This is a genomic window from Micromonospora hortensis (assembly GCF_022230935.1).
In the GTDB taxonomy this organism is placed as follows: domain Bacteria; phylum Actinomycetota; class Actinomycetes; order Mycobacteriales; family Micromonosporaceae; genus Micromonospora; species Micromonospora hortensis.
This window is the reverse complement of record NZ_JAKKFE010000016.1, coordinates 1-115,343: the sequence shown is the minus strand read 5'-3', so window position 1 is coordinate 115,343 and position 115,343 is coordinate 1. Positions and strand designations below refer to the sequence as shown.

The following is a 115,343-nucleotide window of genomic DNA, read 5'->3' as shown; positions in this document are numbered from 1 at the left end:
GACGAGTCCTCTTCCCAACCGCCGTCGGCCTGCTGCCGGGAAGCCAGCCAGTCCAGGGCGCGACGGGCGGCGGGACGGCCGAGCCCGCCCAGGTCGTCCAGCTCGACGAGCCGGAAGCAGGTGGCGTCGATCGAGGCGACCTCGCCGCCCCAGGTGGCCGGCCAACCGCCGTCCGGTGACTGGCCGACCTCGGCCGTCTCCAGCAACTCGGCGGGCACGGCGGTGCCGTTGCGGAGCCAGGAGAGGCGGGCGCGTTCCACCGCATCCCCATGCGCCACGACGAACCCGATCGCGGCTTCCAAGTCGACCACGGCGGAGACGCTACCTGCGCAGACCCGATGCCGCCTCGGAGAATCGGCCAGCCCGGAATGGCTGCGTCGCTCCGGCCGGACGGCCGCTCGGCGTCATCTGCGTCGATTTGCCGGGACGGCCGCCTGGGCCACCCCGGCGCGGCGACGTGGCCGCGCCAGGGCAGTCCCGGCTCGATCGGTCAGTACGCGGGCAGCGACGGGTCGATCTGCTTGATCCAGGAGAGCACGCCACCCTGCACGTGCACGGCATCCTTGAATCCGGCCGCCTTGAGCGCGGCGAGCGCCTCAGCCGAGCGGACGCCGGACTTGCAGTGCAGCACGATCTGCCGGTCCTGTGGCAGCTTCGCGAGGGCCTCGCCGGAGATGATGTCGCCCTTGGGGATCAGGGTGGCGCCGGGGATCTGGACGATCTCGTACTCGGCCGGCTCGCGTACGTCGACGAGGAAGATGTCCTTGCCGGCGTCCTGCCACTCCTTGAGCTCCAGGGCGGTGATGGTCGAGTCGAGCGTCGCCTCCTGGGCCTCCTCGGAGACCGCGCCGCAGAAGTCCTCGTAGTCTTCGAGCAGGTCGGTGACCGTCGGGTTGTCGCCGCAGAGCGCGCAGTTCGGGTCCTTGCGGACCTTGATCTTGCGGTATTCCATCTCCAGGGCGTCGTAGACCATCAGGCGGCCGACCAGCGGCTCGCCGATGCCGGTGAGCAGCTTGATCGCCTCGTTCACCTGGATCGAACCGATCGACGCGCAGAGCACCCCGAGCACGCCACCCTCGGCGCAGGACGGGACCATGCCCGGCGGCGGCGGCTCCGGGTAGAGGCAGCGGTAGCACGGGCCGTGCTCGGCCCAGAACACCGACGCCTGGCCGTCGAAGCGGTAGATCGAGCCCCAGACGTACGGCTTACCCAGCAGCACCGCCGCGTCGTTCACCATGTAGCGGGTGGCGAAGTTGTCGGTGCCGTCGACGATCAGGTCGTACTGGGCGAAGATCTCGCGGACGTTCTCCCGGTCCAGCGCGGTGTTGTGGATCTCCACGTTGACCAGGGGGTTGATCTCGCGGATCGACGCGGCGGCGGATTCGGCCTTGGACCTGCCGATGTCGGAGACGCCGTGGATGATCTGACGCTGGAGGTTGGACTCGTCGACGGTGTCGAAGTCGATGATGCCGAGCGTGCCGACCCCGGCCGCGGCGAGGTACATCAGGGCGGGCGACCCGAGGCCACCGGCACCGACACAGAGCACCCGGGCGTTCTTCAGCCGCTTCTGGCCGGTCACCCCGACGTCCGGAATGATCAAGTGACGTGAGTAGCGGCGGATCTCGTCTACGGTCAGCTCGGCGGCGGGCTCGACGAGCGGGGGCAACGACACGGTGGACTCCCCGGGATCGGCGGTGTGAACCGCGCCATTGTTGCTCGCGGGAGCCCCCCTCGGCCATGAGGGATGACACGTGGTCCGGTATGCGGGAGCGGGAATAACCGACGAGCCGGCAGATCAGGGGACGATGTCCCCCGCGTGACGACGACCGTCGAGGTACGGCCAGGCGTTGGCGACGCAACCTTGCAGCCCGTACGTCTGCTGCTGCATCACCGGGGCGGGCTCCCCGGGGCCGGGGCACGCCTCGTGCTCCTCGCCGAACTCGTGGCCCACCTCGTGGTTGATGACGTAGGTCCGGTAGGTGTCCAGCGAAGCGCCGTAGTCGGGGACCGCCTCCATCCAGCGGGCCAGGTTGATGATGACCTGACCGGGCAGGCGACAGGAGGTGTAGCGCTCGGTGGTCAACCCGCCCTCGGCGCACATCCGCTCGGACGTGACAGGGGTGGCCAGGTAGATGGTGAAGTCGGCGGCCCCGGCGTCGGCCACCCGTTGCACCCGCAGCTCATCGGACGCGATCCAACTGCGCGGGTCGGCCAGCACTTCGTCCACAGCGGCGGCGAACACGTCGGCGTCCTGGCCGGCGCCTCGTTCGACGACGACCCGGTATCGGTGCAGCGGCCCGTCCGTGCCGTGCACTGGTGTCTCGCCGTCGGCTGTCGTGAAGCGTCCCGCTCCGACCGACGGATAGCCGGTGGGCGCCGGGTGCGCTGCCACCCCGCCTCCGTGGCCCATTCCGCCCTGCGTGGTGGCCGGAGGCTCGACCGACGGCTCGCCGCCCCGGCTCACCGTCACCCCGATGGCGGCCGCGAGAACGAGCAGGCCGAGCAGCATGCTGCGACGACGACGCCGGTGCATCCGGACGAAGGCGGGACGCACGCCCCGCAACGCCGGCCGGGGCTCGGGTGGCCGAGGCGGGCCGTAAGGGGACGACGGCGTCATACGATCAAGCCTGCCAGATTATTCGGGCATTTCTCCGTTTTTATCGCTATTGCCGCAAGACGCCTGATGGAGGGGTGATTGGTCGACGTGTCGGTACGACCAACTCACAGGGCGGGACCGGTGTATCGACGCCCGTTCAGGTACGGCCACGGGTTGACCCGGCAGCCATTGAGGAACAGCGTCTGCTGCATCATGACCGGCGCCGGCCGGCCCGCGCCGGGGCAGCGTTCGTGCCGATGCCCGAGCTGGTGACCCACCTCGTGGTTGACCACGTACGTTCGGTAGACAGTCAACGGCACGCCGGCCGAGACGAAGTGCGGCACTGACAACCGCCACCGATCCAGGTTGATGATCACCTGGCCGGGCGCCCGACAGGACGTGTACGGGCGACCGCCGATCCGGATGTCCACCCCACCTCTCGCGCACATCCGACCCGCGGTGCGGGCGGTGGCGAGGTAGACGGTGAAGTCCCGAGGCGCAGCCCCCGGCACCTGCTGTAGCCGCAGCCTGCCGCTGTCGACCCAACTGCCCGGCCCGGCGAGCGCCGCCTCGACCGCCTGGGCGAACTCGGTGACGTCCTCGGCGCTGCCCGACTCCACAGCGACCCGGTAACGCCGTAGCTCACCCGCCCGGCCCAGCACCGGGCCGGAGCGGGCGTCGTAGCCGAACCCGCCCGTGCCGGCGCTCGGGACCACGCCGGGCACCCGCAACACCGGCGGCGGCGGACTGGACGGGACCACGGCAGAGGGCGACGGGGCCGGCGGCAGCGGCCCGGCCACCAGCGGCGGCGGCGCGCCGATCTCCTCGGCTGCCAACCGGTCAGCGCTGGGACGCCCACCCGGCCCCTCGGCGATCACCGTCACCGCCGCGCCGACGGCCACCACCACCGCCACCAGTTGGGCGAACAGTGCGAAACGTCGCCGACGGCGAGCAGGATGGCGGGCTGAGCTGGGCATCCTGGTCAGCCTGCCAGATCAGCGCGCCCCGCGGTGTCCTCCGTTTCGGCGAGCAGGCCGACCACCGCGCGGGCAACCAGCCGAGGAACCTCCAACTGCGCCACATGGCCGACGCCCTCGAGCATCATCAGTCGGCTGTCCGGAATGACCCGGGCGGTCTGCGGCCCGACTCGCACGTCGACCAGGCGATCCTGCAGACCGCCAACCACCAGGGTCGGTGCGCGTACCGCCTCGGCGAGGCGCCACAGCGACCCCTGCCCCGGCAGGTACGACCGCAGGAAGCTGGAGACCAGCCCACGGAACGTCCGGACGTACGCGGCGGCGTAGTGCTCGGCCTCGTACCGCACCCGGATCTCCTCCAGCGCCTCGGCCCGACGCTGATCGCAGATCCGGCTGAGGTCGGCGACGCACGCCTCCAGCACCTGCTGGGCCATCACCTCGGGCGCGAGCTGGGTGAGGTGCCGGGCGACCAGCCGCTCACCTCGGGGAATGGCGAGCACCGGCAGCATCCGCCCCTGCAACGAGCGCCGGAAATCCAGGAACGGCAGCGCCGGGGAGATCAGGGTGAGGGTGCGGACCAGATCCGGCCGGAGCCCGGCGACCTGGACCGCGACCGCGCCACCCAGCGAGTTGCCGAACAGGTGCACCGGCCCTCGACCGGAATGCTCGATCCAGCGGACGACCAGATCCGCGAAGGCCGGAATCGTGTAGCTCGGACCCGGCTCGCTACGGCCGAAGCCGGGCAGGTCGATGGCCTGACCGTCCAGCCGGTCGGCGAGCAGCCCGGCCAGGTCGGTCCAGTTCTGCGACGACCCGCCCAACCCGTGCACGTACAGCGCCGGCTCCGCGCCAACGGCGGTGGCCGGGGTATCCCGCACGTACGTGATCCGGCCGTCGAGGCGGACTTCCCGGCCCGGCCAGGGCGGCGGAACGCTGTCGTCGGGGAGCAGGTGGTCCGGCCAGAGGGTGGCGCGTCTCATTGCTCCAGTCTGCCTCGAACCACTCAGGACAGCAGCGCCTCCAGCCGGCGGTTGACCGCCGCCAGCGTCGCCCGGACCACCGCCTGACGCGGATCACCAGCGACCAGGGCGGACCCGGCGAGCTGCTCGACCCAGCCCTCGCAGACCAGCAGCGCCACCACTGTGGCCACCTCGCAATTGCCGAACGGCACCACGGCAGCGTGTTCGACGAAACAGCGCCCCCGCTCGGCGTTATCGGCACCGCGCAGCAACTCGTCCACCGCGGCCGCCGCCGCCACCGCGCAGAGCCGCAACACGTAGCCGTCCACGGCCGGCCCGGTGGCGTACCCGGAGGCGCTGTCGCCCCCGGCCAGCAGCCGGACCTCCACGTTCGCGTCCAGGCCGAAGGTGCTGACCTGCACGTGGTCGATCACCACTCGGGGCCCCGGCGTACCGCCGGTCTCCAGCGGCCGCGACGGCGCCGACTCCGTCGTGGTCACCTGACCACCGGAGTACGACGTGCCCAGCGTCGCCGGGCTACCGGTCGCGGCGCCGGTCGGCGCGGACGAGACGGACCCGGGTTCCTCCACCGTGGCGCGCCCCCGGTGCGGGGCGTTCGACCGGCGGCGGCGCGTCGGGTCGGTGCCGGTCCGCTGCTCCGGGCCGGACGGCGGGGATTCGACCCGAGCACCGGACGGGCGGGCAACAGTCGGGGGCTCGGCCGACCGGACCTCGCCGGGGTCGCGCGAAGCCGCGTTTCGCGTCTCCGGGGTACGCCGCTCGGCGGGCTCGGCCGCGCGACGGCGAACCGGTGGTGGTGGCGTGCTGGGCAGGCCGGGCACGTTCTGCGGGGCTGCGGCCAACCCCATCCGCTCCTGGAGCAGCCGGGCCACCTGCCGGCTCACCTCGGCCGGGTCGGCACCGTCGGCCAGGTCCAGTCGCAGACTGTGCGCCCCCGCCGGCGTGCGGCGCAGGGCCGCGTCGCGGACACCGGCCACCTCCCGTACGGCGTCCAGGATGGCGTTGACGTCGAACCCCTCCGGGCGCTCGCGCAGGGGGGCCGGCTCGTCGTCCCGGCGCAGGTGAGTGGCGATGCGGGCGAGTTCCGGGGTTTCGGCGGGTGGCTCCACGGCTGGCGGCTCCGGCACGACGGGCACGTCCGGTTCCGCGGGGACGCGCTGCGGCAGCACCACCGCGCTCGCTGCCGACTGCCGGCCATCGTCGGCCGGCGACGTCGGGTCGGGAGCGGATCGGCGCGCCGCGTAGGCGGAGGCGGAGGCCGGTGCGGGCTGATCGCGGCGGCCGGAACCCTTGGTGGCGGTGGGCGGGACCGCTGCGGTGGAGGACGGGGTGGCGTCGGTCGACGGCGAGCCGTTGACCGGCGCGGCCGGTGGGGGCGGCTCGACGGGTGACGGACCGGGCTCGGGTGTCGCCGGCCGGAGCCGGAACGGTGCGGTCGGTCTGACGTCGGGCCGGGACCGGCCGGGCGTCTCGCCTCCGTCGCCCCCACCGGCGCTGGCCGACCGGCTGGCCGGCCAGGACGGGCGCTCGACAGGGGTGGCCGGGAGCCGGCCCTCTGACCAGTCCGGCCGGTCGGCCCGGGAACTGCTCGCCGTCGGCGAACCGCCGGTCCAGGACGAGCGCTCGGCGACCAGCGACGGGCCGGCCGGAGCCGGTGGCGCGTCGGTCAGCGTGGGAGGTGGCCCGGCCGGAGCCGGGGGCGGTCCGGCGGGTGCCGGAGGTATCGCCTCGGCCGGTGCGGGCGGGTCCGCCGATGCCGGGCTGGAGGCCCAGGACGGTCGCGTTGGCGGGGAACTGGCCGGTTCCGGATCGGCACCGCCGGCCCAGGACGGCCGCGTCGACGCCGCGCCGGTCGCTGGCGGTTCGGACCCGCCGGCCCAGGACGGTCGCACCGTCGGCACGCTGGTCGGCGTCGGATCGGACCCTCCAGCCCAGGAGGGCCGCGCGGGCGACGCGCTGGTGGGGTCGGGATCGGCCCCGCGAGCCCACGACGGACGGTCGGCGCGGGGACCGCCGGTCGCCCCGGACCCCGCCCAGGACGGACGGTCGGCCGGCGGACCACTGGTCGGCGTCGCACCACCGGCCCAGGACGGACGGTCGGCCGGCGGACCACTGGTCGGTGACGCACCACCGGCCCAGGACGGCCGCTCAGCCGGCGGACCACTGGTCGGTGACGCACCACCGGCCCAGGACGGAGGGTCGGCGGGCGGTGCGCTGGTCGGTTTGCCGGGGCGTTCCGGGGTGGACTCGGATTCGACCCGGACGGGCTCGTACGCCCGGGGCGGATCAGCGCGTACCGGTTCGTATGGACGGGGCACCTCGGCGCGCACCGGCTCGTAGGGCTGGTGGGGTTCGCCGACCCAGTCCGGCGCCGGCTCGTCCCGTGCTGCCGGGACAGCCGGCTCGTCGTCGTGGCGCGACCAGGGCGGGGCCCACCCGCCACCCCAGCTCGGACGGTTCCAGCTCGGCCCCGACCAGTCGGGCTCGATGGCCGACGACTCCCCGGCCCGGTGCGTTTCGCCGGGACGGTGCGCGTCCCCGGTGCGATGCGTCTCCGCCGGCCGGGAACCCTCGGCAGCGCGACCGGGCTCGCCGTCGTCGGCGGACGCGGTCAGGCCCGGGGTCGCCACGGGCTCGGGTGCGAGCGGGTCCCGCCAGTCGCGGGGCGCGGTCGGACTGTCGTCGGCGGCCAGCCGGTCGCCGGTCGGTGCGTGGAAACCGGGCGGCACCTCGAAACCCGACGCCGCGGTGCCGACGGGCGGCACCTGGACCGCCGGCGGGGCCGAGGTGGGCAGCCCGGGCTCGGCCCAGCGGGCACGGTGCGCGGCAGCCGGATCGACGGTGGAGTGTGGGGCGGGGCCCGGGTCGGGCTCGACGGCACCCTGCTCAGTCGGTGGTGCGGGACGTTGGGCGGGCACCACGAGCCGGTCGCCGGCCGCCCCGGGGCGGCCCTCGGCGGGCAGCCCGGGCGGGGCGCTCACCGGCGTCGGGCGTCCCGCGGGCGGTTCGAGACCGGGGTGGTGGACGCCGTTGACGTCGTCCGGGTGGTGCGCGCCGTTGACCTGGTGGCCGTTGGTGCGTGCCGGCGACTCCGGGTCGCCCGACCGCCCGACCAGCGGCGATGGCAGGTCGCCGTGCCGTGTCGAGGAGGTCCGCCAGCCCGACGCGGGGTCGGGCTGCCAACGCGGCGCCTCATCCCGGGCGTCCTCGCGGTCGGCGGCTCGGGGCCACCCACCCGCCGGAGGCGCCCACCCACTGACGGAACGACTCGGGTCGTCGTGCTGACCCGCTCCGTCACCGTGCTCTCCCGGGGTGGCGGCTCCGGGTTGCCCTGTTTCAGTCACCGCGCGCTCCTTGGTCGCCCCCGCTGAGGCTACCGTGTGCCGAGAGTGGCGATAAGTTACAGCGGCGGGCCATTTCCCCGACCGAGGTCACGGGCCTCGCCCGGTCTGGGGGGAAAATGCCGGCTCGTACGGAGAACTCGGAGGATCCCATGACCGCTGCGGGGAACGGTGCACAGACCGCTGGCCGGCCCACCCGCCTGCCCCGCTCCGCGCGTCGTAAGCAGCTTCTCGCTGCGGCGCAGGAGGTGTTCGTCGCGCAGGGCTACCACGCCGCCGCGATGGACGACATCGCCGAGCGGGCCGGGGTCTCGAAGCCGGTGCTCTACCAACACTTTCCCGGAAAGATGGATCTCTACCTGGCGCTGCTCGACACGCACTGTGACGCCATCGTCGCTCAGGTGCAGGACGCGATGCGCGGCACCAGCGACAACAAGGAGCGGGTCAGCGCGTCGGTACGGGCGTACTTCGACTTCGTCGACCACGAGAGCGAGGCGTTCCGGCTCGTCTTCGAATCGGATCTGCGCAACGACCCGGCCGTGCGGCAGCGGGTGGAACGGGTCGAGCAGGGCTGCATCGCGGCGATCACCGACACCATCATCTCCGACACCGGGGTGAGCCGGGCCCATGCCGAGCTGCTCGCCTCCGGGCTGGTCGGCGCGGCGGAGACGGCAGCGCAGTTCTGGTTGGCCGGCGGGCGGCAGGTGCCCAAGGCCGAGGCCGAGGCGTTGGTGGCCGCGCTGTCGTGGCGGGGCATCGCGAGCTTCCCGCTGCAAGGTGAGTCAGCCTGACCGTCGGCCCCGTGATCGGATAGCCTTCGCAGGGCGGTTCTTTCGCCCCAGTTGAGGAGGCACAGTGGAGGTCAAGATCGGCGTGCAGTACGCGCCACGCGAGCTGGTAGTGGACAGCGCGCAGTCGCCGGCCGAGATCGAGCAGATCGTGACCGACGCCTTCGCCGGCAACGGCGGCACGCTCTCCCTGACCGACGAGAAGGGCCGGCGGGTCATCGTTCCGGTCGAGAAGGTCGCCTACGTCGAGATCGCCGAGGCGTCGTCGCGGGCGGTCGGGTTCACCGTCCGCTGACCGGTCCGGCCATCGCGGCAGGTCGGCACTCGGCCCACCTGCCGCAGGCCGGCGCCGGCCGGGTGGTCAGTTGTTCAGCCCGGCGGCGGCCATCCGCGCGGTGTGCGCGGTCGTGAGCCTGCCGAACAGCCCCGGCACGTCGACCCGGCCGTCTCGTGCGATCAGCGCGGTGAGGGTGGCCCGCTCGGCGGCGACGCGGCCGGCCTGGGACAACGCCTCACCGACCAGTCGGCGGGCCCACATCGAGAGCCGACCGGCCACCCGGGGGTCGTCGGCGACGGCCACCCGGATCTCCGCCGCAGCGAAGTCCGAGTACCGGGAGTCGTGCAGGACGTCCAGCACCAGCGCCCGGTCGGGTTCCTCCAGCGCGTCGGCGATCTCGCGAACGAAGTCGTCGGTGATCGCGTCGCCCACGTACGCCTTGGTGACCACTTCCGCCCAGTCCCGTGGCTCGGTCGAGTCGTGGTACGCCTGCAACGGCTCGACATAGGGCGCCATCGCGTCCTCGGGCGCGACACCCAACGCGGTGAGTCGGTCGGCGAGGCGCCGGTAGTTGGCGATCTCGGCCGCGGCCATCTCGTTCAGCGCGGCCCGGCGGCGCAGGTCGGGAGCGAGCCGGGCATCGCCCGCCATCCGCTCGAAGGCGAGCAGCTCACCGAAGGCGACCAGACCCAGCAGGTCGGCGTACGCGGAACCGGAGGCGGACACGAGCGGCAGGCTATCGCGTACCGGCCCTCGCGCGCGTCCCACGCACCTCGCACTGCAGCCCCACGTCACGGTCGAGGCCGACGGGACAATTCGTGTGGCGTAGGTCACATTTGCTTGCCCCGCGTGGCGAGTGGCCGACGGGGAATCGGGACGGGGGCATGCCTGTTCAGGTAACATGGAGCAGTTGCCGTGGGCGCCGATCTGATCGAAGCTCAGCCCGCGGCGCGCGTGCGGCCCGGTCCGGCTCGGCAATCTGCCGCCGACCGTGTGGCCCGCGTCATACCGAACGCGCCCTGAGGACATGACGGGCGCACCCACGAGAGGGCACCCCCACATCCACATGAGCGACCTGACTCAAGATTTGCTGGACGGCCAGGAACTGGCCCCCACCGCCCCGGTTCGACCGGAGGCCCCCACGTTCGCCGCACTCGGCGCGCGCGCCGAGACGGTCGAGGCCCTGGCCTCGGCCGGCATCACCCGCGCCTTCGCCATCCAGGAGTACGCGATCCCGATCGCGCTGCGCGGCGTCGACCTGATCGGTCAGGCGCCCACCGGCACCGGCAAGACCCTCGGCTTCGGCGTACCGCTGCTCGACCGGGTCTTCGCCCCGGGCGAGGGCAGCGACGGTGTCCCCCAGGCGCTGGTCGTCGTCCCCACCCGTGAGCTGGGCATCCAGGTCGCCAAGGATCTGGCCGCCGCCGGCCGGACGCGTGGCGTCCGGGTGCTGCCGATCTACGGTGGCGTGGCCTACGAGCCGCAGATCGACGCGCTGCGCAAGGGCGTCGAGATCCTGGTCGGCACGCCCGGCCGTCTGATGGACCTGCAGAAGCAGAAGCACCTCCGGCTCGACCGGGTGCACGCACTCGTCCTCGACGAGGCCGACCGGATGCTCGACCTGGGCTTCCTCGACGACGTCGAGAAGATCCTGGCGATGCTTCCGGAAGACCGACAGACGATGCTCTTCTCGGCCACCATGCCGGACCCGATCGTCACCCTGTCGCGGCGCTTCCTGCGCCAGCCGATGACGATCCACGCCGGGCACACCGCTGAGACGGGCCCGTCGCCGCAGACCCAGCAGTTGGTCTACCGCACCCACTCGATGAACAAGGTCGAGGTGGTGGCGCGCATCCTCCAGGCGGAGGGGCGTGGGCTGACCATGATCTTCACGCGTACCAAGCGGGCCGCCGACCGGGTCGCCGAGGATCTCGACTTCCGCGGGTTCGCGGTCGCCGCGGTGCATGGTGACCTCGGCCAGGGCGCTCGCGAGCGGGCTCTGCGGGCCTTCCGGGCCGGCAAGATCGACATCCTGGTCGCCACCGACGTGGCAGCCCGTGGGCTGGACGTCACCGGCGTCACCCACGTCATCAACTACGACTGCCCGGAAGACCAGGACACCTACACCCACCGGATCGGTCGTACCGGCCGGGCCGGCGCGACTGGTGTCGCGGTGACCTTCGTCGACTGGGACGACATGCCGCGCTGGCGGATCATCGACAAGACCCTCGGTCTGGAGATGCCGGAGCCGCCGGAGACGTACCACACGTCCCCGCACCTCTACACCGACCTGCACATCTCCACCGAGGTCAGCGGCACGCTGCCCACTGCCGAGCGCACCCGGGCCGGGCTGTCCGCCGAGATCGAAGAGGATCTGGGTGGGACGACCCGCTCCCGTCGGGGCGACAGCGGCGGTCGGGGCCCCCGACGCGGCGAGAGCCGTGGTGAGGGTCGCAGCGAGCGCCGTGGTCGGGGCGATGGCCGCCGCGACCGTTCCGACGCCGGCACACCGGCCGTCGCCGAGGCACCTGCGGCCGACGCCGCCGACGAAGGCACCCGTACCCCCCGCCGCCGGCGTCGTCGCCGGGCCGGCGAGGTGGTCGCGGCCGAGGCGACCGCGGTGATCTCCGCCGACGCCGGCCCCTCCGAGCCGGCCGCCGCGTCCGACGGCGAGGCGTCCAAGCCGCGCCGCCGACGCCGACGCCGTGGTGGCGGTTCTGGTGCGGATGCGCCGGCCGAGGCGACAGCGGACTGATCACCAGCCACACCTGACATCCCCCGCACCGCCTCGCGCGGTACGGGGGATGTTCCCTTCTCCCACCCCACCTGCCGAAAATGGAACGATGCCGCAACCACTGGACGCCGCCCTGACCGAGGTTCGGGCGCTGCTGCTCGACCCCGCGTTGACTCGGGCGGTCGCCGCCGGACGTCGACGCGGTCGCCGCCCCACCGTTGAGCGGGCCGAGCTGCGGCCGGTGCGGCTGAAGGCCGGGCCCCGAATGCAGATCACCACGTCCGACGGTGCTCGCCCCTACACCCGCAACCTCGCCTCCGGTCCGGAGGCCGCCGCGGCCATCGACGAACTGCTCGCCGAGCCGTTCGGCAACTGGCACGTCGAGACGGCCGACGCGACCCTCCAACTGCGGGTGACCAAGTCTGGTGAGGCGCAGGTGCACCGCGCCGCGACGTCCCGCCCGGCGGCGACGCCCACCGGGAACGACCGGACGAAGGAATACCTGCTCGACCCCGGTGACCCGATCTTCGCGGAGATCGGCGGTTCGGCGGCCAAGCGCCGCCAGGTGGACGCGTTCCTTCGGGCCCTGGCCGCGACCCTGCCCGACGACCTGACCGGTCCGCTACGGGTGGTCGACCTGGGCTGCGGCAACGCCTACCTGACGTTCGCCGCGTACCGCTACCTGACGAGTCGGGGGCTCGACGTCCAGTTGGTCGGTGTGGACGTCCGGGAGGACCAGCGGCGGCGCAACACCGAGCTGGCGCAGCGGCTGGGCTGGGCCGACCAGGTCAGCTTCGTGTCCGGGACGATCGCCGAGGCCGTCGTCGACCCCGCCCCCGACCTGGTGCTGGCGCTGCACGCCTGCGACACCGCCACCGACGAGGCGCTGGCCCGCGCGGTGCGCTGGGAGGCCCGCTGGGTGCTGGCTGCGCCGTGCTGCCACCACGATCTGGCGAAGCAGCTCCGCGCCCACCCCGCTCCGGCCCCGTACGAACTGCTGACCCGGCAGGGCATCCTGCGCGAGCGCTTCGCCGACGTGCTCACCGACGCGCTGCGCGCCGGGCTGCTGCGGGCGCACGGGTACCGGACCGAGGTGGTGGAGTTCGTGGATTCGCAGCACACCCCGCGTAACCTGCTGATCCGCGCCCGTCGTACCGGCACCGAGGCGACCGAGCCGCAGCGCGCGGAGTACCGCGAGCTGGTGGACCAGTGGCAGGTCACTCCCCGGCTGGAAACGCTGCTGGCCACCGGAGAGACACCCGCCTAGCTCCTGGGGCGGCTAGCGTCGGCGGTCCCGGCTGCCGTTGCGCTCGCTGGTACGACGATCGAGGACCGACACCCGGTCGGCGGCGGGTCGCTGGGCGGCCCACTCACCGTCGCCCGGGGCGGTCGGGAATGGCACGACCTTGCCCCCGGTCTCGGCGTTGCCGGCCGCCGCGAAGGCGTTCCAGGAGATGTCGACCAGCAGCTTCTTCACCTCGGCGTGCCGGATGGCGGCGTTGTGTTGCAACGCCAACCGGGCACCGAGCACCACCGCGACGAGCGTGGTGGTGATGGCGCCGGTGGCGGCCAGCACCTGGAGGCCGGTCGCGGAGTCGGTGCGGAGCACCAGTACCAGCAACCAGATCCAGAACGCGGCGGCGAAGACGCCGGCCTTGGCGACGAAGAAGAGGCTCACCGCACCGGGCTGGTACGGCTGGGGGCGGCTCGATTCGGCCATGGTGCTCCTCGGCGGTGGTCCGGTCGAAGGCGGCAGGCGACAGACGCGGTGTCGGGACGGGCACCGAGCTTAATGGAAGAACGATGAAGATCGCTCTATGCAATTTTCGTTCTGCACACACGCTTCCAGAGAAAAGTCTCGTCCACGGGACAGTTTGTGCGGTCAGTCAATTGTTTCCGTGTCCCGGCGTACTACCCTCGGAAGGCGCATCGTCCCGGTGCTCCGTCAGGAGGGGAAGACACACAGGGATGGGATCAGCCGACGTATCACCGCAGATGGCCTTCGCCCGCTTCGTCCGGCGCGCCATCGATGACGCTCGCGACGAACGTGGCTGGACCGTGACTGATCTTGCCTCGCACACGGGCGTGGGTCGCTCCACCGTGTTCCGCTGGCTGGCCGGCGACTGGCAGGACTATCCCGAGTTGGCCAAGGTGCGCGGCTTCTGCGCCGCGCTGGATCTGCCGGTCGCCGCCGCGTTCCGCGCGCTCGGGCTGCCCGACGCCGGCCCCGCGCCCCGCCGACGCCATGACGAGGGCCCGGTCGAGGCCGACGTCCGGGCCATCCTGGACCGGCTGGCCGACCCCACGGTCCCCGCCGAGGAGAAGCACCACATCCGCGATCTGCTCCGCTACCTGGCCCGTCGCCCCATCCGCCGAGCCGGCTAACCCCCACCCCCACCCCCACCCCCACCCCCACCCCCGTCGGCGTTGATCATGAAGTTGTTGCCCCGACACGCCGCGCCCAGAGGCAATAACTTCATGGTCAACGAGAGTGGGCGAGGGGCCCGGGCGGGCTAGGGGACGGTCAGGGTGAACTCGGCGGTTCGGACTTCGGCGTTCACCTGGAAGTCGAGGTAGAGGCGATAGCGGCCCGGGCCAGGGGTGGTCAACCAGAACTTGATCTGACCGTCCACCAACTCGGTCTCCGGGTGCACGTGCAGATAGCCGAGGTCGCCTTCGCGCAACGCCACCAGATGCCCGTACGCCCCGAGGTACCGCTCCAGCGGGGCTGCGCCGGCAGCGCCGTCGACCCGGAAGGTCAGCGGCACTGTCGCCCCGGCCTGCGCAGTGCCCTGGTAGCCGACGGTGAAGCCGTTCACTGTCGTCGAGGTGGCCGGCCCCGGCAGTGGACGGGGTCGGTAGTCGCCGGGCGCCACCAGGTCCGTGCCGAGGGTCACAGCGGTCTGCGCGCCGTTGTCGGCGACGACTGTGAAGTCGGCGTACGCGCGCCAGAGGCCCGGCTGCGCGAGGGTCAACGGCACCGACCAGGTGCCGTCCGCCGCCATTGTCGGGTGCAGATGCTGGTAACCGGTCAGGTCCCGCCGGACGACGATGAGGTGCATCGGCTTGTCGTGCACGATGGCGAACCGGGTCACCGGCCGGCGCTGCGCGTCGCGCACCTGGAAGCGGAGCTGACCGGGGCGACCCGCCGCGAACTCGGTGGCCAGCGGCGCCAGTGTGAACCCGGCCGAGCTGACCGCGAGACCGCCCGGCTCGGTGGCCGCGCCCTGATCGGTGGTCGTGGCGGAGCCGTGGTTGTGCGGCGCGACGCCCGGCGGGTCGGTGTGCTCGGCGGCCAACGACGGGCTGCCGGTGGCGGCACCGTTGGCGTTCAGCCGGCCGAGACCGAAGCCGAGCAGCACCGCCAGCACCAGCCCGCCGACCACCAGCGCCAGCCGGAGCGTGCTCCGGTCCGGCTCGGCCGGGCCCTGGTCAGCCACGACCGACGCCCCGCGCCCGGCCGGCCTCGCCGCCTGCGGTCCTGCCCGCATCGGTGCGCGCACGGGTGACGGGCTGCTGGTCGGTCATGCCGCCCACGGTACCGCCGCGTCCGGCCGGGTCAGGCCGACGCCCGGACGGCGTGGCGACCGTCGCACTCGACACCGCCCGGGAACTTTTCCACCCGACCGGTGCAGACCACGCCGCAGCGCGGGCAACGCCCCGACCAGGCACGACCGGCGGCACAGACCCGGCGACGCCCCGACCGGGCACGGCCGGCAGCGCGGACCCGAGCATCGCCCCGACCGGGCGCGGCCGGCGGCGCAGACCCGCAACGCCCCGACTGGGCACGACCGGCCGCGCGGACCCGAGCATCGCCGGGGGCCGGTCCCACCACCGACCCGAACGCAGCGGGTCAGCCGGCCACCGCGAGTGCGAGCGGGAGCACGCCGGTCGCGCCGGCCCGGCGTAGGGCCCGGGCCACCAGCGTCATCGTCCAGCCCGAGTCGATCAGGTCGTCGACGAGCAGCACCGGGCCGTCCAGCCCAGCCAGGGCCTCGGCCAGGTCGGTCGGCACGGTGAAGGTGTCGTGCAGCGCGCGTACCCGTTGGGCGCTGTTGCCGCGCGGCCCGGCCGGGCCGTCGGGGCCGGTCGCGGTGACCTCGCCGAGCAGCGGCAGCCGGCCCACCGTGGCGATCCGCTCGGCGAGCGAGCCGAGCAGCCGGGGCCGCCGCCGGGAACCGACAGCGACCACCGCCACCGGCCGGCGGGGCCACGGGTCGTCGCCGTGTGCCCACGCCTTCAGCACCTCCACGACCGCGCCGGCGACGTCGTCGGGCAGCGGCGCGTCCGGCGCTTCCGGGCCGACGAGAGCACGCAGCCGGCCGCCCCAGCCCAGGTCGGAGAGGCGCCCGACGGCCCGGCCCGGCAGCGCCTGGTCCGCGGGGGCGATCCGGCCCTTGAGGGGTACGCCCACCGCGTCGAGCCCGGTCGGCCAGAGCTTCTTCGGCGCGATCTCCACGCCGGGTCGCCCCAGGAAGGTCTGCGCGGCGGCGAGCGCGGCAGTCGACACGTCCGCGACGAAGAGCGGGTCGGCGCACCTGTCGCACCGGCCGCAGTCGGCCGCCTCGGTGTCGTCCAGGCGTTCCCGTAGATACCGCATTCGGCAGTCGGACGTGGTCGCGTACTCCCGCATGGCCTGTTGCTCGACGGTGCGCGCCTCGGCGACGCGGCGCAACCGTGCCTCGTCGTAGACCCACGGCTCGCCGGTGGCGAGCCAACCACCGCGCACCCGGCGTACCGCGCCGTCCACGTCGAGCACCTTGAGCATCAGCTCCAACCGGGTCCGGCGCAGGTCGACGAGGGGTTCAAGCGCCTGGGTGGAGAGCGGGCGGTCGGCGTGCAGGGCGGCCAGCACGGCCCGGACCTGCTGCTCCGGTGGGAACGCCAGCGAGGCGAAGTAACGCCAGATCGCGGCGTCCTCGACGCCGGGCAGCAGCAGCACCTCGGCGTGCTCGACGGCGCGGCCCGCGCGGCCGACCTGCTGGTAGTACGCGATCGGCGAGGGTGGCGCGCCGAGGTGGACGACGAAGCCCAGGTCGGGCTTGTCGAAGCCCATTCCGAGGGCGCTGGTGGCGACCAACGCCTTGATCTTGTTGTCGAGCAGGTCCTGTTCGGCGGCGCGCCGATCGGCGTCGTCGGACTGCCCGCTGTACGAGGCGACCGGATAACCCCGGGAGCGCAGGAACTCGGCAGTCTCCCCCGCTGCCGCCACTGTCAGCGTGTAGACGATGCCCGAGCCGGGCAGCTGGTCCAGGTGGTCGGCGAGCCAGGCCAACCGGTGCGCCGGGCTGGGCAGGTCGAGCACCCCGAGGCGCAGCGACTCGCGGTCCAGGGTGCCGCGCAGGATGAGGGCGTCGCCCAGCTGCTCGGCGACGTCCTGGGTGACCCGGGCGTTGGCGGTGGCGGTGGTCGCCAGCACGGGAGTGCGCTCGGGCAGCTCGGCGAGGAACGTCCGCAGCCGCCGGTAGTCCGGCCGGAAGTCGTGCCCCCAGTCGGAGACGCAGTGCGCCTCGTCGACAACCAGCAGGCCGGTGGTCGCCGCCAACTTCGGCAGGACGCCGTCGCGGAAGTCCGGGTTGTTGAGGCGTTCCGGGCTGATCAGCAGCACGTCGACCGCGCCGCTCTGGATCTCGGCGGTGATCTCGTCCCACTCGTCGAGGTTCGCCGAGTTGATCGTGCGGGCCCGGATGCCGGCCCGAGCGGCGGCCTCGACCTGGTTGCGCATCAACGCCAGCAGCGGCGAGACGATGACTGTCGGGCCGGCCTGGTGGCCCTGCTCGCGGTCCCGGAGCAGGGCGGTGGCCACGAAGTAGACGGCCGACTTGCCCCAACCGGTGCGCTGGACGCAGAGCACCCGCCGCCGGTCGACGACCAGCGCCTCGATGGCGCGCCACTGATCCTCGCGCAGCCGGGCATGGTCACCGGCCAGCCGGCGCAGCACCGCCTCGGCCCGCTCGCGTACCGCTGCCCGCTCTGCTGTCTCCACCCGGCATTTCTACCAGCGCTGTCCGTCATCCCCCTGTTGATCAAGAGGTTTGCGTCATCATTCGGTCGGATTCCGACGCAAACCTCTTGATCAACGCGGTCGCGGGGCTTCAGCGGCCTAGGACTGAGCCGCCGTTGACGCCCAGGATCTGGCCTGTGACGTAGCCGGCCGCCGGGCTGGCCAGATAGCGGACCGCTTCGGCGATGTCGTCCGGCAGCCCGGCGCGTCCGACCAGGGTCGCCGCCACCCGCTTCGCGTGCCCCTCGGCGGTCATCCGGTCACCGAAGAACTCGGTCTCGGCGACGTAGCCGGGGCTCACCACGTTGACGGTGATCTGCTCCGGACCAAGCTGCGCGGCCAGGTCGTACGCCCAACCGTGCAGAGCCGCCTTCGCCGCCGAGTACGGCCCACCGCCGCCGCGCTGGGCGGCGATCGAGCTGACCAGGATCACTCGCCCGCCGGGTCGCCGCAGAGCCGGCCGCAGAGCCTCGGTCAGCAGCACGGCGGTGAGCACGTTGGCGTCCAGGTTGGCCCGCCAGTGCGCGGCGGTTCCGGCGAACGTGCCGGTGTCCCCGGCCAGGTAGCCGCCAGCGTTGTTGACCACCACGTCGACCGGCCGGTCACCAACCGCCGCGAGGACCGTGTCGAGCTGCTCCGGATCGGTCAGATCCGCGACCACCGTGGTGACCGCGTCCGGCCGCCCGCAGTCCGCGGCGATCTGCTCGGCGGCGGCCGTCAACACGTCCGCCCGCCGCCCGACGATCAGGACGTCGTAACCGTCGCGGGCGAGCACTCCCGCCACTGCCGCCCCGATCCCCGTCCCGCCCCCACTGACTACCGCAACCCGCGAGTCCATCTCCCGACCTCCCGTACGAAGAACCCCGTCGATCATGAAGCTATCGCCATGCGACGCGGCGTGTCATGGCAGTAACTTCATGATCGACGGGGTGAAAGCGGGTGCGAGCGGTCAGCGGCGGCGTGGGGGGCGGAGGGCTCGGGTCAGGTGGGACAGGCGGGGAGCCAGGCTGGTCAGGCCACCTGGGAAGAAGTAGACAGCCAGGATGAAGACAGTCCCCAGGACGAACAGCGGCTGGCTCAGCGGACGGCTGAGTACGGCCGGCAGGTTGTCCACCGCGTCGCTCGTGCCGAAGGCGGTGAGCCGGTGATCCAGGTACATGTAGAGGACACCACCGAGCACCGGACCCCACCGGGTGCCCGGCCCGCCGAGCACCACCATGACCAGCAGCGACAGGGTCAGCTCGGACGACGTGATGTGCGGCGACGCGCCGCCGACGATCAGGACGTAGACCACCCCGCCCGCCGACGCCAACCCGCCGGCCAGTGTGAACGCCACCAGCTTGTAGCGGTACGGGTCCAACCCGAGCACGCCGATCCGCCGCTCGTCGTCGCGCAGCCCGGCGAGCACCCGACCGGTCGGTGACCCGCTCACCCGGTGCACCACGAAGACCACCAGGGTCAGGTACGCCAGCGCCAACCAGTACAGGTTGACAGTGTTCGTCACTCCCACCAGGCCGGCGGGCAACCCGGACACGTCCAGCGGCAGGCCCTCCTCACCGCCGGTGAGCCCGCCGAAGTCCCGGGCCACCAGGATCGCGCCGACCTGGGCGAAGGCCAACGTGACCATGGCGAACGCGATACCCACCGTCCGCAGCGCCACCGCGCCGAGCAGCGCGGCGAGGATGGTGCCGCCGGTGACGGTCAGCAGCGCCGCCTGCCACAGCGGCAGACCGGCCCGGGTGATGAGGATGTCGGTGCCGTAGACACCGGCGGCGAAGTACAGGGCGTGCCCGAAGGAGAGCATCCCGGTCCGGCCGAAGAGCAGGTCGTACCCGGCCGCCAGCCCGCCGAAGATCAGGCAGATGGCGAGCAGTTGCAGGGTGCCGGGTGAGTTGACCGGCCCCTCGAAGATCCCCGGCAGGGAGATCGTCGAGTAGGGCAGGATCGCCAGCACGACCAGTGCGACGAGCGGCAGGAACGGGCGGACCCGGTGCCACCGCCCCCGCTGCGGACTCAGTTCGTCGGGCACCTGCGCGCGAGGCGCGTCGATCACCGTCATGCCGTTGCCACCTTTCCGGCGATGCCCTGCGGGCGCAGCAGCAGCACCACGGCCAGCAGCCCGACCACGCAGATGTCGCCCAGCCCGGACGTGCCGTAGTAGTTGACGAACTGCTGCACCAGCCCGACCACGACCGCCGCGTACGCGGAGCCGACCACCGAGCCCATCCCGCCGATCACCACCACGATGAACGCGAAGATCAGCAGCGAGCCGCCCTGCCCGGGCGAGACGGTGCCGAAGTAGACCCCGCCGAGCGCTCCGGCGAGCGCGGCGGCCGCCCCACCGATCGCGAAGACCAACGTGAACGCCTTGCGGACGTCGATGCCCAGCGCCGTCACCATCTCCCGGTTCTCCACACCGGCCCGGATCACCAGGCCGTACCGGGTCCAGCGCAGGAACGCCAGGATCGCACCGAGCACCAGCACCGCCGCGATGATCAGCAGCAGGCCACCGTTGGGCACCTGCGCGCCGAAGATCCCGGTCACCTGCCGGGTCCAGTCCGGACGCGGGAACGGCCGGGCGTCCGCACCCCAGGTGGCCTGGAGCAACGCCACCCCGGCCAGCGACAGCCCGACGGTGACCAGCACCTGCTCGATGGTGCGGGAGTACAGCGGGCGGATCAGCACCAGCTCGACCAGGATCGCGACAAGCGTTCCGGCGGCCACCCCGAAGGCGACAGCCAACACGAAGCCGAACCCGTCCGGGCCGGCGCCGGGCAGGTTGCCCGCCGCCCACCAGGTGCCGTACGCGCCGACGCCGAGGAACAGCCCGTGCGCGAAGTTGAGCACGTCGGCAAGGCCGAAGACCAGGGACAGGCCGGAGGCGACCAGGAAGTACAGCGCCGCCAGGCCGAGCCCGGTCAACGCCAACAGGATCACGGTGCCCATCAGTGCTGCACCTCCGCCGAGCCGACCCCGAGCAACGACTTCGTCAACGCGGTCTCCAACAGCAACTCGTGGGCGTCGCCAGTCCAGGCCACCTTGCCGGCGGCCAGCACGACCGCGTCGCGGGCCAGTCGGCGTACGACTGCCAGGTTCTGCTCGACCAGCAGCACCGGCACCGACTCCGCGACCCGTTCCAACACCTCGGCCACCTCGGTCACCACCTTCGGCGCCAACCCCTTGGTCGGCTCGTCGACGAGCAGCAGCCGGTTGTCGTTGAGCAGCACCCGACCGATGGCGAGCATCTGTTGCTGCCCGCCGGAGAGCGAACCGGCCCGTTGCCGTCCGCGTCGGTCCAGCTCCGGAAAGAGCGCGAAGACCTTGTCGTACGCCGGGGTGGTGCCGCGCCGCTCGGCGAGCCGCAGGTTCTCCGCGACGGTGAGGCCGGCGAACACGCAGCGGTCCTCGGGCACGTAGCCGAGCCCGCCGCGGACCAGCCGGTGCGTCGGCCGGGCCAGCAGACTCTGCGCGCCCATCCGGATGGTGCCGCGCACCTCCCCGGCGGGCGGGGTGAGGCCGACGATCGCGCGCAGCGTGGTGGTCTTGCCGACGCCGTTGCGACCGAGCAGAACTGTCACGCCGGTCGGGGCGACAGTGAACGACACCCCCTGGAGGATGTGCAGCCCGGAGATCCGGACCGACAGCTCCTCCACACTGAGGATCGGTTCCATCAGGGCTGCCTCCGTTCGCGACTGCGGGGCTCGCGAACCCGGCTCACTCCTCGCGCTCACAGTTGCTCCCCCAGGTAGGCCTCTTGCACTGTGGGGTTGGCCATCACCGTCTCCGGGGTGTCGCAGGCCAGCAGCGCGCCGTGGTGCATGACGGCGATGCGGTCGGCCAGTTCCAGGATGACGTCCATGTGGTGTTCGACCATCAGCACCGCCCGGCCGCTGTCGCCGGTCAACGACTTGATGACGGCGACCAGCTCCGGCACGTCCTCGGCGCTGACCCCGGCCATCGGCTCGTCCAGCAGCATCACCCGCGGTTCCCCGGCGAGCAGCAGGGCGATCTCCAGCTTGCGCTTCTCGCCGTGGGCCAGGGTGCCGGCGAGGGCCGTACCCCGGTGGGCGAGGCCGACCCGGTCGAGCGCCGCGTCGGCGGCGGCGGCGACCTCCCGGTCGGCCGCCGCCCTCCGCCACAGCGCCATCGAGCCCCCGCGGTGCGCCTGCACGGCGAGCCGGACGTTCTCCCGCACGCTCAGCGAGCCGAAGACCGAGGACGCCTGGAAGGTGCGGCCCAGACCGAGGCGGGCCCGCCGGTGCGGCGGAAGCGCACCGATGTCCTGCCCGTCCAGGACGATCCGGCCCTCGGTGGCCCGGCGCAGGCCGGTGATCAGGTTGAACAGTGAGGTCTTACCGGCGCCGTTGGGCCCGATGACGCCCAGGAACTCCCCGGGCGCCAGATCGAGGTAGACGCTGTCGACGATGGCGACCTCACCGATCCGCCAGGTCAGACCGCGGGTGGCGAGCATGGTCAGCCCTTCATGGCCACGGCCGGCGGCGCGGTCTCGTCACCGGTGAGGCTCTTCTGCGCGGTAGCCGTGAACGCGGTGCCGCTGCCGGTCAGCTTGGCCTGGAACATCGGCTGGAGCAGCGCGTGGTCGGCGGCCCGGATGGTCATCTTGCCCTTGACCCCGTCGAAGCTCCAGCCCTCCAGGGCGGTGACCATCTTGTCGACGTCGTCCCCACCCTCCTGCGCGGCACGGACCACCATCTGCGCGGCGGCGAAGCCGTCCGGGTGGAACAGGTCGATGGTGTTGACAGTGGCCTTCAGCGCCTTGCTGGCCTCAGTGTCGCTGGCACCGTCGAAGTAGTGCGACAGGAAGGAGATCTTCGCGCCGGCAGCACCGAAGGTCGGCCACGAGGCCCGGATGTCCAGGCCGGTGACGACAGTGGTCGACGACAGGACGCCCTGCTGGTCGAGGGTCTGCCACATGGCCGGGGCGGTGGTGCCCGCCCACGCCACGAAGAGCAGGTCCGGCTTGGCGGCCTTGATCTGGCTGGCGAACGGGGTGAACTCGGTGGCACTGGCCGGAGCGCGGACGCTGGTCACTGTCGCGCCGGCACTGCCGATGACGGCCTTGACGGCTGCCTCGTTGGCGTCACCGAACGCGCCGTCCTGGGCGAAGACCACTACCTTCTTGCCGGTGGGATCGCCGATGAACGACTTGGCGGTCACCACGTCCTGGTAGGACTGCCGTCCGGAGCGGAAGGTGTACTTGTTCGCGCCGGTCACCGCGTCCGTGGCGGCCGGGCCGGAGATGAACAGGACCTTGTTCTGCGCCGCGATCGGCGCGACCTGGAGCGCCACACCGGAGGCGGTGGAGCCGGCGATGATCTTCGTGCCCTTGCCGATCAGGTCCTTCGCCGCGGAGACCGCCTTGGCCGGGTCGCCGGCGTCGTCGACCTCGGTCAGCTCGATCTTCCGGTCACCGACCTTGCCGGTGCCCTTGGTGGCGAAGTCCAGCCCCGCCTTGAACCCCTCGATGTACTGCTTTCCATAGCTGGCCAGGGCTCCCGACTGGGAGTACACCAGGCCGACCTTGACCGGCGCGGCACTGTCGCCGCCGCCGGTGGCGGTGTCCTGCGGGCTGCCACAGGCCGTGGCGGCCAGCGCCGCGGCCATCATCGTGGCGGCGGAGAGGAACGCCCGCCGCGTCGTCCGGACCGTCATTGCTACTCCACATGAGGACTCAGAGGGAGAGAACTTCTTCGTGACGGCTCACGCTAGAAGTGACGTCACCCACGAGCTATGTGGCGGAAACACACAAGTAACAGGAATGAGGTGGCCGGGGGTTACAACGGGCCGCACCACCAGCCGGGAACCCAGGCTCTCGATGGCCCGAACCCCCACGGACCACCCGAGCCATGTGTCGCCCTGCGCCATTCGCCCGGTTCGGCCAGGGGTACCCCTTCAAGATCGTGCTCGATCCTGGTTGTAGTGGCCTCGGAGGGCTGCCACACCACTACTTCCTGGATCGAGTGCGATCTTGCGGCGCGGGCCGCCCAGACATGCCGCTGGCCCACCGTCCGGGTTGCGGAAGGCGGGCCAGCGTGTGGGCCGGGCGTGGTCGGCCCGGTGGTCGGCTCGGAGCGGATCAGCTCCGGGCCGAGATGTGGGTCAGCGGCCGGCGAGTGCGGCGACGGCAGTGTCCGGGTGGTCGCTGAAGACACCGTCGAGGCCCAGGCCAAGGAAGAGTTCGTACTCGGCGGTGATGTCGCCGCGCGCGTTCGGGTCGGCGCCGATCCGGAAATCCGCCGGGAGGAACTGGTTCTCGGCGCGGAACGTCCAGGAGTGCACGAGCAGGTGCTCCCGGTGCGCGTCGCGTACCACTGTGGTGGGGGCGAGCAGGGCGCCGGCGGCGTTCCGGGGGACGATCAGGTTCTTGTTCGCGCCGATGCCGTCGGCGTATCCGGCGATCCACTTCAGCCCGGCGGGCGTGACCAGATCCTGGTAGGTGCGGGCGTCACCGGCGGCGGTGAAGTCGTACGGGCGGCCGGTCGCGTCGAGCAGTTGAACGAGCTTCACGTCGGTGAGCCGGCTCAGGCGGCGCAGGTTGGCCGTCTCGAACGACTGGATGAAGACCGGCGAGTTCTTCCGGTCCAACCTGTTCTGCCGCAGCACCCGCAGCAGCGGTTCCTCCAACGGCAGTTTGATCGAGGCGAAGTAGCTCGGGTGCTTGGTCTCCGGGTAGATGCCGATGGTGCGGCCCCGTGCCCGCCCCTCGGTCCGGGCCAGGTCGATGACCTCCTGGAGGGTGGGCACCTCGAAGCGGCCGTCGAAGGCGGTGTTCGCCACGCGTACCTGCGGCAGCCGCTCCTTGGCCCGCAGCGTCTTCAGCTCGGCGAGGGTGAAGTCCTCGGTGAACCACCCGGTCACCGCGACACCGTCGATGGTCTTCGTCGCCTTGCGGGCCACGAACTCCGGGCGGGTCGACACGTCGGTGGTGCCGGAGATCTCGTTCTCGTGCCGGGCGACCAGCACGCCGTCGGAGGTGGAGACCAGGTCCGGCTCGATGTAGTCGGCACCCATCCGGATCGCCAACCGGTACGCCTCCAGCGTGTGCTCCGGCCGGTAGCCGCTGGCGCCACGGTGACCGATCACGATTGGTCGGTCGTTGACCCGGGAGCGATCCGCGTTGGCAGATGGTTCGGCCGCGGCCACGGTCGGCAGGGCCACGGCGGCGGCGAGCAGAGCGCTGGCCACGCCGAGGGTCGAAAGGGTACGTCGCAACGCCGTCTCCTGTCATCGATGGTCCGGGTAAGCAGACCGCCTGTGATTTGCCAGGAGTTGGTCGATGACTGGCCGGCAGATGAATCTCCGGAATGCCCGTTCCCACTCCGGGGCCGCGGGCGGACAGGAAGATTGTCTGGTGCGCCGGTTCTTCCGCAATCCCGTGCGGCTGGTGCCGTTCGCGTTCCTGGTGCCGATCCTGCTCGGCACCCTGTTGCTCATGGCGCGCTGGGCGACCGCCGAACACGTACGCCCACCCGTGGTCACCGCGCTCTTCACCGCCACCTCGGCCGTGTCGGTCACCGGCATGGCCATCACCGACACGCCGAACTACTGGTCCGGCTGGGGACTGTTGGTGATCACCCTGCTCACCCAGCTCGGCGGCCTCGGCATCCTCACCGTCGCGGCGTTGGTCATCCTCGTGGTCTCCAGTCAGCTCGGGCTGCGCAACCGGTTGCTGGTGCAAGCTGAGACGGCGGAGTTCGGCATCGGTGACGTGGGCCGGTTGCTCCGCCGGATCGCGCTGACCGTCTTCGCCTGCGAGGCGGTGATGACAGTGCTGGTCGCCGGTCGGCTGTGGCTGACCTACGACTACCCCTTCGGGCAGGCCCTCTGGTCGGGCGTCTTCCACGCCGTGCAGGCGTTCAACAACGGTGGCTTCGCGCTCTACAGCGAAGGGCTGCTGGCCTTCAGCCGTGATCCGTGGGTCTCGCTGCCCCTGGCGATCGGAGCGATCATCGGCGGTCTCGGGTTTCCCGCGCTCTTCGAGGCGGTCCGCGAGTGGCGGCAGCCGATCCGCTGGGCGGTGGCGACGAAGTTGACCATCTGGGGCAGCGCGGTGCTCCTGCTGGTGGGCTTCGCTGGCCTGCTCGCCGCCGAGTGGACCAACGCGAGCACGATCGGCCAGTACGACGTACCCGGGAAGGTCCTCGCGTCGTTCACCCAGATCGCGCTGAGCCGCACCGGCGGCTTCAGCATCCTGGACATCGCCGCGCTTCAGGAGGAGAGCTATCCCCTGCTGATCGTGCTGATGTTCATCGGCGGCGGCAGCGCCAGCACGGCCGGTGGCATCAAGGTCTCCACGTTCTTCCTGCTGGCGTTCACCATCTGGGCGGAGTTGCGGGGTGAGCCCGACGTGACGATCGGGCACCGGCGGGTGGCCACCGCGAGTCAGCGACAGGCCCTCACCGTGGCGCTGCTCAGCGTCGCGTTGGTGACGGCCGGAACGATGCTGTTGCTGCTGCTCACCGAGGGCGTCCGCTTCGTCGCGGCGCTGTTCGAGATCACCTCGGCGTTCAGCACCACCGGTCTGACCATCGGTCTGGCCGCCGAACTGCCGGCCGGCGGCCAACTGGTGCTGACCGTGCTGATGTTCATCGGCCGGGTCGGGACGCTCACCCTGGGGTCGGCTATCGCCCTGAACACCCGACGCCGGCTCTACCGCTACCCCCAGGAGCAACCCATTGTCGGATAGGGCGTGTTTCGGAAGCGTCGGCCGGCCCGCACGTCGGGAACGCGCCAGTGGAAGCGGGGAGGGCCGAGGTGTCGGCTAGACGGGCGGACAGCGGCGGCATCGTGGTGATCGGGCTGGGTCGATTCGGTTGCCACCTGGCCGGGTCGCTGACCCGGATGGACCGCGAGGTGTTGGCCATCGACCGCAGCCCGGCGACGGTGCAGCGATGGTCGGCGCAGCTCGACCGGGTGGTTCAGGCCGACGCGACCGAGGAGGGGGCGCTGCGACAGTTGGGCATCACCGGTTTCGGGCGGGCGGTGGTGGCCATCGGGGCCTCGGTGGAGGCGAGCGTGCTCACCGTGTTGGCGCTGGTCGAGCTGGGTGTGCCCCAGATCTGGGCGCGGGCCACCTCGCAGAAGCACGCCAAGATCCTGGCGTCGGTGGGCGCGCACCACGTGATCTTCCCGGAGGCGGAGACCGGGGACCGGGTCGCGCACCTGATCGTCAGCCGGTTGCTCGACTTCATCGAGTTCGACGACGACTTCGCCATCGCCACCGTCCGGGTGCCGGAGTCCCTGGTCGGGCGCACGGTGCTCGACCTGAAACCGGAGGAGCGCTTCGGGGTACGCGTGGTCGGCGCCAAGCTGCCGGGCGAACGCTTCCGGTACACCTCCGACGACACCACGCTTCCCCAGGGTGGGGTGCTCATCGTCGAGGGCGGGATCGACCAGGTGCAGCGATTCGCGGGGATGCGCTGACCCTGCTGCCGGACCGGTCGGGGCCGTCGAACCAACTCATCCGACGGCCCCCGAAGCATGGCGACGCGGTGTGGCCTGCCTACTTCTTCCGGTGACCACGCGGCCCCTTGGTCACCTTTCCGCTTTTCCCGGACCACCACCGTTGGCCTTCGCGGGCTTCGCCGGGGCCTTCGCGGGCTTCGCCGGCTTGGCCTTCGACGCGCCGCCGCCCGAACCGGAGCCGCTGGACCCCTTCGCCGCCTTGGGCGGGGCCTTCGTCGTGGCGGCCTTGCTCGGCGGCGCCGTGGACGGTGCGCTACCGGCGACGCCGGACACCCGAACCCCGCAGGTCGCCTCGCCCAGCCGGAACTCCACAGGCAACGGGTTCGCCCCGCTGTACCTACCCGTGAGGGTCACCTTCTCGGCCGCACCGGGGGCCAGCGTGGTGCGCTGGGCCGCCGGTCGGATCAGCACACTGCTCCCCTGCTGGTGCACCGGCGCGGGCTCCGCCTTCGTCACCTTTTGCTGCCCGGGAAAGGTGAAGCTCATCGCCCAGTCCCGCAACTCACGGCCACCGGTGTTGGTCAACGTCAGCTCAGCGGAGAACTCGGTGCCGGAGTCCGTGCGCAACGCGTACGCCACCTCGCAGGGCGCCGCCGCCGGCAGACCCATCCGAGCCTCGGTCGTCGGCCGGTCCCCTCCGCTGGCCGGGCTGCGCGACGTGAACCCCCACATCGCACCGGTGACCGCGATCAGCCCGACGGCGGCCACTCCGGCCTCCACCCGCCGACGCCGGGTCACCCGCTGCCGCGTCCGACGGTCCCGGTTGCGGGTCCGCGACAGCGGCAACGCGTCGGTCGCCGCCGACCAGGGCAGGATCGTGGTACGCGCACTGCCGAGCATTGCCGCGTCCAACGGCCCGGCAGCCGGGGAGACCGGCACCGCCGCGAGCATGCCGGCCGCCTCGGCGAGCGTCCGGGTCAGCTCGGCGGTGGCCGGCCGGTCGGCGGGCCGCTTCGCCAGGCATCGTCCGACCAGGTCGGCCACCCCGTCGGGCAGCCCCGGGACGGTGGGCATCGGCTCCGGGTCGTTGTACATGTGGGCGCGCAGCATCTGCGTGGTCGTGCTGGCCTGCCACGGCAGTCGGCCGGTGAGCATCCGGTAGAGCAGCAGCCCGACGGCGTACACGTCGGTGGCCGGGGAGACCTGGCCGTTGTCCAGCCGCTCCGGGGCGAGGTACGCGGGAGTGCCCAACAGCGTGCCGTCCGGGCCCTTCTCGCTCTCCCCGACGAGCGCGGAGATGCCGAAGTCGACAACCTTGACCCCGGTCGAGGTGAGCATGACGTTGCCCGGGGTGACGTCGCGGTGCACCACCCCGCGAGCGTGCGCGGTGGCCAGCGCCGAGCTGACCTCGGCGCCGATGGTCACCGCCTCCCGCCACGGCAGTTGGCTCTCCCGACCCAATCGGCTGGCCAGCGAAGCGCCGTCGACCAGCTCCATCACCACGTACGGCACGGTCAGCCCGACCTGCACGGACTCGCCGTAGTCGTACACGTTGGTGATGTTGGGGTGGCAGAGCCGCGCGGCGGCCTGCGCCTCGATCCGGATGCGGTGGCGGAAGGCCCGGTCGCTGGCCAGCCGGGACGCCAACACCTTCACCGCGACCTGGCGACCGAGCACCTCGTCGTAGCCACGCCAGACCACCGACATGCCGCCCGCGCCGAGCTGCTCGATCAGCCGGTACCGCTCATCGAGCAACTGCGCGCCGTTCCGGTCCCCACCACCCATGGTGAGCGATGTTGCCCAGGAACCGCCCGCCTACACCTGGAGTATCGGAATCGGTCAGGATTGTCACCCGATCAGGCGGTGGCCAGCAGTTGGTCCACCGGGGCGTAATCGTCGGTCAACACAAGCGCCTCGCCGACGAAGTCCGTCAGCGCCGCACCGGACAGCAGGCTGACCTTCGGGTCCACCTCGGCCAACCGGGCCCGGACGGCTTCCAGCGGCAACGGCGCGTCGGAGCCGACGATGAGGAAGTTGGAGCCCTGCTCCTGGGCCAGCGCTTCCGGCGGCGCGATCAACGCGACGTGCCCGAACTCGGCGGTCACAGTGGCCAACTCGGCGCGGATGAACCGCAGCGGCGGGTAGTCGATGACGTTCTGCACGTACACGCCGCCGGGGCGGGTCACCCGCCGGACGTCGGCGGCCATCTCCCGGGTGGCCAGGTGCCAGGGCACCACCAGGTGCCCGAACGCGTCGCCGACCACCAGGTCACGGCTGTCGGTCGGCTCGCCGGCAACCAGCATCCGTGCGTCACCCACCACCGCCCGCAGGTCCGGCCCCGGTCGTACGCCCAGCTCCTGCTCACTCAGCTCGACCAGCCCGCCGTCGATCTCGAACACCAGGTTGTCGGTGCCCGGTCGGGTCGCGGTCAGGTATCGCGGCACAGTGAACCCACCGCCGCCCAGGTGCAGCGCGTCCAGGCGCTGACCGGCCGGCGCGGCGACGTCGCTGACCGCGCCGATCCACTTCGTGTACGCGTACTCCAGGTGTTTCGGGTCGGCGAGGTCCACGTACGAATGCTGGGCGGAGTTGAGCAGCAGCGTCCGCCCGGTGGGCCGGGCCTGGTCCTCGGTGACCCGGGCGCAGTGGTACGCGGTCTCGATGTCGCACGGGTTGGGCGCCACAGTGGTCAGCCCCGCCCCGGCCAGGCCGAGCACTGCCAGCGCGGCCCGGGCCCGGGCCGGACCAGGCAGCTCGGTGGGCTCCTGCCGGCGCAGGTACCAGCCGAGGCCGATGCCGACCAGCCCGAGCGCGAGCGACAGGGCCAGCAGGATGACGGTGCTGCGCAGCGCGGCGACCAGCACGAACCCGGTCAGCAGGGTCGCGGTGATGCCGCCGAGGGTGCCGATCCCGGAAAGTCGACCGACCACCTGGCCGGTACGGCGCAGGTCGGCGAGCTGAAGTTTCACCACCAGCGGGGTGACAGCGGCCAGCAGCGCGGCCGGCACGAACACCGCCAACGCGACAAGCAGCAGGATGCCGCTCGCCGCACCGCCGCGCAGCACCTCACCGGCGTACCGGACGACGGGCAGGGTGACGGCGGTGGCGATGCCGGCCAGCACCAACGCCGGCGCCAGCAGGCCCCGCGGGTTACGTCGGTCGGCCAGCCAGCCGCCGGACCACGCCCCGTAGGCGATAGCGGCCAGCGCGATGCCGATCACCGAACTGGTCACCTGGAGGGTCACCCCGACATAGGGGCCGACCAGGCGCAGCGCGACGGTCTCCAGCACCAGCACGGCGCCGCTGGAGAAGAAGACCAGGAAGGCGGCCAGGCCGTTGGGCAGCGCCCGGCCGGTGACCGGCACGGGCGGGGCCGGGGGTGCCGGCAGGGCCGCTACGTCGGACGGTGGGGAGCTCATCGTCGCGATGGTACGCAGCGAAGCTGGTGCAACGGGTCAGTACATCGAGAGATGAACATGGTTTGTGTGTGACGCCGCCGGAGAGCCGCTTCCGCTGTACGAGCGCCAACCCGTGCCGGGATGCCAGATCTGCCGGTACCAGATCACGTAGAGCACGCCCAGCCGGTCGGCGTTGCGCACGTGCCAGGCGGCCAGGCTGTCCCCGTACGACTTGTCGCCGCCGGTCGCGTTCTTGTCCTCGAAGCCGTTCGTGGCGGCCGAGAAGTCGCAGGCCCGGCCCTTCGGATGCTCGCCGCCGCCACCGCTGCGCTTGCAGGAGACGTGCCGCTTGTAGCCGGCCGCCTGGGTCTGCTTGAGCGCGTTGAGGGTGCGTGGGGTGATGCACCCGGAGGTGGTCGGGTCCTTCACCGAGCAGGACTCCGACGGCCAGGACCCGTCGGAGTTGCGCGGCGCCGGCTTCGCCGAGGCGGAGCTGCCACCGCTGAAACCGTTGCTGCCGCCGGAGCTGACCTCGGCGAGCGCCTCCTCGGCTTCTTTCTTCTTCTTCGCCATCACGGCGAGTTGCTTCTGCTGCTCGCGGACCTCGGCGTCGATGGCGACCTTGGCCTGCTGCGCCTGCTGCCGGGCTTCGGTGAGGTCACGCAGCCGCTTGCTGTCCCGCTGGGCCATCAGGTCGAGGTCGCCCGCGCGTTGCAGGAACGCCTCCGGCGTGGCGGTGTTGAGCAGCATCGAGACCGCGCTCAGCCGACCCACCCGGTACGACTGGGCGGCCACCTCGCCCACCTGGCTGCTGAGCCCGACCAGCCGACCCTCCAGCGTCGTCAGCTCGCCGGTCAGCGCCGTCTGGCGACGCTTGGAGTTGTCCAGCTTGGCCTTGGCCTCGATGTGGCCCTTGGCGGTCAGCTCCAGTGCGTCCTGCAACTTCTTGCTGCCACCCTCGCCAGGCTCCGCGTACGCGGGCACTGCGGCACCGCCGAGTGCCAGCGCGACGGCGGCGAGCACGGCGAACAGGGCGCGGCGACCGAGCCGCGGGCTGAGCCTGGTCCTGGGCACGAAAGCGTCCTTCCGTCGACCGCCGGCCCCCGATGAACACTGCACGGCGGCGCCGGTCGGCGGCCTGCTGGCGGAGACCGCCGGTCACGATACCGGATCGTGGGCCGGTGACCAGCCCACTGACCCTCCGGCTGTCCCGATGTCGACGGAGCGTCCCAACGTGGTCGCGCAGCGCGCGGATCAGGTGCTGAGGAGCGCGTCGCGCACCTCGGCCCAGACCTGCTCGTTGGCGGCGACGAGCAGACCGCGGCCGTCGTCGGCGGGGTGGTAGTCGACGCCGTCGAACCGGCGGGCGACACCCCCTGCGGCACGAACCAGCACGGTGCCCGGGGCGTGGTCCCAGGGCAGGGTGCGCCAGAAGAGGGTGAACTGCTGCTCGCCGGTGAGGATGTCCAGGTACTCCCGACCGGCGCAGTGCAGGCCGGGCAGCAGCTCACCGAGCCGCCGCCCGCCGGCGCGGACCCGGTCGCGGGTCTCCGGCGGCAGGAACTTGGTCATCGCCGCGCCGCGCAGCTCGCCGAGCGGCGGCACCGTGCCGGTGCCGTCCACCGGTCGACCGTTGAGCAGGGTGCCCTCGTCCACCGAGCCGGCGGCGAGAGTGCCGGCGAGCGGGTCCAGGATCCAGCCGGCGGTCGGCCGCCCGTCGGTCAGCAGCGACACCATCAGGGCGAACGGCCGGCGACCGGCGGCGAAGTTGGCGGTCCCGTCGACCGGGTCGACCAGCCAGACGTCCCCGCTGTCGCGGAGGTGCCGCAGCAACCCCGGATCGTCGGCGACACCCTCCTCGCCGACCACCATCGAGCCCGGCCGAAGCCGGCGCAGCCCCGCGGAGAGCAACTCCTCGGCCCTGCGGTCTGCGACGGTGACCACCTCGCCGGGCGCCTTCTCCGACACGTCATCGTCGTCGAGCTTGCGGAACAGTGGCAGCACGACCTGGTCGGCGGCCTCCCAGAGCAGGCCGCCGACGTCGTCCAGCAGGGTGTCAGCCACGCGGCGGCAGCTTGACCACGCTGACGAAGAACTCGTCGATCTGACGGACCACCGAGATGAAGCGCTCGAAGTCCACCGGCTTGGTCACGTAGGCGTTGGCGTGCAGCTGGTAGCTGCGCAGGATGTCCTCGTCGGCCTGCGAGGTGGTGAGCACCACCACCGGGATCCGGCGCAGGCTCTCGTCCTTCTTGATCTCTTCCAGCACCTCCCGGCCGTCGCGCCGGGGAAGGTTGAGGTCGAGCAGGATCAGGTCGGGCGCCACCGCGTCGGCGTACTGACCCTCCCGGCGCAGGTAGGCGAGCGCCTCGGCCCCGTCGGAGACGACGGTCAGCCGGTTACGCAGCTTGTGTTCCTCGAACGCCTCCTGGGTCATCAGCACGTCACCCGGGTCGTCCTCGACGAGCAGGACCTCGATCGGGCTCTTGCCATCCGCCGGCGCGGTCATCCCACCGTCTCCCTCATGTCACCCGTTCTACCGCTTTCCAGCGTCTCGTCGGCCCGGTCCGGCTGGTCCGGCCCGTCAGCCTGCTCCGTCAGCGCTGCCGGGGCCTCGGTCGAGGGAGTCGTGTCGCCCACGGTCGGGACGTTCGGCTCCCCCTCGGCATCGGCGGCGGTAGCCGCCGCGACGTCCTCGGGAAGTGCCGGCAGGGTGAACCGGATCGCGGTGCCCTCCGGCACGTCGGTATCCACCCAGACCCGGCCGCCGTGGTACTCGACGATCTTCTTGACGATTGCCAACCCGATGCCGGTGCCCGGATACGCGTCCTTCGAGTGCAGCCGCTGGAAGATCACAAAAATCTTGTCGGCGAACTCCGGCTCGATCCCGATGCCGTTGTCCTGGCAGGTGATCTCCCACTCGGCGCCCACCAACCGGGCCGAGACGTGCACCTTCGACGGCACGTCCGGGCGGCGGAACTTGATCGAGTTGCTGACCAGGTTGGCAAGCAGGTTGGTGAGCAGCGGTTCCTCACCCGAGATCACCGGCAGCTCGGTCCAGGTCAACTCGGCGTCCGCGTACTGCCGGGCGGCCTCGGTCTGGCCGGCCACGTCGCCCATCACCTTGTTGAGGTCGACCTCGACGAAGCCGGTGGTGAGCCGCCCGATCCGGGAGAACGCGAGCAGGTCGTTGATCAGGCGCTGCATCCGTTGCGCGCCGTCCACGGCGAACGCGATGTACTGGTCGGCCCGCTCGTCGAGCTGCCCGGCGTAACGGCGCTGGAGCAGCTGGCAGAAGCTGGCGACCTTACGCAGCGGCTCCTGCAGGTCGTGCGAGGCCACGTACGCGAACTGCTCCAGGTCACGGTTGGACCGGGTCAGCTCCTCGGCCTGCTTCTGGAGTTGACTGTTTACCCACTCGATGCGCTCGCGGGCGGCCCGGACCTCGGCCAGGTCGGCGGCGATCTTCTGCCGCATCGCGTCCACGTCCTCGCCGAGTCGGATGAACTCCGGCGGGCCGACGGTGGCGATGCGGTGCTGGTAGTCGCCCTCGGCGACCTCGCGGACCTGGGTGGCGAGGCCGGTCAGCGGGCGGACCACCATCCGGTCCAGCGAGAGCAGCAGCACCGCACCGGCCACGACCACCACCAGGGCGGCCACGATCAGCAGGACGACCAGCACGTTGCTGCTGGTACGCACGTCGGTGGCGGTCTGCTCCCGGGCGGCCAGGACCTCGTCCTGGAGGTCGTTCACCGCCGAGCGCACCTCGTCGAACTGTTGCCGGGCCGACTCGGTGACCAATGCCTGGCCGGCGGTGGTGCCGCTCTGCTCGGTGGTGGTGATCACCGGCTCCGCGACCGACCGTCGCCACTGCGCGACACGCTCCTCGACGGTCCGCAGCTCCTGGCTGATCTCCGGATAGTCGTCGAGCAGCGTCCGCATCGAGGCGGTGACGCTCTGCTCCTGGGCGAGCCCCTCCCGGTAGGGGTTCAGGTCGTCCCGGTCGCCGCTGACCGCGTACCCGCGGATCGCCGTCTCCTGGTCGAGCAGCGCGTTGAGCAGTTCCTGGGACTGCACCCGCAATGGGCCGGTCTCGTTCAGGACAGCGTCGATCTGGGTGCGGTTGCGGGCGGCCATCGCCGCCTCCGCGCTGGCCAGCCCGATCAACAGAAAGCCCACGACGGTGAGCAGGGTGATGACCCGGCGGCGCAGACTCCAGCCGCCGACGACCGGCTTCACCGGCCATCACCCCGGCTGACCAGCAGCATGGCCACGTCGTCGGCGAGCGGGCCACCGTTGAGCCGCTCGGCCCGCCCGACCAGCCACGCCGGCAGCTCGGGCAGCGACACCGAACGGCTGGCCGGCTCGTCCAGCAAGCCACTGAGGCCCGGTACGTCGAGCCGTTCGTTGCCGGCGCCCACCCGCCCCTCGATCAGGCCGTCGGTGTACATCAACAGGGACCAGTCATCGGTGTCGAACTCCAGGTCGTAGGCGATCGGCCGGCGAGGTCGTACGCCCAGCAGCAGGCCGCCGGGCGCGGGCACCGGGGCGACCCGGCCGCCGGAGAGCAGCAACGGGGGCGGGTGCCCGGCCAGTCGGACGGTGGCCCGGTTGGCGTCCAGGTCCAGTCTGACGGTGGCCACCGTCGCGAAGATCTCTTGGAGGCGGCGCTCACTCATGAGCACCTGTTCCAGGGCGGGCAACACCTCGTCGTCCGGCACCCGGGCGAGCACCAGGGCGCGCCAGGCCACCCGCAGTTCGACCCCGAGCGCGGCCTCGTCCACGCCGTGCCCGCAGACGTCGCCGACGATCAGGTCGAGGCGGTCCGGGTGGGTCTGCACCACGTCGAAGAAGTCTCCGCCGATCAATGCGGCGTGCCGGCCCGGCCGGTAGAAGGTGTGCACAGCGACCTGGTCGGTCGTCATCAGCGGTTGGGGCAGCAGGCCGCGTTCGAGTCGGGCCGACTCGGCCTGGCGCAGCTCGACCTCGCGCAACCGGCGGGCGTTCTCGTCGGCGCGCTTACGCTCCACGGCGTAGCGCAGCGCCCGGGTCAGCAGCACCCCGTCGACCTGGCCCTTGACCAGGTAGTCCTGGGCGCCCTCGGCGACCGCCACGACGCCCAGGTGCTCGTCGGTGCGGCCGGTCAGCACGCACACCGCGGCGCCGCTGGACATCTCCAACACCTGGCGCAGCCCGTCCAGCCCCTGCGCGTCGGGCAGGCCCAGGTCGAGAAGGACGCAGTCGACGTCGTTGATCCGCTGCCGCGCCTCCCGGAGGCTGGTGGCGACCAGCAGGTCGATCATCGAGTTCGTCTCGGCGAGCAGCTCACCGACCAGGAAGGCGTCGCCCTCGTCGTCCTCCACCAGCAGCACCCGCAACCGCTCGCCCGGCGGCAGGTTGGCGTGCCGCGCCAGGCCACCGTGCGGGTACGGCACAACTGGGGAACCGGCCAAGCCGGCCCCCCGGTGCGGCCGGGTCACCGCCGCGAGACGCGGGAGTTCGCTGGTGATGTCGGGCTCCTTCCGAGTGCCCTGCTGATCCTGTATTAGACAACGGTCGCACACAACACGATGCCTGCGGCGCGGGCGGGGATGGGGCGCATCACTGCTCGGCCGTGGACAAACCGGGCGGCTGACGGACGCGGGACCTACCGGCCGTCCCATCCGCAGCGCCCGACGGGCAGGATGATCCCACCCCAGGCCCCACCACCCCCCGAGGAGCTCCCGTGGGCGCACCCACCACCCCGGCCACGACGGGCACGCCGCCCCGTCCGACTCCGGGCGTACCCCCTGCCGGCCGCGCGCTGACCCGGCCGCGTCGGCGGCTCGTGGCCGCTGCGGCGGCGCTGGTCGCGCTGGCCGCGGTCGGCGCCGGCAGTCTGCTCGACCTGCGCACCCCGGCCCCGAAGTCGGCCGACGCGCCGGCTGACGCGTTCAGCGCCGGCCGCGCGTACGAGGACGTCCAGGTGATCGCCGCCCGACCGCACGTCGCCGGCAGCCCGGCCAACGAACAGGTCCGCGCGCACCTGGAGCAGCAGTTGCGGGGGCTGGGCCTGGAGACCGAGGTGCAGGACACCGTGGCGCCGGAGGCCGGTCAGCTCAGCGGGGCGGCGGGCGGGGCGACACTGGCCCGGGTCCGCAACGTGGTGGCCCGGCTGCCCGGCACCGACTCGACGGGTCGGGTCTTCCTGGTCTCCCACTACGACTCGGTGCAGACCGGGCCGGGCGGCAACGACGACGCGGCCGGCACGTCGACGATCCTGGAGGTGGCACGCGCGCTGACCACCGGCCCCCGGCCGCGCAACGACATCGTCTTCGTGCTGACCGACGCCGAGGAGGCGTGCCTCTGTGGCGCGGCCGCGTTCGCCGCCAGCCACCCGCTGGCCGCCGACGGCGGTGTGGTGCTCAACCTGGAGGCGCGGGGCTCCACCGGGCCGGTGATCATGTTCGAGACGTCCCGGAACAACGCGAAGCTGGTGGACATCTTCGGCCGGGCCGCCCCACACCCGGTCGGCACCTCGTTCGCTGTGGAGATCTACCGCGCGTTGCCCAACGACACCGACTTCACCGCCTTCCTCGACCAGAAGTTCGTCGGGCTGAACTCGGCGTACATCGACGGGGGCGCGATCTACCACACGCCGTTGGACACCCCGGCCTCCATGGACCGGGGCAGCCTCCAGCAGCACGGCGACAACGCGTTGGGCCTGGCCCGGGAGTTCGGTGGCACCGACCTGACCGACCTGCGCTCCGGGCACGACGCCACCTACTTCCCCGTCCCCGGCGGGCTGGTCCGCTACCCGGGCTGGCTCACACTGCCGCTGGCCCTGCTCGCGGTGGCACTGGTTGCCGCCCTGGGCTGGCTGACCCGCCGGAGCGGCCGGGCCAGCACCGGCCGGCTGGCCGCCGGCTTCGCGCTGGCCCTGGTGCCGATCGTCGCCGCGCCGGTCGCCGCCCAACTGCTCTGGCTGGCGATCACCACGATCCGACCGGGGTACGCGGAGCTACTCGACCCGTACCGGCCGATCTGGTACCGGCTGGCCGTCCTGGCACTCGCCACCGCCATCCTGTTCACCTGGTACGCGCTGACCCGCCGCCGGATCGGCCCGGCCGCGCTCGCCGTCGGCGGGCTGGCCTGGCTGGCAGTGCTCGGGGTGCTGCTCGCCGTGGCGGTGCCGGGTGGGGCGTACCTCACCACGGTGCCGGCGCTGGGCGGCGCCCTCGGCGGGCTGGTCGCGCTGCGTACCCGGCAGACCGGACCGTGGCCGGTGGTGGCGGTGACGGCCGCCGCGGCAGTGGGTGTGGTCATCCTGCTGCCCACAGTGGTGCTGCTCTTCCCCGCGCTGGGGATGGCCATGGGCGGGGTGGCCGCGCTGGTCGCGGTGCTGCTCGGCCTGGTCGCCCTGCCGGTGGTCGACCTGCTGCACCCGCAGGCCGGCGGCCAGCGCGGTCTGCTCGCGCTGCGGGCCCGGCGGCTCGCGGCGCTGCCGGCCGGCGCCGCCGCGGTGGCGGCGGTGGTGCTCGCCGGGGTCGGCCTGGGCGTGGACCGGTTCGACGCCGCCCACCCCGCTCCCACCCACCTGATGTACGCGATGGACGCCGGCACCGGCCAGGCCCGTTGGCTCAGCCACGAGAGCGACCCGCAGCCGTGGACGGACGGCTACGTGGACGGGGTCACCGACGTCGGCGATGACTTCCCCGGGCTCGGCGACGGCGAGCTGCGGGCCGGCCCGGCGCAGTCGGCGAACCTGCCGGCACCGAAGCTGGAGGTGGTGGCCGACGCCACTGCGGGTGGCGAGCGCACGCTGCGGCTGCGGCTCACTCCGCAGCGGGCGGCCCGGCTCGCCACCCTGCACGTCGACACGTCGACCGCCACCGTGCTGCGCGCCGACGTGGCGGGGCGGTCGGTGCCGGTGGAGCCCCGCGCGGGAAAGTGGGGCTTCGGGCTGGTGTTCCACGCCCCGCCAGCGGAGGGCGTCGAGGTCGCGTTGACGCTGCGTCCGATCGCCGGGCAGGTCGCGCTGCGGGCCATGGACGCCAGTGACGGGCTGGACGCGCTGCCCGGCTTCCGCCCCCGGCCGCCGGCTGTCGGCGTCGTCGGGTCGCACAGTTCGGAGATGTTGGCGGTCGCCCGCACCTATCCCCTCTGAGATGAAGGGGTGGTCCGGCGGGAGCTTTCTTCCGCCGGACCACCCTTTTCGATCAGCCCACCGGTTCGGGTTGGCCGGCACCGATCCGGTGCCAGCGATTACCGTCGTGGTCGGTGAAGGTGAGGTCCACCAGAACGGTGTCGGCCGAGCGGAGCCGGTGCTCCGCCGCGACTGTGACGAAGAGGTCGTGCACGTCGCGGCCGGGGATCCGACGGACCTGTTTCGCCGCGGCCAGCCCGACCGGCGGGGCGTCCGGATCGTCGGGCGGGACGAGTCGAGCCAGCACCACCACGTCCAGCACCGGGGCGTCACTCTCGTTGGCGACGGCGACCCGCAGCACCGAGGTGCCGCGAATCTCGGCCACCGCCGAGACCAGCCGAGCCTGGGTGGCCCGGACCCGCAGATCGTCGTTGCGGCGGGCACGGATCTCCCGCCGCAATCCGAGGTAGACGAAGAGCACACTGGCGATGGAGCCGACCGCGCCGAACCAGTCCGGCACGGAACCCCAGTCGACGACGTCCTGGATTGGCGACCAGTTCATGAGTCCATCGTGGATGCCCGTGTCGAGTGCCGCGCACGGCGGATCGGCCGGAATCAGCAGCGAATTGGGAATTACGGCACTGATTTTGGTCAGCCGGGGGGCCTGAACGGAGAGTGTGCAACCCAGTACGGGGGTGGATACGCTTGCGGTCGACATGGTGCGGGCGGCAATCCCTCCGACTGTCCACCATTTGGACAGGATCAAACGCCGCAGCCCCATTGTGAATTCGCCACCGAAGGGGGACCGCATTGACTGCGGACGTTCCACCCGAGGATGCCGGCGTGCCTCGGCCTGCGTACGACCGGCCGAGTCGGGTCTCCGTCGACCCACCGCTCGGACGACTGGACAGCCCGCTGCACGGGCGCGACGACCTGATCGGCGAGATCGTCCGGCCGGGCCAGAATGCCGGGGGCCCGCCCTCGGTGCACATCCTGTGCGGCATGGGCGGGTCCGGCAAGAGCCACGTCGCGCTGGAGATCGCCCGCCGGGCCCGGGCCGACGGCCGTACGGTCTGGTGGGTGCAGGCCGGGCGGCTCAACTCCGGGATGCGGGAGGTGGTCAGCCAACTCGGCGCGTCGGAGACCCAGGTCGACCAGGCGTGGGCCGGGATGATCAGCGCCACCGACCTGGTATGGCGCTACCTCAACCAGGCCGCGCAGCCCTGGTTGTTGATTTTCGACAGTGCGGACGAGCCCGCCAGCCTGGGCCCCACCGACGGAGTGCTCGCCGACGGCACCGGCTGGCTGCGCAGCCCGGAGGCCGAAGACGGCATGGTCATCGTTACCAGCCGGGACGGCAACCGGGCCACCTGGGGCACCTGGTCGGTGCTGCACCAGGTGCGCCCACTCGACGCCGACGCCGGCGCGAAGGTGCTGATCGACCGGGCCGGCGCCCAGGCCGGCGGCCTGGCCGACGCCCGGGAACTCGCCCGGGAGCTGGGCGGGCTGCCCCTCGCCCTACGCGCCGCCGGTAACTACCTGCGGTCGGTCAACGCCAGCCCGGTCTGGCGCGGCTCATCCACCATCACCACCTTCGCCGACTACCGGACGGCCGTGCAGCGTCGGTTCCGCTCACCGCGCGACGCCGCCGACGTCGACCTCGACGAGTCCCTCGGCCTGGAGATCGTCCGCGAGGTCGACGACATCTCACTGGACCTGCTGGCCCGCCGCCAGCTCCAACAGAGCCGGCCACTGCTCAACGTGCTGGCCTGCCTGAGCATCTCCCCGGTGCCCTACGAGGTGGTGCTCAAGCCGGCCATCCTGGCCGAGTCGCCGCTGTTCAAGGGGCTCACCGGCCGGCAGCGGGTGAAGGTGCTGGAGGGCATCGGCAACCTGGCCCTTGTCGACTTCGACGTGCAGGAGGAGGTCACCGACCCGGCGTTCGCGCACGTGCTCTCGCTGCACCCACTGGTGCACGCGATGTTCCGCGACCGCGACGAGGTGCGCGAGCAGATCGCCGAGTACCACGGGCTGGTCATGAAGCTGCTGCTCGCCGCCACCGAGGGGCAGAACCCGGACGACTCGGCGGCCTGGACCAACTGGGACGTGCTGGTGCCGCACCTGGTCGAGGCCGTGCGGGAGTACCTCGTGCCGCAGAAACACAAGCACGACCCCGAGACGGTACGCCGCGCGCTGGAGCTGACCCGGCTCACCGCCCGCTACCTCATCGCGGTCGGCCTACCCGGCTCGGCCTTCGACATCCTCGACCCGATCGTGCGCGGTTGTGCCGCGTACGACCACGACCTGGACCGGCCGCAGGTGCTGGCGCTGCGCCACGAGCTGGGCCGCACCTGGCTGGAGCGCAACCAGCCGGAGATGGCCGACCGGGTGCTCCGCGAGGTGATCGCGGACCGCACCAGGGTGCTGGGCAGCGACGACGCCGACACCCTCGCCAGCCGGCACAAGCTCACCAAGGCGATCATGGCGCAGCGCCAGTGGCCGGAGGCCGAGCTGGAACTGCGGCAGATCGTCGCTGCGGAGGACCAGGTACGCGGCCCGGAACACTGGGACACCATGATCGTGCGGCACAGCCTGGCGCTGGCGGTGCTGGCCCAGCAACGGGCGCCCGAGGCCGAGGAGATGCTGCACGCCATCCTGGAGGTCCGCTACCGGTTGTGGCCGCTCAACCAACCGGAGACCTGGCAGGCCCGACACACGCTGGCTCGCTGCATGCAGGCGCAGGACCGGCTCGACGAGGCGGAGGCCGAACTGCGGGCCACCCTGGCCACAGTCGAACCTCGGCACGCCGACCGCAGCGAGGTGCTCGCCATCCGATCCACCCTGGCCCTGGTGCTGCTGCTCGGGGAGCAGGTCGACGCGGCGATCGAGGTGTACGAGCAGTTGCTGGCCGACCGCCGGCGACTCCTCGGCGACACCCACCTGGACACCCTCCAGGTGGAACACGCGCTGCGCCGGCTGCGCGACGGCGACTGACCGGTCAGTGCGGGGCCGCCGGGCCGAGGTCGCTCGGGTCGGTGTTGCCACCACAGATGATCACTGCCACCCGCTCCCCCGGCTGCGGCACGTACGCGCCACCGACAAGCGCGGCCAGTGCGGCGGCACCGCCCAACTCGGCGGCGACCCGCAGCTCCGACCAGAGCAACCGGCGTGCCCGCACCAGGTCCTCGTCGCGGACCAGCACTGACACCACCTCGGTCCGGCGGGCGGTGTCGAAGGCGATCTCGCCGATCCGCCGGGCACCCAGCGAATCGGTGGCGATGCCGCCCACCTCGATGTCGACCGGCCGACCGGCCTTGAGGGCGGAGTGCAGGGTAGGAATCTGCTCCGGCTCGACCGCCACGACACGTACCGAACCACCGAACCAACTGGCGATACCGGACACCAGCCCGCCGCCACCGACCGCCACCAGCACTGTGTCGATCCCGCCCACCTGCCGCTCCAGCTCCCGGCCGACGGTGCCCTGACCGGCCACCACCTCCGGCTGGTCGTACGCGTGCACTACCAACGCGCCGGTCTCCCCGGCCCGCTGGGTGCTCGCCGCCAACGCCTCGGCGTAGTGCTGGCCCACCTGGCGCACCTGCGCGCCCAACCCGGCCAACCGCTGCACCTTCACCGGCGAGGCGGTGACCGGCACGAAGACCTCCGCCGGCACCCCCAACGACCGGGCCGCGTACGCGACGGCGAGACCGTGGTTGCCACCCGATGCGGCGATCACCCCGGCCGAGGGCAACGAACCCTGGAGCATTCGGTTGAACGCGCCGCGCGGCTTGAACGAGCCGGTGTGCTGGTGCAGCTCCAACTTGAGGCTGAGCTGCCCGGGCACACCCAGATCGGCGCCGCCGACGGCGATGACAGGGGTTTCCCGGACCCGCCCCTCGACAAGGGCCGCGGCTGCCTCGACGTCGCTTCTGTCCACCATGGGGAAACGCCCTTCACTACGACCAGAGGGCCAGTCGACCATCGTCGGTGAGCCCGACGAAACATCCTATGGAGATCCGTCGGCCATCCGACGCGGGACGCACCGTGTGATAGTGCCGCGGATCAAACAGAAAGCCCTCCCCGAGGGTGGGGCGCAACGTCAACGACTGCCTGTCGGCGGCCACCGCCTCCTGGAAGCCGTACCCGCCGGGGACCCGCAACGGCTCGTCGTCCGGCTGCCAGCGCCGCCGCCACAGCACCGTCTCACCACCGGCCGGTGGCACCCGGATGTAGATGTTGAACGCCAACTGGGCCACCACCTCGCTATCGAGCAGCCGGCCCGCGTACTCCCGTACCGCGTCGTCGAAGTGCACCTGGAGCCCCGCGTTGATCTCGCGGACGATGCCGACGTGCATCTCCCGACCCTGCCGCCGCCCGGGCGCCACGTCCGGCCAGGCACCGCGGAACGCGGCCAGGCACAGGTCCCGGGGTGAGTCCGACAGACCCAGCGTGGACCAGCCCTTCTCGGCCGCGCGGGCCGCGTCCCAGTAGTCCTCGCGGAGTGCCCCGGCGGACCGGTGGTCGTTGATGGCCGGACCGAACTTGGCGACGACGGGAAAGACCCGGCTCTCGTCGTAGCGGTCCATCGGCGCGTTGGCGAGGGCGGCGGTGATCGCCTGGCAGCGGGCCGCGGAGAGCAACCCCGGCACCCGAACGGCGGCCAGCCGCCCCGCGATGAGCCCGGCGACATCCGCCCGGGTGATCGATTCTGATTCGACGGCGACGAACAAGGGATCGGTAGTGCTCGAATGCTGCACGGCGGTCCTCCCGTAACGAAGATCCCTCACCGGACGTGTCGCGCCCCCCGACCCGCGCACCGTGCAATGTACAAACCGCAGGCAAGACGCGGTAACCGCAGTTCCGGGCCGCGTGGCGCGCCCACCGCTACCATCGGCGCAACCGGGGAAATCGACACCGAGCCGTACGGCGGAAGCTTTCCACCGATCGGGGAATGGTGACGGTTCTCGGCGTGACGCATGATGCGACTAGTTCGAACGCTGACAAGGAGTTCGAGATGGCAGGCGCCGGCCCGACGGATCTTGACATGCACGCCGACCGCCTGGAAATGGCGCGTCGAATAGCCCGGGAAATGATCGAGTCCGACCATCAGGCTCTGGAGCTCGCCGTCCGGCAGCGCCCACAGTGCTGGTCCCGACGCCCCGCCCGCGCCGACGCCCTCGCGGGCTGACGCTTCTCAGCGCAACAGCGGATACTCCGCCGATGACCCTTGCGCCGCCCCGCACCGACCTCGCCGACCGGCGCTCCTCGTTGCTGGTGCTGGCCGGCTGGTACATGGCCGTCGTCGCGGCATTCGGCCTCTTCCTCGGCACGCTCTCCGGGTCGGTCCCGGCAGACTGCGGCGAGGTGTGCGACTCCGAACGGTCGAGGACGCTGCTCTTCGGGCTCTACGTGGCCCTGCCGGCGCTGTTCCTCGCGCTGCTGGTCAGCCTGTCGACGCTCGCGATGCTCGTCTCCCGGACCGGAATCCGCTCGTCGGCCCTGGTGGGCACCCTCGCCGCGGTGCTTCCGCTGCTCGCCTGCGGCCTCCTCGTCACGATCCTCTGACCGCGCCCCCGTTGATCTGAGTAGTCCGTCGCGTCCAGCCCCCGCCGATCTTGCAGTTTCTGTCGCCGAAAAGCGTGTGATGCCCTTTTCGCCGGGACAGTAAGTGCAAGATCGCGGCATGGGGGCGTCGGCTGCGCACCGGTCCTCGTACCGCAGCCAGTCTGCCTCCACGTCCGGTCCGCTTCGCTCTACCTACAGGCCGAGCGCCACGGGTTTGGTTGGTGCTCCGTCAGCGATCAGTGCGGTCAACGGCGTGGCGAGATCACGTGGCGAGAACAGTTCCGGACCGTGGTGTTGCCTGATCTCTGACAGCGACCACCAACGCCAGCCGATGACGTGCTCGGCGGCGAGTTCCTCGTCGCTCATCGCACCGCGCGGCGCGAACGACGCGGCCCGAACGAGGAAGTAGTCGTTCACGACGCCATCGTGGCCGGGTGCGAACCCGGCGGCGACTATCTCCTGGCGCCAGACCTGAGGCGGGTCGACATCGAGAGCAAGACCGACCTCTTCGCGCAACTCTCGCCGCAGCGCGGCCAGTGGCGTCTCGCCGTCTTCGACGCCACCCCCGGGAGTGATCCAAACGGCGATCGTGCCAGCCGGATCGGGAATGGCGAGTCGTAGCAGCAGAACCCGGTCGTCCTCATCGACGACGACCGCACGCGCCGATCGCCGCAGGTTCACCGTCGACATCAGGACACCCTACGGGTCGACGATCACCGTTGACACCCAGCTCGACGCTGCGCCCTGACGTGCCTGTTCGGCCGTGCTGACGTGTGCGAGGCTTCGACGGTGACTGATCTCGTCATCCGCGCGGCCACCTCGGCTGATCGCGAATTCCTGGTTGACATGCTCGTGGAGGCCATCAACTGGCTGCCTGAGCGCAACTGGTCTCGCGAGCAGATCCTGGCGAATGCGGCGCTGGCTCACTACGTCACCGGCTGGATGCGGCCTGACGACTTCGGCCTGGTTGCGATGGACCCTGCTGATCGGCCAGTCGGCGCGGCCTGGTTCCGATACCTGACCGCCGCTGATCCGGGCTACGGGTACGTGGGTGACGACGTGCCGGAGCTGACTATCGGCGTGGTGGAAAGCTGGAGGGGTGGGGGTGTGGGCCGGGTGCTCTTGCGCGGTGTTCTGGACGCCGCACGAGAACGTGGCATCCGCACCGTGTCGCTGAGCGTGGAGCGGGCGAACTTCGCTGCGGGGCTTTACGCCGCCGAAGGGTTCCGCACGGTTGAGTCGTTCGAGGACGCGGACACGATGGTCGCTGAGATCGGGACCTGAGGTCAGAGGCTGTGCCGTCGCTACTTCCAGCGGAAGTGGACGAAGAGGCGGCCGAAGTTCTTCGAGTCCTTCTCCACGCGGTGGTAGAGCTGCTTGACGTCCTTCTGGTCGAGGAACCGCAGCACCCGCTTCTTGAGCTGGCCGGACCCCTTGCCGGGAATGATCTCGACGAGGGTGGCCTTCTTCGCCACCGCCTCGTCCATGATCCCGCGCAACGCCCGGTCGATGTCCTGGCCCTTGTTGAAGATCTCGTGCAGGTCCAGCTTGAGCTTCATGCCGCAGCCCCCGGCCGGTCAGGTCCCATGTCCGCCATCCTAGGCGCGGCCGCCGGCCCGCCAATCCGGCGACGGAAGGGGCGGCCCCGAAGGACCGCCCCCGTCATGGAACTGCGCACCGTCAACGCCTGCCGCCGAGGCGGGTCTCCACCCGCTCCAGCGCCGTCCGGTAGTCGTCGTTGGCCGCGTACATCGCGGCGGCGATCCGCAGGTGCCGCAGCGCGTCGGTGTGTCGGTTCAGCCGCTCCAGCGTCCGACCGAGCACGTGGTGCGCGTAGTGGTCGCTCGGGTCCCGTTCGACCAGCTCGCGCAGATGCTCCTCGGCCCGGTTGAGCTGGGCCGACTGGAAGTACGCCCGGGCCAGCAGTTGCCGGACCGCCGCGTTGCCGGGTTCGGCGTCGATGATCGGCTCCAGCAGTCGAGCTGCCCCGCTGGGGTCACCGGTTTCGAAGAACATGGTCGCCCGCCGGTAGTCCGCCAGAAGATCCATCTGCCACCTCCTCGGGTCGCACCGTCACCTGTTCCGACGCTGGCACAACACCGGACGTTTGGCGACTGTTCCCGGGGTCGAGATCGGGTCAGTTCGGGCCGCCGAAGGCCGCCGACGGGTGTCGAAGGGTCAGGTGCGGGCGTCCCGGCGTCCTGCGGAAAGTTCCCAGGCGCGGACACCGCCGACGATTCCGGCGGTGTTGGGCACCACCACCACGTCGTCGCCCATCCGGGCCAGTTGCTCGGGCCGGATCAGTCGGGAGTTGCCCCCGCCCAGGTAGAGCCGGTCCCAGCGGAACACCGGGCGCAGCCCGTCCACCACCTGGCGGATCCGGCGGGACCAGAAGGCGTCACCGAGCCGCCGTCGTTCCGGCTCGCCGACGTACGTGTCGTAGGTGGTGCCCCAGCGCACCGGCGCATGCGACAGCTCCAGGTGCGGTGCGAGCACCCCGCCGTCGAAGAGCGCGCTGCCCAGCCCCGTCCCGAGGGTCAGCACCAGCTCGCAGCCGGTGCCGGCGACCACTCCGGCGCCGTGCACCTCGGCGTCGTTGAGCACCAGCGCCGGCGCCCCGAACGCGTCGGCCAGCGCGCCGCGCGCGTCCCAGCCGGACCACTCGGCGAGCAGGTCCGGGTCGACTCGGCTCCGGGGGCCGTTGCGGGTCACGTAGTGCGGGGTGCTCACTACCACTCCGTGTCGGATCATCCCGGGTACGCCGACAGTGATGCGGTCCGCCGTTGGCAGGCGCCCGCCGAGATCCAGCAGGGTTCGGACAAACAGGGCGGGCGGCAACGGGTACGGGGTGGGCACCCGCAACGGCCGGGCCCGCATCGTTCCCGCCTCGTCGAGCACGGACGCCTTGATGCCCCCGCCGCCACAGTCGATCGCCAGTGTGGTCACCACGTCGTTGAGTCTGCCCGCTGGCGGCCGGTCGTATGCGGGCGGCCGGATAGGCTGCCGTCCTGATGAGCGCCACGATGATCGTCAAGGACCTGGCCGCCGGGCACGGCGACCGCCCGCTCTTCGCCGGATTGGACCTGGTGGTCGCCCCCGGCGACGTGGTCGGGCTGGTCGGGCCGAACGGGGCCGGCAAGTCGACGCTGCTGCGTACCCTCGCCGGGTTGTTGCCGGTCGAGGCCGGCAGCGTGCGACTCAGCCCGCCCACCGCGAGCGTCGGCCACCTGCCGCAGGAGCCGGAACGGCGGCCGGGCGAGACGGTACGGGACTTCCTGGCCCGCCGGACCGGGGTGACCGCCGCGCAGGCGGCGTTGGACGCGGCGACCGAGGCGCTGACCGCCGGGGCGGCGGGCGCCGACGACGCGTACGGCGACGCGCTGGAGCGCTGGCTCGCCCTCGGTGGCGCGGATCTGGACGAACGCGCCGAGCAGGTGAGCGCCGACCTGGGGCTCGCCGTCGACCTGGACCACCCGACGACAGGGCTCTCCGGGGGCCAGGCGGCCCGGGCCGGGCTCGCGTCGCTGCTGCTCAGCCGGTACGACGTGTTCCTGCTCGACGAGCCGACGAACGACCTGGACCTGGCCGGGTTGGAGCGGCTGGAGGAGTTCGTCACCGGGCTGCGGGCCGGCACGGTGCTGGTCAGCCACGACCGGGAGTTCCTCACCCGCACGGTGACCCGGGTGCTGGAGCTGGACCTGGCGCAGCAGCAGGTGAACCACTACGGCGGCGGCTACGCGGCCTACCTGGAGGAGCGCGAGGTGGCCCGCCGGCACGCGCGCGCGGACTTCGAGGAGTACGCCGACACGAAGGCCGGGCTGGAGGCTCGGGCCCGCACCCAGCGTGGGTGGATGGAGAAGGGCGTGCGGAACGCCCGCCGCAAGGCCACCGACAACGACAAGATCGGCCGCAAGTTCCGCAGCGAGTCGAGCGAGAAGCAGGCCGCCAAGGCCAAGCAGACCGAACGGCTGATCGAACGGCTCGACGTGGTCGAAGAGCCCCGCAAGGAGTGGGAGCTGCGGATGGAGATCGCCGCCGCACCCCGCGCCGGCGCCGTCGTGGCCACGCTGCGCGGAGCAGTGGTACGCCGTGGTGGCTTCACCCTCGGCCCGGTCGACCTCCAGATCGACTGGGCGGACCGGGTCGCGGTGACCGGGGCGAACGGCTCGGGCAAGTCCACCCTGTTGGCCGCGCTGCTGGGCCGGCTGCCGCTGGACGCCGGCACCGCCTCGCTCGGGCCCGGCGTGGTGGTCGGCGAGGTGGACCAGGCCCGCGGGCTGTTCCTCGGCGACGTGCCGCTGATCGACGCGTTCGAGGCGGCCGTACCCCATCTGTCGCCGGCGGACGCGCGGACCCTGCTGGCCAAGTTCGGCCTGCGGGCGGCGCACGTGCCCCGACCGGCGGCCACCCTCTCCCCCGGTGAGCGGACCCGGGCCGCGCTGGCCCTGCTGCAGGGCCGTGGGGTCAACCTGCTGGTGCTGGACGAGCCCACCAACCACCTGGACCTGCCCGCCATCGAGCAGCTCGAATCGGCGCTGGCCAGCTACCCCGGAACGCTGTTGCTGGTCACCCACGACCGGCGGATGCTGGCCGCCATCGAGACCAACCGGCGACTGCGGGTCGACGCCGGGCGGATCGCCGAGGATTGATCCGTGCCCGCGGGCCGGCGCGGGGTGAGAATGACGCCATGCTCAAGTGGGAGTACGCCCTGCTGGTCCGCCGCCGCCAGGCGGCGACCAACGACCTCGGCTGGGAGGTCGTCTTCGTCTGGTACGGGCCGGACGGCTCGATGGTCGACGTGACGCCGTATGGCGACACCTCGCTGGCTCACCTGAACCGGGCCGGTGACCAGGGTTGGGAGTTGGTCGCGATGAGCGAGGACCCGTCCCTGCCCGGCAACCACGAACTGCACCGCTACCACCTCAAGCGGCCGAAGCCCGCCGACCCGCCGCCTCGCCAGCGGATGCGCGGGGGCCGCCGCACCCTCTCCGGCTGACCCGACCGCGCCGGGCCGACCGGTGTGGCATGAGCCGAGTTGGTCGTTCGCGGCTCGCCGCGTACCCGGGCGGAGCCGATGTCCGCGTTGAGGGTGATGCCGCAGAGTCATCGTGATGCCTGTGTGGCATCGAGACGACTGCGATCCTGCCCCGCATCATGCGACACCCCCACCGATGGGCCGCACCCGAGTCGGCAACGAGGCGGACGAGCGGGGCATAACGGGCGCGATTGCGGGTATCGCGCGGCGGGAGGTGGCCCGAATGGTCGCTTTGGCACAGACTCCGCCCTCGGCCGACCGGCTGCGGGCGATAGACAATTTCCTCGCCCAGGCGTGGACGGACCAGGTCCGCCATGATGATCGGTTGCGGGACCTGGCGGTCGAGGCGCGGTTCGACCGGGGGGTGGCCCATCTGAGCGGCGACGTGGCCGATCCCGCCCAGCTACGGCTGGTGCGGGACCTGGTGGGGCAACTGGCCGGTGTCTACGGCGTCTGGTGCCGGGTCGGCATCGGCGGGCGGGCGCCGGTGGTGGTGGACCTCGGTTGTGGGCCGACCAAACAGTGGTCGAGCAACCTGGGGCTGGACATCTACCCGGCACCCGGCGTGGATGCCGTGGCGGACCTGTCCGGCTCGTTGCCGCTCGCCGACAACTCGGTGGACGTCCTCTTCGCGGTGCACATCCTGGAGCACCTGATCGACTTTCTGCCGCTGGTCGACGAGTGTCATCGAGTGCTCCGCCCCGGTGGGGTGCTGCACGTGATGAGCCCCTGGTGGGGGCACGTGAACGCGGTGGCCGACCCGACCCACGTCCGGCTGATGGACGTGCAGACGTTCAAGGGGATCTGCCAACTGCGGCCACCGGGCACACCGCGCTGGTACCCACTGCACGCGGGCTGCGACGGCGCCTCGATCTTCGCCGACCTGACGCCCCTCCCCCCGGACGCCGACCCGGCGCCGCAGTCCCACCTGGCCCGCTTCTTCGACTAGCGGGTCCCTGTGGATTCGCGCAGTTCCAGGCGGTAGGGGGCGCGGAGTTCCCGGGCGGGGACTGTGGGGTCACCGTCCAGGCGGTCGGCGAGGAGTTGGACGGCCAGGCGGGCGACCTGCTCCTTGTCCGGGGCGACGGTGCTCAACGTCGGGGTGGCGAACCTGCCGTCCTCGATGTCGTCGAAGCCGGCCACCGCCACGTCCTCGGGCACCCGCAGGTCGGCCTCGTGCAGTGCCCGCAGGGCACCGAGGGCCAGCGTGTCGTTGAGGCAGAAGACGGCGTCGGGGCGTACCCCGGAGGTGAGCAGGCCGCGCATCGCGGCCGCGCCGTCGGCGCGGTGCCAGGCCGGCGCGGACGCCACCAGGTCCTGGTCGTGGTCGAGGCCGGCGACGCGCAGCGCATCGCGGTAGCCGGTCAGACGCAGCCGGCCGCTGGCTCCCTCGTCGGTGCGCTGCGCGCCGACGGCAGCGATCCGGCGGCGACCCAACTCGATCAGGTGGCTGGTGATCTCCCGGGCCGCTGCCACGTTGTCGATCACCACGCGGTCCGCCGGGCAGTGTTCGATCCGCTCGCCGAGCAGCACCATCGGGGTGCCGTCCAGACCGGCCAGGTCCGCCGCGGTGAGCGCCAACGGACTGAGGATGAGCCCGTCGATCAGGTGGTCGGTGATACCGGAGGCAAGCACCCGTTCCTGGCCACGCCGGCCGCCGGTCTGGTCGATGAGCACCGTCCAGCCGTGCTCGGCGGCAGCGGTGACCACGTGACGGGCCAGTTCGGCGAAGTACGGGATGTCCAGTTCCGGAACCGCCAGCGCGATGACGCCGGTGCGTCCCTTGCGGAGGTGGCGGGCGGAGAGGTTGGGCCGGTAGTTGAGTTCGACGATCGCTTCCTCGACCCGGGCACGGGTGTCCGGTCGCACGTGCACGTGGCCGTTCACGACGTTGGAGACGGTCTTGACGGAGACGCCGGCCCGTTCGGCCACGTCCTTGAGTCTGTGTCGCACGCCGCAACCTCCCCGAGGTGACGGGCGCACCATACCGTCAGCGGCTTCTCCGCGACGGTGCACAAACGATGGGGGAAGGGCCCCTTGCCGTCGCGAGGGGCCCTTCCCTGTCCCGTCGAATCAGCTGTCGGCGCTCGGCTCCCGAGGCGACGGGGCGACGGCGGGCTCGTGCTGGGCCAGCCGGTTGCGGCGGTGGCCGTAGCCGAAGTAGATCAACGCGCCGAGCAGCATCCACGCCAGGAACCGCAGCCAGGTCTCCACCGACAGGTTGAGCATCAGGTAGAAACAGGCCAACGCCGAGACGATCGGCAGCACCGGTGAGAACGGCACCCGGAACGGCCGCTCCAGGTCGGGCCGCTTGCGACGCAGGATCGGCACCGCCACCGACACGAGGACGAACGCGCAGAGCGCGCCGATGCTGACCAGGTCGGCCAGCGCGGACAGCGGCAGGAAGCCGGCCAGCAGCGCGACCGCCACCGTCATGATCGCCGAGATCCGGTACGGGGTGCCCCAGCGCGGGTGCACCTTCGCGATCGAGGGCGGGATCAACCCGTCCCGGGCGATGGCGAAGCCGATCCGGCCCATCGCCACCAGGTCGACCAGGATGACGCTGGTCAGGCCCGCGACCGCGGCGATGGAGACCAGCACGGCCGCCCAGCCCGCGCCGACCGACTCGAAGGCCGACGCGATCGGGGCGCCCCGGTCGATCTCGGTGTACGGCACCATCCCGACCACCACCAGCGAAACGCCGATGTAGAGAACCGTGGAGATCAGCAGCGTGCCGAGCAGACCCAGGGTGAGGTCCCGCTTGGGCTTGCGCGTCTCCTCGCCCAGGTTGGCCACGGCCTCGAAGCCGGTGTACGCGAAGAAGACCACCGCGGCGGCGCTGAGCACCCCGACGAAGCCGAAGACCGACGGCTCCAGCCCGAAGAGCGCCTGCGTGACCGGCTGCTTGATGCCGTCGTCGCCACTCCCGGCGGGCTCGGCCGGCGGGATGAACGGGGTGAGGTTGGCGGCCTTGACGAAGAACAGCCCGGCTACCACCACGAAGACGCAGATGGCCACCTTGACCAGCACCAGCAGGTTGGTGATCCGGGCGGATTCGCGGATGCCGACGATCGCCACGATGCCGAGGATCAGCACGATGGCGATGGCGCCCACGTTGACGGTGCTGCCCTCCTCGCCGAACCAGCGGGTCGGCAGGTCGAGCAGTTCGGCGAGGTAGCCGGACCAGCCTCGGGCCACCACTGCGGCGCCGAGCGCGAACTCCAGCAGCAGGTCCCAGCCGATGATCCAGGCGACGATCTCGCCCATCGTGGCGTACGCGTAGGTGTAGGCGCTGCCGGCGGTCGGCACGCTGGACGCCAGCTCGGCGTAGCAGAGGGCGGCGAGCAGGGCCACCACGCCGGCAATGGCGAAGGAGATCACCACGCCCGGCCCGGCGCTGTCCCGGGCCTCGATCCCGGTGAGGGTGAAGATGCCGGTGCCGATCACGATGCCGATGCCGAAGCCGGTGAGGTCGACCGCGCCGAGCCGTCGCTTCAGCCCCAGCTGGCCGTCGCTGCCGTCCGCCTCACCTTGGGCTATCACGTCCTTGATTGGTTTTGTGCGCAGCACGGACACCCGGTCACCCCTCCCACCGTGCGACCACCTCCGTGGCGGCCGGTGACCGCCGTTGCTACCCACCGGCGCGATTGGTCAACCACGAACTCTTGCGGCGGTGGCCAGATTGTGAAAATTTCCTACCAGCAACGCGGACATCGACGGCGAATCTTGCCGCGCACCGCGCGAAACATCCGGGAGCCCCAACGAAGGGACAGACCGCATGAAATTGACCCGATTCGGAGTCGCCGGGCTGGTCGCAGCACTGCTCGGCACGTTCGTCACCGCCACCCCCGCGAGCGCCGCACCCAGCGCGGCCGACAGCACCACCACCTGCGCCACCGACCCGGCCACCCCGAAACGGCAGTTCCGGGCCATGTGGATCTCGTCGGTGGTCAACATCGACTGGCCCAGCAAGGCGTCCCAGACCCACCCGGACCGGGTCGCGGCCCAGCAGGCCGAGTACCGCGAGCTGCTCGACCTGGCCGGGCGCCTGCACCACAACGCCGTCGTGGTGCAGGTCCGGCCCACCGCCGACGCGCTCTGGCCCTCGCCGTACGAGCCCTGGTCGGAGTACCTGACCGGGGTACGCGGCCAGGACCCGGGCTGGGACCCGCTGGCCTTCCTAGTCGACGAGTCGCACAAGCGGAACCTCGAGTTCCACGCCTGGTTCAACCCGTACCGCGTCTCCATGCCCGCCCCCGGCGGCGCCGGCGCCGACCTGACGCGGCTCGCCCCCGGCCACCCGGCCCAGCAGCACCCCGACTGGACCTTCGCCTACCCACCGGCCGGCGTGGCCGGCAGCCGGCTCTACTACAACCCCGGGATTCCCGAGGTCCGCGAGTTCGTCCAGACCGCCATGATGGACGCCGTCAAGCGGTACGACATCGACGGCGTCCACTTCGACGACTACTTCTACCCCTACCCCAGCGGCACCTACCAGGTGCCGGACGAGGCGACCTTCGCGGCCCACAACCGGGGCTTCACCGACCGGGCCGACTGGCGGCGGGACAACATCAACCTGCTGATCCAGGAGATGAACGGCAAGATCAAGGCGGCGAAGCCGTGGGTGAAGTTCGGCGTCAGTCCGTTCGGCATCTGGCGCAACAAGACCGCCGACCCGCTCGGTTCGGACACCACCGGCAGCCAGTCGTACGACATCATCTCCGCCGACACCCGCACGTGGATCAAGCAGGAGTGGATCGACTACGTGGTGCCGCAGCTCTACTGGTACATCGGCCAGTACCCGGCCGCCGACTACGCGCGCCTCGTGCCGTGGTGGGCCGAGACGGTGCGCGGCACCCGCGTGCAGCTCTACATCGGTCAGGCCGACTACAAGAGCGGCGACCCGGCGTACGGGCCGTACTGGCAGAACCCGCGTGAGCTGTCCGACCACCTGACGCTCAACCGGTCGTACCCGGAGGTGCGGGGCAACGTGCACTTCTCAGCGGTGCAGGTGCGGGCCAACCGCCTCGGCGCCACCGACATCTACGCGGGCGAGCACTACTCCCGCCCGGCGCTGGTGCCGACCATGCCCCACCTGCCGGCCCGGCCGCTGCTCTTCCCGGTGGTCAGCAAGGCGACCCGGCAGGCCGACGGGGTCCGGCTCACCTGGCGGCAACCCGCCGACGGCGTCGGCCCGCTCGGCACCGCCACCTCGTACGCGATCTACCGGTTCGACGGCACCACGCTGCCCGGCCGGTGCGCCACTGCCGACGCCGCGCACCTGGTCGCCACCGTCCGGGCCACGCCCGGCAACGTCCAGTCCTGGGTGGACACGTCGGCCGAGCCCGGCCGGCGCTACACCTACCAGCTGACCGCACTGGACCGGTCGGCAAACGAGAGCCCCGCCAGCCCGCCGGCGTTCGCCCTGCGCTGACGCTTCTGCGAATGCCCCGGCCGCCTCGCGCGTCCGGGGCATTCGTCTGTTTCAACGTATGTCACCAATAGTTGGCGATGCGCATACCGCCTAGTTGATCAGCTGATCGACACTCATCGACATCCGGTAACCCGCCGGTAACTTCCGTCCCAACCCGCCCACCCCCGCGGAGGTAACCAGTGCCCCGACGTCTCACCACCCTGATCGCCTCGGGCGCGTTAGCGCTGCTCGCCACCCTCGCCATCGCCTCCCCCGCCGCCGCCGTCACCCCCGCCCAACGACTCTCCGTGCTGTCCAGTTGGACCCAGACCAGCGCGTCCAGCTACAACTCGTGGAACAGCGCCCGGGTCAACCGGGCACCCTGGGCCGAGTACAACTTCAACTGGTCCACCGACTACTGCTCGTCCAGCCCGGACAACCCGCTCGGCTTCACCTTCAACCTGGGCTGCTACCGGCACGACTTCGGCTACCGCAACTACAAGGCGGTCGGCCAGTTCTCCGCCAACAAGTCCCGCCTCGACAGCGCCTTCTACGAAGACCTGAAGCGCGTCTGCACCACGTACAACTCGGTCGTCCGGCCGGCCTGCTACAGCCTGGCCTGGACCTACTACCAGGCGGTCAGCATCTTCGGATCGGTAGCGGCCGTCCAGCAGGCCGACATCGACCGCGCCGCCCGAATGAAGGCCCAAGCCGAAGCCAACGCCGCCCCCCGCTAACCCCCCACCCACCCGCGTTGATCAAGAGGTTTCGGTCATCGGGAGCGCGTTTCCTGACGCAAATCTCTTGATCAACAAGGGTGGGGGGCGGGGCAGGGCGGGGGTGGGAGGGCAGGGGTGGGGTGGGTGGGTTAGGCGCGTTCGGTTCTTGTGGCTGGGTGACGGTCGGGGTCGGCGGGACGACGGGGGGTTGGTTGGGACAGGCCGGTGCTGAAGCGGGTCGAGTCCGCAGCCAGGTCCGGGTGTTCCACGTCGAGTGCCAGCGCCGCAGCCTCGTCCAGCCCCAGCTCCGCACCCTCGCCGTACGCGTCGTCGAAGGCCGCGTCGCCCAGCACGGCGCGCAACTCCCCCTGCTGCTCGGCCCAGTAACCGCCGAAGATGCCGGGGGTGGCACGCATGCTCGCCCGGGTGGCCTGCGCGGCCCCGAACAGGCGGGCGGCGGTCAACCGCTCCCCACCGATCGCGCAACGCACCGCGATCGCGTTCAAGGTGTCGCAGGCCCGCCCGTGGTAGCCGTGGCCCATCCGGGAGCGCAGCGCCACCAGCAGATGCTCGTGTGCGGCGATCACGTCGCCACGGGCCAGCGCGACCATGCCGAGCAGCATGTCCACCGAACGCCGGCCCCGCTCCACGGGCCGGGCCGCCTCCACCGGACGCACCGCGCCCAGCAACTCCGCAGCCTCCTCCAGGGCGCCCCGCCGCCAGAGCAGCTCGGCCAGGCTGAAGACCGCGAACAGCGCCTCGCCGACCACGTCCTGCCCGTGCGCCCAGTCGATGACCTCCCGGCACACCCGCTCGGCCTCGACGAACTGCCCCATGTCGACCAGCGGCGCGGCCCTGCCGGCGAGTACCCGGGCCAACAACCCGGCGTCGCCGGCCTGCCGGGCCGCTGCCTCCGCCCGCTGGGAGTAGCGCAGCTCCTCGGCGAACTCGCCGTCGGCGCTGGCATGCAGCGAATGCATGTGGTACGCCGCCGCCAGCTCCGCCTCCGGGATCCGCTCCCCCGTCTCCGCGATCCGTCCGTACAGCCGGAACAGCCACAGCCGCCCCTCGCGGGCCAGGCCCCGCTCCAGCCACCACTGGTCCAGCCCACCCGCCAGACCGAGGCCGGCACGGGCGCTGCCGCCGGTGGCGCACCACCGCAGCGCGGCTCGCAGCTCACCCGCCAGTGGATCGAGGGCATACAACGACAGCGTCACGGGCCGACCGTCCTGGCCCAGGTGGGCGCGGTCCAACGCGTGCGCCGACCAGGCCACGTGCCGGTTCCGAGCGGCCTGCTCCTCGCCCGCCTCGGCCAACCGACGCGCCGCGTACGCCCGAATGGGGTCGAGCATCCGGTAGGTGCTGCCGGCGGCACGCGGCTCGGCCAACACCATCGACTTGTCCACCAGGACCGAGAGCGGGTCCAGCGGATCGTCACCCAGCAGCCACTCCACCGTCTCCAGATCCACCGGGGCGGTGAAGACCGCCAGCCACCGCAGCAGGCGGGCGGCCCGAGGCCCCAACGTCCGGTAGGACCAGGTGACTGTGGCCTGCATGGTCAGATGCCGTTCGGTGGCCGAGCGCTGCACCGCCCGACTCGCCGGGGTGGGCGGTGACGCCCCGGCCGCCGCGGCGACCAGGTCCACGGTGTCCTGCTGGTTGCCGGACCAGCCGCGCTCCACCGGCGGCGGATCCGGGTCCTCCCGGCCGGCGTCCAGGGTGCCGAGGACGTCGTCCAGCCGCTCGGCGAGCTGACCGACGGAGAGCACCCGCAGCCGGGCGGCGGCCAGCTCGATGGCGAGCGGCAGGCCGTCCAACCGCTGCACGACCCGACGCAGGTCGGCGGACTCGGCCGGGTCGGGCTGCCGACCACCGCGAGCCGCCGCCGTACGGTCCAGCAGCAGCGCCACCGCATCGCTCTCCGCACCGTCCGCGCGTGGGTCGACCGAGAGCGGCGGAATCCGCCACACCACCTCGCCGGGCAGGCTGAACGACTCACGACTGGTGGCCAGCACCCGTACGCCGCCACCGCCGGACAGCAGCCGCGCGATCACCTCGGCACAGGCGGCCGGTTGGGTGTCGCACGTGTCCAGTACGACAAGCATCCGACGGCCGGCCGCGTACTCGACGAGGGTGTCCAGCATCGGCCGACCGGGCTCGGGACGCAGGCCGAGCACGGCGGCGATGGCGAACGCCACCAGCCCGGGGTCGGTCACCGAGGCGATGTCGACGAACCAGACCCCGTCCGGGTACGCCTCGACAACTCCGCTGGCCAACTCCACCGCAAGCCGGGTCTTGCCCGCGCCACCGGCGCCCAGCACGGTGACCAGGCGGTGCTGACGCACCAGCAGGCCCAGCTCGATGCGCTCGGTCTGCCGGCCGACAAACGATGTGACCTGGGTGGGCAGGTTGTGCGCCACCGCGTCGGCGGTGCGGGGCCGAGGGAACTGCCGCTCCAGACCCGGCGCGACCAGTTGGAACAGTCGTTCCCGGTCGTCGAAGCCGCGCAGGCGGTGCAGGCCCAGGTCGAGCAGGGTCGCACCCGGCGGCATCGGCTCGGCCCGACGGGCGGTGGACGCCGTGCAGAGCACCTGCCCGCCGTGCGCGGCGGCCGCCACCCGGGCGGCCCGGTGCACCTCGGGGCTGGCGTACTCGCCGTCGCGTGGCTCGGCATAGCCGGTGTGCAGGCCCATCCGCACCCGGGGCGCGGCCTCGGGGGTGGGCCAGTCGTGGCTGGACAGTGCCCGCTGGGCGGTCAGGCAGGCGGTCATCGCCGCTGTCGCTTCCTCGAAGGCCAGGAAGAACGAGTCGCCCTCGGTCAGCAGCTCCGCGCCGCCGGTGCTGGCCAGCGTGCGGCGCAGCAGCCGGCGATGCTCGGCGAGCACCGGGCGGTAGTCAGGGCCGAGTAGTTGAGCCAGCCGGGTCGAGCCCTCAATATCGGTGAATACGAAGGTCACCCAACCGCTCGGGAGCTGGATCCGTGGCGACATGCGAGGAACCTCCGCCCGTGACGTCGGGTTCATGCTGCCTGAGTCCGAACGATCACACATCGTGAGAACGGTCGGGCAAGTGCCGCCTCAACGTGCCACTCGGGCCCGCTCCCGGCAAGGCCAGCCCAACAGGCGGCGGCGAATTGGTCCGATCAGCAGCCGCAGGCGCCGCCGCAGCAGCCACCTGCGGCGGGCGCCGGGGCACCACCGGCGCCACCGCTGCGACCGGTGACCGCGACTGCGGAAAGAAGCTTGACCGTGTCGGCGTGTCCCTGAGGGCAGCTGGCCGGCTCACCGGCCGCCGCCATCGAACGGTTGACCTCGAAGGTGTCGCCGCAGGCGCGGCAGCGGAACTCGTACCGGGGCATGCCACCCAGGGTACGTGGATCTGACGGCTCGCGGAGCATGGGTGATACTCGACAGGTGGTGGACGGCGAGGACGACACGCGTGTGCAACCGTTACGACCGGCCGCACCGCTGGACGGGCCGCTCGAAGGCTCAGGGGCCGCGCCCGACCCGGTGCGCAAGGTGCCACGCCCCCGCCGCCCCTGGCTGAGCGGGCGTTCCGCGGGCGCGCCGACCACGCCACCGGCCACCACGCCACCGGCCACCACGCCGGCTCCGCCAGCGGCGAAGCCCTCCGCGAAGGCCGAGACCGCTAAGACCGAGGACCTCGAGACCGAGGCTGCGAAACCCGAGGATCAGAAAACCGACATCGTCAAGGCCGACGCCCCCAAGGCTGACGACGCGAAAACTGAGGAACCGGAGGCGGGCAGCGCCAGCGGCCCGGCCGCGCCGAAGGCGGCCGGCGCGTCGAGCGTCGACACGCCCGCTGACGACGCGAAGACCGGTGCCGCGGATCCGGCGAAGACCACTGTGGATGAGATCCCGGTCGTGCCGGCGTCCGACCCGGCCCGCCGCCGGCGGGTGCAGTTCGCGCACGCGATTCGTCTGCCGCCGCGCCGGGCAGCGGCCGCCGCGGCCCAGGCGACCCGCGCCTGGGCGCGCCGGCCGAGTGGTCGGTTGACACTGCCCGGCGTCTTCCTGCTGGCGCTGGTGGCCGCGACCGCCGCGGCGGGAGCGCTGCTCGTACCGGCCGCGATCCGCTCACCGCGCCCGGTCGCTGTCGACGCCTCGGCCACGCCGAGCGGGGTGGCAGCGCCTGGGATGCCGTCCGGCCTGCCGACCAGCCCGCTGCCCACCGGGCCGCTGCCGACCCTCCCGCTGCCCTCCGGCGGGTTGCCCGGCAACGGGCTGCCGACCGGGTCGGTGATCGGTGGCCGACCGTCGGACGCCCTGACCGGCTGGGCGCAGCAGGTCGGCGCCAAGGTCGGTGTCCCGGCGGTCGCCATGCAGGCGTACGGCTACGCCGAGCTGGTGCTCTCCCAGACCAACCGCAGCTGTGCGCTGAGCTGGACCACGCTGGCCGCGATCGGTCAGGTCGAATCGGGGCACGGCTCGGCCAACGGCGCGCGGTTGGGGCAGGACGGCAAGGCGGTGCCCAACATCATCGGGCTGCCGCTGGACGGGAAGGAGGGTCGGATGCGGATCATCGACACCGACCGTGGGTCGCTGGACGAGGACCCGATCCTCGACCGGGCCATCGGGCCGATGCAGTTCATCCCGACCACCTGGCAGGAGATCGGCGCGGACGCGGACAACGACGGCCGCAAGGACCCGCACGACCTGGACGACGCGGCCCTGGCAGCGGGAAACTACCTCTGCAAGGGCGGTCGAAACCTGAGCATTGCGGGCGACTGGTGGAACGCGATCCTCTCCTACAACGACGTACGGCGGTACGCCCAGGACGTCTACGACACCGCGAACCGGTACGGACGGGCCAGTCGGTCGTGAAGTGATCGTCTCGATACGTTGGAGAACTGGACACTTCCCCCGGGCCTCTGTTAGCGGCAAGCTAGACGGGTGATGGTGCGCGAGTGGGACCCCAGGACCGCGTCGTCCGCCGAGATCGCGTCGCTGTTGGCCACGCTGAATGCGGTCCTGGCGGCCGACCTGCCGCAGGATCCGCCCTGGCGGGAGGCTTCGCTGCGGGAATACCTCGCCGAGGTGATGCCCGGCGAGCGGCGGATCTCCTGGATCGCACAGGGCGAGCCGACCGCCCCGGGCGACACGGGCGCGGTGCTCGGCCAGGTGCACGTACTCCTTCTGGGTGACATCGGCGTGCTCGAGGTGCTGGTGCACCCGTCCGCCCGGCGCACCGGCCTCGGCCGTGACCTGGTGCTGCTCGCCGCGCGCCGGGTCTATCAGGAGGGCTTCCGGTCGATCGGGGTCGAGGTTGTCGGCGACACACCGGCGGTCGGTTTCTACGAGTCGCTCGGCTTCAACCGCGAGTACGTGGAGACGCGCAGCGTGCTCGACCTGACGGCGGTGGACTGGGCCGAGCTGGCCGAGATGGCCACCGGCATCGGGGCGGGCTACCAGCTGGAGTTCTTCCCCGGCGGGCCCCCGGACGACCTGATCGAGGCGTACGCGCGGGCCAAGGCCGAGGTGCGCGACGTCGACGACGGTGAGCTGCGCCCCAGCTCCTACGACCCGGAGCGGCTGCGGGACAGCCTCGACACGCTGCACCGGCGGGGCATGAAGCCCTACATCGTGCTCGCCCGCCACGAGCAGACCGGCGAGGTGGCCGGCCTGACCGAGGTGGTGGTGCCGGCGCAGCACCCGACCCGCGCCGACCAGTACGACACGATCGTCGCGCAGGATCACCGGGGCTACGGCATCGATCGGGCGATCAAGGCCCGGATGCTGCTGGAGTTGCGCTCCGCCGAGCCGGAGCTGATCGAGGTGCAGACCTGGAACGCGCAGGCCAACGAGGCGATGTTGAAGGTCAATGCGGAGCTGGGCTACCGCACCGACCGGGACTGGTGCGAATACAGCGTGGACGTCGCTGAGCTGGTGCACCGCCTCGATCCGCCACGCTGAGGAATTCACGAAACTGTCCATTAGGGGATGGACGGTGGACAGTCGCGCACCTTAACGTGCGTTGACCCCATCCACCCATCGTGGAGGCCCTATGCGCCCGCGCCGCTCAATCGCCGCGCTCGCGACCGCCACCGCCGCCGTGACCGTCACGGCGCTCGGCGTCGCACCCACCGCGGCCAGCGCCGCGCCCACCGACCTGTTCATCTCGGAGTACGTCGAGGGTTCGTCGAACAACAAGGCGATCGAGCTGTTCAACGGCACGGGCGCCGCCGTCGACCTGGCGGCCGGTGGCTACCAGTTGCAGCTCTACTTCAACGGCTCCACCACGGCCACCACTATCGCCCTGACCGGCAGCGTGGCGGCCGGTGACGCGTTCGTGTTCGCCAGCGCCTCGGCTGGGGCCGCCATCCTCGCCCAGGCCGACCAGACCACCGGGGCGAGCCTCTTCAACGGTGATGACGCGATAGTGCTGCGCCGGGGCACCACGGTGCTCGACTCGATCGGCCAGGTGGGCGTCGACCCGGGCACCGAGTGGGGCGCGGGCGTCACCAGCACTGCCGATAACACAGTGCGCCGGTTGCCGAGCGCGGCCGTGGGTGACACCGACCCGTCGGACGCGTTCGACCCCGCCGCACAGTGGGCCGGCTTCCCCGTCGACACGTTCGACGGGCTGGGCGCGCACACGGTGGACGGCGGTGGCCCGGTCGACGTGCCGGCCACGCTGACCTGCGGCGGGCCGCTGGTCACCGCCGCCGGCACGGCTGCGAGCCGCGAGGTGAGCGCCACCGACCCCGATGACACGATCGTCGACCTGGCGGTGACCGCGGTCAGCCCGAGCCCGACATCCGGCTCGATAACCCGTACCGATTTCACCCCCGCCGACGGGGTGGGCGGCACCGCCCGCGCCACTGTCGGCGTGAGCGCCGACCTCGCCGCCGGGGCGTACACCGTCACCCTCGCCACTACCGACGCGGGCGGTGGCACCGCGAGCTGCGCGCTGGCCGTGCAGGTGACCCGGGAGTTGACCGTCGGCGAGGTGCAGGGTCCGACCACCGACACCGAGTCTGGTCCGAGCGACCGGTCACCGCTCGCGCCGGCGAGCGGCAACGGCACGAGCAGCACCCTGTACGACGTACGCGGCGTGATCACGCAGTTGACCCTGGCCCGCACCTCGGCCGGGGCGGAGCAGCACGGCTTCTTCCTGCAGAGCCGCGTTGGTGACACCGACGGTGACCCGACCAGCTCCGACGGCATCTTCGTGTTCATGGGCACGTTCACGTCGCTGATCGGCGGTTACGTGCCGACGGTCGGCGACGAGGTGGTGCTGCGGGCCCGGGTGTCGGAGTACTACAACTTCACCCAGCTCTCTGGCGCGTCGCTGGTCCGCCGGATCGGCGGTGGGCTGGCCGTGGACACCGCTGTCGCGGTGACCGACGCGGTGCCACCGGCCGTGCTGACCGACGCGCAACGCTTCTGGGAGCGGCACGAGGGCTCCCGGATGCGGGTACGCGCGGGCAGCGGCGCGGTGAGCGGCCGGGACGTCTTCTCCTCCACTGCCGACGCGGAGCTGTGGGTGATCGACCGCGACGATCCGCTGCTGGACCGCGCCGACCCGTACTCCCGGCGGGTCTTCCGTGATTCGCACCCGCTGGACAACGACCCGATTCGCCGCTTCGACGACGGCAACGGCCAGCGGACGCTGCTCGGCAGCATGGGAGTGAAGGCCACCGCCGGGGACAGCGCCGCGCTGCTCCCGCCTGCGCACACCTTCGACACGCTGCGGGCGGACGCGGTGGGCGGGGTCTACTACTCGTTCGAGAAGTACGGCGTCCAGGTCGAGCGGGCGGAGTTCGCCGCCGGGGCCGACCCGTCGAGGAACAACCCGCCGAAGCCTGCCGACCGGTCGCAGGAGGTGGCAGTGGCCACCTACAACGTGGAGAACCTGTACGACTACCGCGACGATCCGTTCGACGGCTGCGACTTCGCCGGTAACGCCGGCTGCGTGGGGGTCGCCCCGCCGTTCGACTACGTCCCGGGCAGTGAGGCGGAGTACCGCGAGCAACTGGCCGCGCTCGCCGACCAGATCGTCAAGGATCTGCACGCACCGGACCTGATCCTGGTGCAGGAGGCCGAGGACCAGGACATCTGCACGATCTCCGGGGCGGCGCTGAGCTGCGGCGACACCAACAACGCCGATGGCGCTCCGGACAGCATCCAGGAGTTGGCGCTCACTGTCGCGGCGGCCGGTGGGCCCGCGTACGCCGCCGCCTATGACCGGACCGGCGCGGACGCCCGCGGTATCACCGCGGCCTTCCTGTACCGCACGGACCGGGTGTCGTTGGCGGCCGCGGCGGCGGACGACCCGCTGCTGGGCTCGGCGCCGACCGTTCAGTACCGCTCTGCGGGCTTGCCGGCCAACGCGGACGTGCAGAACCCGAAGGCCCTCAATGCGGTGTTGCCGTCGGATGTGGACACCTCGACCGGTCGGGACGGGAGCAACGTCTTCACCCGTGCCCCGCAGTTGGGCAAGTTCAGCGTGGCCGCAGCGCCCGGCTCGACCGAACGGTTCACCCTGTACGCCCTCAGCAACCACTACTCCTCCGGCCCGGACAGCAGGGTAGGGCAGCGGCGGGAGCAGGCGCGTTACGGGGCAGCGATCGTCACCGCGATCGAGGCGGCCGACCAGACCGCCCGAGTTGTCTACGGAGGGGACCTGAACGTCTTCCCCCGCCCGGACGATCCCATCGCGACCGGTAGCCAGCCCACTCCCTCGGATCAGCTCGCCCCGCTCTACGAGGCGGGCCTGCACAACCTGTGGGACAACCTGGTCGCGGACGCGCCGGCCTCGGCCTACTCGTACAGTTTCGAGGGGCAGGCGCAGACTCTCGACCACCTGTTCGTCAACGACGCGTTCTACGACGACCTGGTGCAGGTGCGGGCGGCGCACGTCAACGCCGACTGGCCGGCGGAGTTCGCCGGCGACGGGTCGCGGGGTTCCAGTGACCACGACCCGCAGGTGGCGCGGTTCCGGTCCCGGGCGTCGTTGACCGTCGCCGACACGACGTTGGTCGAGGGCAACCAGGGCACCCGGCAGCTCACCTTCACCGCCACCGTGTCTCGGCCGCTGTCCCAGTCGGTGCTGCTCTGCGCCGCCACCGTCGGCCTCACGGCGCAGGCGGGCTCGGACTTCGACCCGTACGCCGGCTGCAAGGTGTTGGCCGCCGGGCAGACGTCGGTGGCGTTCCCGGTGTCGGTGCGCGGCGACCGCAAGCGGGAGGCGGACGAGAAGTTGACGCTGCTGGTGGCCGGTGTGCCCGGCCTACGGCTGGCTGATCCACTCGCTACCGGAACGATCACCAACGACGACTGATCACGGACGTGGTCGTTGACGGCCCGCCGAACCCACTCGGGGCGGCGGGCCGTCGTCCATCCCGCGTCAGCGGTAGCGCCAGAGCTGTGGTGGCGGCGGATCGCCGCGGTGCCTGGCTACCCGCACCTCCCATTGGCTGCGCCGCCGCATCGCGTCCCGGACTTCCCGATTGCGGTAGAACGTCTCGGGCGGGCGGGCCAGCCCGTAGATGTCCGCCCACCACTCCCCCGGCTCGGGGTCGAGGATGGTGTCCAGGTGCGACGGGTAGCGGCGCCCGGCACCGTCGCGCGTGTCTTCCCAGTCCCGCATCGGCCTGAGCACCCGGCCGAACTCGTCGACGACGGCCAGCCGGCATCCGACGACCCCGACTATCCGGCGGAGCAGCTCAATGCTCGGCACAGTCCGACCGGCCTCGACGCGGCCGATGGTCGCGTGGTGCACTCCCGCCCACCGGGCCAGCTCACGTTGGCTCAGGTCGGCGTGACGGCGGACCGCCCGGACGATGCCAACGACCGGCCATGAGGTGTCGGGAGGCTCGCTGAGTATGACTTTCCGCAGCGCGATGCTGTGGCTCGGACCGTCGAGGATCCTGCTGTCGGCGCTGAATGCTCCTGCATCCGGGGGCGTTTGTGAGTCGTTCATGCCGTCACCGTCCCGGCTAGCTCCGTTCCTCGCAGTCCCGATTGGCGGGCCTGTGGACAACGGAAGGACCTGTGGACAACCGGAGCGCCCATCACCGTAGGGAGGGTGACTCCACATGGCCGGCGAAACCGTGGGCATCGAGCAGCACGCCCTCGGCGCGAGGGAGCAGGAGCTCAATCTCCAACCCATTGCCTTTGCTCTGCACCCCGATATGCACCGGTCGCGCTCCGTAGCTGTCGCATCCGCGGGTGCAGAGCAAAGGCTGGGGTGGAGGCGTCGGGCCCGGGGATCGGCGAGCCGAGACGGCGTCTAGGCCACGGATCGGCGAGCCGAGACGGCGTCTAGGCCACGGATCGGCGAGCCGAGACGGCATCTAGGCCAGCGATCAACCAGCCGAGACGGCATCTAGGCCAGGAGTCCCCCGGACGCGGCAGGGAGCCCAGCCGTCACGGCCACGTGCGGTGCCCGCTTCGCCGCGCGCACGTCACGAGGGGTGCGCGCTCAGCCGACGCGCTCGTAGGCGGGGCCGCTCAGTAGCGCTGGCGGAGCAGGCCGGCGGCCTCGACGGCCCAGTAGGTGAGGATGACCTGCGCGCCGGCCCGCTTGATCGAGGTGAGCGTCTCCAGCATCACCCGTTCGCGGTCGATCCAGCCGTTCGCGGCGGCCGCCTCGACCATCGCGTACTCCCCGGAGACCTGGTAGGCGGCGACCGGGACGTCCACCGCGGCCCGCACCGCCGACACCACGTCGAGGTAGGGCAGCGCCGGCTTGACCATCACCAGGTCCGCGCCCTCGGCCACGTCCAACGCGACCTCGCGCAGCGACTCACGCAGATTCGCCGGGTCCTGCTGATAGGTGCGCCGGTCGCCCTCCAGCGCCGACTCCACCGCCTCCCGGAACGGGCCGTAGAAGGCGGAGGCGTACTTCACCGCGTACGCCAACACGGAGACGTCCTGGTAGCCGGCGGCGTCGAGGGCCCGGCGTACCACGCCGACCTGGCCGTCCATCATCCCGGACGGCCCGACCATGCCGACCCCGGCGGCGGCCTGGGCCACCGCCATCTCGGCGTACGCGCCCAGGGTCGAGTCGTTGTCGACCTCACCGTCGGGGGTGAGCAGCCCGCAGTGCCCGTGCGAGGTGAACTCGTCGAGGCACAGGTCGCTCATCACCACAGTGGCGTCGCCCACCTCGGCCACCACGTCACGGATGGCGACGTTGAGGATGCCGTTCGGATCGATGCCGCCGGAGCCGGTCGGGTCCCGCTTTTCCGGCACGCCGAAGAGCATGATCCCACCGACACCGGCCTGGACCGCCTCGGCCGCCGCCTTGCGCAGCGAGTCCCGGGAGTGCTGGAGCACCCCCGGGAGCGACCCGATGGCCCGGGGCTCGGTCAGCCCCTCCTTGACGAACATCGGCACGACCAGCTCGGCCGGGTCGACCCGGGTCTCGGACACCAGCCGGCGGACCGCCGGGTTGCGGCGCAGCCGGCGGGGCCGGATCTCGGGGTACGACATGGCAGGCCTCCTCGAACGACTACCGGAAGCGCAGAGCGGTCGGGCCCTGCACCTTCGAGCCACGGCGCTGCTTGGCCGGCATGGCGGCCAGCTTCTCCCGCAGCTCGACGGCGTAGGCGGCGAGCGCCTCCACCAGGTCGGGCACCGAGGCGTGCGGCGGCTGGACGTCGACGCGCAGGCCGAACTCCGTCGCGGTCTCCGCCGTCTTGGGCCCAATTACCGCAACAACGGTCCGGGCGTGCGGCTTCCCGGCGATGCCGACCAGGTTGCGCACGGTCGAAGATGAGGTGAAGAGCACCGCGTCGAACCCGCCCGACTTGATCGCGTCGCGGATCTCGGCGGGCGGCGGAGCGGCCCGCACCGTCCGGTACGCGGTCACGTCGTCGACCTCCCAGCCGCGCTCGGTGAGCCCGGCGGCGAGGGTCTCGGTGGCGATGTCGGCGCGCGGCAGCAGCACCCGGCCCACTGGGTCGAGGATCTCGTCGTGCGGCGAGAACTCGGCCAGCAGGCCCTCCGAGGACTGCTCCCCGGTGGGGATCAGCTCCGGCTGGATGCCGAACGCGCGGACCGCGTCCGCGGTCGCCTCGCCGATGCAGGCGATCTTGACGCCGCCGAAGTGCCGGGCGTCGAGACCGTGCTCGGCGAACTTCTCCCAGACCGCGCGGACCGCGTTCACCGAGGTGAAGATCACCCAGGCGTACCGGCCGTCGACCAGACCCTTGACCGCCCGCTCCATCTGCGCCGGGGTGCGCGGCGGCTCGACCGCGATGGTCGGCACCTCGCACGGGATCGCCCCGTACGCGCGCAGCCGGGCGCTCATCGCGCCGGCCTGCTCCTTGGTCCGGGGTACGAGCACCTTCCAGCCGTACAGCGGGCGGTTCTCCCACCAGCTCAGCTTGTCGCGCTGCCCCACGCCGACACCGACGGTGAGCACCACCCGGCCGGTGAAACCGAGCGCGGCGGCCACGAAGCTGTCCACTGTCGACGTGGTCGTGTACTGGGTCTCGCCGGTGCCGTCGCCGGTCACCCCGACGCCGGTGGTGCCGTCGACCCCGGCGGCGAGCAGCCCGTCCCGGACGGCGGCGAGGTCACCGGCGTCCACGGCGAGCGCGAGCGAACCCCGGCCGACGGCCGTGGCCAGCGCCTCGAAGTCCAGCGCGCTGACGTCCTCGACGTCGGCTGCCGTACGCACACCCGGCAGCGGGACCCCGGCGTAGGTGGCCACGCCCTCGGCCTGGCCGACGCCGGGCACCACCTCGAAGTGGGCGGCGGTGCGGGCCACCGCCTGCACCTCCTTGACCACCGAGTCGTGCCCGAACGGGTCGCCGGCGACCAGGTGCACCGCGTTCAGCCCGGAGCGGGCCGCGGAGATCAGCACCTTCGCCACGTCCCCCGGCGCGCCCTCGGCCGGGGTGAACTCGGCATCGTCCCTGGCCTCGGCGCGAACGACGGTGAGCAACGACTCTGGGACTCCCCGGTCGTAGATCACCTGGTCGGCGTCGACCAGGGCGTCGTGGGCCCGACGGGTCAGCAGGCCCGGGTCACCGGGGCCAGCCCCGACGAACGCGATACGGCCGACGGGCTTACGGGTGCGGGTCATTCTGTGCTCCCAAATTGCTGGGTCCCCGGGCCGGTGTGTCCTTCGTGGCCGAGGATCGAGTCGGCGCCGAGCTCGAGGAGTTCGGCGGCGAGTGCCTTACCGATCTCCGCCGCGTCGGCGGGCGTTCCGGTGCGGGACAGCCGGAGGTCACGAGTACCGTCCGGGCTGATCACCGCCCCGCGCAGGTAGATCTCATCGCCGGTCTCGCCTTCGGCGAGCTCGGCATAGGCGGCGACGGGTGCGCTGCACCCGGCCTCCAGGGTTGCCAGAAACGCACGTTCCGCGGTGACCGCGGCACGCGACGGTGCGTGGTCGAGCACGGCGAGCAGCTCGACCAGGTCCTGTTCGTCGACCCGGCACTCCACGGCCAACGCGCCCTGAGCGGGAGCGGGCAGCATGAGCATCGGGTCCAGCGACTCGGTGATCACGTCCAGCCGGCCGAGTCGGGCCAGGCCGGCCCGGGCCAGGACGACGGCGTCGAGGTCGGCCTCGGGGCCGAGCACCCGCGCCAGGCGGGTGTCGACGTTGCCGCGGATCGGGGTGACCTCCAGTTGCAGGCCGAGGGCGTGCAACTGGGCGATCCGACGCAGCGCGCCGGTGCCCACTGTGGCCCCGGGCGGCAACTCGGCGAGCGTTCGGCCGTCGCGGGCCACCAACGCGTCGCGCGGGTCCTGCCGGGCCGGCACCGCCGCGATGTGCAGCCCACCGGCGGCGGCCGTGGGCAGATCCTTGTACGAGTGCACCGCGAAGTCGATCGTGCCGGCGGTCAGCGCGTCGCGCAGGGCGGAGACGAAGACCCCGACGCCCAGCCGGTGCACCGGCGCGTTGGAGCGGTCGCCTGCGGTGACGACCTCCACCAGCTCGACGGGGCGCCCGGTGGCGGCGGTCACCGCCTCGGCGACCTGGCCGGACTGGGCCATCGCCAGGGCGCTGCCCCGGGTGCCGAGGCGCAGGGGGGCGGTCATCGCGCACCTCCGGTGGGTGGGGTGGGCTCGGCGGCGTCGGCTCCGGACACCGGGTCGGTGCCGGGGAGCGCCATGCCGAGGTCGGGGGTCAGCACGTCCGGGACGGTGTCCACCGGCGAGGTCTGCGGCACCTCGAGGTCGAACAGCTCGCGCAGCAGTGCCGCGTACTGGTCGCCGCCGGGCTCCGCGGCCAACTGGCGGACCTTGACGGTGGGCTGGTGCAGCAGCCGCTGCACGACCCGGTGCACAGTGCGGGCCACCTCGGCCCGCAGGTCGTCGCCGAGGTCGGGACGGCGCTGGGCCAGTCGGCGCAGCTCGGCGGTGACCACGTCGTCGGCCCGGCCGCGCAGCGCTGCCACTGTGGGTGCCACGTCGGCACCGCGCAGCCAGGTGAGGAAGCCCTCCACCTCGCTGAGGACGATGCGTTCGACGGCAGCGGCGTCGGCAGCCGCCGGACCGTCGGCGAGCAGCGTCGCCATCCGGTCGATGTCGATCACCTCGACGCCGGTCAGCTCGGCGACGCCCTCCTCGACGTCGCGCGGAACGGCCAGGTCGAGCAGGACCAGCGGGCCCCGGGACGGGTCGCGGTCGGCCAGCGCCGCGGTGACCACCGACCGGGTGAGGACCGGTTCGGTGGACGCGGTGGCGGCCACTACGATGTCCACTGTGGAGAGGGTGTCGGCCAGCTCGGTCATCGGCGCGGCGCTCGCCCCGTACGACTCGGCGAGCCGGACGGCCCGGTCGGCGCCCCGGTTGCTGACGGTGAGCGGCCCGGCGCCCAGCCGGGACAGCGTGGCCACCCCGAGCGAACCCATCGCACCGGCGCCGACCACCAGGGCCGGGTGGCCGACGAGGTCGCCGTCGAGGTGCCCGGCGGCCAGTTCCAGGGCGGCGGTGACGACGCTCTGGCCGGCCCGGTCGATGCCGGTCTCGGCGTGGGCCCGCTTGCCGACCCGCAACGCCTGCTGCATCAGCTCGTGCAGCAGCCGGCCGGCCGAGTCGGCGCCGGTGGCCCAGTGGTACGCGTCACGCAGTTGGCCGAGGATCTGCGCCTCGCCCACCACCATCGAGTCCAGACCGGTGGCGACCCGGAAGACATGGTCGACGGCCGCGGTGTCGTAGTGCACGTACAGGTGGCTGGCGAGCGCGGTCGGCGAGCTGCCGGCCTGCTCGGCCAGGACGGCGCAGACGTCGCCGAGCCCACCGTGGAAACCGGACACGGCGGCGTAGACCTCCACCCGGTTGCAGGTGGAGACGATCACCGCCTCGGCCACGTACGGCTGGGCGACCAGGCGGTCCAGTGTGCGGGTCAGGTCGGCGGGGGGCACTGCCAGCTGCTCCAGCGTGGCGACCGGGGCGGTCCGGTAGGACGCGCCGACGACGAGCAGTTTCACGTGCCTATCGCCTCCTGGGTGTCGGTGGCCGCGAACCCGCCCGGCAGGGCGGTGAGAGCGGTCCCGCCGGTGGCGGGCAGCGCGGTCAGCGACGCCTTGCGGTGCTCGTGGAAGGACAGAATCTGCAGCTCGATGGCGAGGTCGACCTTGCGCACGTCGACCCCCTCCGGAACCGAGAGTACGCACGGCGCGAAGTTGAGGATGCTCGTCACGCCGACGGCGACCAGTTGGTCGGCGACCTGCTGGGCGGCGGCGGCCGGGGTGGCGATCACGCCGATCGCGAGGGATTCCTCCGCGGCGACCGTCGGCAGGTCGTCAACATGCCGGACTACCAGGCCGTTGATCTCCTCACCGACCCGGGAGGGATCGGCGTCGAGCAGTGCGGCGATCCGGAAGCCCCGGCTGGCGAAGCCGTCGTAGCCGGCCAGAGCGTGACCGAGATTACCCACGCCGACCAGCGCGACCGCCCGACGTTGGGTGAGCCCGAGCACATACTCGATCTGCTCGATCAGCAGAGCGACGTCGTAACCGACGCCCCGGGTGCCGTACGAGCCGAGGTGGGAGAGGTCCTTGCGGAGCTTGGCGGAGTTGACCCCGGCGGCTGCGGAGAGACCCTCGCTGGAGACCGTCTCGTGCCCGGCGTCGGCGAGGTTGTGCAGCGCGCGCAGGTACTCCGGGAGCCGAGCGACGGTCGCCTCGGGCAGATCCGGGAGCGCCGGTACGGCACCGGCGCGGCCGGGCGCGCCTGGGTGACGGTGCTGACTCATGAGACTCCGTGCGGTGCGATCCTCGGCCAACTCCGCTGGTCGGCCGTTTGTGGACTCCCGCTGGCGACCGAGGTTGCCGGCTGTGCTAGCAGGGCGCGTCGGAGTCACAGCGTAGGCGCTTGTGAAGACGTGCACAAATCGCGATCTTGTCGCTGCGTGGCGCGACCTCACCAGCCCCTCCATTCCACAAGATCGATTGAACGGCCTGGTCCGCTCGCCGCCCGGGCGATTATTGCTCAATCCCGACTTCTCTGACCAATCCCGCGCCGGCCCTGCGTGCGCCACCGCCAGGTCCCGCGATCTTGCACTTGCTGTCCCCGCCTTTCCCCCGTACCCGGGCAAATCCCCAACAGCAACTGCAAGATCGACGGGATCGGGGCGGCGGCGGGGGGCGGGGTGCGGGGGTGGGGGGTGGGGTAGGGGCAGCACTACGGAGGAGAGGCGGGGTTTCGGGATGGGGACACCGAGCCCAGATGCCTAGCCTTTGAGCATGACCGCCGTTGCCGCCACCAGCGACCGACCGACGCTGGCACCGAGCATCCCCCGCCAGCTCTTCGTCGACTCCGGGTACGTGCTGCTCGGCCTGCCCCTGGCGCTGGCCAGCTTCGTCGTCCTCGTCGTCGGCCTCGCGGTCGGCATCGGCCTGGTGGTCACCGTGATCGGCCTGCCGATCCTCAGCGGCACCCTCTACACCGCCCGTGGGCTGGCCGACGTCGAGCGGCTGCGGCTGCCCGCCGTGCTCCACCAGCCCCGGATCCGGCCGCACTACCGGCTGCCGGAGGCGGGCGCGAACGCCTGGCGGCGGATCTTCGTGCCGATGCGGGACGCCCAGTCCTGGCTCGACCTGGCGCACGGCATCCTGCGGCTGATCGCGGCGGCGGGCACCTTCGTGGTGACGCTGTCCTGGTGGGCCGCGGCGATCGCCGGCTCGCTCTACTGGGCGTACGACTGGGCCCTGCCCCGGGCCGACGGCGAGGGGGATCAGGATCTGGCGCAGCTGCTCGGCCTCGGCGACTCGACCACCGCCCGGATCGGCCTCTACACCGCGCTCGGGGTGTTCTTCCTGATCACCCTGCCGATCGTGGTGCGGGGTTGCGCGCTGCTCCAGGCCAGCTTCGCCAAGGCGATGCTGACCGGGGTGGCCGAGATGCGCGACCGGATCACAGTGCTGGAGGAGCAGAAGCGGGCGGCCGTTTCCGCCGAGGCCTCCGCGCTACGCCGGCTGGAACGTGACATCCACGACGGCCCCCAGCAGCGCCTGGTCCGGCTGGCGATGGATCTCAGCCGGGCCCGGATGCAGCTCGCCTCGGACCCGGAGGCGGCCGGTCGCACCATCGACGAGGCGGTCACCCAGACCCGGGACACGCTGGCCGAGCTGCGGGCGCTGTCCCGGGGCATCGCGCCGCCGATCCTGGTCGACAGGGGCCTGCCCAGCGCTCTGGCCGCGATCGCCGGCCGCGGGCTGATTCCGATCGAGCTTCAGGTGGACCCGCAGCTCGGCACCCCGGCCGGGCGGCTCGACCCGGCGGTGGAGAACACCGCGTACTTCGTGGTGTCCGAGGCGCTGACAAACGTCGCCAAGCACAGCCGGGCCACCGAGGCCACGGTGGCCGTGGCCCGTAAGGGCGCCCATCTGAAGGTGCGGGTGGGCGACGACGGGCAGGGCGGCGCGCACCTGGCCAAGGGGCACGGGCTGGCGGGCATCGCCGACCGGGTCCGGGCCGCCGGTGGCGAACTGGTGGTGGTCAGCCCGACCGGCGGTCCCACCGAGATCCGCGCCGAGCTTCCCCTGTGAGCGCGAGGAGTGAGCCGGGTTTGCGAGCCCCGCAGCCGCGACCAACGGAGATGCTGTGATCAGTCCCGCGCCGCACCCCCACCACGGGCAGGACGTGGTAGACAACACAGCAATGCGCATCGTGATCGCGGACGACGCCGTCCTGCTCCGGGAGGGGCTGGTCCGACTGCTGACCGAGAGCGGGCACCAGGTGGTGGCCGCCGTCGGGGACGGTGACGCCTTGGTCGAGGCGGTGGTCGAGCACCGGCCCGACGTGTCGATCGTCGACGTCCGGATGCCGCCGTCGCACACCGACGAGGGGCTGCGGGCTGCGGTGGAGGCCCGCCGGCTGGTGCCGCGTACCCCGATCCTGGTGCTCTCCCAGTACGTCGAGGTGTCGTACGCCGATGATCTGCTCGCCACCACCGGCGGCGCCGGTGGTGGGATCGGCTACCTGCTCAAGGACCGGGTGGCAGCGATCGACGAGTTCCTGGACGCGCTGCGGCGGGTGGCGGGCGGCGGCACTGTGCTCGACCCGGAGGTGGTGGGTCAGCTCTTCGCCCGACGTCGCCGCGACGACCCGCTGCGCGAGCTGACCCCCCGCGAGCGTGAGGTGCTCGCCCTGATGGCCGAGGGACGTTCGAACACCGCCATCGCGCGCGCCCTGGTGGTCAGCGACGGCGCGGTGGAGAAGCACGTGCGCAACATCTTCACCAAGCTCACCCTGCCGCCGGACACCGAACAGCACCGGCGGGTGCTGGCCGTCCTCACCTATCTGCGGAACTGACCTCCCGGGCCAGGGCCACCGCGTCGGTGAGGGTGTCGGCCACCGGGTGACCGGAGGCGCGCAGCCGAGCCGGGTCGGTGAACCCGCCGGTGTAGAGGACGGCACGGCCACCCACAGCGAGCGCCGCGTCCGCGTCGTCGATGGAGTCACCGATCAGCACCACCGAGGCGCCGTCCACGCCCAGTTCGGCCAGGTGCACCTGGAGCGACTCGGCCTTGTAGCCGCCGCCGACAGTGGCCCGCAGCCCGTCGACGCGGGTGAAGTGGCCGGTCAACCCGTACGTGTGCACTGTCGGGACTAGCTCCTCGTGGAACCACATGGACAGCAGGCTCTGGCTGCCCGGCCAGGCAGCCATCGCGTCGCGCGCGTCGGCGGCCAGCTCGCAGGTGGTCAACCCGGTGCGGTACGCGTCGTGGAAGATCTTGTCCAGTCGGCCGAACTCGTCGTCGTCCACTGCCTGCCCGAGCACCTCGGCGTAGTACTCGGCGATCGGCCGGCGGAACCGCACCCGGTGCTCGTCCGAGGTGACCGTCGGCCCACCCAGGCTCGCGAACACGACGTTGGTGGCGGACACCACCAGGCTGAGGTCGTTGAGCAGGGTGCCGTTCCAGTCCCAGACGAGGTGCGGGTGCGCAGAGGTCATCAGAGCACCATAGGCACCTGTCAGAGCTGCGGCGTGGTCAGGTCCCGCAGCAGCCGGTCTTCCTCGACCCGCCAGTAGCCGTGCTCCTTGCCGTCGAGCATCACCACCGGCAGCCGGTCCCCGTACTCCCGCTCCAGACCCTCGTCGCCGGTGACGTCCCACTCGACCCACTTGTCGCCGGTGACCGCTACCACCCGGTCGAGCGCCGCCTTGGCGTCGTCGCACAGGTGGCAGCCGGGTCGGGTGATCAGGGCGAGTCGGGCGTCACTGGCCATCGGTTACCTCCGTGCAGTCGGTCGGCGTCGCCGACCGGAGTTGGGTCTTGCGTACCTTGCCGATCGCCGAGTGCGGCAGGGCGTCGACGAACTCGACAGCGGTCGGGCACTTGAAGCGGGCCAGGTTCCGTGCGCAGTGGGCGAGCAACTCCTCGCTGGTCACCGGTCGGCCCTGCGCCGGCACCACGTACGCCCGCACAGTCTCGCCGGTCCGCGGGTGCGGCACACCCAGTACCGCCGACTCGACCACCCCGGGGTGCCCGGCGAGCACCAGCTCGACCTCGTGCGGATAGACGTTGAACCCGTTGACCAGGATCAACTCGCCGAGCCGGTCGACCAGGAAGAGGTCCCCGTCCTCGTCGGCGTAGGCGATGTCTCCGGTGCCCCACCAGCCGTCGGCGTCCGGGCCGCCCCGACCGTCGGGCCAGTAACCGGTGAAGAGGTTGGGGCCGGACACCACGATCTGCCCCGGGTCGGTGCCCGGCGCCACGTCGGAGATGTCCAGCTCGTCCGGGTCGTCGTCGGGGACGGCCAGCCCGTCGCGCCACAGGTCCGCCCCGTCGGCGCCGACCAGGCGTAGCCGCACCCCGGGCAGCGGCCGGCCGATCGAACCCGGCTTAGCCACGCCGCCGACCAGGGTGGAGGTGAGCACCGGCGCGGTCTCGGTGAGGCCGTACCCGATGTGCACCTGATGCCCGGTGACCTCCGTGAAGCGCGCCGCGACAGCGGGTTCGAGGGGTGCCGCGCCGCACACCGCCACCCGCACCGACGCGGTCGCCGCGCGGGCCGTGGCCGCGCCGGCCCAGGTCAGGAACATCGACGGTACGCCGACCAGCACGCTGACCCGGTGCCGCGCGACCTCGTCCAGCCCTGCCGTCGGGCCCGGCTCGTCAATTAGCACGCCGGTCGCGCCGTGGTGCACGACAGCACCGAGCCCCGAGTTGAGCCCGTACGCGTGGAACAGCGGCAACGCCAGAAGAACAGTGTCGGTCGGCCCGACCACCGGCGGCTTGATCTCCGCGACCTGTTCGTGGTTGGCGAGCAGCGCCTGGTGCGACAGCATCGCCCCCTTGGGTCGCCCCTCGGTGCCGGAGGTGTAGAGCAGTACAGCCAGGTCGAAGCCGCCGCGTCGCGGGCGGGGTGCCGGTCCGGGCGCCTCGGCGGTCGGTGGCGTGCCGTACACCGAGGCGAGCGCGGGCAGCTCGGCGGCCACGTCGGCGACCAGCCCTCGAACGTGGTCGGTGGCGATGAGCACCGACGCGCCGGAGTCGGCCAGCACGTGCCGTAGCTCCGGGGCGGTGAGGCCGGGGTTGACGGGCACTGTGACCAGCCCGGCGCGGAGGGCGCCGAGCCAGGCGATCACGAAGTCCGGTGTGTTGGGCAGCGCGATGGCGACGCGTGGCGGCGTACCGGCGGGGTCGGTGGGAGGCGCGGCGGCGGACAGGCCGTGGGCGGCGGCGTCCACCGCGGCGTCCAGTTCGGACCAGCTCAGTGTGTGCTCACGCCAGTGCAGCGCGGGCCGGTCGGCGCTGTCGAGAGCCGCCCGGCGGACCCGGTCGGCGAGGTTCGGCGCGGGGCTTTCCGAGGCGTCCTGCACGGTGATCGAGTCTGGCACAGCGGACGGCGACGGGCCACGCCCGATGGGCGGGGCCACGGGCGGGAGACGACACCGCGACAGTCCCATGTACGGGACTGTCCGGTGTGCCACCGGCGATCCGATCAGGTCCTGTCGATGGGACGTGCGACGCTGACCACGGGCAGTTCGGCCGCCCGGTCCGGCCGGGCGACGCGGCGGGCCAGCCGAACGGGCGGTAAGGCTCCGACCTGGGGATCCATGGTGGAACACCCGACCGGCGGAAAGTCAATCGCACACGACGGACAACCGGTCCGGCACCGGTGCGACGGAGCGGGAAATACTTCCGCCTTGTGTAACGGACTTGCCACGCGCGGGTGACGTTGGCCCTATTATCACTCGGGTCGGCTCACCCCATTTGCCGTGAGTCGACACCCCTCAGCCCGAGGAGGCCCCCGTGCCTGTGAGCGCATTGGACCAGCACCTCCAGGGGAATTGCCGCCCGTCGGCAACTCCCGTGACCGTCCTGCCCGACCGGTCAACCGGTCGGTCCGCCCCGACGAGACCTAGACCGGCCCGCCCGGCGACCGACGGGACGGGGGCAACACGGTGACCACCTTCGGTTACGCGGAACGCCCGCTCGGCCTGACCGGTCAACCCGCCCGCTCCCATGTAAACGAGCGGCCAGCGGCCCGTGCCCCATCGGACGAACAGCACGGCGGCGTCGTGCGGGGTGACGGCGCGGCGCAGCGGATCCGCAGCCGGCCACACCACAACGAGCCACCGCCACGACCCGCGGTGCCCGGTGCAAACGCGAAGCCGGCCGGCGGCCGGGTCGCCGTACCGCAGCGACCCGCAATGCCCGTGCAGGGTCGTCGGGTAGCCGACACACCGGCGGTCACCACCGATCCGGCGGCGGGTGAGACAGCGGTGATCCCGGCGGTGCCGGCCACCACCGCCACCACCCCGACCGGTTTCCCCAGCCGCCCGGACCCGTCCGACCCGGCAACCGAGGTCTGGACGCTGATCGAGCGGGCCCAGGCCGGCGAGTCCGAGGCGTTCGGTCTGATCTACGACCGCTACGTGGACACCGTCTTCCGGTTCGTCTACTTCCGGGTCGGCAACCGGCAACTCGCCGAGGACCTCACCTCGGACACCTTCCTGCGCGCGCTCAAGCGGATCGGCAGCTTCACCTGGCAGGGCCGCGACCTCGGCGCCTGGCTGGTGACGATCGCCCGCAACCTGGTCGCGGACCACTTCAAGTCAGGTCGGTACCGGCTGGAGGTCACCACCGGCGACGTGCTCGACGCCGACCGGGAGGACCGGGGCCCGGAGGGCAGCCCGGAGGCTGCGGTGGTGGAGCACATCACCAACGTCGCGCTCCTCACCGCTGTGAAGCAGCTCAACCCGGAGCAGCAGGAGTGCATAGTGCTCCGCTTCCTCCAGGGCTTCTCGGTCGCCGAGACGGCCCGCGCGATGGGCAAGAACGAGGGAGCCATCAAGGCCCTCCAGTACCGCGCCGTCCGCGCCCTGGCCCGTCTGCTGCCCGACGGCTTCCAGCCGTAGTTTGTTACGGCGGGACCGACGGACGCCGATCAGCGTCCGCGCAGCTCAGAGTCGGTCCCGCCCGGTGATGACCATCACTTTCTGTAATTTCGGCTCCGCCAGGCCCGTAACCCGTGCACGGTCCGCCGCGTTTCTCCGGGTGCGACCGGTGGATGTCCCGGCAGGCCCGGGTCACCGAGGTCCGACCGGCATGCCGGCGGCACCTCACCTCCGTGGTGTCACACTGCCGCCCGGTCGCTGGCAACGACGGCGGCCGACCGGCCGTGACCAGCGAGAGGAGGTGCCTGCGGTGGACAACACCCTCTTCTCCCGCCGGCGCGCGGAGCGCTTCGCGCAGCTTCTCGACGAGGCCAACGGCGCTCGACGACACCACGTGCGATCCCGGGTGGACGGCCAACTGGCGCCGCTCGTCGCAGTGGGTCAGCGGCTCAGCGTCGACCCCCCGGCTGTCGAGGTGGACCAGGACTTCCGTACCGGCCTGCGGGCGATGCTGCTCGCAACCGCCGAGCGGGAAGGGCTGGGCAGCACACCAGCGGCGGTCAGCGAACCGGCCGCCACTACCACCCGCGGGCGGCTACTGCCGGCGGTCACCGCACGGCGGGCCCGAGCCCGGGGCGCGATCCTGGTCGGCATCGCCGCCGGGGCCATCGCCGTCTCCGGGATCTCCGCCGCCAGCGAGAACGCGGTGCCCGGTGACGCGCTGTACGGCATGAAGCGCTCCACCGAACGGGCACAGCTCGCCCTGGCCAGCTCCGACATCAGCCGGGGCCAACTCTTCCTGGACTTCGCCCGGACCAGAGTCGGCGAAGCCGCCAAGCTGCGCGGCGACAGGATCGGCTACAGCGCGGTCCTCGACGACATGGACGCCGACAGCCGGCAGGGAGTTCGCCTGCTGACCTCGGCCGCCGTGCAGCGGGCCGAGCCGGGCAGTCTGGACACTCTCAACACCTTCGTGTCGAGCCAGCGCCGGGCCGTACGCGGTCTGCTCGACGGGAGCACCCGGGTCGACCGGGAACGGACCCAGCGGTCGCTGGTGTTGCTGGAGAGCATCCGGGAACGCTCGGACGAGCTGCGCGCGGCGATCGCCTGCGGCCTGCCGGCACCGACCGCCAGCGACGCCCTCGGGCCGAACCCGAACACCTGCCCCGGGGCCCGCTGACCCGCGTCCCCATACCGCACGTCCGACCGGCCGCGCCACAGTTCGCTGTGTGCCCGGCCGGTCGCCCGTCTACGGCGGATACCCTCGCTGGGGAGCATCCGTCGTACCGGTGAGGAAGGGATTCGCGTGGCGCGTAGCCGTAAGGTGACGGTCAGCACCGACGCCGAGGGGCACACCGCAGCCTGGGCGGAGACCGACCTGGCCCCGGTCAGCGCACCCGATCCGACCGCTGCGGCGTTCTTCGACGTGGACAACACGATGATGCAGGGCGCGTCGATCTACTGGTTCGCGCGTGGTCTCGCCTCCCGCAACTACGTGACCACCGCCGACCTGGCCCGATTCGCCTGGCAACAGCTCCGCTTCCGGCTGCTGGCCCGGGAGCACGCCGGTGACATGTCACTGGCCAAGGAGGCGGCGCTGGCCTTCGTCCAGGGCTGGCGGGTCAACGAGGTCGAGCACCTCGCCGAGGAGATCTTCGACGAGATGATGGCCCCCCGGATCTGGGCCGGCACCCATCAGCTCGCCCAGCGTCACCTGGACGCCGGTCAGCGGGTCTGGCTGGTCAGCGCCGCCCCCGTCGAGATCGGCCGGGTGATCGCCGCCCGGCTCGGCCTCACCGGTGCCATCGGCACTGTGGCCGAGGTGCTCGACGGGGCGTACACCGGACGTTTGGTGGGTGACCTGATGCACGGGCCGGCCAAGGCTGAGGCGGTCACCCAGCTCGCCGCCGTGGAAGGGCTCGACCTGTCCCGCTGCGCGGCCTACAGCGATTCGGCGAACGACCTGCCGCTGCTCTGCGCGGTGGGCCGGGCGGTGGCCGTCAACCCGGACGGCGCCCTGCTGCGGCAGGCCCGCCAGCATGGCTGGGAGGTGCGGGACTTCCGCACCGGCCGCCGAGCGGCCAAGATCGCCGTACCGTCGACAGCGGCGGCCGGGCTGGTCGCTGGCGCGGTGACCGCCGGCCTGGCCCTGCAGCGCCGCCGCCGCGCCGGCTGAGACGCCGTGTCCGCTGAGACGTCCTAGGGGCCGAACGGGTCGGGCCGCCGCTCCAGCAGCGTGTGCAGGGTTTGCTGGATGGTCTCCCGCACCTGGTCGGCGAGGTTGAAGACCACCAGCGGGTCGTCCGCCGAGTCGGTCAGGTGGGCGGTGGGGATCGGCGGGCAGAACTCGATCAGCCACTTGCTGGGTAGCGGCACCATGCCCAGCGGGCCGAGCAGCGGGAACGTCGGCGTGACCGGGAAGTAGGGCAGCTTCAGCAGCCGCGCCAGCGGCTTGATGTCGGCGAGCATCGGGTAGATCTCCTCGCCGCCGACGATGGCGACGGGCACGATCGGGGTGCCGGTGCGCAGCGCCGCCGAGACGAAACCGCCCCGCCCGAAGCGTTGCAGCTTGTACCGGTCGGCGTAGAGCTTGCCGATGCCCTTGAAGCCCTCGGGGAACACACCCACCAGATCGCCGCCGCCGAGCAGCCGCTCGGCGTCCGGGTTGCAGGCCACGGTGCCGCCGGTCTTGCGGGCCAGCTCGGACACCACAGGCATCCGGAAGACCAGGTCGGCGCCGAGCAGCCGCAGGTAGCGGTGGGCGGGATGCTTGTCGTGCAGCGCCGCCGAGAGGATCAGGGCGTCGAGTGCCACAGTCCCGGAGTGGTTGCCGACCACCAGGGCGGGCCCGTCCACTGGGACGTGCTCCACCCCACTGACCTCGGTGCGGAACCAGTCCCGGTAGAGCAGCCGCAGCAGCGGGTGGAAGACCGCGTCGGTCAACTCCGAGTCGAAGCCGAACTCGTCGACCTCGTAGTCACCGGAGAGCCGTCGGCGCAGGAACGCCAACCCGTTCGCGACCTTGCGGTCCCAGTGGTCCCCGGGCCGGTCCGACACCGCCGGCTCGGTGCCGCCTGGCAACCCGGCGTCGACCTCGTCGGCCGGCATCGGCGTCGAGGCCGGGGTCGGCGGTGCGGTCGAGGCCGACGGTGCGGTTGCGGCCTGCGGTGCGGTCGGGGTCGGGGCCTGCGGGGCCGGTCGATGTCCGTTGCGCCGCGCCGGCTCCGCGTCCGGCGCGGGCACCTGCTGCGGTACGTCGAAACGCCCGACCGACTGCGGGTCGCGCCCCTCCTCCGGCCCACTCATGACGCCGCCTCGGTTCGCGACTGCGGGGCTCGCAAGACCGGCCCACTCCTCGCGCTCATGACGACCGCTCCCGGACCGCTGAGCGGACCTGCCGGATGCCGTCCAGGACGAGTTGCTCGGCCGCGGCCAACTGACCCCGGGTGACCACCACCCCACCGTGATGGGCGCGGATGAAGTCCTCGAACGCCTCGGCGGTCGACCGGGGCGTGAAGCCGTACTCCTGCTCGAGCCGGCTGGTGTCGACCACCCGGCCGTGCACGAAAAGGTCTACCTGGTCCAGGCCGTAGCGGCCGAAGCCCATGGTGCGGGCCAGCGCGGCGGCCCCGGAGAGACCCGGCTCCAGCACCGGAACGGCTACCCGTCCGGCGCGCCGGATCGCCTGGGACAGCGACAGCACTCCGGGGCCGGCGACGTTGTACGTGCCGGGATGGTCCTCCACGATCGACCGGTGCAGCACCTCCAACGCGTCGTCGAAGTGCAGGAACTGCAGGCGGGGGTCACGGCCGAAGACGGTCGGCACGAACGGCTGCGAGAAGTAGCGGGTCAACGTGGTGTCGGCGGTCGAGCCGATGAACGGGGCGAAGCGCAGCACCGTGGCGGTGACGTCGGATCGGCGGCGGCGGAAGCCGCGCACGTACCCCTCAAGGTCGAGGATGTCGCGGCCGAAACCGCCGCGCGGCACCTCGCGGGGTTCGGTCTCCTCGGTGAAGACCGCAGGATCTCGGAACGACACCCCGTACGCGGCTGTCGACGAGCGGACCACGAGCTTGCGCAGTCGGGGTGCCCGCTGGCAGGCGGCGAGCATCTGCATGCTGCCGATGACGTTCTGGTCCTTCATCGCGGACCGGCCGCCGTGCTGCGGGTCGGGTGAGGTGACCAGCGCGAGGTGCACCACCGCGTCGACGTCCAGGTCGGCGAGGAGGCCACCGAGGGAACCGCTGTCGACGCGGATGCGTTCGACGCGGTCCAGTAGGTCGGTGAACTCGGTGCCGGAGTCCGGTGCGTCGACCCCGATGACCCGTTCGATGCGCGGGTCGGCGGCCAGTCGGGCCGCCACGTGGGCACCCAGGTAGCGGCCCACTCCGGTGACGACGACGACCCCCGGAGCACCTGAGGTGCCACCGGGGGTCATCTGACGCACCTACGCCGGCAGGATGGACCGAGCCGGGACGACCACGGCCTGATCACCTGAGCCTCCGGAGGTCGACAGTTTGGCAAGTGACGCCGAACGCCGGGCTTTGAGCCCGGCGGCGATCACTTGCCGAGACGGCGACGCTGGACGCGGGTCTTGCGCAGCAGCTTGCGGTGCTTCTTCTTAGCCATGCGCTTACGGCGCTTCTTGACCACCGAGCCCATACGACAGCCTTTCGATACAACGTGCGGGGCGGACCGGATGACACCACGCAGGTGGCGACGGCGACCGCTTGCGGACAACGGACCGGACCAGTCTGGGCGGCGGGGCGCACCGGTGGGGTCTCGGTCGGGCTCCAGGGTAGCCGGAGGGCGTCAGCCGGACCAACGCGCCCCCGTCACGGCCACCTGTGGTTCGCGACCGCGAGGCCCGCGAGCTCACTCCTTACGCCCACCGATGCCGGTCAGCCGGCTATCGGAGGGCGGGGCGGTGGCTCAGGCGGTCTCCTGAAAGGCACCCCGGAGATATTCGTGCACCGCATGCTCGGGCACCCGGAACGACCGGCCGACCCGGACGGCGGTGAGTTCACCGCTGTGCACCAGGCGATAGACAGTCATCTTTGACACCCGCATGACCGTCGCCACTTCCGCGACGGTCAGGAACTTGACCTCCGACAGCCGTCCGTCGGACTGTGACCCGGCCATGGCTCACCGACCCATCCCATGCCCGGCGCGTGCCAACCCGACGGATGCTCCGGGCCGGGCCGGCGACGCGCGTGTTACCAGTACGGTAGCGGGGCGGTTGTGACCGGCGCGATCCCTTCCTGCAACTGATCATGCTTCGGTGGCCGGTTCACCCGATCCGTGCTCCCGTTATCCACCCGTCCGCGCCTGTCGTCCGGTTGTTGCGGCGCTGGTCATTCGGTGCGCAACGCGACCACCGGGTCGAGACGGCCGGCGCGCTGCGCGGGAACCACCCCGAAGACGATGCCCACCACCGCCGACACCCCGAAGGCCAGCGCCAACGACCACCAGGTGATCGCAGCCGGGATTGGCGACAGCGCGTCGACCAGCAGGGCGGTCCCCACTCCCAGCGCCATACCGGTGAGCCCGCCGATCGTGGTGAGCAGCACCGCCTCCAGCAGGAACTGCACGCCGATGTCGCGGGGACGTGCGCCGACGGCCTTGCGCAGCCCGATCTCCCGGGTCCGCTCCCGAACGCTGACCAGCATGATGTTGGAGACGCCGACGCCGCCGACGAGCAGCGAGATGCCGGCGATGGCCGCCAGCACACCGGTGAGGACACCGAGGATGTCGCCGAGGACGCCGAGGATCTGCTGCTGGGTGACCGCGCTGAACTCGGTGTCCGGGTGGCGGCGGTTCAGCTCGGCGACGATCCGTTCGCCCAGCTCGTCGATCCGCTCCCGGTCCGGCGCCTTCACCGCGATGCCGTCGACCCGCTGGGTGCCCCAGAGTCGCTGCGCGGCGGTCACCGGCACGTGCACCTCGTCGTCCCGGTCGACGCCGAGGCTCTGCCCGAGGGGCGTGAAGACACCGATCACCCGGAACCGCACCCCGGCCAACGCCACCTGCTGGCCGAGCGGGTCCCGGTCGGGGAAGAGCGCACGGGCGACCGAGTCACCGAGCACTGCCACCCGTCGGCTGGTGTCCACGTCGGTGCCGGTGAGATAGCGTCCCCGCGCCAGCGAGCGGGTGAACACCGCCGGGGTCGTCTCCAGGACGCCCTGCACGGTGGTGAAGTCGGAGCGGGCGCCGGCCCGCGCTGTCGCCCCGGACGCGACGGTGACGGCCACCCGGTCGGGGTCGCCGACCACCCGGGTGACGGCGTCCACGTCCTTGAGGGTCAGCGGCGAGACGACAGGCGCGTTGCCCACCTCGATCCGGCCGGGGACGACCAGCAGCAGGTTGGAGCCGAGGCCCTCGACCTGTTGCTCGACCTTCTGTTTGGTGCCGGTGCCGATGGCCACCAGCAGCACCACCGAGGCCACCCCGATGATCACCCCGAGCATGGTCAGCGCACTGCGCAGCCGGTTGGCCCGCAGGGCGTCCAGCGCCACCCGCCACGCCTCGGCGACTCTCACGCCGTACCCCCGGGTCGGTCGGCTTCGCGCTCACCCGCAGCCGCGTCGCGCGCCTCGCCCTGGGCGGCGTCGCGCGGATCGTTTTCGGGCCGCTCGACCTCGCGCGGAAGGCGCCCGGTGGCTCCGGCGGCGCCACCGGAGCCACCGGACGGGTGCCCCGGACCGCTTCCGGACGCGGACCGGGGCTCCGCGCTGGGAGCGGGGACCAGTGTCGCAGGTCGACCGTGATCAACGGACGGCGGTCGATCATGAACGGAGCGCGGGTCGGCGCTGTCCGCGTTCGGCGGGTGTGCGCTCACTGCGCTGTCCGCCACTACCACCCCGTCGCGCATGGTGATCCGGCGGTGAGCGCGGGCCGCCACCTCCTGGTCGTGGGTGACCATCACCAGCGCCACCCCCGACTCCGCGTTCAGTTGTTCCAACAGCTCCAGGACTGCGGCGCCGGTGACGCTGTCCAGGTTGCCGGTGGGTTCGTCGGCCAGCAGCACCGTCGGCTCGGTGACCAGCGCGCGGGCGATCGCCACCCGCTGCTGCTCACCGCCGGACATCTGGTTGGGCCGGTGATCCAGCCGGTGCCCGAGGCCGACCCGGCCCAGCATCGCCGCCGCCCGCTCCCGCCGCTGCCGGGCCGACACCCCCCGGTAGACCAGGGGCAACGCCACGTTCTCCACAGCCGAGGTACGCGGCAGCAGGTGGAACGCCTGGAAGACGAAGCCGATGGTCTCGTTGCGCAGGGTCGCCATCTCCGGTGGGGCGAGGGCGTTGACGTCCCGCCCGCCGATGACCAGGCGGCCACCGGTGGGCCGGTCCAGCCCACCGAGGAGGTGCATGAGGGTGGACTTGCCCGAGCCGGACGGGCCGACCAGGGCCACGTAGTCCCCCGCCTTCACGGTGAGCGAAACCCCGCGCAGCGCCTCCACCGACACCCCGTCGAGCTGGTACGTCCGGGACACGTCCACCGCCTCGATGGCCGGCACGCGCTGCCCTGCCGGCGGATCCGCGACGGTGGGTTCGCTCACTGGACTTCCTGGCCGTCGCGGACCTGGTCGGCGCCGCGCACCACGATCCGGTCGCCGGGCTGCACGCCGTTGAGGATCTGCACCAGGTCGGACCCCTGGACGCCCACCGTCACCGAAGCCCGGCCCGCCTTGCCGTCACGGACCACCCAGACCGCGTCCCGGCCGTCGGCCGAGAACACCGCCGACGCGGGGACGGTCACCGCGTCGACGGCCTCACGTACCCGCAGGTGCACGATCGCGTTCATGCCGGGGCGGGGAGTCGGGGCCAGCTCGTCCTCGGCCAACGTTCCGGCGCCCAGCGCGAGGCGGACCCGATAGGTGACCCCGCCCTGCGCGGAGTTGGTGGGAAGCACGTCGACCGAGCGGACTGTGGCGTCGTAGCTGGCGCCGGTGACGGCGTCCAGCTCGACAGTGGCGGTCACGCCCGCCTTGACGAGGAGTACGTCGGTCTCGTCGACCTCGGCGAGCAGTCCGAGCTGTCCGGTGTCCACCACTGTCAGCACCGGCGCGCCGGCGGTGACCAGCCCGCCGACCGCGACGGCGTCGTCCACGCCGGCGGGCGGCCCACCCTGGCTGGGGGCCAGCACGGACGGGTCGAGGCCGGCGCCACCGGCCTGCTCCAACAGCCCGGCCAGACCAGCGTTCGCTCCACCGCTGGCTCGGGTGCCACCGGGCTGCACCACCCCGGCGATCGGGGCGCGCAGGGTCAGCGCGTCGACTGTCGCCTTCGCCAGGTCGTACGCCTGCTGGGCCTGGAGCCGCTGCGCCGCGGAGAGCGCGCCGACGGCGGAACTCAACCCGTTGATCCCCCGCTGCACCGCGCGGACCGCCTGGTCGGCGCTGCGCGCCGCGGACGCGTACTGGCGTTGCGCCGACGTCACCTGGGTGAGCAGTGCGTCGCGCAGTTGCGGGTCGGCGATCTTCTCGGCGGCCTTCCGGGCCGCGTCGAACGCCTCGTCGGCGGCCTTGTCGGTGCCGCGCCGGCTGCTGGTCAGGTTGCCGGCTCCGACGCCCCGGCCGGCGCGCTTAGCGGCGGTCAGCGCCTCCTTGGCCTGACGGAGACGCTGTTGCGCGTTCGGTGAGTCGACCACTGCCAGCACCTGACCGCGCTTCACCCGCTGTCCAGGCTGGACGCGCAGGCTGGCCAGGGTGCCGTCGGCGGGAGCGGTGAGGGTGGCTGCGGCGCGAGCGGTCACCGTGGCCGGAGCGTCGATCACCTCGGTGACCGGGTTGCGAGTGGCCGAGGCGAGCGCGAGGTCGGGGCCTTCGTCGCCGCAGGACGCGGCGGTGGTGGCGGTGAGAACGACGACGGCGGTCAGGGCAATGAGCAGGCGGGGCCGCGTGGCGCTCGCGGGCCGCGGCGGGTGGAGGCGGCGCACGCATCGATCGTACGGGTGGTGACAGCATGACGAGCACCGCCATGCAAAGGATCGTAACGACCCCCGCCGTGAATTCGGGATCTATGATCGTTCGTCGATGCTTGTTCTCGACTGGCCTGATGGCGGGCGGCGAAATCGTATCCGCCGCCCGCCATTGAGCCCAACAATCGACCCCTGACAACTACGCCTGTTGCTTACTACCGAAAATTTGCAGGATATGTGCTTGCCGTCAGAGACCTTCGAATACCAGATTGCGAAGCTCTGCTGCAGCGGACCTTACCGTCTCGTCATCGTCGCCAAGAAGCTGGCCCACCACGCCCTTAAGAGCCGCAGCCTTCTCGGCGTCCAAGCTCGCGACGTACATCGCACCGTTCAAGCAGCTATAAAGGTGGTCGATATAGTTCGTCATGCTGGTCCCTTCAACGGCCGCGGCCCACCCCCGCGCAAACATCCGCCATGAAACGAGATCAGCCCGAGCCAATAGAGCATCAGCGGTGGCAACGGTGACAGCGGTGTCCTTCGCATCCATGAGCAATCGAAGAATCACACCATCCGTGACCGGCTCGCCCAGGTAGGCGACAAGACCTTGGCCAGCCCTGCTACGGTCCTGCCAGCTCTCCGACTCAGCCAGCAGCAGAAGTTCCTCTAGATCAGACACGGACGCCACTTCCACCTCATGGACACGGTAGCCAAATTCGAGTCAGGGAATAGGGGCGGGCACCCCGATTAGTGTGATCAGAAACCGCACGGCGGCTCGCCTACGGGGCCCACACCAGAGAAGGCATCACCCGTTTCCTGAACGAAGGCCTTGCCGCTCGGGTTGACATTCTCTCGATAGGTCTGCCAGTGGGGCGTCTCGACACCCTTGTGTGTCGCACCGAAGAGATCTGTTCGATACTTGAGATTACCCTTTCCATCGTATACACCCCAGTCGACGATGGCACCGCCCGCACCACGCCTATAGAGAACTCCGTCCGATGGACCGCCACTCGTCGGCACACGACCTTGCGTCCATTCATGGGAATTACCCCACGGATTGGAGCCGTTAGAGTTGTGAACCAGGACCGGAGCTTTACCAGCGAAGACATAGTACGTGTGGAGGCCGTCGACGGTGAGGTTGTATGCCTCGCCTGAGTGAGCGGTGTTCGGACGGATACCTAGCACGGATCGGGTGCGGCCGTTGGCCAACAACACGAGGTCGCCCGAATCAAACTCATCAGCCCGCTGCCACTGCCGATCAGTCTGGTTCCAGAACGGATGATCCTCAGTAGTCGTAACCGCCGAGCCGAAGAGTTGAAGATCGACGAAATCATCGTCGTGCACCCAGACGTGCGTAACAAATCTCGGCCCCTGCTCACCCACCTCCGGATCCGAGGCCATAACCTCGTCCCCGACCTCGACATCCATGAGGCGCTTGGTGGAACCGTCCGCCATCAGAACTTCAGTGTCACCACTGAAGCTCTTACAGCCACCGCCGCCCGCAGGGCGTTTGCCGGGTGCACCCACACGTCCGGCGCTGCCGAGTGCCCCGAGCGCACCGCTCTGGAACATCTCGTCCGCCGGCAGGTTCGCCGCCAAGAAGTCGATGTACGGGTTGTAAAGGTCCTCAATCCACTGCTGGCAGCCGCCCGGACGTCCCATCTCGTGACAGATGTTCATGGCGAGCGCCCGTTCATCCTGGGCCATCAACTCGTCGTTCGAGGTGAAGTTCCGGGTAAACCATTCGCCACGCTGCTCGTTCCAGCGGCGGGTGAACTCCTCAAGCGGCACCGTCTCGGGCACGAAGATCACGTGCCCGAGGATCCGAGGGTGCGTCCGCTTCCGGTCCCTGGTGCTCGTCTTGCCGTTCTTGTTGCCCCAATCGATGTTCGCGTCGGTGCCGCAGCCACCCGGGCAGCCACCCGCGCCACGACCGTCGCCCTCTTTCAGGGGACGGGGGTCGTAACCACGGCAATCGAACTCTAGGCAGTCAGCCGGGATCAGACCGTCCGGGTCACTCATGGTGACCGGGGAGTTGTTGGCGTAGGAGTAGCCGTTCCACTGCTGCGGATCGGCCAGGTCCTGCAACGGGTCGACCGAGACGAACCGACCGATTGTCGGGTCGTAGTTTCGGGCGCTGACCTGGGTCAGGCCGGTGCTCGTGTTCAGCGGCTGGTTCAGGAAGCCGCGGTTGTCCGGCGCCGTGACGGTAGAGCCGCGGGGCGCGCCGTACGGGGTGTACTGCCGCCAGGTCGGCACCTGGGCCGTGTTGTTCAGGTAGAGGTTCGGCGTGCCCTGGTGGTCCGGGATGGTGAACCCGTACGCGGTGCCACTGCCCGTGCGATAGGCCATCGCACCGCTGGGCAGCGGGTAGTAGCGGGTGCCGCTCAACGCCTGGGTGTTGGTGTTGAGGGTGATCTGCTGACCTGGCAGGTAGAGAGTGGTGACCCCCGGGTCCTTCTGGATCAGCAGGTTGCCGTCGGCGTCGTGCAGGAACGAGCTGTTTCCGCCAGTGCTGCCGGTCACCGACGCCAACTCACCAGCGTCGTCCCAGTTCAGAGTTTGGGTGCCCTGCCCGGCCTTGCGGGTGGTCATGTTGCCCGCGTCGTCGTAGCTGTACGAGGTGCTGCCGGTGAGTCCACCGGAGGTGGCGGTGCTCGTCAACGTGTGCGGCTGGCCCTTGGCGTTGCCGTCGTACACGTAGTTGGTGGTGGTGTCGGTCCCGCCGGACGTCGAGTACTGGGTCTGACTCTTCCGGTTGCCGAGCGAGTCGACGTTCCACTCGGTCCAGTAGGCGCTGGTGGCACCGATGCCACTGCCGACCATGGCGCGGTTACCGAGGGTGGGCGTGACCGCGCACGCGTCGGTCGCCGTCCATGCCTTGGTGAGCCGCCGCAGCGAGTCGTACCGGTAACACTGCGTCTCCGACGCGGTGGTCGGGTCGGAGCGGGTGTCGACGGTCTTGGTGATGTTGCCGTACAGGTCGTACTCGTAGTCTCGCTTGCCGACGTCCTTGGTGGTGGTCGTCGTCTTGGTCACCAGTTGTTGCTTACGTCGCCCGTTGTGGTCGTCGTAGATGTTGACGACCGAGGCCCCGCTCGTCGAAAGACCCACAAGGTTACGGGTGACCCGTCCCCACGCGTCGTAGTCGACGGACGCGCTGTAGCCGGCAAGCCCACCGACGACCGTCGGCAGGTCCAGTATTCCGCCGTAGGCGCGAATCACTGTCTCGCTGGGCAGGTTTCCCCTGGCCGGGTAGGTGTCGGTAACCGGAAGCCCGGTCGTCGCTGAATAGGTGTGCCCGAACGCGTACGTGTTGCCGAGCGCCCCTTCGACAGCGGGGATGGTGATCGTCTCGCCCTTCGAGTTGCCGAAGGAGTCGAAGTTGATCCACTGAGTGCTGTATTCGGCGCCATTGCGGAAGGCGGTCGCCGTGGTCAACTTGCCAATCGCATTCGTGATCGACGCGGCGCTGTTGTCGTTGTCGTACACCCATGCCGCCAGCTTGTTGCTGGCCGACTGCGTCGCGGCCGTCGCGGCGAAGCTGGCCGTACGACGGTTGATCTTGTCGAAGGTGGACGAGACGGTCTTGCCGCGACCGTCGGTCGACTCGATGACGTTGCCCGCGCCGTCGTAGCGCATGGTGCTGGTGCCGGCATCCGGGTCGTCCTTGCTGACCACCTGCCCCAGCAGGTTGAACGTGCTGATCCAGGGGTTACCGGCAGCGTCGGTAACTGTCGACTGGTTGTCCTGCCCGTCGTAGCCGTAGGTGCTGTCCACCGAGGTGCCGCCGGTGAGGCGGTAGACGCCGGTGAACGAGTTCGACGGGGAAACCAGCGTCGGCGCTGCGGTGTACTGGAGTTGCTTCTCCAACCGGCCCATCGGGTCGGTGACCGTCGCGGTGACGGTGCCACCGGTCGGCGGGATGACCGTCGTACGGTCGCCGTTGTACACCGTCCTGGTCGACGACTTGACCACGCCGTCGCGGGCGCTCTCGGCCAGGATGACCCGGCCAAGCCCGTCGTAGGTGTTGAAGGTCTGGTTGAGGGCCTTCTTCTCCAGCGAGTCGGCGTAGACCGGAACCGTGTTCGGTCCGCTGGCGGCGTCCCACCAGCCGTTGTAGGTCGCCCGCACCCAACCCCGGCTGTCGTAGAACGAGTCGGAAATCATCCGACCGCCCACGTTCGTGTCCGCCTGGGTCTGCCGCACCCGGTACTGGGCGTCGTAGATGGTGGTGGTGGTCGCGTAGCTGTTATTGAGGTTCAGCGTCTCGGTCGTCGTCGCGGTTGGCCCGCTCTTGGAAACCGCGTAGCTGTGCTTCACGTTCGGCAGAGCGCTGGTGGGCCTGGACGCCAACCAGACCGTCTTCAGCCGACCCAGCGCGTCGTACTGGGTACGGGTGACCACCCCGTTGGCATCGGTGCTGCTCGTGGGGAGATTACGCAGCGTGGTCATGGTCGTGGAGGTGCCGTGGCCCTCCGCGTTCTGCAGGGTCATGCCGGTGGTCAGGCCGGCGGCGTTGTCGGTGTAGCTGGTGGTGGACTTGTTGCCGTTGCCGTCCCAGGTGCCGGTGGCGCGACCGTAGGCGTCGAACTCGACCCGGTCGGTGGTCTGGTAGGCATATCCGCCGGAGACCCAGTCGGACGCCTTGCGGACCATCGTGACGTTGCCCCGGCTCGGGGCCGCCTGCGGGAACGTGGTCGCGAACTGCGGGTCGTCGTAGTAGGTCCGGGCATGCGAGACGACCTGCGCCGGCCGGTTGACAGTGGTCGGGGCGGCCAGCGTGTTGGTGCTGCCCGGCACCGACGTCGGCGAGCCGGCGCGGAAGCCGGCGCAGGCCACCGACACGGTCTCGACCTGGCTGGTCAGGCCGACCAGATTGAGACCGGTGTTGGCCGGGGCGTACGTCGTGCTCGTGCACCGGTCGTAGGCGGGGTTCGCCGGCACTGTGTGGTCGTACGAGTGCTGCAGCAGGCCGAAGGTCGCGGAGCTGGTCGACGCGTCGTACGACATGTCGGTCTGGCTGTATCGCCAGGTGGTGCTGGAACCCGAGGTGACCGCCTGCCGCCGCCAGGTCTGCACCGGCGCGCTGAACGTCGCGGTCAGCGCCGGGAGCCCCGTGCGGCTCCGGGTAGCTGTCGCGTCCGACACCCAGTACGAGGTGACAGTCGAGCTGTCGATCGGACCGCCGTCACCCAGGTACGAGGTGGCCTCCAGGGCACGCCCGGCGAGCTGATCGACATCCTCGTGGACGCCGCCGGCGCTGTCGGTGACGTTGACGACAGTGGTGTTGTTGTTCTTGCTCATGCCACGGTAGTAGGTGGTCTCGCCCAGGGTGCGGGGGTCGTTCGCGCCGTCACCGTTGCGGACCCGAACCTTGCCGTAACCGCGGAACTGGCCGTAGGTGCGGTACTTGGCCTTGACCACCTCGTTGTCGTCGAAGTGCCACGCCGCGCCGTCGACGTACTCATAGTTGGTGGAGGTGGCCGGGGCGCCCCCGGTGGGGTCGGTCGTGGTGACCCGGGTGACCGCGTACTTGTGGAACCAGTCCCGGATCGGGTTCGGCAGCCCGTCCGGCGTCCAGTAGACGGGGTAGCAGGACTGGGTGTTGGACGTGGGACTGATCGTCACCGGCGCGGTGCAACGCTTCGGCAGCTCGTAGCTGGGCGAGATGACTGAACCGGTCTCGGTGGTGATCGTCGCGATCCGCTGCCGGTAGAACGACGGGTAGCCACCTGCGGTGTCCACCCGGTTGGGCAGCTTGATGCCGGTGAACGACACCGAGGGCAGCGAGATGGCGCTGGTGGAGCCACCGGAGGTGGTGTCATGCCCGGTGCGGGTGATCGACGACAGCCACAGCGCCGGCGATGTCTCGTCTTCTGGGTTCGGCAGCGTATGGGTGAACGCGTAGGTGTCGACCTTCCGGTACGGCGGGGTGAGGCTCGCGTCGTACTGCTGGGTCTCGATGGACGTCAGCCGCACCGTGGAGAAGAACGATGGACTCCACGGCTTGCAGTCCGTGCCCGAGTTGCAGACCAGGTCGAACGGCACGTCCGGCCAGTTGGCCTTGTTCGCCTCGTTCAGCGGCTTGCAGGTGCCGGAGAGGCAGCGGTCGTCGGTGTTGAAGACCACCTGGTTGGGGATGATGCCGTACGCGCCGTTGTCGCGGAAGCCGTAGTCGATCCGGGCGAGGTTGCTGTCCCGGATGTAGGACACGTCGGTGGCGCCCTCGTTGCGTCCGTAGTAGTTGGTGGCCTGGTTGTAGTAGTAGGCCATCGCGTTGCCGTGGACGTCCTTGGCGTAGTCGAGGTTCCACCGGTACGCCATGGTGCAGACCGACGAGCTGAAGCCGGCCGCGTTGTAGCAGGGGTCTCCCGAGTGCGCCGAGTAGACCGGGATGTGGTCGACCGACTTGGTCTCCGGCTTGTTGGTCGTCCAACCCGGCAGGCGGTTACGGCCGAACTCGTAGACGGTGCCGTCCCGCTCGGTGACCCGCCAGTAGTCGGTGTCCTTGGTTCCGCTGCCGTTGCCCGAGTTCATGACCCGGGTGACCACCGCACCGGTGTCGTTCTGCATCTTCCAGACGCTCTTGGCGGAGTCCCAGATCAGTGAGCTGGAGGATCCGTTGAGGGCGATGGTGAGGACCGGGCCGGCGTAGCAACGGTCGTTCGTTTTGACCGGGGACGGGCTGCCACCCGGGTCGTCCGCGCAGGAGACGAAGGTCTGCTCGACGTACGACTTCGGGGTGGTCCAGCCGTCGCCCACCCAGGAGGCCTGCGCGTTGGTCGCGGCGGTCTGACCGTCGACACCACCGGAGTTGTAGGAGAGGGCCAGTTGCGGCAGGAGCTTCGACCGGGTCGGTGGCACGGTCACCGGGTACGAGTAGCTGAACGAGCCCGTGCTGCCACCTGCCGTCCACGAACCGGACGGCTTCAGGTCGGTCGCCGCATAGGTGCCGCCCCTACCGCCCTCGTCGCCAGCACCCGCCACGGCGGCGAAGACCATCGCCGAGTCGGCCGACCGGCTGTCGGCGGTGGCGGTCGTGATCGGCACCTCGGCCGAGACCGAGTTGCTCGCCGGGTCGTTGATGGAGACCAACGGTGTCGGCGTTCGGCACTCGGCGAGCGCCGGTGTGGTGAGGGCGCACGCGGGCATCCGCACGAGTCGCAGTCGGGAGCCGTAGTTGCCGCCGTACGCCTCGGCGAAGTCGGCGTAGTCGACGCCGACGCGCACCGATCCGTTGACTGGCTCGGTCGACGACGGGGTCACCGAGAGCAGCACGCCGCCGACGCCTGCCGCCTCGGTCGCCTTGCGGTCGGCGACCGACACCCGCATCTGCTGCGGGCCGGCGTACCGTCCGCGCTTGACGACCGGTTCCACCCAGACCGGGGTGCCTGCCGCGCGGGCCTTCGCCGGTGCCGTAGCCCGGGTAGCGGACGCCGATCCGGTCAACGCCACAGTCGTCGAGGCAGCCTTCGGCCACGCCGTCCGCGACGGTCGATAGGTCGACTTGGCCTGGTCGGGTGGAGTCACGAAGTTCGTGGGCAGCGGCTTGACACCGGTCACCGAACGCCCTGGCGACATGGGCGGCAGTGTGGACAGTCCACTGTCTTCCGGCTTCGCAGCCGCCGGTGCACCCACCAACAAGCTCGCCACCAGCGACGTAGCCGCGGTCAGTGCCCCCAGCCGTTTGCGCCGTGTAAGTAGGCGCAATCCCCCGTGCCCGGCCATTTCACCCTCACCTCTGCGAGATCGTCAGAAATCCACGCAGGGTGTCTCGTCGCACACCCCCGTGGCGCGAACAATGTTTCATGTCGGCTTCCCCCGAAGGTAACGGTGCGATAACAAATGACCACGATCACAGCGGCAAATACGCTGCAGTGAGTCCGAAAGGGACGACTCCGTGTGACGTCCTCCGTTCCACCGGTGCCGTAGGTGCTGGTTCACTGTGGCCGCCCAACGGACGTGCTCCGCGTCCGACGGCTTCACTCACGGGGGAGATACCTCTTCATGCCCAAAATCGGTCCTCAACCGAGGACGTCGACATCCAGACGAACGCTCACCACGGGTGTCGTCGCAAGCCTCGTCCTGGCCACCTCAGCCACGTTCCTACCCGCCGTACCGGCCGCCGCCGCGCCCAGCAAGCCCGCACCGAAGCCGGCGGATGGGTCACTCAGCGTCGAACGGGCGATGGTCGAGGCGAAGCGGACTGGCAAGCCGGTCGAGGCAACCGGCGCCCGGACGTCGACCACGACCTTCACCGCCCGCCCAGACGGGATGATGGAGCTGACCGAGTCGGCCGTACCCACTCGCACCAGGGTGAACGGCACGTGGAAGGACCTGGACCCGACACTGGTCCGAAACGCCGACGGCAGCATCACGGCGGCCGTCACCACCAACCCGATCCGCGTCTCCGCCGGTGGCGGCGGACCGCTCGCCCAGATGACCAGCGGGGACCGCGCACTGTCGGTCACCGCTCCGTTGACCCTGCCGACGCCGACCCTGTCGGGGCCAACCGCCACCTACGCCGAGGTGCTGCCCGGGGTCGACCTGACCGTCCGGGTCGACACCGAGGGTTCCTTCTCGCACGTCTTCGTGGTCAAGAACCGACAGGCTGCCGCCAACCCGCGGCTCGCGGCCCTCGACCTCGCCACCGCCACGAAGGGCGTCGAGCTGACAGCCGACCCGGCCGGCAACATCACCGGGCGCGATCGTGGCGGCCGGACGGTAATCACCGCGCCCGCCCCCGCGATGTGGGATTCCGCCAGCGGCGCGGGCGCACAGGCTGGCACGAACGAACGAGGAGCCGCCTCCACTCCGGGCGGGCCCGGTCGCGGGGCGCGGACGGCCCCGATCGCTGTCCAGATCGGTGCCGGGAAGCTGCGGCTCACCCCCGACCGGAAGCTGCTGAACGACCCGGCAGCGGTGTTCCCCCTCTACATCGACCCCACCTTCAACTGGACGCCGGTCGGCCCCAAGATGAGCGGTTGGGCCTCGATCTCCTACCAGCACCAGTCGACCAACTACTGGAAGAACACTCCGGACCCGATCGGCCGGATGCAGGTCGGTAACTCGGGAAGCCAGCGGTCGAACACTCTGATCAACTTCCCAGTCCCGTACTCCACCCTGGCCGGCGCCGAGATCGCGGACGCCCTCTTCAAGATCACAAACACCAGATCCTGGAGCTGCACCGACAAGACGGTGAACATCTACGGCCCGGGCACCACATTGAGTTCCAGCAACGCCACCTGGAACTACTGGGAGGGGGTGAGTAAGGGCAGCGCCATCGCCAGCAAGAGCTTCGCGTACGGCTACAGCGGTTGCGACGCCGACGGCGTGTCCTTCGACATCACCGGGCAGATCAAGGCCGACGTCACGGCCAAGAAGTCGACCCGCACCCTGTGGATGGTCGCCGCCAACGAGGCCAGCGACGCCCAGAGCTGGAAGGAGTTCCTGGAGACCAGCCCCACGCTGACCATCCGCTACAACCACGCACCCGCCGCGCCGACCGGATTGACCACCTCCCCCGCGACAGACTGCATCGCGGCCAGCCCGACAGTGGTCGGCGACACCGCCGTCTCCCTGTACGCGCCGGTCTCCGACGCGGACCGAGGAGCGCTCGGGGTCACCTTCAAGCTGTGGAAGAACAGCGATGCCTCCCAGACGGCCATCGCCAGCACCAATCCCAACCTGCTGACGTACTCCTCCGGCACCACTGCGGTATTTGTCGTACCGCGAGCCGCGTTGGCAGCCGCCGCGGGCGTGACAAGCGGCAGTGCGGGAACCCCGACCACCTTCGCCTGGAAGGTGCAGACGACCGACTTCCGTACCTCCAGCAACTGGTCGACCACCTGTCGGTTCACCTTCGACGCCACAAGGGCCGGACCGCCCAACATCTCCGAACTCGCCGTACAGCCGACGATCGGGCAGCCAGTCACGGTCTCGGTCAAGCCGCCGTCCAGCGGCGCCGTGCCCACCAACTACGTCTACCAGTTGAACGCGGCACCGCCGCAGAGCGTCACCCCCGACGCGAACGGCAACGCGAACTTGCAGATCACCCCGAACCGTTTCACCAACACGATCTCCGTCACCAGCGTCACTGCTGCGGGCAAGAACTTCGGCGATACCGCGATCCTGTCGTTCAATGCCGACCCCTCGTCCGTCGTGGCACCGGACGGCGACCTGACCGGCGACGGCCGAGCCGACCTTCTCACCGGTGGCTCGGTGAACAACCTCAAGGCTGGCCTGTGGCTGGCAAAGAACAATGGCGCGGCCGGGGTAAACCCGAGCATCAGCAACATGGGCGCACGAGGGAACGGGGTCACCGGTGAGAACTCTCCGGCCGACTTCAACGGCGCTCAGGTCATCACGGGACGATTCACCGGCGGCAACCTTCAGGACGTGCTGATCTACTACCCGACGGGTAACAACGCCGGCGGTGGCGGGATCCTCGCCGGCAACGGCGATGGCTCGACCTTGATGCCGGAGCGCGGTGGGGTCCAGACCAGCCTCCTGGCCGACTATCTCCTCGACGAGTACGGCCGATCGCCGATCCAGCTGGCGAACGCCGGTGAGGCGCGGGGGCCCGGCTCCGGCTTCCCGGACCTGATCGGCACCAGCGGCGACGCCACGAACGGCTACCAGCTCACCTACTACCCCAGCTTTCCGGGGACCAGCCTGTTCTTCGGGGCGACCTCGACCGGGGCACTGACCCCGACCGGTGGCGCCGACTGGAACAACTGGACGATCACCACAACGCAGACCAGCACGGGCGCGGCGATGTTCCTCTGGAACCGGACCACCGGCGCGCTGCACCTCTGGTCCAACCTGGCCTACAACCAGGACACCGGACAGCTCACCTACACCGCCCGCACCCTGGCCGCCAGCGGCTGGAACACGAATGCTGCGCTCAACCTGCGCGCCGGTGACATCAACGCCGACGGCAACCCCGACCTGTGGACCGTCGGCGCCGGTGCGGTCACGACCGCCTGGCTGGTCACCAACATCCAAACCAGCAGCGCCACCATCACCGCCCAGCCGAAGCAGACGCTTGTCACCTCGGACCACACCTGGCAGTTCGACGACCTGCCGGACGCCGCGGTCACCAGCGCGAAGGATGTCTCCGGCGGCAAGTCTCTCACCGTGGAGGGCGGCAACGCCTACTGGCGAGGCGGCGAACTCTTCAGCCCGGCGCTGTTCCTCAACGTCGACAAGACCGGGACCATCGTCGACGCGTCCAAGCAGGGCGCGCTGTCGGTCAACGAGCGACTGGTCGACACGAGCAAGTCGTTCAGCATCTCGGTCTGGGCCAAGCCCACGGCCGCCGGCGGTGTCATCGCCAGTGAGGACGGGGCAAACGCGTCGCGCTTCCTGCTCTGGAACAACCAGAGTGACAACACCTGGCGATTCGGTCTCGGCAACGCCGACAGCGGTTGGTCGTACACCCAGGTGGTGGCACCTGCCGGTACGGCGCTGGGGGTCTGGACGCACCTGGTCGGCACCTACAACGCCGAGACCCGGACGATCGTGCTCTACGTCAATGGGGTGATCAAGGGAAGCGCGCAGTACACCGCCACGCCGACGTGGCCGAGCACCGGCAAGTTCGTGGCAGGCCGCTACAAGTACCTAGGCGCACCGACGGCGCACTACTCCGGAATGCTCAGCAACCTGCAGGTGTGGAAGCGGGCGCTCACCCCCACCCAGGTCGGGGCGACGAACGTCACGAAGAGCGGTTCGCTCACCTCGGTCGGTGCCACCACCTGGACCCCGCCGGGCACCGGCACGAAGCAGACCGACGTCTACGCGACGGACACCATCGGCAGCCTGTGGCGCTACCGCAAGGTCAACAACCAGCTCACCGCACCACGGCTGATCTCCTCGGGGTGGGGCCAGTTCACCTCGTTCGGCATCGCGGACATGGACCACGACGGCTACCAGGACGTGGTCGTCCGAGACAACGTCACCTGTGACCTGCAGGTGTTCCTGGGCACCGCCGACGATCTGAGCCCCACGCCCACGTTCTCCGGCTCTCAGTGGTGCAACTACCGACCGTTCGGGATTGGCGACTTCAACAAGGACGGCTACCAGGACGTCTACACCGCGGGCACGACACACGACCTGTGGGTCTACCCGGGTGACCTGGCGGGTGGCAGGTTGCCCAGGATCGACGTCGGTGACGGCTGGAGCGACCAGTACACCGGGTTCGGGGTGGCCAACGTGGTTGGTGACGCCACGCCGGAGCTGTACGGCCGGGAGATCGACACCGCCCTGCTGCGGGTGTACGACCTGCAGGCGCGGACCATCACCCAGGTCGGCATCCAGTGGGCGAACTACACGTCCTTCGGGATGACCGACTTCAACGGGGATGGCAAGCCCGACATCCTCGCCCGGGAGAACGTGACAGGCATTCTCTGGATGTATCCGGGAGCCGCCAACGGCAGCCTCGGTACCCGATCGTCGATCGGCACCGGCTGGTGAACGACGGCGGTGGGTCGGGCGTCCGCCCGGCCCACCGCCGCCAGCAGGCGAACGAGCGGCTCAGCCGGCGGTCGCGCGGACGTACGCCACGCACTCGTCGTGCAGCGTCGACCACTGCTCACCGAACGCCTTCTCGGAGGCCGCCTCAATGGTCCGGCCGTCGTGCACCACTGTCTTGAAGAAGGTCAGCAGCCGCAACGGCCCGTACCGGTCGACGAGGTGCCGGACGGCCAGGTAGCCGATGCCGTAGCTGGCGGCCACCCGTTCGGCGGAAGCGTCGTCGGCGGGGTTGACGCCCTCCAACTTGCCGTCCCAGCCGCCCCGGACCATCTTGCGCACGTCGGCGATCCCCTCGTACCGGTCGACCGCCTGGCCGCCGGCACCGGCGAACTCGGCCAGGCCCTCGACCAACCACCAGGTGAGCTTGCCCGGGTAGCCGCGTTCCGGCAACGACGCCGCGTGGGTCAGCTCGTGCCGCAGCAGGTCGTCGGTGCCGCTGTTGGAGAGCCCTTCGGCGTTGAGCACCACCTCGTGGTGGCCGCCGCCCACTGTGACCGCGTAACCGCCGGTCCATTCTGGGCGCTCCCCGCCGTACCAGCGCTGCCACTCGGTGCGCCCGGCGTAGAAGATCCGGTAGCGGTCCGGCGGTGAGCCGGTCACCGCGTACCCGTCGGCAACCTTGGCCGCCGCCTCAGCCTGCGCGAGCAGGCCGGGCAGCTTGCCGCGCAGCGCCGGGGTGGTCGCGACGATGGTTCGCGCGCCGATGGCGACCGCCAGGTCGCTGATCTCCCAGGGTCGGGTGCCGGTCTCCACCGACTTGGATTCCTCCATGGCGACCATCCGGGGCTGGTCGCCGTTCTCCCGCCACCGGGTTCCGATCAGCACCGGGCTGGGCCGGCAGTTCGGCGTGACGAAGCAGTACTGGAAGCGCACCAGCAGCCGCCACTCGCCGGGCTTGCCGATGATGGGCACGGGCAGGCCACTGGGCTCGGCGCGCCAGCCGGTCACCTTGAGCTCGCGCAGCGCGGCGAAGCGTCGGCGCAGATCGTTGTGGGCGGCGGGATCGGCGACGGCGAGGAACCCGGCGCGGTCGCCGCCCAGGAGCGCCGCGGACTGCCGGTGGAGCTGGGCGGTGATCCGGTCGGACAACCCACGGGCCACTGCGGTGGCCGGATCGTCGGCCGCCGAGGCGCCGACCCGGCTGACAGTGGGGCGCGAGCCTGTCTCCCGGATCACTCCGACGACGAGCGCCGCCGGCAGGCCGCAGCCCAGCAGCAGGACGACCACCACGAGCACCGTCCACAGCGGCCAGAGCCGCCGTGGTGCTGGCTGCTGCACCTCGTCAGTCACCCGCCGAAGGGTACGACCACTACCTGGATGCGGCGAGGCCGCCCCGGGCCGATCGGCCCGGCCGCTCGCTCACCAGCTTCGGCTGACCGACGAGCCGGATGGCGAAACGGGCCGGCGGTGACCCGAGGGATCGCCGCCGGCCCGTCGGCCGAACCGGAGGAACTACTTCTTGGAGATCAGGGCACGGCCGAAGAAGACCAGGTTGGCGGGGCGCTCGGCGAGCCGGCGCATCAGGTAGCCGTACCACTCGTCGCCGTACGGGACGTAGGTGCGCACCGTGTAGCCCTCGCCGGCCAACCGGGCCTGCTCCTCGGGGCGGATGCCGTAGAGCATCTGGAACTCGAAGCGCTCGGGACCCCTGTCGAACCACCGGGCCCGGTCCTCACCGATGGCGATCATCCGCGGGTCGTGGGTGGCCAGCATCGGGTAACCGTCGCCGGACATCAGGATGTTCATGCAGCGCACGTACGACTTGTCCACCTCACGGGCCGACTGGTACGCCACCGACTCCGGCTCCTTGTAGGCGCCCTTGCACAGCCGCACCCGCGACCCGGCCGACGAGAGTTCCCGGCAGTCCGACTCGGTCCGCCGCAGGTACGCCTGGAGCACCGCGCCGGTCGACGGGAAGTCCTTGCGCAGCCGGCTCAGCACCTCCAACGTCGAGTCGGTGGTGGTGTGGTCCTCCATGTCCAGGGTGACGGTGGTGCCCGCCGCGTCAGCCGCGGCGCAGATCGCCCGCGCGTTGTCGTACGCCAACTGCTCGTCGAACATCTGGCCGAGGGCGGAGAGCTTCACGCTCACCTCGGCGGCCGGGGTGAGGCCCGCGTCGCCGAGCATCTTCAGCAGTTTCAGGTATTCGTCCCGGGTGGCGGTGGCCTGCTCGGGGCGGACGGTGTCCTCACCGAGGTGGTCGAGGGTGACAGCGAGGCCGTCGTCGACGAGCCCGCGGGTCGCGCGCAACGCGTCGTCGGTGGCGGCGCCGGCGACGAACCGGCGGACGACGTCCCGGGTGTACGGGGCAGTCGCGACGAGCCGCTCGACCTGGGATGACCGGGAGGCGGCGAGGATGACGGAACGGAGCATGAGCCGAGCGTAACGCCCCTGCCAGGGGCCCCGCCGAGGGGCAGCCGGGCCACCTCGACATGGGGGGCGGGGCGGCGGCGGTGGCGTCGATCGGCTACAACGATGCCGTGGACCAACGCCCCCGCCGCCGACTCCGCTCGGCCTCCGTGCAGCTCGGCGCGCTCACCGCTCTCGCGCTCGCCCTCTCCGGCTGCAACATGACCTCGGACGACGACGATGACGACGACTGCGCCCTCGGGCCGGTCGGCGGCGGCGACACCGTCGCGCTGGCGATGCGGGTCACCGACCCGGCCGCCGGTCGCACCGCCCCGGAGCCGACCACCGCCGCCCTGCCCGAACGCGGCGGATTCGGCACCCACCTCGCCGCCTGCGGCGGCTGACGTGCGCCGCGAGACGGTCACGCCTCGCCCCGGCTGGGACGCCACCATCCGGTCGCAGGGGCTGGTCTACGTCGACACCGAGCTGCCCGGCGGCGGGATCATGTCGTACTGGGACGAGACCGCCGCGTACGCGTTCGACCTGGACGAGGTGCTGCGGCTGGAGGAGGCCACCGAGGAGCTGCACCGGATGTCGGTGGCCGCCGCCGAGCACGTGGTGGCGCAGCGCCGGTATGCCGAGTTCGGCATCCCGGAGTGGGCGGCCGAGGCGGTGGCCCGGTCGCTGCGGGAGGCGCCACCGACCCTGTACGGGCGCTTCGACCTGGCGTACGACGGCACCTGGCCTCCGAAGATGTTGGAGTACAACGCCGACACCCCCACCGCGCTTGTCGAGGCGAGCATCATCCAGTGGTACTGGCTGGAGCAGACCCGGCCGGAGCTGGACCAGTGGAACAGCCTGCACGAGCGGCTGGTCGGCGCCTGGGCCAAGATCGGGGCAGGGCTGCACGACCCCCGGGTGCACGTGCTCTGGTCGAACGAGGAGGAATCCGGCGAGGACCACATGACCGCCGGCTACCTCGCCGAGACCGCCCGGCAGGCCGGCCTGGGCGTCGAGCTCCAACCCATCCAGGAGATCGGCTGGGACGGCCGACGCTTCGTCGACGCCGACGACAACCCGGTGACCACCTGCTTCAAGCTCTACCCGTGGGAGTGGATGCTGGCCGAGCCGTACGGGCCGGCGGCCCTGGCCCCGGGCACCCCGACCACCTGGATCGAGCCGGCCTGGAAGCTGCTGCTCTCCAACAAGGCGCTGCTCGCGGTCCTCTGGGAGCTGTACCCGGGCCACGAGTACCTGCTCCCGGCGTACCTCGACTCGCCGCGCGGAATGACGGAGTACGTCGCCAAGCCACTGCTCGGCCGAGAGGGCGGATCGGTACGCATCGTCACCGCCGATGAGGAGATCACCAACCCGGGGATCTACGGCGACGAGGGCTGGTGCTACCAGGAGTTCCGGGCGTTGCCGCAGTTCGCCGGCAACCGGATGGTGCTGGGCAGCTGGATCGTCGACGGCGAATCGGCCGGCGTGGGTGTGCGGGAGAGCGCGAGTCTGATCACCGACGGCTACGCCCGGTTCCTACCGCACTACATCGACGCGCCGCGCACCCGCTGAGTCGTCTACCGTTGGGGCGTGAACTTCGACGCGTACGCCCGGACCGGCGTTGACCTGGTCAACGCCCGCCTGGACGACCTCGACGACCTGCGGGCCCTCTTCCCCGACGAGAACGCCTGGATGCGCGACGAGGTCGCGGACCGGGACGTGGCGATTTTCCGCCGGGCACAGAAACGGTTGCGCGACGTCTTCGAGTACGGCACCTCGGGGCGGGACGGCCAGGCGGTCACCGAGCTGAACGCGCTGCTCGAGGCGTTCCCGGTGCAGCCGCGCATCTCCGGGCACGACTCCAGCGACTGGCACATGCACGTGACCAGTCGGGGTGCCTCGGTCAGTGCCGAATATCTGGCCGGCGCGGTCTGGGGGCTGTCGGTGTGGCTCTGCGAGTACGGCAGCGCCCGGTTCGGGGTCTGCGCCGACGAGCGGTGCGGCAACGTCTACCTGGACACGTCGTCCAACTGCTGCCGGCGGTTCTGCTCGGAGCGCTGCGCCACCCGCTCGCACGTCGCCGCGCACCGGGCCCGTAAGCGGGCGGCGGTCGGCGAGCAGGTGGCTGTCGCCCCGCAGCCGACCTCCGCAGCCGATTCCCTCTCACCGGTCAGCTGACGCCGCGTCCGCCCGACCTCGGGCGGACGCGTCAGGCGTCGACCGGTGACGACGCGGTCAGGTGCTGGCGGGCGAACTCCAGCGCGGCGCGCAGGTCCGCCTCGCGCACCGCGCGGCTCTTCGCGCCCCGGGTGGCGACCTCCACCGCCACCGCCCCGGTGAAACCCCTGCCGGCCAGCGAGGAGAGCAGCTCCCCGCAGGGCTGGGTGCCGCGCCCGGGCACGAGGTGCTCGTCGCGGCCCTCGCCGGTGCCGTCACCGAGGTGCACGTGCGCCAGCCCGGCGCCCATCCGGTCGGCCATCTCCAGGGGGTCGCTGTGCGAGGCCGCGCAGTGCGACAGGTCCAGGGTGTACGACGGGTAGCCGGCGTCGGTCGGGTCCCAACCGGGCACGTACGGGACGAACTGCCGGCCCGCCATCCGCACCGGGTACATGTTCTCCACGGCGAAACGCAGCCCGGTGAACCGGTCCGCGACGGTGGCCAGACCCTCGGCGAAGTTGCGCGCGTAGTCACGCTGCCAGGTGAACGGTGGGTGCACCACGACTGTCGGCGCGCCCAGCGTCTCGGCCAGCTCGGCGGCCTTGCGCAGGCGCTCCCACGGGTCGGGGCTCCACACCCGCTGGGTGACCAGCAGGCAGGGCGCGTGCACCGAGAGCACCGGCACGTCGTAGTGCGTGGACAGGCCACGCAGCGCGCCCGCGTCCTGGCTGACCACGTCGGTCCAGACCATCACCTCGACGCCGTCGTAGCCGAGCGCCGCAGCCAGCTGGAACGCCGCCGCGGTCGGCTCGGGAAAGACCGACGAGCTGGACAGGAGCACGGGAACGCGGGAAGTCACATCAGCCAGCGTAGCCCGGCAGCGCCGGGGCCATCGTGACGAGCGCCGGCAAATCGACCGAAAATGGCCACCTGATCAGATCGGCTCCAGTTGATCGAGCCGGCGGAGGATGACGCCCTCCCGCAGCGCCCACGGGCAGATGTCCAGCGAGTCCAGATCCAGGCGGCGCATCACCGCCTCGGCGACCACGGCACCGGCCAGCAACTGGTGGGCCCGGCCCGCGCTGACCCCCTCCAGCTCCATCAACTGCGCCGGTGGGATGTGTCTGATGAAGCCGATGACCTGCCGCAGGCCGGCCCGCGTCAGGCTGCGTCGCACCCACAGCCCGGAACCGGACGGGGCCGCCCCGGCCAGTCGGGCCAGGGTGCGAAACGTCTTCGAGGTGGCCACCGCCCGACCCCAACCCACCTCGGTCATCTGGTCGACGACCTTGTCCAGCCGGCCGTCCACGTACTCCCGGAGCTTGTCGACGGCCTCCGCCGACGGCGGGGCCGCACTGGCCGGATCGACCCGTAGCCGCTCACGGGTCAGCCGACCGGCCCCGAGTGGCAGGGAGACCGCGACGTCCGGGTCCTCGTCGATGCCGGCGGCGATCTCCAGCGAGCCGCCACCGATGTCCAGCACCAGCAGCCGGCCCGCCGACCAGCCGAACCACCGCCGTACGGCCAGGAACGTCATCCGCGCCTCGTCCGCCCCGGAGAGCACCGCCAGGCGTACGCCGGTCTCGTCCCGGACCCGGGCCAGCACCTCGGCCGCGTTGGTGGCGTCGCGCACCGCGGACGTGGCGAAGGCGATCAGGTCGTCGGCCGACAACCCGGTGGCCGCCGCCTTGGCCATGCCCACCGCCTTGACCAGGCCGTCCGCGCCCGCCTCGGTCAGCGCGCCGTCGGGGCCGATCTGCTCGGCCAGCCGGAGCACCACCTTCTCGGAGTGCGCCGGCCACGGGTGCGCGCCGTGGTGCGCGTCCACCACGAGGAGATGCACCGTGTTGGATCCGACGTCGAGGACACCCAGTCGCATGGTGAAGACAGTAGGCGCAACACGTTTGCGCGGCTCACCGGCCTGCGGACGTCACCGCGCGTACGCTGGGCCGAGTGACGATGGAGCTCCGTGTGCTGGTGGACGACCCGGGTGACCCGCGCAGTCGTGAGGTGCCCCTGGACTTCCCTCGGGAGTGGATCGAGTTCACCGACCCGGCCGACGAGACGCACCTGATCCGGGCCGACCTGACCTGGCTGCTCTCCCGCTGGACCTGCATCTTCGGCAAGGGCTGCCACGGCATCATCGCCGGCCGGGCCGCCGACGGTTGCTGCTCGCACGGGGCGTTCTTCACCGACTCGGACGACGAGAAGCGGGTGCGCAACGCCGTCCGGCGACTCGCCCCGTCGACCTGGCAGCATTTCCGGCGCGGGTTCAAGAACTGGACCGACGAGGACACCATCGACGGCAAGACGCCGGCCCGCCGCACCGCCACGCAGGGCCCCGACGGTCCGTGCGTGTTCCTCAACGACGCCGACTTCGCCGGCGGCGGCGGTTGCGCCCTGCACGCCCAGGCGCTGCGCGACGGGGTGCACCCGTTGGAATACAAGCCGGACGTCTGTTGGCAGCTGCCGATCCGCCGCGATCAGGACTGGGTGAACCGGCCGGACAACAGCAAGGTGCTGGTCTCCACCCTGTCCGAGTTCGACCGGCGGGGTTGGGGAGCCGGCGGTCACGACCTGGACTGGTGGTGCACCTCCTCGACGGACGCGCACGTCGGCACCGAGCCGATGTACCTGTCGTACTCACCGGAGCTGACCGCCCTGATCGGCGCTGCCGCGTACGAGCGGCTGGCCGAGCTGTGCGCGACCAGAACGAAGCAGGGCATGATCGCCCCGCACCCGGCCGACGAGGTCTAGCTCTGGGTGCCGATCACCGCACTTCTCGCCCCGACGGCCGCCTGAACAGCCGCGCATCGCAGGCATGAGTCGGAACGCCTTTGGAGCTGAACCGCTGACGACATCAGCGTCTGACTCGTTTGCGACATCAGCTCCAAAGGCACCGAAGCACAGCCCAAAAGGGGGCCTGCGTCGCACGCAGACCCCCTTTGCGTACGCCGATCACGGCTCGAACTTGTAGCCCAGACCCCGCACGGTCACGATGAAGCGCGGCGCGGACGGCTCCGGCTCGATCTTGGAGCGCAGCCGCTTGACGTGCACGTCCAGCGTCTTGGTGTCACCGACGTAGTCGGCGCCCCAGACCCGGTCGATGAGCTGACCGCGGGTGAGCACCCGGCCCGCGTTGCGCAGCAGCAGCTCCAGCAGCTCGAATTCCTTCAGCGGCAGCTGCACGGCCCCGCCGTCGACTGTCACCACGTGCCGCTCGATGTCCATCCGCACCGGCCCGGCGGCCAGCGTCGGCGCACCCGCCTCGGCCACCTCCGGGCTCTGCCGGCGCAGCACCGCCCGGATCCGCGCGACCAGCTCCCGCGGCGAGTACGGCTTCGTGACGTAGTCGTCGGCGCCGATCTCCAGCCCGACCACCTTGTCGATCTCGCTGTCCCGGGCGGTGACCATGATGATCGGCACGGCGGAGCGCTGCCGCAACTGCCGGCAGACCTCGGTCCCCGACATCTCGGGCAACATCAGGTCGAGCAGCACGATGTCGGCGCCGGTCCGGTCGAACTCGGTGAGGGCGTCGGTGCCGGTCGCGGCGACCGAAACCTCAAAGCCCTCCTTACGGAGCATGTACGACAAGGCGTCGGAGAACGACTCCTCGTCCTCGACCACGAGAACGCGGCTCAACGGGGATTTCCTTTCCATTTGCTGTCAGACCTGCCGTAGCCCAGTCGGACCGGATTCGATCCCAACCGGCGGCAGTGTCGCCAGGAGGTCGTCCGGTGGACTGGCGGGCAGCCGGAGGGTGAACGTCGATCCACCACCAAGAGTGCTCGACACCTCGACCCGTCCGCCATGGTTGCTCGCAATGTGTTTCACGATCGCCAGGCCGAGCCCGGTGCCGCCGGTGGCACGGGAGCGGGCCTGGTCGGCCCGGTAGAACCGCTCGAAGATCCGGGCGACGTCCGTGGGGGCGATACCGATGCCCTGGTCGGAGACGGCGACCTCGACGTGCTCGTCGTCGCCGCGGAGGGTCACCCGCACCGTGGTGTCCTCGCCCGAGTAGTTGATGGCGTTCTCCACCAGGTTCGCCACCGCCGTGGCGAGTTGGGAGTCGCTGCCGTACGCGGTGAGACCCCGCGCCCCGTCCACTGTCACCGCGACACCCCGGGCGGAGGCCGTGGTTCGGGTGCGGTCGACCACCTCGGCGATCACCCAGTCCAGCGCGACCGGCTCCGGTGGCGGCTGAGGCTCAGCCCCCTGCAGCCGGGTCAGCTCCAGCAACTCCTGCACCAGCCGACCCAACCGGGTCGACTCGTGCTGGATCCGCTCGGCGAACCGGCGGGCGGCCACCAGGTCCTCGGAGAGGTCGGGCGCCGCCGCGTCGGCCGGCTCAGTCGCGTCCAGCAACGCCTCGGCGAGCAGCTGCAGGGCCCCGATCGGGGTCTTCAGCTCGTGGCTCACGTTGGCCACGAAGTCCCGTCGTACCCGGGTCAGCCGGTGCGACTCGGTCACGTCGACCGCCTCGACCGCGATGAAGCCGTTGCCGAGACCCATCGCCCGCAGGTGCACGCCGAGCGGGTTCTCCCCCGCACTGTCGCGACCTCGGGGCAGGTCCAGCTCGATCTCGCGTCGCACGCCGGTGCGTCGCACCTGGCCGGCAAGGGTACGGATCAGCGGGTGCGCGGCGATTGAGCCGGGAGTGCTGCCGGTACGCAGCAGCCCCATCGCGCGGGCGGCCGGGTTGATCAGCACGGGGACGTCGTCGTTGTCCAGTACCACGACACCGGCCCGGAGTGAGTCGATCGTCCGGCGGCCGAGCCCGGCCTGCTGCTCGTCGGCTATCGCGGGCCTCCCCCTGCTCCAGCGGAAGCTGACGCTCCCCGTCGACGTGGAGTGACCGTCCCGCCTCGGCAGGAACCGGGGCAGCAGCAGACCGGCGGCCATCCCGGCCACCAAAGCCAGGGCCACCACGACCGCCACCGCCCACTCCACCCGGCGATCGTAGGGTCATTGTTAACCTGGCTACCACACAGAACGGGACGAACTACCCTCACTTACGGAAGTGTTCACCCCCACGTCTGGCGTCGTTCACCGTGGTTCATCCGGGATCCGTCCGCGCGCCCTACCGTTGGCGTCGCACCTGCTCAACCCCCTGCGCCGGCACCCGTCGGCGGCGACCGACCACAGGACGTGATGATGCGCGACGAGTTCCGGGCCGACCTCCAGATCGTCAGCCAACTGCTGGTGGACATGGCGGAGGGCGTCCGCGCCGCCATGCGCCAGGCCACCCGGGCCCTGCTGACCGCCGACCGGCAGGCCGCCGAGACGGTCATCGAGCGGGACGCCGAGATCGACGACCTCTACCGGCACGTCGAGGAGCGGGTCTGTGACCTGCTCGCCCGACAGGCGCCGGTCGCCTCCGACCTCCGGGCGATGATCACCGCGCTGCACGTGGCCGCTGATCTGGAGCGGATGGGCGACCTCGCCGAGCACGTGGCGAAGACCGCGCTACGCCGTCACCCCTCCCCCGCCGTCCCGGCCGAGCTGCGGACGGTCTTCACCGAGATGTCCGAGATCGCCGACCGGATGGCCGTGAAGATCGGTTCGGTGCTGGCGAAGCCCGACGCCGACCTCGCCGGCGAGCTGGACCGCGACGACGACGCCATGGACGAGCTGCACAAGAACCTGTTCGCCGTGCTGCTCGGCGACGACTGGCCGTACGGGGTGGAGACGGCGATCGACGCCACCCTGTTGGGCCGCTTCTACGAGCGCTTCGCCGACCACGCGGTCAACGCCGGTGAGCACGTGATCTACCTGATCACCGGGGAGAGCGCGCCCAGCAGTAACTGACCGGCACGAAAAGGGGCCCCTCGCCATCGCTCTCCGCGATGACGAGGGGCCCCTTTCTGGCGGCTCAGCGCCCCTGGTTGGCCACCGCCGCGGCGGCGGCCTTCGCGGCGGTCGGGTCGAGGTACGTGCCGCCCAGAGTGAGCGGACGCAGCTGCGGGTCGAGGTCGTAGCGCAGCGGGATGCCCGTCGGGATGTTCAGCTTGGCGATCGCCTCGTCGGAGATCTGGTCGAGGTGCTTGACGAGGGCGCGCAGCGAGTTGCCGTGCGCGGCCACCAGCACCGTCCGGCCGGCCAGGATGTCCGGCACGATCGAGTCGTACCAGTAGGGCAGCATCCGGTCGACGACGTCCTTGAGGCACTCGGTGCGCGGCATCAGCTCGGTCGGCAGCAGCGCGTAGCGCGGGTCACCCACCTGCGACCACTCGTCGTTGTCGTCGATGGGCGGCGGTGGCGTGTCGTACGACCGGCGCCAGAGCATGAACTGCTCCTCGCCGTACTCGTCGAGGGTCTGCTTCTTGTTCTTGCCCTGCAGGGCGCCGTAGTGGCGCTCGTTGAGCCGCCACGACCGGCGCACGGCGATCCAGTGCCGGTCGGCGGCGTTGAGCGCCAGCTCGGCGGTGCGGATCGCCCGGCGCATCACGCTGGTGTGCACGACGTCCGGCAGCAGGCTGTGCTCGCGCATCAACTCGCCGCCGCGCCGCGCCTCGCCCTCGCCCTTCTCGGTCAGGTCGACGTCCACCCAGCCGGTGAAGAGGTTCTTGGCATTCCAGTCGCTCTCACCGTGTCGCAGCAGGACCAGCGTCCCGACGGTGGGCCCTTCGCTCGCAGTCATGCGGATCATCCTGCCTCAACCGCCCGGCGGACACGCGGGCAGCCGTCGTGACGACCACCACGTGAAAAAGCTGATGACCAGCGGATCCGGCCACCACTAGGGTCGTAAGGCACGTCAGTCACATCGGTCATTACTTGCAAGCGGGGTGCCATATGCGGACGATGCGGAGTTGGTTCCGGGACACCACCGGCGGCTTACCGACCACCTTCTGGTACCTGTGGTCGGGCACCCTGATCAACCGACTCGGCTCGTTCGTCCTGGTCTTCCTCGCCATCTACCTGACCCAGGAGCGTGGCTTCTCGGCCTCGCAGGCCGGCCTGGTGATCGGTCTCTGGGGTGTCGGCGGGGCGTTCGGCACCACCGCCGGCGGCACCCTCGCCGACCGGTGGGGCCGCCGGCCGACGCTGCTCACCGCCCACGTGGGCGCGGCGGCCATGATGCTCGGGCTCGGACTGGCCCGGGATCTCTGGGCGGTGGCGCTGGGCGCGCTGCTGCTCGGCATGTTCGCCGAGGCGGCCCGGCCCGCGTTCGGGGCGATGATGATCGACGTGGTGCCGGCGAAGGACCGGCTGCGCGCCTTCTCGCTCAACTACTGGGCGATCAACCTCGGTTTCGCCTGCGCCGCCGTCCTCGCCGGCCTCGCCGCCCAGGCCGACTACCTGCTGCTGTTCGTGGTCGACGCGGCCACCATGCTGGTCACCGCGCTGATCATCTTCAGCAAGGTGCCGGAGACCCGACAGGCCGGCCCCGCCACCGCCGTCACGGCAGCGGCGGCTCCACGCGGCGCCCTGCGGACGATCCTCACCGACCGGGTCTACCTCGGCTTCGTGGCACTCAACCTGTTCGCCGCGCTGGTGTTCCTCCAGCACATCTCGATGCTGCCGATCGCGATGGGCGACGACGGCCTGAGCCCCGCCACGTACGGCTCGGTGATCGCGCTCAACGGCATCCTCATCGTGGTCGGCCAACTCTTCGTGCCCCGGCTGATCCGGGGTCGGAGCCGCTCACACGTGCTCGCGCTGGCATCCGTCGTGATGGGCGTGGGGTTCGGGCTGACCGCGTTCGCCGGCACCCCCTGGTTCTACGGGCTGACAGTGCTGATCTGGACGGTCGGCGAGATGCTGAACTCGCCCTCCAACTCCACGCTGATCGCCGAGTTGTCCCCGGCCGAACTGCGAGGTCGGTACCAGGGTGTGTTCTCCCTCTCGTGGCAGATCGCCGGGGCCAGCGCGCCGATCCTCGGTGGCCTCGTGCGTGAGCACGCCGGCAACGACACCCTCTGGTACGGCTGCGCCGCGCTCGGCCTCCTGACCGCGGTGGCCCACCTGGTGTCGGGGCCGGCCCGGGAACGGCGTGCGGCAGCGCTGCGCCGCTCCGGTGAGGCACTGGCACCGACTGCCGCCTCCCGTGCGCCACAGCCCGCCGAGGCGTAATGAGTGGCGCGGCGGTGCCGGAGTTCCTACTGTGCAGGTGGAAACAGTTAACAACCTGAACTGTCGGGAGGTCGGGTGCACGCCCTGCGGCGCTGGTGGCACGACACCGCAGGCGGACTACCCGCCACCTTCTGGTACCTCTGGGCCGGCCTGCTGATCAACCGGGCCGGCGCGTTCGCGATGCTGTTCCTCTCGCTCTACCTCACCGACGTACGCGGCGCGAGCGAAGGGCTGGCCGGCACAGTGGTCGGCGCGTACGGAGCCGGTGGGGCGGCCGGAGTGCTGCTCGGCGGGGTGCTCGCCGACCGGTGGGGACGCCGGGCGACGTTGCTCGCCGCGCACCTGGCCACTGTCGGCCTGATGGTGGCCCTCGCCTTCACCCGCCCCCTGCTGCTGATCGCCGTGCTCTCCGCGCTGATCGGCGTGGTCCACTCGATGCCCAGCCCGGCATTCGTGGCGGCGATCGTCGACGTGGTGCCCGCCGAGCGCCGCTCCCGGGCGTTCAACCTTCAGTTCTGGGCGTTCAACCTGGGCATGGCGGTCGCCTCCCTGCTCGCCGGGGTCCTGGCCGAGGCCAGCTTCACCGCACTGTTCCTGGTCGACGCGGGCGCCACACTGACCGCCGCCGCCGTGATCGCCTGGAAGGTGCCGGAAACCCTGCGGTTGGCCCGGCCAGCGCCCGGCCTCCCGCCCGCCACCGGCGCGGCACCGAAGTCCGTCCGGGCCCGTCGGCCGGGACTGCACACCGCGCTCACCGACCGCACCTTCCTGGTCTTCGTCGGGCTCACCTTCGTGCTGGCCGTACTCACCATGCAGACGTCGACCATCATGCCGCTGGCCATGCGCGCGGACGGTCTGGGCCCATCGGCGTACGGGCTGGTGGTCGCGCTCGGCGGCGCGCTGATCGTGGTCGGGCAGTTGTTCGTGCCCCGGCTGATCGACAGGCACCGCAAGGACGTCGTGCTGGCCGCCTCCACGGCGCTGCTCGCGCTCGGTTTCGGGGCGCTGGCCATGGCCGACGAACTGGCCATCTACCTGGGTGCCGCGGTGATCTGGACGGTCGGCTCGATGCTCGCCGCCCCGCCCAACGCCCAGATCAACGCGGACCTGGCGCCACCGCAGCTCCGAGCGCGCTACCAGTCGGTCTTCTACCTGACGTTTCCAGCCGCGGCCTTCGTCGCGCCCACCCTCGGCGGGGTGAGCCTCCAGCACCTCGGCGACCGGCACTGGCTGATCGTGGGCGGGCTCGGTCTGCTGGCCGCCCTCGGGCACCTGCTCGCCGGACCACCCCGGGAGCGGCACGTCGCCGCGCTGCGCCGGGTTGTCGAAGCGAAGCCGACGACCCCCGCGGACCGCGTACCAACCGGATAACCGACGCAAAGCGCCCACCACGACCCTGAGGTCGTGGTGGGCGCTCGCCGGCGGGGCCGGCGGCGGCGGGCAACACTCACCCCCGTAAGCATCGCCCGCTCACGCCGCCGGTCCAAACAGGTGGGAACCGTCCCCCAACGGTTATTCCACCCGTCCCCTCGCGCCTCGTCTGGTGCGCGGATCTGATCGATCCGCCGCTCCCCCGAACGTTTCCAAACGTGGCGCGGTGCAATAAAGCTAGTTCGCCCGGATTCTGGATTCAACCCAGAACGGCTGTCTCGCCGGTCACAACTGGCGAGTATCCGCTGCTCCGGCCTCGTCCGTTGGCAACAGCCGGGTACCCGTCGGCCATTCCCGCAAACACCTCAACCGTCTTCCCGATCGGGTGACTCGGTCCGGAAGAAGCTGCTCTGGCGGCCGTCCCGCAACTGTTCCTGATAAATCAGGTTCAGCCGCCGCAGGTCAAACGTGTAGAACCACTCATCCCAGGTGATCTCGCGAATCCGGCTGCTTTCCCGGTATCCGGGAATGTTGAAGGTCAACACACCCGCCCGGCCATCCCGCTCGGTGCCGGCGATGGTCGCCGGCCTGGCCCCGCGTTCCCGGGCCCACCGCTGGATCACCTCGTGGTTCGCCGTGATCAAACTCCGTCCCGGCCGCTCCGGCCGGTCCGTGAGCGACGAGATCACCTGCGAACTGCGGACCGACCGCCCCGTACCCCGTCCGGTCCGGATCCCGCCGGCCGCCGTTCCGCCACCGGTCGACGGCGTCAACGTGCGCTTGGCCGGTGCGCTCTTGGCCGGTGCGGTGCGCTTCGCCGTGGTGCGCTTCGCTGCCGCGCTCTTGGCCGCCGTGGTGCGCTTCGCTGCCGCGCTCTTCGCCGCCGTGGTGCGCTTGGCCGCCGTGCTCTTGGCCGCCGTGGTGCGCTTGGCCGCCGCGCTCTTGGCCGGCGTCGTGCGCTTCGCCGCCGGCCGCGCCGGTGCCTTCTTCGCCGGCGCCTTCCGCGCGGGCGCCGTACGCGCCGTCGCTGACTTGCGGGCCGCCGTGGTCCTCTTCGCGGCGGTCGTCTTCTTCGCCGCCGCCGTCGACTTACGTCCGGCGGTCGCCTTCGTTGCGGCGGCCCGCTTCGCGGGCGCGCTCTTGTTCGCCGGCGCGGCCTTCGCGCGGCTCGACGCCGGCCTGGCCGCCGACTTCTTGGTGGCGGCGGCACGACCCGCCGACGCCCTGGTGCCGGCGGCCCGGCCCGACGGGCCAGTGCTGCTCCGACCCGCGCCGGCCCGCATCGAACGCACCAGCTGTTTCACCAGCTCGGGCTTGCGCAACGCGGAGATCCCGGAGACCCCGCGTTTGCGCAACTGCCCGCGGATGTCGTCCACCCGCATCCGGGAAATCTCCGACTCGGAGACTCCGGGCGTACCCGGCGTCTGGTTGCCGGCTTGTCGCTTCGTCCTGGTCGCAGTCGCGCCGCGACCTGAGCTGTTCCGCTGAGCCATGGGACGCTCCGCTCCTTGGCACTCCGTCATCGGCGCGCGGGGGTCCCTTGCCGCACCGCGCGGTGCGGCATACCCGTCAGGAGCACTCCGAACCACAGTCAAATCGCCATGATCGTGCCGCATCCAGGATCGAGTGGCATCGCCGCGACGGCGACACCCCTACTTCCTGGTTCGAGCACGACCATGGGATGCGACCCGGGGCCGGGGCGCGTGGCTGGCGTGGGGCGTGGGGCGTGGGGCGTGGGGCGTGGGGCGTGGGGCGTGGGGCGTGGCGCGTGGCGCGTGGG

The 115,343-nt window shown here is 71.2% G+C and carries 93 protein-coding genes and 2 pseudogenes (1 of these 95 running past the window's edge); 34 read left to right on the top strand and 61 right to left on the bottom strand.

The features are described 5' to 3' along the window. The 6 genes and pseudogenes from NIE111_RS12665 to NIE111_RS32245 all read right to left on the bottom strand — a co-directional run. Window positions 1–362, bottom strand: partial view of a prenyltransferase/squalene oxidase repeat-containing protein gene (locus tag NIE111_RS12665; protein WP_238684601.1) — the 5' portion only. It extends 526 nt beyond the left edge of the window; 362 of the gene's 888 nt are visible here — the first part of the coding sequence; it begins with the start codon at window positions 360–362; its stop codon lies off the left edge, out of view. 128 nt (window positions 363–490) lie between these two features. After that, window positions 491–1,672 carry an adenylyltransferase/sulfurtransferase MoeZ gene (gene moeZ / locus NIE111_RS12660; RefSeq protein WP_196919866.1) on the bottom strand — a complete coding sequence of 394 codons (1,182 nt, stop codon included), beginning with the start codon at window positions 1,670–1,672 and terminating at the stop codon, window positions 491–493. Window positions 1,673–1,795: 123 nt separating this feature from the next. Next, entirely contained in the window at window positions 1,796–2,617 is an 822-nt protein-coding gene (locus NIE111_RS12655) for a DUF3152 domain-containing protein (RefSeq protein ID WP_238684580.1), read from the bottom strand. A 104-nt stretch (window positions 2,618–2,721) separates the two neighbouring features. Continuing rightward, complete coding sequence (locus tag NIE111_RS12650) at window positions 2,722–3,573, bottom strand: DUF3152 domain-containing protein (protein ID WP_238684579.1); 852 nt, start codon at window positions 3,571–3,573, stop codon at window positions 2,722–2,724. A 5-nt stretch (window positions 3,574–3,578) separates the two neighbouring features. Continuing rightward, complete coding sequence (locus tag NIE111_RS12645) at window positions 3,579–4,553, bottom strand: alpha/beta fold hydrolase (protein ID WP_238684578.1); 975 nt, start codon at window positions 4,551–4,553, stop codon at window positions 3,579–3,581. Window positions 4,554–4,576: 23 nt separating this feature from the next. Next, a pseudogene (locus NIE111_RS32245) lies at window positions 4,577–6,289 on the bottom strand (hypothetical protein); the annotation flags it as partial. A gap of 1,757 nt (window positions 6,290–8,046) precedes the next feature. On the opposite strand from NIE111_RS32245, the gene NIE111_RS12635 reads away from it, so the two are divergent. Then, window positions 8,047–8,685, top strand: coding sequence for a TetR/AcrR family transcriptional regulator (locus NIE111_RS12635; RefSeq protein WP_030489514.1), 639 nt, complete (start codon window positions 8,047–8,049; stop codon window positions 8,683–8,685). Between the two features lie 64 nt (window positions 8,686–8,749). Continuing rightward, window positions 8,750–8,977: a DUF3107 domain-containing protein gene (locus NIE111_RS12630; protein WP_088950288.1), complete on the top strand. Its 228-nt coding sequence runs from the start codon at window positions 8,750–8,752 to the stop codon at window positions 8,975–8,977. Window positions 8,978–9,043: 66 nt separating this feature from the next. Here the strand turns inward: NIE111_RS12630 and NIE111_RS12625 are convergent, their stop codons facing one another. After that, window positions 9,044–9,685 carry a ferritin-like fold-containing protein gene (locus tag NIE111_RS12625; protein WP_238684577.1) on the bottom strand — a complete coding sequence of 214 codons (642 nt, stop codon included), beginning with the start codon at window positions 9,683–9,685 and terminating at the stop codon, window positions 9,044–9,046. 340 nt (window positions 9,686–10,025) lie between these two features. Here NIE111_RS12625 and NIE111_RS12620 point away from each other — a divergent pair, with 340 nt between their 5' ends. Continuing rightward, the gene (locus NIE111_RS12620) at window positions 10,026–11,714 is read left to right on the top strand and encodes a DEAD/DEAH box helicase (protein ID WP_238684576.1); all 1,689 of its coding nucleotides are present in this window, start codon (window positions 10,026–10,028) and stop codon (window positions 11,712–11,714) included. Window positions 11,715–11,802: 88 nt separating this feature from the next. Next, window positions 11,803–12,960: a class I SAM-dependent methyltransferase gene (locus NIE111_RS12615; RefSeq protein WP_238684575.1), complete on the top strand. Its 1,158-nt coding sequence runs from the start codon at window positions 11,803–11,805 to the stop codon at window positions 12,958–12,960. A gap of 12 nt (window positions 12,961–12,972) precedes the next feature. Here the strand turns inward: NIE111_RS12615 and NIE111_RS12610 are convergent, their stop codons facing one another. Beyond that, window positions 12,973–13,413 carry a hypothetical protein gene (locus NIE111_RS12610; protein WP_238684574.1) on the bottom strand — a complete coding sequence of 147 codons (441 nt, stop codon included), beginning with the start codon at window positions 13,411–13,413 and terminating at the stop codon, window positions 12,973–12,975. 248 nt (window positions 13,414–13,661) lie between these two features. Between NIE111_RS12610 and NIE111_RS12605 the strand changes: the two genes are divergently transcribed. Next, complete coding sequence (locus tag NIE111_RS12605) at window positions 13,662–14,078, top strand: helix-turn-helix domain-containing protein (RefSeq protein WP_030491673.1); 417 nt, start codon at window positions 13,662–13,664, stop codon at window positions 14,076–14,078. Window positions 14,079–14,206: 128 nt separating this feature from the next. Here NIE111_RS12605 and NIE111_RS12600 read toward each other — a convergent pair whose 3' ends face one another. The 9 genes from NIE111_RS12600 to NIE111_RS12560 all read right to left on the bottom strand — a co-directional run bounded on the left by NIE111_RS12600 (window position 14,207) and on the right by NIE111_RS12560 (window position 24,930). Beyond that, window positions 14,207–15,133 carry a DUF8832 domain-containing protein gene (locus NIE111_RS12600; protein ID WP_238684573.1) on the bottom strand — a complete coding sequence of 309 codons (927 nt, stop codon included), beginning with the start codon at window positions 15,131–15,133 and terminating at the stop codon, window positions 14,207–14,209. 413 nt (window positions 15,134–15,546) lie between these two features. Continuing rightward, a complete protein-coding gene (locus NIE111_RS12595) occupies window positions 15,547–17,679 on the bottom strand; it encodes a RecQ family ATP-dependent DNA helicase (protein WP_238684572.1) in 2,133 nt (710 codons plus the stop codon). 109 nt (window positions 17,680–17,788) lie between these two features. Continuing rightward, the gene (locus NIE111_RS12590; protein ID WP_238684571.1) at window positions 17,789–18,535 is read right to left on the bottom strand and encodes an SDR family NAD(P)-dependent oxidoreductase; all 747 of its coding nucleotides are present in this window, start codon (window positions 18,533–18,535) and stop codon (window positions 17,789–17,791) included. Between the two features lie 111 nt (window positions 18,536–18,646). Beyond that, window positions 18,647–19,756, bottom strand: coding sequence for a branched-chain amino acid ABC transporter permease (locus NIE111_RS12585; protein ID WP_238684570.1), 1,110 nt, complete (start codon window positions 19,754–19,756; stop codon window positions 18,647–18,649). Then, window positions 19,753–20,643 carry a branched-chain amino acid ABC transporter permease gene (locus tag NIE111_RS12580; RefSeq protein WP_112584735.1) on the bottom strand — a complete coding sequence of 297 codons (891 nt, stop codon included), beginning with the start codon at window positions 20,641–20,643 and terminating at the stop codon, window positions 19,753–19,755. The genes NIE111_RS12585 and NIE111_RS12580 overlap by 4 nt, the downstream gene beginning before the upstream one ends. Then, window positions 20,643–21,368: an ABC transporter ATP-binding protein gene (locus tag NIE111_RS12575; protein ID WP_238684569.1), complete on the bottom strand. Its 726-nt coding sequence runs from the start codon at window positions 21,366–21,368 to the stop codon at window positions 20,643–20,645. Before NIE111_RS12575 ends, NIE111_RS12580 begins: the two co-directional genes overlap by 1 nt. Window positions 21,369–21,424: 56 nt before the next feature. Next, window positions 21,425–22,168, bottom strand: coding sequence for an ABC transporter ATP-binding protein (locus tag NIE111_RS12570; protein ID WP_196929416.1), 744 nt, complete (start codon window positions 22,166–22,168; stop codon window positions 21,425–21,427). 2 nt (window positions 22,169–22,170) lie between these two features. Next, a complete protein-coding gene (locus NIE111_RS12565; protein ID WP_238684568.1) occupies window positions 22,171–23,370 on the bottom strand; it encodes a substrate-binding domain-containing protein in 1,200 nt (399 codons plus the stop codon). Window positions 23,371–23,817: 447 nt separating this feature from the next. Further along, on the bottom strand, window positions 23,818–24,930 hold the full coding sequence (locus NIE111_RS12560; RefSeq protein WP_238684567.1) for a glycerophosphodiester phosphodiesterase: 1,113 nt from the start codon (window positions 24,928–24,930) through the stop codon (window positions 23,818–23,820). Between the two features lie 139 nt (window positions 24,931–25,069). Between NIE111_RS12560 and NIE111_RS12555 the strand changes: the two genes are divergently transcribed. Further along, a complete protein-coding gene (locus NIE111_RS12555) occupies window positions 25,070–26,404 on the top strand; it encodes a TrkH family potassium uptake protein (RefSeq protein ID WP_238684566.1) in 1,335 nt (444 codons plus the stop codon). A gap of 68 nt (window positions 26,405–26,472) precedes the next feature. Further along, the gene (locus NIE111_RS12550; protein ID WP_238684565.1) at window positions 26,473–27,141 is read left to right on the top strand and encodes a potassium channel family protein; all 669 of its coding nucleotides are present in this window, start codon (window positions 26,473–26,475) and stop codon (window positions 27,139–27,141) included. Window positions 27,142–27,252: 111 nt separating this feature from the next. Here NIE111_RS12550 and NIE111_RS12545 read toward each other — a convergent pair whose 3' ends face one another. From NIE111_RS12545 to NIE111_RS12515, 7 genes are all read right to left on the bottom strand, one after another. After that, window positions 27,253–28,908, bottom strand: a complete 1,656-nt coding sequence (locus NIE111_RS12545) for a serine/threonine-protein kinase (RefSeq protein ID WP_238684564.1) — start codon at window positions 28,906–28,908, stop codon at window positions 27,253–27,255. Between the two features lie 71 nt (window positions 28,909–28,979). Then, window positions 28,980–30,542 carry a fused MFS/spermidine synthase gene (locus NIE111_RS12540; protein WP_238684563.1) on the bottom strand — a complete coding sequence of 521 codons (1,563 nt, stop codon included), beginning with the start codon at window positions 30,540–30,542 and terminating at the stop codon, window positions 28,980–28,982. 36 nt (window positions 30,543–30,578) lie between these two features. Beyond that, window positions 30,579–31,595: a coiled-coil domain-containing protein gene (locus NIE111_RS12535; RefSeq protein ID WP_238684562.1), complete on the bottom strand. Its 1,017-nt coding sequence runs from the start codon at window positions 31,593–31,595 to the stop codon at window positions 30,579–30,581. A gap of 180 nt (window positions 31,596–31,775) precedes the next feature. Then, window positions 31,776–32,585, bottom strand: coding sequence for an inositol monophosphatase family protein (locus NIE111_RS12530; RefSeq protein WP_238684561.1), 810 nt, complete (start codon window positions 32,583–32,585; stop codon window positions 31,776–31,778). After that, the gene (locus NIE111_RS12525; protein WP_238684560.1) at window positions 32,578–33,030 is read right to left on the bottom strand and encodes a response regulator; all 453 of its coding nucleotides are present in this window, start codon (window positions 33,028–33,030) and stop codon (window positions 32,578–32,580) included. Before NIE111_RS12525 ends, NIE111_RS12530 begins: the two co-directional genes overlap by 8 nt. Next, window positions 33,027–34,760, bottom strand: coding sequence for a sensor histidine kinase (locus NIE111_RS12520; protein ID WP_238684559.1), 1,734 nt, complete (start codon window positions 34,758–34,760; stop codon window positions 33,027–33,029). The genes NIE111_RS12525 and NIE111_RS12520 overlap by 4 nt, the downstream gene beginning before the upstream one ends. Then, window positions 34,757–35,956 (bottom strand): PP2C family protein-serine/threonine phosphatase, encoded by a 1,200-nt coding sequence (locus NIE111_RS12515; protein ID WP_238684599.1) that lies wholly within the window; start codon window positions 35,954–35,956, stop codon window positions 34,757–34,759. Before NIE111_RS12515 ends, NIE111_RS12520 begins: the two co-directional genes overlap by 4 nt. A gap of 290 nt (window positions 35,957–36,246) precedes the next feature. On the opposite strand from NIE111_RS12515, the gene NIE111_RS12510 reads away from it, so the two are divergent. Next, window positions 36,247–38,667 (top strand): M28 family peptidase, encoded by a 2,421-nt coding sequence (locus NIE111_RS12510; RefSeq protein ID WP_372488319.1) that lies wholly within the window; start codon window positions 36,247–36,249, stop codon window positions 38,665–38,667. 52 nt (window positions 38,668–38,719) lie between these two features. Here the strand turns inward: NIE111_RS12510 and NIE111_RS12505 are convergent, their stop codons facing one another. Beyond that, entirely contained in the window at window positions 38,720–39,208 is a 489-nt protein-coding gene (locus tag NIE111_RS12505) for a hypothetical protein (protein ID WP_238684558.1), read from the bottom strand. 281 nt (window positions 39,209–39,489) lie between these two features. Here NIE111_RS12505 and NIE111_RS32240 point away from each other — a divergent pair, with 281 nt between their 5' ends. Beyond that, a complete protein-coding gene (locus tag NIE111_RS32240) occupies window positions 39,490–41,640 on the top strand; it encodes a tetratricopeptide repeat protein (RefSeq protein ID WP_238684557.1) in 2,151 nt (716 codons plus the stop codon). A 4-nt stretch (window positions 41,641–41,644) separates the two neighbouring features. Here NIE111_RS32240 and NIE111_RS12495 read toward each other — a convergent pair whose 3' ends face one another. Continuing rightward, window positions 41,645–42,586 (bottom strand): threonine/serine dehydratase, encoded by a 942-nt coding sequence (locus NIE111_RS12495; RefSeq protein ID WP_238684556.1) that lies wholly within the window; start codon window positions 42,584–42,586, stop codon window positions 41,645–41,647. A gap of 16 nt (window positions 42,587–42,602) precedes the next feature. Continuing rightward, window positions 42,603–43,403, bottom strand: coding sequence for a 2OG-Fe(II)-dependent halogenase WelO5 family protein (locus NIE111_RS12490; protein ID WP_238684555.1), 801 nt, complete (start codon window positions 43,401–43,403; stop codon window positions 42,603–42,605). 194 nt (window positions 43,404–43,597) lie between these two features. Between NIE111_RS12490 and NIE111_RS12485 the strand changes: the two genes are divergently transcribed. Next, a complete protein-coding gene (locus NIE111_RS12485; RefSeq protein WP_238684554.1) occupies window positions 43,598–43,834 on the top strand; it encodes a hypothetical protein in 237 nt (78 codons plus the stop codon). Window positions 43,835–43,866: 32 nt separating this feature from the next. After that, window positions 43,867–44,211, top strand: a complete 345-nt coding sequence (locus tag NIE111_RS12480) for a hypothetical protein (protein ID WP_238684553.1) — start codon at window positions 43,867–43,869, stop codon at window positions 44,209–44,211. A gap of 192 nt (window positions 44,212–44,403) precedes the next feature. On the opposite strand, the gene NIE111_RS12475 is transcribed toward NIE111_RS12480, so the two are convergent. Continuing rightward, window positions 44,404–44,901 (bottom strand): NUDIX hydrolase, encoded by a 498-nt coding sequence (locus NIE111_RS12475; RefSeq protein ID WP_238684552.1) that lies wholly within the window; start codon window positions 44,899–44,901, stop codon window positions 44,404–44,406. Window positions 44,902–45,000: 99 nt separating this feature from the next. Here NIE111_RS12475 and NIE111_RS12470 point away from each other — a divergent pair, with 99 nt between their 5' ends. Further along, the gene (locus NIE111_RS12470) at window positions 45,001–45,495 is read left to right on the top strand and encodes a GNAT family N-acetyltransferase (RefSeq protein WP_238684551.1); all 495 of its coding nucleotides are present in this window, start codon (window positions 45,001–45,003) and stop codon (window positions 45,493–45,495) included. Window positions 45,496–45,515: 20 nt separating this feature from the next. Here the strand turns inward: NIE111_RS12470 and NIE111_RS12465 are convergent, their stop codons facing one another. The 3 genes from NIE111_RS12465 to NIE111_RS12455 form a co-directional block, all read right to left on the bottom strand. Further along, a complete protein-coding gene (locus NIE111_RS12465) occupies window positions 45,516–45,770 on the bottom strand; it encodes a Smr/MutS family protein (RefSeq protein ID WP_007465523.1) in 255 nt (84 codons plus the stop codon). Between the two features lie 121 nt (window positions 45,771–45,891). Then, window positions 45,892–46,260, bottom strand: coding sequence for a tetratricopeptide repeat protein (locus NIE111_RS12460; protein WP_112584722.1), 369 nt, complete (start codon window positions 46,258–46,260; stop codon window positions 45,892–45,894). A 129-nt stretch (window positions 46,261–46,389) separates the two neighbouring features. Then, window positions 46,390–47,160 (bottom strand): ROK family protein, encoded by a 771-nt coding sequence (locus NIE111_RS12455; protein ID WP_238684550.1) that lies wholly within the window; start codon window positions 47,158–47,160, stop codon window positions 46,390–46,392. 62 nt (window positions 47,161–47,222) lie between these two features. On the opposite strand from NIE111_RS12455, the gene NIE111_RS12450 reads away from it, so the two are divergent. From NIE111_RS12450 to NIE111_RS12440, 3 genes are all read left to right on the top strand, one after another. After that, window positions 47,223–48,860: an ABC-F family ATP-binding cassette domain-containing protein gene (locus NIE111_RS12450; protein ID WP_238684549.1), complete on the top strand. Its 1,638-nt coding sequence runs from the start codon at window positions 47,223–47,225 to the stop codon at window positions 48,858–48,860. A 38-nt stretch (window positions 48,861–48,898) separates the two neighbouring features. After that, window positions 48,899–49,207: a hypothetical protein gene (locus tag NIE111_RS12445; RefSeq protein ID WP_124822832.1), complete on the top strand. Its 309-nt coding sequence runs from the start codon at window positions 48,899–48,901 to the stop codon at window positions 49,205–49,207. 262 nt (window positions 49,208–49,469) lie between these two features. After that, on the top strand, window positions 49,470–50,195 hold the full coding sequence (locus tag NIE111_RS12440) for a methyltransferase domain-containing protein (protein WP_238684548.1): 726 nt from the start codon (window positions 49,470–49,472) through the stop codon (window positions 50,193–50,195). On the opposite strand, the gene NIE111_RS12435 is transcribed toward NIE111_RS12440, so the two are convergent. Next, a complete protein-coding gene (locus NIE111_RS12435; protein ID WP_238684547.1) occupies window positions 50,192–51,199 on the bottom strand; it encodes a LacI family DNA-binding transcriptional regulator in 1,008 nt (335 codons plus the stop codon). The genes NIE111_RS12440 and NIE111_RS12435 overlap by 4 nt on opposite strands. Before the next feature lie 120 nt (window positions 51,200–51,319). After that, window positions 51,320–52,789, bottom strand: a complete 1,470-nt coding sequence (locus tag NIE111_RS12430; protein ID WP_238684546.1) for an amino acid permease — start codon at window positions 52,787–52,789, stop codon at window positions 51,320–51,322. A 235-nt stretch (window positions 52,790–53,024) separates the two neighbouring features. On the opposite strand from NIE111_RS12430, the gene NIE111_RS12425 reads away from it, so the two are divergent. Next, window positions 53,025–54,680 carry a glycoside hydrolase family 10-like protein gene (locus tag NIE111_RS12425; RefSeq protein WP_238684545.1) on the top strand — a complete coding sequence of 552 codons (1,656 nt, stop codon included), beginning with the start codon at window positions 53,025–53,027 and terminating at the stop codon, window positions 54,678–54,680. Window positions 54,681–54,859: 179 nt separating this feature from the next. Then, on the top strand, window positions 54,860–55,396 hold the full coding sequence (locus tag NIE111_RS12420) for a phospholipase (protein ID WP_238684544.1): 537 nt from the start codon (window positions 54,860–54,862) through the stop codon (window positions 55,394–55,396). 131 nt (window positions 55,397–55,527) lie between these two features. On the opposite strand, the gene NIE111_RS12415 is transcribed toward NIE111_RS12420, so the two are convergent. Both NIE111_RS12415 and NIE111_RS12410 read right to left on the bottom strand, forming a co-directional pair. After that, complete coding sequence (locus tag NIE111_RS12415) at window positions 55,528–58,368, bottom strand: ATP-binding protein (protein ID WP_238684543.1); 2,841 nt, start codon at window positions 58,366–58,368, stop codon at window positions 55,528–55,530. A 152-nt stretch (window positions 58,369–58,520) separates the two neighbouring features. Further along, entirely contained in the window at window positions 58,521–58,736 is a 216-nt protein-coding gene (locus NIE111_RS12410) for an FmdB family zinc ribbon protein (RefSeq protein WP_238666924.1), read from the bottom strand. Window positions 58,737–58,773: 37 nt separating this feature from the next. On the opposite strand from NIE111_RS12410, the gene NIE111_RS12405 reads away from it, so the two are divergent. From NIE111_RS12405 to NIE111_RS12395, 3 genes are all read left to right on the top strand, one after another. Next, the gene (locus NIE111_RS12405; protein WP_274531015.1) at window positions 58,774–60,222 is read left to right on the top strand and encodes a lytic transglycosylase domain-containing protein; all 1,449 of its coding nucleotides are present in this window, start codon (window positions 58,774–58,776) and stop codon (window positions 60,220–60,222) included. A 72-nt stretch (window positions 60,223–60,294) separates the two neighbouring features. After that, the gene (locus tag NIE111_RS12400) at window positions 60,295–61,311 is read left to right on the top strand and encodes a GNAT family N-acetyltransferase (protein WP_238684596.1); all 1,017 of its coding nucleotides are present in this window, start codon (window positions 60,295–60,297) and stop codon (window positions 61,309–61,311) included. A 91-nt stretch (window positions 61,312–61,402) separates the two neighbouring features. Beyond that, window positions 61,403–64,681 (top strand): lamin tail domain-containing protein, encoded by a 3,279-nt coding sequence (locus NIE111_RS12395; RefSeq protein WP_238684542.1) that lies wholly within the window; start codon window positions 61,403–61,405, stop codon window positions 64,679–64,681. A gap of 66 nt (window positions 64,682–64,747) precedes the next feature. Here NIE111_RS12395 and NIE111_RS12390 read toward each other — a convergent pair whose 3' ends face one another. From NIE111_RS12390 to NIE111_RS12365, 6 genes are all read right to left on the bottom strand, one after another. Further along, a complete protein-coding gene (locus NIE111_RS12390; RefSeq protein WP_238684541.1) occupies window positions 64,748–65,323 on the bottom strand; it encodes a helix-turn-helix transcriptional regulator in 576 nt (191 codons plus the stop codon). A 530-nt stretch (window positions 65,324–65,853) separates the two neighbouring features. Then, window positions 65,854–66,837 (bottom strand): porphobilinogen synthase, encoded by a 984-nt coding sequence (gene hemB / locus NIE111_RS12385; protein ID WP_238684540.1) that lies wholly within the window; start codon window positions 66,835–66,837, stop codon window positions 65,854–65,856. Window positions 66,838–66,856: 19 nt separating this feature from the next. Continuing rightward, window positions 66,857–68,437 (bottom strand): bifunctional uroporphyrinogen-III C-methyltransferase/uroporphyrinogen-III synthase, encoded by a 1,581-nt coding sequence (locus NIE111_RS12380; RefSeq protein WP_238684539.1) that lies wholly within the window; start codon window positions 68,435–68,437, stop codon window positions 66,857–66,859. Further along, complete coding sequence (gene hemC, locus NIE111_RS12375; RefSeq protein ID WP_238684538.1) at window positions 68,434–69,402, bottom strand: hydroxymethylbilane synthase; 969 nt, start codon at window positions 69,400–69,402, stop codon at window positions 68,434–68,436. Before hemC ends, NIE111_RS12380 begins: the two co-directional genes overlap by 4 nt. Next, window positions 69,399–70,796 carry a glutamyl-tRNA reductase gene (locus NIE111_RS12370; protein WP_238684537.1) on the bottom strand — a complete coding sequence of 466 codons (1,398 nt, stop codon included), beginning with the start codon at window positions 70,794–70,796 and terminating at the stop codon, window positions 69,399–69,401. The genes hemC and NIE111_RS12370 overlap by 4 nt, the downstream gene beginning before the upstream one ends. Further along, complete coding sequence (locus NIE111_RS12365; RefSeq protein WP_091402715.1) at window positions 70,793–71,563, bottom strand: redox-sensing transcriptional repressor Rex; 771 nt, start codon at window positions 71,561–71,563, stop codon at window positions 70,793–70,795. The genes NIE111_RS12370 and NIE111_RS12365 overlap by 4 nt, the downstream gene beginning before the upstream one ends. A 490-nt stretch (window positions 71,564–72,053) precedes the next feature. On the opposite strand from NIE111_RS12365, the gene NIE111_RS12360 reads away from it, so the two are divergent. Further along, window positions 72,054–73,358 carry a sensor histidine kinase gene (locus NIE111_RS12360; protein ID WP_238684536.1) on the top strand — a complete coding sequence of 435 codons (1,305 nt, stop codon included), beginning with the start codon at window positions 72,054–72,056 and terminating at the stop codon, window positions 73,356–73,358. Between the two features lie 112 nt (window positions 73,359–73,470). Next, window positions 73,471–74,124, top strand: coding sequence for a response regulator transcription factor (locus NIE111_RS12355; RefSeq protein WP_030329744.1), 654 nt, complete (start codon window positions 73,471–73,473; stop codon window positions 74,122–74,124). On the opposite strand, the gene NIE111_RS12350 is transcribed toward NIE111_RS12355, so the two are convergent. The 3 genes from NIE111_RS12350 to NIE111_RS12340 are packed head-to-tail and all read right to left on the bottom strand — an operon-like array spanning window position 74,105 to window position 76,639. Further along, complete coding sequence (locus NIE111_RS12350) at window positions 74,105–74,767, bottom strand: HAD family hydrolase (RefSeq protein WP_238684535.1); 663 nt, start codon at window positions 74,765–74,767, stop codon at window positions 74,105–74,107. The two genes, NIE111_RS12355 and NIE111_RS12350, sit on opposite strands and share 20 nt — an antisense overlap. A 20-nt stretch (window positions 74,768–74,787) precedes the next feature. Beyond that, window positions 74,788–75,042, bottom strand: a complete 255-nt coding sequence (locus NIE111_RS12345; protein WP_030490173.1) for a glutaredoxin family protein — start codon at window positions 75,040–75,042, stop codon at window positions 74,788–74,790. Further along, window positions 75,032–76,639: an AMP-binding protein gene (locus tag NIE111_RS12340; RefSeq protein ID WP_238684534.1), complete on the bottom strand. Its 1,608-nt coding sequence runs from the start codon at window positions 76,637–76,639 to the stop codon at window positions 75,032–75,034. Before NIE111_RS12340 ends, NIE111_RS12345 begins: the two co-directional genes overlap by 11 nt. 585 nt (window positions 76,640–77,224) lie before the next feature. On the opposite strand from NIE111_RS12340, the gene NIE111_RS12335 reads away from it, so the two are divergent. From NIE111_RS12335 to NIE111_RS12325, 3 genes are all read left to right on the top strand, one after another. Next, window positions 77,225–78,181 carry an ECF subfamily RNA polymerase sigma factor, BldN family gene (locus NIE111_RS12335; RefSeq protein ID WP_238684533.1) on the top strand — a complete coding sequence of 319 codons (957 nt, stop codon included), beginning with the start codon at window positions 77,225–77,227 and terminating at the stop codon, window positions 78,179–78,181. A gap of 289 nt (window positions 78,182–78,470) precedes the next feature. Beyond that, a complete protein-coding gene (locus tag NIE111_RS12330; protein ID WP_238684532.1) occupies window positions 78,471–79,340 on the top strand; it encodes a DUF5667 domain-containing protein in 870 nt (289 codons plus the stop codon). 126 nt (window positions 79,341–79,466) lie between these two features. Further along, window positions 79,467–80,336: an HAD family hydrolase gene (locus NIE111_RS12325; RefSeq protein ID WP_238684531.1), complete on the top strand. Its 870-nt coding sequence runs from the start codon at window positions 79,467–79,469 to the stop codon at window positions 80,334–80,336. Between the two features lie 23 nt (window positions 80,337–80,359). Here NIE111_RS12325 and NIE111_RS12320 read toward each other — a convergent pair whose 3' ends face one another. The 9 genes from NIE111_RS12320 to NIE111_RS12280 form a co-directional block, all read right to left on the bottom strand. Continuing rightward, window positions 80,360–81,268, bottom strand: coding sequence for a lysophospholipid acyltransferase family protein (locus NIE111_RS12320; protein WP_238684595.1), 909 nt, complete (start codon window positions 81,266–81,268; stop codon window positions 80,360–80,362). Between the two features lie 253 nt (window positions 81,269–81,521). Continuing rightward, window positions 81,522–82,598 carry an NAD-dependent epimerase/dehydratase family protein gene (locus NIE111_RS12315; protein WP_091402730.1) on the bottom strand — a complete coding sequence of 359 codons (1,077 nt, stop codon included), beginning with the start codon at window positions 82,596–82,598 and terminating at the stop codon, window positions 81,522–81,524. A gap of 122 nt (window positions 82,599–82,720) precedes the next feature. Beyond that, window positions 82,721–82,822, bottom strand: coding sequence for a 30S ribosomal protein bS22 (locus NIE111_RS12310; protein WP_007465623.1), 102 nt, complete (start codon window positions 82,820–82,822; stop codon window positions 82,721–82,723). Window positions 82,823–83,092: 270 nt separating this feature from the next. Then, on the bottom strand, window positions 83,093–83,302 hold the full coding sequence (locus NIE111_RS12305; protein WP_007465625.1) for a helix-turn-helix domain-containing protein: 210 nt from the start codon (window positions 83,300–83,302) through the stop codon (window positions 83,093–83,095). Between the two features lie 212 nt (window positions 83,303–83,514). Next, window positions 83,515–84,699: an ABC transporter permease gene (locus NIE111_RS12300; protein ID WP_238684530.1), complete on the bottom strand. Its 1,185-nt coding sequence runs from the start codon at window positions 84,697–84,699 to the stop codon at window positions 83,515–83,517. Then, window positions 84,696–85,676, bottom strand: a complete 981-nt coding sequence (locus NIE111_RS12295; protein WP_238684594.1) for an ABC transporter ATP-binding protein — start codon at window positions 85,674–85,676, stop codon at window positions 84,696–84,698. Before NIE111_RS12295 ends, NIE111_RS12300 begins: the two co-directional genes overlap by 4 nt. A gap of 38 nt (window positions 85,677–85,714) precedes the next feature. Continuing rightward, window positions 85,715–87,097, bottom strand: a complete 1,383-nt coding sequence (locus NIE111_RS12290; protein WP_238684529.1) for an efflux RND transporter periplasmic adaptor subunit — start codon at window positions 87,095–87,097, stop codon at window positions 85,715–85,717. Window positions 87,098–87,326: 229 nt separating this feature from the next. After that, the gene (locus NIE111_RS12285; protein WP_238684528.1) at window positions 87,327–87,755 is read right to left on the bottom strand and encodes a hypothetical protein; all 429 of its coding nucleotides are present in this window, start codon (window positions 87,753–87,755) and stop codon (window positions 87,327–87,329) included. Between the two features lie 77 nt (window positions 87,756–87,832). Continuing rightward, on the bottom strand, window positions 87,833–94,660 hold the full coding sequence (locus tag NIE111_RS12280; protein ID WP_238684527.1) for a polymorphic toxin type 24 domain-containing protein: 6,828 nt from the start codon (window positions 94,658–94,660) through the stop codon (window positions 87,833–87,835). 606 nt (window positions 94,661–95,266) lie between these two features. Between NIE111_RS12280 and NIE111_RS12275 the strand changes: the two genes are divergently transcribed. After that, window positions 95,267–99,553: a LamG-like jellyroll fold domain-containing protein gene (locus NIE111_RS12275; protein WP_238684526.1), complete on the top strand. Its 4,287-nt coding sequence runs from the start codon at window positions 95,267–95,269 to the stop codon at window positions 99,551–99,553. Between the two features lie 60 nt (window positions 99,554–99,613). On the opposite strand, the gene NIE111_RS12270 is transcribed toward NIE111_RS12275, so the two are convergent. Beyond that, window positions 99,614–100,903 (bottom strand): hypothetical protein, encoded by a 1,290-nt coding sequence (locus tag NIE111_RS12270; protein WP_238684525.1) that lies wholly within the window; start codon window positions 100,901–100,903, stop codon window positions 99,614–99,616. A 162-nt stretch (window positions 100,904–101,065) separates the two neighbouring features. Then, the gene (locus NIE111_RS12265) at window positions 101,066–101,986 is read right to left on the bottom strand and encodes a proline dehydrogenase family protein (protein WP_238684524.1); all 921 of its coding nucleotides are present in this window, start codon (window positions 101,984–101,986) and stop codon (window positions 101,066–101,068) included. Window positions 101,987–102,093: 107 nt separating this feature from the next. Between NIE111_RS12265 and NIE111_RS12260 the strand changes: the two genes are divergently transcribed. From NIE111_RS12260 to NIE111_RS12250, 3 genes are read left to right on the top strand one after another with little or no spacing between them, the layout of a single operon-like run. Then, a complete protein-coding gene (locus NIE111_RS12260) occupies window positions 102,094–102,366 on the top strand; it encodes a hypothetical protein (protein ID WP_225855034.1) in 273 nt (90 codons plus the stop codon). Between the two features lies 1 nt (window position 102,367). Then, the gene (locus tag NIE111_RS12255) at window positions 102,368–103,534 is read left to right on the top strand and encodes a glutathionylspermidine synthase family protein (RefSeq protein WP_238684523.1); all 1,167 of its coding nucleotides are present in this window, start codon (window positions 102,368–102,370) and stop codon (window positions 103,532–103,534) included. Window positions 103,535–103,552: 18 nt separating this feature from the next. Beyond that, complete coding sequence (locus NIE111_RS12250) at window positions 103,553–104,140, top strand: CGNR zinc finger domain-containing protein (RefSeq protein ID WP_238684522.1); 588 nt, start codon at window positions 103,553–103,555, stop codon at window positions 104,138–104,140. A 31-nt stretch (window positions 104,141–104,171) separates the two neighbouring features. Here NIE111_RS12250 and NIE111_RS12245 read toward each other — a convergent pair whose 3' ends face one another. After that, on the bottom strand, window positions 104,172–104,978 hold the full coding sequence (locus NIE111_RS12245; protein WP_091402756.1) for a sugar phosphate isomerase/epimerase family protein: 807 nt from the start codon (window positions 104,976–104,978) through the stop codon (window positions 104,172–104,174). Window positions 104,979–105,053: 75 nt separating this feature from the next. Then, window positions 105,054–105,998 (bottom strand): Ppx/GppA phosphatase family protein, encoded by a 945-nt coding sequence (locus tag NIE111_RS12240; RefSeq protein WP_238684521.1) that lies wholly within the window; start codon window positions 105,996–105,998, stop codon window positions 105,054–105,056. An 80-nt stretch (window positions 105,999–106,078) separates the two neighbouring features. Between NIE111_RS12240 and NIE111_RS12235 the strand changes: the two genes are divergently transcribed. After that, window positions 106,079–106,876: a DUF3109 family protein gene (locus NIE111_RS12235; protein WP_238684593.1), complete on the top strand. Its 798-nt coding sequence runs from the start codon at window positions 106,079–106,081 to the stop codon at window positions 106,874–106,876. A gap of 201 nt (window positions 106,877–107,077) precedes the next feature. On the opposite strand, the gene NIE111_RS12230 is transcribed toward NIE111_RS12235, so the two are convergent. Both NIE111_RS12230 and NIE111_RS12225 read right to left on the bottom strand, forming a co-directional pair. Next, window positions 107,078–107,761: a response regulator gene (locus NIE111_RS12230; protein ID WP_030329696.1), complete on the bottom strand. Its 684-nt coding sequence runs from the start codon at window positions 107,759–107,761 to the stop codon at window positions 107,078–107,080. Between the two features lie 24 nt (window positions 107,762–107,785). Further along, entirely contained in the window at window positions 107,786–109,069 is a 1,284-nt protein-coding gene (locus tag NIE111_RS12225) for a sensor histidine kinase (RefSeq protein ID WP_238684520.1), read from the bottom strand. A gap of 204 nt (window positions 109,070–109,273) precedes the next feature. Here NIE111_RS12225 and phoU point away from each other — a divergent pair, with 204 nt between their 5' ends. Further along, window positions 109,274–109,927, top strand: a complete 654-nt coding sequence (gene phoU / locus NIE111_RS12220) for a phosphate signaling complex protein PhoU (protein WP_091403559.1) — start codon at window positions 109,274–109,276, stop codon at window positions 109,925–109,927. Window positions 109,928–109,991: 64 nt separating this feature from the next. Here the strand turns inward: phoU and NIE111_RS12215 are convergent, their stop codons facing one another. After that, entirely contained in the window at window positions 109,992–110,759 is a 768-nt protein-coding gene (locus NIE111_RS12215) for a phosphoglyceromutase (RefSeq protein WP_091403562.1), read from the bottom strand. A 152-nt stretch (window positions 110,760–110,911) separates the two neighbouring features. Between NIE111_RS12215 and NIE111_RS12210 the strand changes: the two genes are divergently transcribed. After that, window positions 110,912–112,192, top strand: coding sequence for an MDR family MFS transporter (locus tag NIE111_RS12210; RefSeq protein ID WP_238684519.1), 1,281 nt, complete (start codon window positions 110,912–110,914; stop codon window positions 112,190–112,192). Between the two features lie 75 nt (window positions 112,193–112,267). Then, a complete protein-coding gene (locus tag NIE111_RS12205) occupies window positions 112,268–113,563 on the top strand; it encodes an MFS transporter (RefSeq protein WP_238684518.1) in 1,296 nt (431 codons plus the stop codon). Window positions 113,564–113,928: 365 nt separating this feature from the next. On the opposite strand, the pseudogene NIE111_RS12200 reads toward NIE111_RS12205, so the two are convergent. Further along, window positions 113,929–114,324 (bottom strand): annotated as a pseudogene (locus NIE111_RS12200) (hypothetical protein); the annotation flags it as partial. On the opposite strand from NIE111_RS12200, the gene NIE111_RS12195 reads away from it, so the two are divergent. Further along, window positions 114,236–115,051 (top strand): hypothetical protein, encoded by an 816-nt coding sequence (locus NIE111_RS12195; RefSeq protein WP_238684516.1) that lies wholly within the window; start codon window positions 114,236–114,238, stop codon window positions 115,049–115,051. The pseudogene NIE111_RS12200 and the gene NIE111_RS12195 overlap by 89 nt on opposite strands. The last annotated feature ends 292 nt before the right edge of the window (window positions 115,052–115,343 follow it).

Excerpts from the sequence above, each read along its gene's own strand:
- NIE111_RS12655 (WP_238684580.1), bottom strand. The coding sequence starts at position 2,617 with ATGACGCCGTCGTCCCCTTACGGCCCGCCTCGGCCACCCGAGCCCCGG.
- NIE111_RS12650 (WP_238684579.1), bottom strand. The coding sequence starts at position 3,573 with ATGCCCAGCTCAGCCCGCCATCCTGCTCGCCGTCGGCGACGTTTCGCA.
- NIE111_RS12645 (WP_238684578.1), bottom strand. The coding sequence starts at position 4,553 with ATGAGACGCGCCACCCTCTGGCCGGACCACCTGCTCCCCGACGACAGC.
- NIE111_RS12635 (WP_030489514.1), top strand. The coding sequence starts at position 8,047 with ATGACCGCTGCGGGGAACGGTGCACAGACCGCTGGCCGGCCCACCCGC.
- NIE111_RS12620 (WP_238684576.1), top strand. The coding sequence starts at position 10,026 with ATGAGCGACCTGACTCAAGATTTGCTGGACGGCCAGGAACTGGCCCCC.
- NIE111_RS12615 (WP_238684575.1), top strand. The coding sequence starts at position 11,803 with ATGCCGCAACCACTGGACGCCGCCCTGACCGAGGTTCGGGCGCTGCTG.
- NIE111_RS12610 (WP_238684574.1), bottom strand. The coding sequence starts at position 13,413 with ATGGCCGAATCGAGCCGCCCCCAGCCGTACCAGCCCGGTGCGGTGAGC.
- NIE111_RS12605 (WP_030491673.1), top strand. The coding sequence starts at position 13,662 with ATGGGATCAGCCGACGTATCACCGCAGATGGCCTTCGCCCGCTTCGTC.
- NIE111_RS12590 (WP_238684571.1), bottom strand. The coding sequence starts at position 18,535 with ATGGACTCGCGGGTTGCGGTAGTCAGTGGGGGCGGGACGGGGATCGGG.
- NIE111_RS12585 (WP_238684570.1), bottom strand. The coding sequence starts at position 19,756 with ATGACGGTGATCGACGCGCCTCGCGCGCAGGTGCCCGACGAACTGAGT.
- NIE111_RS12580 (WP_112584735.1), bottom strand. The coding sequence starts at position 20,643 with ATGGGCACCGTGATCCTGTTGGCGTTGACCGGGCTCGGCCTGGCGGCG.
- NIE111_RS12575 (WP_238684569.1), bottom strand. The coding sequence starts at position 21,368 with ATGGAACCGATCCTCAGTGTGGAGGAGCTGTCGGTCCGGATCTCCGGG.
- NIE111_RS12570 (WP_196929416.1), bottom strand. The coding sequence starts at position 22,168 with ATGCTCGCCACCCGCGGTCTGACCTGGCGGATCGGTGAGGTCGCCATC.
- NIE111_RS12565 (WP_238684568.1), bottom strand. The coding sequence starts at position 23,370 with ATGACGGTCCGGACGACGCGGCGGGCGTTCCTCTCCGCCGCCACGATG.
- NIE111_RS12545 (WP_238684564.1), bottom strand. The coding sequence starts at position 28,908 with ATGGGTGGTGGGGACCGGAACGGCGCGCAGTTGCTCGATGAGCGGTAC.
- NIE111_RS12540 (WP_238684563.1), bottom strand. The coding sequence starts at position 30,542 with ATGAGCTCCCCACCGTCCGACGTAGCGGCCCTGCCGGCACCCCCGGCC.
- NIE111_RS12525 (WP_238684560.1), bottom strand. The coding sequence starts at position 33,030 with ATGACCGCGCCGGCGGATGGCAAGAGCCCGATCGAGGTCCTGCTCGTC.
- NIE111_RS12505 (WP_238684558.1), bottom strand. The coding sequence starts at position 39,208 with ATGAACTGGTCGCCAATCCAGGACGTCGTCGACTGGGGTTCCGTGCCG.
- NIE111_RS12495 (WP_238684556.1), bottom strand. The coding sequence starts at position 42,586 with ATGGTGGACAGAAGCGACGTCGAGGCAGCCGCGGCCCTTGTCGAGGGG.
- NIE111_RS12485 (WP_238684554.1), top strand. The coding sequence starts at position 43,598 with ATGGTGACGGTTCTCGGCGTGACGCATGATGCGACTAGTTCGAACGCT.
- NIE111_RS12480 (WP_238684553.1), top strand. The coding sequence starts at position 43,867 with ATGACCCTTGCGCCGCCCCGCACCGACCTCGCCGACCGGCGCTCCTCG.
- NIE111_RS12475 (WP_238684552.1), bottom strand. The coding sequence starts at position 44,901 with ATGTCGACGGTGAACCTGCGGCGATCGGCGCGTGCGGTCGTCGTCGAT.
- NIE111_RS12465 (WP_007465523.1), bottom strand. The coding sequence starts at position 45,770 with ATGAAGCTCAAGCTGGACCTGCACGAGATCTTCAACAAGGGCCAGGAC.
- NIE111_RS12460 (WP_112584722.1), bottom strand. The coding sequence starts at position 46,260 with ATGGATCTTCTGGCGGACTACCGGCGGGCGACCATGTTCTTCGAAACC.
- NIE111_RS12450 (WP_238684549.1), top strand. The coding sequence starts at position 47,223 with ATGAGCGCCACGATGATCGTCAAGGACCTGGCCGCCGGGCACGGCGAC.
- NIE111_RS12445 (WP_124822832.1), top strand. The coding sequence starts at position 48,899 with ATGCTCAAGTGGGAGTACGCCCTGCTGGTCCGCCGCCGCCAGGCGGCG.
- NIE111_RS12440 (WP_238684548.1), top strand. The coding sequence starts at position 49,470 with ATGGTCGCTTTGGCACAGACTCCGCCCTCGGCCGACCGGCTGCGGGCG.
- NIE111_RS12425 (WP_238684545.1), top strand. The coding sequence starts at position 53,025 with ATGAAATTGACCCGATTCGGAGTCGCCGGGCTGGTCGCAGCACTGCTC.
- NIE111_RS12415 (WP_238684543.1), bottom strand. The coding sequence starts at position 58,368 with ATGTCGCCACGGATCCAGCTCCCGAGCGGTTGGGTGACCTTCGTATTC.
- NIE111_RS12410 (WP_238666924.1), bottom strand. The coding sequence starts at position 58,736 with ATGCCCCGGTACGAGTTCCGCTGCCGCGCCTGCGGCGACACCTTCGAG.
- NIE111_RS12405 (WP_274531015.1), top strand. The coding sequence starts at position 58,774 with ATGGGTGATACTCGACAGGTGGTGGACGGCGAGGACGACACGCGTGTG.
- NIE111_RS12400 (WP_238684596.1), top strand. The coding sequence starts at position 60,295 with ATGGTGCGCGAGTGGGACCCCAGGACCGCGTCGTCCGCCGAGATCGCG.
- NIE111_RS12395 (WP_238684542.1), top strand. The coding sequence starts at position 61,403 with ATGCGCCCGCGCCGCTCAATCGCCGCGCTCGCGACCGCCACCGCCGCC.
- NIE111_RS12390 (WP_238684541.1), bottom strand. The coding sequence starts at position 65,323 with ATGAACGACTCACAAACGCCCCCGGATGCAGGAGCATTCAGCGCCGAC.
- hemB (WP_238684540.1), bottom strand. The coding sequence starts at position 66,837 with ATGTCGTACCCCGAGATCCGGCCCCGCCGGCTGCGCCGCAACCCGGCG.
- NIE111_RS12380 (WP_238684539.1), bottom strand. The coding sequence starts at position 68,437 with ATGACCCGCACCCGTAAGCCCGTCGGCCGTATCGCGTTCGTCGGGGCT.
- hemC (WP_238684538.1), bottom strand. The coding sequence starts at position 69,402 with ATGACCGCCCCCCTGCGCCTCGGCACCCGGGGCAGCGCCCTGGCGATG.
- NIE111_RS12365 (WP_091402715.1), bottom strand. The coding sequence starts at position 71,563 with ATGAGTCAGCACCGTCACCCAGGCGCGCCCGGCCGCGCCGGTGCCGTA.
- NIE111_RS12360 (WP_238684536.1), top strand. The coding sequence starts at position 72,054 with ATGACCGCCGTTGCCGCCACCAGCGACCGACCGACGCTGGCACCGAGC.
- NIE111_RS12355 (WP_030329744.1), top strand. The coding sequence starts at position 73,471 with ATGCGCATCGTGATCGCGGACGACGCCGTCCTGCTCCGGGAGGGGCTG.
- NIE111_RS12350 (WP_238684535.1), bottom strand. The coding sequence starts at position 74,767 with ATGACCTCTGCGCACCCGCACCTCGTCTGGGACTGGAACGGCACCCTG.
- NIE111_RS12345 (WP_030490173.1), bottom strand. The coding sequence starts at position 75,042 with ATGGCCAGTGACGCCCGACTCGCCCTGATCACCCGACCCGGCTGCCAC.
- NIE111_RS12320 (WP_238684595.1), bottom strand. The coding sequence starts at position 81,268 with ATGCCGGCCGACGAGGTCGACGCCGGGTTGCCAGGCGGCACCGAGCCG.
- NIE111_RS12315 (WP_091402730.1), bottom strand. The coding sequence starts at position 82,598 with ATGACCCCCGGTGGCACCTCAGGTGCTCCGGGGGTCGTCGTCGTCACC.
- NIE111_RS12310 (WP_007465623.1), bottom strand. The coding sequence starts at position 82,822 with ATGGGCTCGGTGGTCAAGAAGCGCCGTAAGCGCATGGCTAAGAAGAAG.
- NIE111_RS12305 (WP_007465625.1), bottom strand. The coding sequence starts at position 83,302 with ATGGCCGGGTCACAGTCCGACGGACGGCTGTCGGAGGTCAAGTTCCTG.
- NIE111_RS12280 (WP_238684527.1), bottom strand. The coding sequence starts at position 94,660 with ATGTCGCCAGGGCGTTCGGTGACCGGTGTCAAGCCGCTGCCCACGAAC.
- NIE111_RS12275 (WP_238684526.1), top strand. The coding sequence starts at position 95,267 with ATGGTCGAGGCGAAGCGGACTGGCAAGCCGGTCGAGGCAACCGGCGCC.
- NIE111_RS12265 (WP_238684524.1), bottom strand. The coding sequence starts at position 101,986 with ATGCTCCGTTCCGTCATCCTCGCCGCCTCCCGGTCATCCCAGGTCGAG.
- NIE111_RS12240 (WP_238684521.1), bottom strand. The coding sequence starts at position 105,998 with ATGCGACTGGGTGTCCTCGACGTCGGATCCAACACGGTGCATCTCCTC.
- NIE111_RS12235 (WP_238684593.1), top strand. The coding sequence starts at position 106,079 with ATGGAGCTCCGTGTGCTGGTGGACGACCCGGGTGACCCGCGCAGTCGT.
- phoU (WP_091403559.1), top strand. The coding sequence starts at position 109,274 with ATGCGCGACGAGTTCCGGGCCGACCTCCAGATCGTCAGCCAACTGCTG.
- NIE111_RS12215 (WP_091403562.1), bottom strand. The coding sequence starts at position 110,759 with ATGACTGCGAGCGAAGGGCCCACCGTCGGGACGCTGGTCCTGCTGCGA.
- NIE111_RS12210 (WP_238684519.1), top strand. The coding sequence starts at position 110,912 with ATGCGGACGATGCGGAGTTGGTTCCGGGACACCACCGGCGGCTTACCG.